A 115,343-nucleotide genomic window follows, 5' to 3' on the forward strand; every position below is an offset into this window, starting at 1 on the left:
ATGGAAGGTGTTGGTATTACCTTCGGAGAAAGCGATGAAAGAACAAACAGCATTAAAGAAAGTCGCGGAAATGGCGAGATTGGCTGATAGCTATGTCAGTGCTTGGGGAGATGAGGCGAAAGTGTCTGAGGAGACGCTACGCCGCTTGCTCGCTTCGCTTGGCTACGATACTAGCAGTGATGAAAAACTACTGGCTTCTGCTGAAAAGAAACATAAAAAAGACGTACTAGCCCCTGTTCTTGTTTTACGCGACGGCGAACCAGTCGAAGTGGAACTAAACCTAGGTACGAGTGCTCGTGAGAGTGAATTCAGCTGGCGTTTAGAAACAGAACAAGGAGAGGTACTTGAAGGCTATCTTCAGTCCCAAATTGTTCGTGATGAGCGTGCTGAGGGTGGCCCTCTAGTGTTTGCATTGCCAAAGAACTTGGCTTGGGGTTATCACAAACTGATCATCAGTCGTAAGCGTCGTAAAACACCTTACGAGATGTCATTGATCATTACGCCGAAAGCGTGTTTCAAACAAGACGATCTAAACCAACACAAAAAGCTATGGGGTCCTAGTATCCAGCTTTACACACTGCGTACTCAGCATAACTGGGGCATCGGTGATTTTGGCGACCTAAAACAACTGGTGAGTGATATTGCCTCTCGTGGCGGTGACTTCATTGGCTTGAACCCTATTCACTCGCTGTTCCCTGCGAATCCAGAAGGGGCAAGCCCATACAGCCCGTCTTCTCGTCGTTGGTTGAACATCATGTACATCGACGTAAGCTCTGTACCTGAGTTCGCGCTAAGTGCAGAAGCACAACAACGTGTCGGTAGTGCAGAGTTCCAACAACGTTTACAAAAAGCGCGAGACTCTCATTGGGTGAATTACACCGAAGTTTCGCAACTAAAAATGAGCGTTCTTCCGCTGCTATTCAGTGAGTTTAAAGCTCGCCATTTAGACAAAAACACCGATCGCGCTCGTGCCTTCTTGGACTTTGTTGAAAAAGGCGGCGACAGCTTGCTACACCAAGCTTCATTCGATGCACTTCATGCTGATTTACATGCAGAAGATGCAAACATGTGGGGCTGGCCAGTATTCCCTGAGAAATACCGCACATTCGACGCAGCTGGTACTCAGAAGTACATTAAGGACAACCAAGATCGTGTTCACTTGTACATGTACCTGCAATGGATCGCAGACGATCAAATCAAAGAAGCGCAAGCGCTAGCCGAAGAAAAAGGCATGGCTGTGGGCTTGTACCGTGACCTTGCGGTTGGTGTTGCTGATTCTGGTAGTGAAACATGGGCTGATGAAGGCGCGCTAGTATTGGATGCAAGCATCGGTGCACCACCAGATGTACTTGGTCCACTAGGCCAAAACTGGGGTCTGCCTCCGCTTAACCCTCAGGTTTTAGAAGCGACTGGCTACGACGCTTACATCAAATTGCTACGTGCTAACATGAAGCATTGTGGTGCATTGCGTATCGACCACGTACTTGGCCTGCTTCGCCTTTGGTGGATTCCAAAAGGCGAGAAAGCGACAGAAGGCGCATACCTGTACTACCCAGTTGAAGACATGCTAGCAATCCTAGCGTTGGAATCTCACCGTCATCAGTGTTCTGTAATCGGTGAAGACTTGGGTACTGTACCTGATGAAATCGTTGATATCCTTCGTGATGCGGGTGTGCATTCGTACAAAGTCTTCTTCTTCGAAACATCAAAAGACGACGGTGGCTTTATTTCTCCGAAGCACTACGCTGAGCAGTCTATGGCTGCACTGTGTACGCACGATATGCCAACACTACGCGGTTTCTGGCACTGTGATGACTTGAAGATGGGGCGTGAGATTGGCCTGTACCCTGATGAACAGCAGTTGGAAGGCCTATTCGCTGACCGCTTGAAGTGCAAACAAGGCATTCTAGACAGCGTTCGCTGGCATGGCTATCTGCCAGAAGGCATTGGTCATGATGCTCAGTACGTGCCAATGGATTCATACCTAAGCGAAGCGCTGCAACTGCACGTAGCCGCGGGTGATTCTGCACTGCTTAGCGTTCAGCTTGAAGACTGGCTAGAAATGGATCAACCGGTCAACATTCCTGGCACGGTGGATGAGTATCCAAACTGGCGTCGTAAATTGTCGATGAACCTAGATGAAATCTTCAGCCGTGAAGATGTGAATCGTATTTCTAAACGCCTTACTGAAGTTCGTGTACAGGCGAGTAAGTAAGATGCCTAGAGTGGCGTAGATGGACGAGCTGATTACCAATTTTGTTAGCTCAGAGGTACGAAAGTTCCGTCTAGGTCACTCATTCCTAAAACACAATCCGTTAGGATGAAGTACCGTTATTATGCCCGCGACAATAGCGGGCATTTTTGTATTTTGACGCCGTTTACGCAACGAACGTGAGAAGCGGAGTCTTTTTGTGAGTTCACAACGTTGGCTGTGGAGAAACCGATGTTTGATTCAGATCTCTGGTCTTGAAAAGGATGTTGGCTCTAGGGAGAAAGATTTGAAAACCACCAAAACCAAGAAAATAAAGAAACAACACGAACGCGCATACGAACTGCTTGCTGAGGCGGCTTACTCAGATCCATTTGCGGCGCTGGGTCCATTCATTGACGACGAAGCTTCGCTGAGAGTTTGGATGCCGGGCGCAAACAAGGTTGAACTGCTTGTTAATGGTGAACCTCGCGTGGCGCTTGAGCGTGATGGCGACAGCGGTTTCGTCTTAAAAGAGCAACGCGATTTACACCTGACCCACTACCGTTTAGCGGTCGATTGGAATGGTGTTGAACAAATTATTGATGACCCGTACCAGTACCACAATATCTACCAAGAGTACGAGCATCTGCATACGCCAAAAGACATGTATCACTACATGGGCGCACACTTTGTCACGCTAGAACGTGGCGGTGAAAACATCTCTGGTGTGCGTTTCCTTGTTTATGCACCACATGCATCTGCTGTTAGCCTTGTGGGTTGCTTCAACCAATGGGATGGCCGTCGTCATCCAATGCAACGCCTAGACTACGGTATCTGGGGCCTATTTATTCCTGGCTTAGAAGAAGGCGTTCAGTACAAATTTGAGCTAAAAGGGCCAAATGGGGAAGGGCTGCCACACAAACAAGACCCTTGGGGTTTCTACTCTGAGCAATACCCATCGTTCGCATCCATCACCTACGATCACAAGCGTTACCAATGGCAAGATGCGAAATGGCAAAACCGCGCAGTGACACAAAAGCGTGATGAAGCGTTATCGTTTTATGAGCTGCATGCTGGATCATGGAAGCGCGACGAGAACGGTGATTTCCTCAACTACCGCGAACTCGCGGAGCAGTTGGTGCCATACCTTGTGGATATGGGCTACACCCACGTTGAGCTGATGCCTGTGTCTGAGCATCCATTCTATGGTTCATGGGGCTATCAACCCGTTGGCTTATTTGCGCCAACTAGCCGTTACGGCTCACCTGATGATTTCAAATTCTTCGTGGATGCGTGTCACCAAGCTGGTATCGGTGTGGTGCTGGATTGGGTTCCGGCGCATTTCCCATCGGATGATCATGGTTTAGCGAACTTTGATGGTACGCCTCTGTTCCATGATCCAGATCCGCGTCGCGGTTGGCACCAAGATTGGAACTCATACATCTATGATTTAGGCCGTGAACATGTGCGTCGCTTCCTTGTATCGAATGCGCTGTACTGGTTTGAACAATTCCATATTGATGGCATTCGCGTGGACGCAGTCGCATCGATGCTTTACCTCGACTACTCACGTAGCCACGACCAGTGGGTACCAAACGTCGATGGTGGCAACGAAAACTACGACGCAATCGCAACCTTAAAATGGATGAACGAAGAAGTGTACAAGCACTTCCCGAATGCGATGACGATTGCGGAAGAGTCAACGGCGTTTCCGGGGGTGTCTGCGCCAACCTTTATGGGTGGTTTAGGTTTTGGCTTCAAGTGGAATATGGGGTGGATGCACGACAGTCTTTCATACATCAAAGAAGATCCTGTTCACCGCAAATACCACCACAATACCATCACCTTCCCGCTGGTTTATGCGCACAGCGAAAACTACGTCTTGTCTCTCTCTCACGATGAGGTGGTGTACGGAAAAGGCTCTATCCATAACAAGATGCCAGGTGATGAATGGCAGCAAACCGCAAACCTACGAGCATACTACGGTTATATGTATGGTCAACCGGGCAAAAAGCTGAACTTTATGGGCGCGGAAATTGGCCAAACGGCGGAGTGGAACCACGATGATCAGTTGCAATGGTTCTTACTGGAATATGAGCGTCATCAAGGTGTCCAAAAGCTGATGCGAGATTTGAACCACTTGTACCGAAATGAAGCGGCGATGCACGATCAAGATTGTGTTCCTGCTGGTTTTGAGTGGCGTCTACAAGACGAAGCGGATGCGAGCATCCTAGCGCACGAGCGTATTAGTAAAGAAGGTGAGCGTATTCTGATCATCACCAACTTTACGCCCGTACCACACGAGCGCTTTCGTTTAGGCGTTCCAAATGCAGGTCAATACGAACTGCTACTGAATACAGACGATAGCAAATACGGCGGCAGCGATTTTAAAGTGCTGACCAGTGTGAAAACGGAAAAAGTTGAAAGTGAATCACTGCCTCAATCACTTGAGCTTCGTTTGCCTCCACTTTCAACCGTGTTCTACAAGCTGCACAAATAATTTAGTCTAATCAAATTCTAAGCCCGTTTTACATTGTAAATCGGGCTTTTTTTGACCTATTTTTTACCTCTAAAACTTGTTGTTCTTGATTGAATCAGGCAAGCTCACGGGTTTGTTTATCATCAATCGCTAATGCATTGGGGAACTACACATGTTGAAAAGGCTTAAGTCATTTCTATTTAAAATGGTGTTGATATTGCTGATCGCCCCAGTCGTTTTGGTTGGTTTGGTGAAATATGTCGATCCACCAATATGGGGATGGAAGTTAAGCCGCATTGTTGCGCCACCAAAGAACTATCCAGACAATAGTCAACAAGAATGGGTATCCTTGTCGCGCATTTCAAAAAATATGCAGTTAGCGGTGATTGCGACCGAAGATCAAAAATTCCCTCATCATTATGGTGTCGATTTCGAATCGCTATTCGACGTGATTTCCGAGGCTGGTGATAATGGTCCGTCGAGAGGCGCGAGCACTATTACCCAACAGGCTGCGAAAAATGTGTTTTTGTTTCCTTCTCACTCCTACGTTCGCAAGGCTTACGAGCTTTACTTTGCCTTACTGATGGAGCTGATGTGGAGTAAAGAGCGTATTCTAGAAGTGTATCTAAATGTGGTTGAATTTGGTCCCGGTATTTACGGAGCCGAAGCAGCGGCGCAGAATTACTTTGGTGTCAGTGCAAAGCAACTCTCGAAGTGGCAAGCAGCGCGTTTAGCCGTGGTGTTGCCAAACCCATATCGAATCAAAGTCTACCCACAAAGTGAGTACACTGCTCGCCGCACAAGATGGGCGATGAATCAAATGAGCAATCTTGGCAGCGTGCAACTTTAACTCCCTCAATCTATTGCACTTAAATAGAACTACGCCCCTATATCAATAAAATGTGAAGCGTCACAAGCTTTAGGGCGTAGCCTTTCAGAATGATGTGCTCAGTTTTTCATCCATTTACTATTAGTGTGAATAAAAATACAACACGAATACTGCGCCTATGCGCAACCAATGGACTGAACGATGAAACTGAATCTGATTACGACTACCTTATTGCTTGCATCGGCAAGTGCCATCGCCGAGCCAAACATCACCATTTCTACCACGACCAACAGCCGTGACTTTCCGTTAAGTGCAGAGCAGCCTTTGGTTGTGCCATTAACCAAAGATGGCTATACGCTCAAAATCACGGGTGTTGAAGGCGACTGTGTCGCGCCTGACGGTCAAAAGGTCAAATTCAACAAACCTATCGCGCTGAACTGTGGAAAGCCAATAGAACTGCCATTAAAAATCCGCTTTACTGGCGATTACTCTTTTGCTTTTGATGCGGAAGCGAAAACATTGCGCTTCAAGCGTGAACCTAAGAAAGCCGCCAAGACAGAATTCAAACGCCCAATCCCACAAGTGCAATGTGAGGTTTATCAAGGCGGCGAAGTCACCATTGCGCTGGGTGACAGTTTCCCCGATGGCACCAAGTTGCGTGATGCTTACTCTGGGCAGATGGTCGAAGTAAAAGATCAGCAAGTATCGCTGACGCCAAGCAAAGATTCAGGCGGGTTGGTGCTACTAGAGCCAGTGAAGAAAACCAAAGAAGCAGTATCGTTTGATTATCGCAATGCCAACATTTACTTCGTGATGGTCGACCGTTTCAAGAATGCTGATACGAGCAATGACAACAGCTATGGACGCAAGAAAGACGGCAAAGAAGAGATCGGCACCTTCCACGGCGGTGATCTAAAAGGCGTGATCGAAAAGCTAGATTACATCAAGAGCCTAGGTACAGATGCGATTTGGTTGTCGCCAATCGTTGAACAAGTGCACGGCTTTGTTGGCGGCGGCGATAGCGGCTCATTCCCATTCTACGCTTACCACGGTTACTGGACGCGTGACTTTACCAAGATTGATGAGAACTTCGGTAACGAAGCTGATCTGAAAAAGCTGGTGGAAGAGGCACACAAACGTGGCCTTAAAGTCTTGATGGACGCAGTAATCAACCACACCGGTTACTCAACGTTAGCCGATTTGCAATTTGACGGTATTGAGGTGTTAAAACCAAACGCTGATTTACCGAATAAGTGGGGTGACTGGCAACCAAAAGCGGGTGAAAATTGGCATAGCTATCACCAGAATATTGATTACCAGAGTCCAAACTGGGCGAAATGGTGGGGCGGTGACTGGGTAAGAACAGGTCTACCGGGATACCCAGCTCCGGGCAGCAGTGATATCACCATGTCATTGGCGGGTTTGCCTGACTTTATCACCGAATCAGACAAAGCCGTGAAGCCTGCGCAGTGGCTATTGGATAACCCTGGTACTCGCGTAGAGGCGCGTGACAATTACACCGTCTCGGACTACCTAATTGAGTGGCAAACTGATTGGGTGAAACGCTTTGGTATTGATGGTTACCGTGTTGATACGGTGAAGCACGTTGAAGGCGATGTGTGGAAACGCTTGAAAGAAGAGGCTTCAAGCAGTCTTGAGCAGTGGCGTAAAGAGAACGGTAAGTCAGGTCAGCCATTCTGGATGATGGGTGAAGTATGGGGACATACCGCTTATCGCAGCCCTTACTTTGACGATGGTTTTGATGCGTTGATTAACTTCGACATGCAGAAGAAATTAGATAAAGGCGCGGCGTGTTTCAGCCAAATGGCAGACACCTACCAAAGTTACGCAGATACTATCGCCAATGAGAAAGACTTCAACCCAGTGAGCTACATGTCTTCTCACGATACCGAGCTGTTCTTCTCTCGCTTCAAAGATTACGGTATGCAGCGTAACGCCGCGAATGCACTGCTTCTGAGTCCTGGTGCTGTTCAGGTTTATTATGGTGATGAAGTTGGTCGTAACATTGGTCCTTACGCGGACGATTTCCACCAAGGCACTCGTTCTGACATGGTATGGAAGCTATCTAATGAGAAGCAAGCGCTGCTCAAACACTGGCAAACTCTTGGTCAGTTCCGTAAAGCGCACCCAGCGATTGGTGCGGGTCAGCATCAAGTAATTGAACAAGAAGGCGCGTACGTGTTCTCTCGCTCGCTTGGCAATGACAAAGTCGTTGTGGCGTTTGTGGGTCGCGATAAGTAGTTAGAACTTCGTTTTAAGCCTAGATAGAAAAAGCCCTTCCTTGAGTTATCAGGGAAGGGCTTTGTTGTATTAGTTCGCCAGTTCTTGGTCGATGACTTTTTCTAGCTCGTCAAACGGCACATAGCCAGGAATGACTTGATCATTAATGATCAACGCGGGCGTGCCGCGTAAACCAAGTTGCGTGAAATACTGATAGTTTTTATCAAGCAACGCCTTGGTCTCTTTGTCGTCGACAAGCTGTGCTTCTGTCCCCGTTTTTTTCGCGATTTGATTTAAGGAACGTGCGTCATGTGCGCCCGGTTTTTTCACCAATAACTCATGCACTTGTTCGTACTTATCTCGCTGGTTTTGCCAAACATTTAATGCGTAACTTGCCGAGTTGTAGCCGTTTTTCTCGTATTGTTCTTTAAAAGAGACATTGAGGTTAAGCACTTTTACCTGCGGATATTCCTTACCAACTTTGACCAGCTCTCCTTCTAAACGTTTACAAAAAGGGCAGCTGTAGTCTGTTACGTTAATAATGGTTAACTCAGGGTTTTCAGCACCAAAAGAGGAATGTTTGCCATCACTTAGATATTGACGAACCTCCTTCAAGGTGTCGCCAAATGACTGTTGATACGCAATGTACTCTTGAAGGTTTTGGTGCAATGAATCAAGAATTTGAGGGTTTTCTTTTAGTATCTGAGTAACTTCCTCTAGCTTTTGTTCTGCGGTCTTTTCTGATGCGAAAGATACGGCAGGTACGATAGCCATCGTTAACGCCAAAAGTGTACGAGTGAATGTCATAATATTTCCTAAAACTTTTAAATTTCGTTGTTTGTTATGTGAAGTGAATAAAATATGTACAAAAGTCAGGCAGAAAGGTCTCTCGCCTTGCTGGCTTTATTCTCTAAACACGCAAAGTTTTAGGTGAACCCGATACTTTTCCCGTATCGGTTCTGTGTATTCCAGATAACGAATTGTTGTGGATGCCATCGGCAGCGCCACAATCAAAGCAAACAGAAAAAATGGAATAAGAATATGATCAAACTGGTGTTGGTACGCTTGAACCAGCTTCTCTGAAAGGTCGCAAGATGGTGATAAATTCACGCTTTCATCTAGCTGACTCTGTATTTGGTGAGCCTTAGGGCAGCTTTTCGAGAAGCCGGAGTTTTGGCTTAAACATACCATCACCACCCAAAACACGAGGGCGAGTGTCCACTTGGCTATTTTAGGTTGTGAGCGTAACAATGGGTCGTATAGTCCTGTTAATTCTGGTTTATGCCGTTTACATATGACCGGACCATCCTAACCTAAATTTCGTGGCTGAATGTTACTTTCGAGTTAATCGATATTGCCTCAATGCCAAAGTATGAAGTACGTCATGAATGTTGTAGAAAGCAATATTCGTCAGAATCATTTGTTGAGTTGATGAAGAAGTCGTGAGCTATCGATATAGATTAAAATACCTAATTGTTAGAACAAACTTTTATTATATTTCAATTGTGATTGAAATCATAAAACAAAACTTCATAACTGAGTCGCGATAATGTTCGGCAGGCGGATTGATTTTGATCATCTCTCTAGCACATTATTCAGGTGAACATATGTGTTAAGTTCCACATGTGTAGGTAATGTTATGAAAATTCCTGTTCAAACTGAGCGTAAAGTTACACTGGGGTGCTACGTTGCTCTGGCGTTTGCGGTTGTGTTCTTTTCTGGTCTGATGCAATCCAACGAATGGTACGGTGTATTCGATTTTACAACGCTCAATGGCTCTTTCGGCAAGGTGGCGTATGGTGTCACCGAAACGGCTGACGGTGTGCAAGTTGCAACAACGTCGCTTCGCGGTACTGGTGGTAGCGGTGCTCGCGACGGTTTCATTTTCGCACTTACTTTGATTCCAACTGTTATGTTCGCCTTAGGTATGATCAACGTACTTGAGCACTACGGTGCACTTGAAGCAGCTCGTAAGCTTCTTACTCCTCTTCTACGTCCTCTAATGGGCATCCCTGGTAACTCTGGTCTGGCTTTAATTGCTTCTCTACAAAGTACCGATGCAGGTGCGGCAATGACGCGTCAGCTAAAAGATGAAGGTCACCTAACTAAGCGTGAAACGGACGTGTTTACCATGTTCCAGTTCACTGCAGGTGCAACCATCGTGAACTTCTTCTCATCGGGTGCTGTGCTGTTCACACTGACGATGGCTGACGGCTCTCTAGCAGTAACGTCTTCTATTGGTTTAGCAGTTGTGGTGATGTTCGCATTTAAGATCATCGGCGCGAACCTGTTCCGTATCTACCTGAACATGACGGAAGGTAAAGAAGACAAGCAAGACCAAAACAAATCAGAGAACTTAAAAGAGGAGACGGCATAATGGGTGACGTTAAAGCGAAAAAACCAATGGTGACGGATATTTTCGTCGAGGGTGCTAAGAAAGGCTGGGTAATTGCGACTACCTCTACGGTGCCTAACGTATTGATGGCGTTCGTTATCATCAAAGCGCTTCAAATCACTGGCGCGTTGGATCTGATGGGCACGGTGTTTTCTCCAATCATGGCGGTGTTTGGTCTGCCGGGTGAAGCAGCAGCGGTATTGATCGGTGCTTGGATGTCGATGGGCGGTGCGGTTGGCGTAGTGATTACGCTGTTTGACCAAGGTATCCTGAACGGCACGCACATTGCGATTCTTGCGCCTGCTATCTACCTAATGGGCTCTCAAGTTCAGTACATGGGTCGTATCATGGGGCCAATTGGTACTGAAGGTCGTTACATCCCAGTTATGATTGCAATCTCAGTATTGAACGCGTTTGGCGCAATGCTGGTGATGAATCTGTTTGTCTAGGAGTGAGTCATGCAATTCTCTCTAAATGAATATCTAGAAGAGCTACGTCCCCTAATTAATGTGGATTGTGGCACTTACACTACTGATGGTATCGAGTTTATCGCTTCTCAATTTGAAGAGAAGTACCAAGCGATGTCAGATTGGAGCGTAAAACGCATCGACTGTGGCAGAGCGGGCATCGGTCTCGAAGTTCGAAATAAGCCGGAAGCTGAGCAAATCGATGTGATGCTGATTGGTCATATGGATACCGTGTTCCCTGTGGGTACTGCTGAGCTTCGTCCAATGTCTCAAGATGCAGAGAAAGCTTACGGTCCGGGCGTCTCGGACATGAAATCTGGCTTGCTGAACATCGTATACGCGATGCGCAATCTAGACCAAGCGGTGTTGGATAAGCTGTCTATCGCTATCTGCATGAACCCAGATGAAGAAACGGGTTCTCTGGACTCTGTGGATTGGATTCAATCAGTAGCGAAAAACGCAAAGAATGTACTGGTTGCAGAAGCAGCACGTGCAGACGGCGGTTTAGTGAAAGCGCGCAAAGGCATGGCTCGCTACAAAATGACCTTTAATGGCGTTGCAGCTCACGCAGGTAACGAGCCAGAAAATGGTCGCAGCGCAATCACTGAGATGGCGAATTGGATTCTCGCAGTCAACGCAATGACCAACTTTGAATCTGGTACCACGCTGAATGTCGGTATTGTTTCTGGCGGTAACGGTGCGAACATCGTCCCTAAGCACGCTGAAGCGATCGTGGATGTGCGTTTCTGGAGCAACGAAGAATACGATGATGTCGACAGCAAGCTAAACGGTACGCTGGAAACACCGTTCGTTGATGGTGTGAGTATCGAATTGGTTCGTGAAGCTTATAAGCCTTCTATGGTGCCAAGCCCACAAACAGAAAGCCTGATGATGCTAGTTGAAGAAGCGGCAAGTGAACTGGCGATCGACATCAATTGGAAGGAAGTGGGTGGCGGCTCTGATGCAAACAACACGGCGATTCTTGGCGTTCCAACTTTGGATGGTCTAGGGCCTATCGGTGCAGGCTTCCACAGTGATCAAGAGTACTTGTTGCTTGAGTCTATTGAACCACGTATCAAAATGCTGATGCGTGTACTGGAGAAGATTGCTCAATAAGGCATTCTGCTTCTAAAGCTTGGTTCCCAAAGCTGTTGGTTTCAAAACCATTTGGTTTCTAAGACTTTTGATTTCCAAGACTTTTTGTCTCCAAAGCAATAATCCCCGGACTTCGGTTTGGGGATTTTTTATCTAGCCATTTTGTTTCCTTCCTTCATTATCATTACGCGCTATTAATCCTACGTTCAGGTTCATGGTCATAATATCTATGCCACAGTCATAAATTTAGGAGGCACGATGACCACAAGCATGTCTGTAAATTCGGCGTCCGATGACGTCTTAGACCAAACGATGCAAGCGCCAGATGAGAAAACCTTCTGGCGTAAAATGAAAAATTCCGTCAAGAAAGCAGGCGAAGAGATTGCTGTTATGGGCATTAAATCATGGCTCGCGATGGCAGATTCCAACACCTCTGTTCGCCACAAGGCAATCTTAGGTGGTGCGTTGGCTTACTTCGTCCTACCAACAGATATGGTGCCAGACGTGTTAGCAGGTGTCGGCTTTACCGATGACATGGCAGCGTTGACTCTAGCGGCGAACTCGGTCGGCAATGCCATCACCGACGAGCATGAAGAACAAGCGAGAGAAAAACTGAGTTCGATGACGGAGTAGGGTTATTACCTATTCTTTAGATTCCAGATAAAACAAAAGCCCCGATGTTTCCATCGGGGCTTTCATTTAGACAGGATAATTGAGTTTGGAAGGGTTTATGCTTCCGTGCGCTTCAGGTGCACTTCTTCTTCGGCTACGCCTGCCATTGGGTCGTTGAAGCGAGCTTCATCCAATGCACCTTCTGATTTCGCAACGATGACGGTTACTGCACTGTCTCCAGTGATGTTTACCGCGGTACGAATCATATCAAGAAGACGGTCAACACCCATTATAAGTGCAATGCCCTCTAGAGGCAGACCTACTTGGTTCAATACCATTGCCAACATTACTAGACCCACACCAGGGACACCTGCGGTACCGATAGACGCCAGAGTTGCCGTCATGATAACCATTAGGTAATCGCCCATAGTTAAATCAATATTGAAAGCTTGAGCAATAAACGCAGTTGCTACGCCTTGCATGATCGCCGTACCGTCCATGTTCACGGTTGCACCAAGTGGTACTGTGAACGATGATACACGGTTCTCAACACCCATGCGGTGCTTTGCTGTTTCCATTGTCACTGGAATCGTCGCGTTCGATGATGCTGTAGAAAAAGCAAACATGATCGCGTCTTCCATCTTACGTAGGAACGTAATTGGGTTTAGACCTGTGAAACCTTTTAACATTAAGCTGTAAGTAACTAGACCGTGTAGGACAAGCGTACCAGCCAGTACTAAGAAGTACTCTGCCAGATTGACGATCGCGCCCAGACCAAGACCAGTAAATAGCTTCGCCATTAAGAAGAACACCCCATAAGGCGCCAAGTTCATCAAAATCGCGACCAGTTTCATGATCACTTCATTCAGATCAGAGAAGAATGCTGCGATACGCTCGCCTGGCTTACCTGCTGCACTGATCGCGATACCGAATAGGACGGCGAACACGATAACTTGCAGGGTTTTACCTTCTGCCATTGCGCTGATTGGGTTAGTCGGGAACATATCAATGATCACCTGACCCAAAGATGGCGCTTCTGCTGATTTGAATGAACTTGCTGCCGTTAGGTCTGCACCAGCACCCGGCTGGAATAGCGTACCCATGGTTAGAGCAAGTGTGATTGCGATAGCGGTTGTTGCTACGTAGAAAGCAAGGGTTTTACCACCCATGCGACCCAGTGTAGAGAGGTCTTTTAGAGAGCTGGTACCACAAACTAGCGAAACAAATACTAGCGGTACAACAAGCATTTTTAAGCTGGCAACGAAGATCTGTCCACCAACTTCGAATAATCCATTAACAATGTATGCGTCGACAAATCCGTTGTCGGCAAAAAGTGTGCGAATTGCAAATCCTGTCAAGATACCCGCTACCATACCTAAAATTACGCGGCTGGTGAGCGACATCGGTTTCTTGGTATTCATGAGAACACTCCTTATAGTTATGCACCTTGAGTTCACTTCAAAGCGGCGAGCAGATTAGCAGCGGAGTGAGAAAATACGAAAGAATAATCCTCTAAATGGTTAATAGATGTGAACTTTATCACTAATAAAAATGGAATTTTAACCAAATATTAACGAATTGGCTGGATAAAAAGTTTGTATTTTAACACTTTTATCGAATATACAACCGATAACAAAGAGGATTTACAATAAATTCTAATAAGAGATAGAGTGCATACTCTCTTTGAGTGGATGCATTTCTGCATAACTATTTAAGCTGTATTCAGACTAGCGGTCGCTTCTTTAGGGATAATTTAGTATTGAGTGTTCATCAGAGCCAACGAACCCTTTATGCTTTCATATTTGTCAACTCAATGATGGTTGGCAAGTGTAGTTAGTTGGAGGTGATCCCAGCTCCAATAACTTTGACTGGTATTTTTAATCCCTCCAACCCAATAGCATTGTTTCGCTCGTATTAAGCCTTCCAAACACTGCTTGCCAGCCTCAGTGATACGGACGCTTTGTTCCCACCAGTGCCTTTCACGTGACTCAATCGTGATCAAAGGTGTTTGACACTGTGCTAGAGGGAGGAGTAACGCGTAAAACATCACGTCTCCTAGGTAAGGAAGAGGTTCTAGTTGTTGATATTGTTCAAACCAATCTTTGATGGGAATTGAACGATTTTGCGAGCTCAAAACCTTTAGTGCGAGGTGTTGTGTCAAGCTCAATCCAGTTTGTGAATTAGGTAACTCTTGCAAATGGCGTTTAAGCACGTCGAGTATATTGGGTAAGCAATCCAGTTGATGTTGCTCTATCAAACTGACGATAGCTTTTGGTGAGGAACATGACACTGCTTGCCAACACTGCTTTGCTTGGCTCAATAACTTAGCAGATACGGGTTTACGATATCGCCAACAAGAACGAATAGCTTCTTCAGGCAACTGCCCAAAGCCGATGAATCGTTCAGTGCCCGGGAACTGGTTCAACTCAATGATCTCTATCACTTTATTCTCTACATTCTCTAACTGTGTTAGAGCACGAATTAGCATCAATTGATCATAACTGTCATGTTCGACCCAAAAGACGATTCGTTCAAATACATCACTTTGCAACAGATCGAGGTTTGATTGTTCCAATGTGACTATATCTTGAACCGAGTCTTCACGCTTCATCACAGGCAGCAGAGTCTCTACGACATATTGGGCACGAATGGCAAGGAAGTTCTGTGGTGTTGCTGGTATGGGGCCAATACAAAGCGGATCGATCAGGGCTAAAAATGTCCCTTCAAATCCGCTGGCTTTAAGTTGTTGTTGAATGTCGTGGCCACAACGAACGTGTAGCGTTTTTACTTTTGCATCTAGGGGCGGTTTTTGTTCTTTGATGGCTAGTTTGTGCGCTTCTAGCTCTTCGACATGAGCTTTTAGTTTACTCCAACTGGATAAGCCCAGTTCTCTTGCGAGTGCATGTTGAACGTCAGCCAATTGAATTGTATTGGGAGCCAAAGATTCTGGTTTGGAGTGAAATCGCTTAACTAACTCCAACGTGGCGTCATCGTATAGGCGGATAGCTTTGAGCCTTTTTTTAGCAATGGATTTTTGCTGATTGATATTGATCGAGAAGCTATTTGTAGAGTTCATATTTCACCTTTCTTATTTCTTCCACACTCGCCTATATAGAAGCTAAAAAGAAGGTAAAAACAGATTGTGCCTGCTAAACCAAGCAGGTGAGGATATTGCCGTGAATCGAGTTCTTTCCGCGAGTGTTGGGTGCTTTAGGCATGAGCAGAGTGATAGTAGGTGGTCGCTATCCTTCGTGCAACCTTTTGTGAGAGTGTAGCGTCACAAAATGGCCGTTTCTCTATATTTAGGGAGAATCAATAGCCGATAACACTAGCGATTCAACTCAATACCACTGTTGCTAGACTCGAGTTTCTACACTTTTGAGTAAAGTACGATAAAGCGCTTGAGTCGCAGGACCACTTTTGGCTCCTTTGGGCAAAGTGAGGTGCAGCGCAACTTGATATTGATGGGAGTGTTCGATCTCCAATACTTTAATTTTATCGCTCTTGCGGGCTGCGACTAAGTGCGCTGGTAGCCGACAAAATCCAGCGCCTTGCTCTACGGCGTGAAAAGCGTGGTCGAAGTTATCGACGGTAATACGCTGACGTGCGCGTAACCAACCGACATCTCTTTTCGTTTTGTCTGAATCACCTAAGTCACGGATGACAATTTGGCTGGTGGTTGCAAAATCGTCGATGGAAACATGCGGCTTTTTAGCGAGTGGATGGTGTGCTGCGATTACAGGCAGCATGGTTGTTACGCCAAATGCTTCGGCAGGGTAGTTGGTTATCGGTAAGTTGATGATTGCGATGTCAGCGAGCTCATTTACGACCATTTCGGTTGTTTTGCTCAGTGACGTTTCAACCACTTGAACGGAGGTCGTGTTGTTGTCCTCCAAAAATTGACTGAGTGGTGCATAAAGCCAACAAGGGTCACAAAGATGATCTACTGCGACCGTGATTTGAGATTCCACCCCACTTTTTAACTGCTCGCTGATGACTTCTAGTTCCCGCGCTTGTTCAAGCATGGATTGTGCACGACGCAGTATGGTTTTGCCGTGCTCTGTCAAACCCGCTTTGCGCCCTCGTACTTCGATAAGTTGAATACCAAGTTGGTCTTCTAACTTCCTCACCGAGTAGATCAATGTGGTATGGCTCTTGTTGAGCAGTAAAGCTGCGGATTGAATGCTGCCTTCTTGATTAATCGCTTGTAGCGTTTGCCATTGTTCTAAGGTCGTTTTTAGTCTCATGAGTCAATTTTTTAGACAGTTAATGGCGAAATTATGAACTTTTCTGTCAGTTTTATAAAGGTAATAATCTTGTCATCGAAAACGAGTCAATAAGAAGAGGAGACTCAAGATGGCGAAATTATTGCAAGTTGATTTTGAATTTCATGGTCCGTTTGGTGACGAGATGTCGAATGCTCTGGTCGACTTAGCTAAGTCGATTAACCAAGAGCCGGGCATGATTTGGAAAATCTGGACGGAAAGCGAAAAAGACAAACTCGGTGGTGGTATCTATCTTTTTGAAGATGAAGCCACGGCGCAAGCTTATCTCGAAATGCATGCCGCACGCTTACGAAAAATGGGCGTAGTCGAAGTACGAGGTCAAATTTTCGATATCAATGTGCCGTTAACGACGCTCAATCAAGGGCCTATTAGAGGATAAGGAGATGATGACCAACCGCACTTTTCTAACCGTTCATGGTGTCGTATATACGGTATTCGCTTTTGCGTTGTTTTTTGTACCAACCATAATGTGGCCGATGTATGGAGTACAAATTAACGACCAGTACGCGCTGTTTTTATCGCAGCATACTTCGATCTTTTTAGGTGGAATCGCAGCGGTGAGTTTGATGTTACGTAATGTGGAATCAGGGCATACTGCGAAACAGCTGTTTAAAGCATTATTGATTACTAATGGCTTAGGGGCAGTGATTACTACCTATGCCGGCATTATCGGAGTATTTGTCGGTTTTGGTTGGAGTGACCCAATATTCTTTGTCTTGCTTAGTTTGATTACGTACAAGCAATTAAGAGTGCAATAGAAAAAGCCCTGCTGTTTCTAGCAGGGCTTTGTCATATTTGGTTTAATTAGCGATCTAAATTCAACTTATGATTCGCTTTTGTACGCGTAGTTATAGTAGCCGTATCCATAGCCGTATGAGTTAGATGCCTTTTTCTCAACTGCATTGAGAATCACACCTTTAACTTCAACGCCTGATTGCTCGAAGCGACCTTGCGCGACTTCAATCTCCTTCAAAGTCGTTTGATCAAAACGAGCGACCATCAGAGTTGTTCCTGCAAGCGCGCCAACAATGCTTGGGTCGGTAACTGCGAGTACAGGCGGTGTATCGATGATGACTAGATCGTATTGTGCAGACATCTCGTCAACAAAGCTCTTGAAGCGAGGGTGCATAAGAAGTTCTGACGGATTTGGTGGTACTTGGCCGCGAGTCACAACATCTAAATTATCAATGGATGTAGATTTAATGATGTTGCTAAGGGATGTCTTACCGCTCAAGTAATCAGAAAGACCGTTGTCCCAACGTAGACCGAAGCATTGCTGCAAATAACCTTTACGCATATCCGCATCAATAAGCAGCACTTTCTGACCGGTTTTCGCAGCGACGGCCGCAAAGTTGGTCGATACAAATGTTTTGCCGATAGATGGTGCAGGACCTGAAATCATAAGAACGTTATTCTTCGCTTCCATCATTGCAAAGTGCAAGCTAGTGCGAAGACTACGTAGAGCCTCAATGGAAAGATCGGCTGGGTTAGCTTCCGCTAGAAGGACTAGCTCATTGTTGCTGCCTTTGTTGCGCTTAAGCTTGTTTGCAAATTCCAGTTGTTGAATAGATTTTGGAACGCTTGCGTAAACTGGCATGCCAATCTGTTCAATTTGATCTGGTGTTTCCACACCACGGTGGAATGCTGCACGAATTAATACGAAAGCAACGCCTGCCATACCGCCAAGCAGTGTTGCTAGCACAACGATAAGCGCTTTTTTCGGCTTAATTGGCTTAGAGAAAGATTGAGCGTTATCTAAGATTCGAACGTTGCCAACTGTTCCGGCTTTAATAATGTTGAGCTCTTGAACCTTGTTCAATAGTTGGATGTAGATTTGTTGGTTTACTTCTACATCGCGTGTCATACGTAGAACTTCACGCTGTGTTTTCGGTAACTTTTGAACTTGTTTATTAAGACGTTCTTTCTCTTTTAATAGTGTTTCACGTTTATCAAGTAGCGACTTATAAGCTGGGTGATCCTGTGTGAAGCGTTGGCTGATCTCACTTTCTTTGAATGTAAGCTCATTTAGCTGTGCTTCTAACTCAACCATTACTTTCAGCGTTGACTGAGCTTCAAGGCCTAAGTCGATAGATTCATTTTCTTGACGGAACCGATTTAAAACGTCTTCAGAAGCGGTCAGTTTTGTTTTGATGTCTGGGAGGTGACCTTTCAAGAACTCGAGGCTTTGCTCTGCCTCTGCAGAATTTCTTTGAACGTTTTGTAAGAAGTAGTTTTGGCTAATGTCGTTCAAGATATCTTGAATCTTAGCGCGGTCTTCACCAGAGAAGCTTAAAGATATAATCCCGGTTTGCTTACCACGTTCGCTAATCGATAAGTTTTCTTGAAGTTTATTAATTGCATCTAATTTACTGATTTTGCTGACCGTGAATGAGTCACCAGTTTGAGCCACAAGCTCAGTCGCCAAAAACTGGTATCCATTCTTCTCAAGCAGTTCACCAACTTTACCTTCTAGAATGACGTTATTGTCATCTTCTAAGAGCCTGAACGTCTGTTTTTCAGAATCAATAACTTCAAGAGTTAAAGGAACGCCAACTGCGTAAGAAGGAGCATTAAATCGTGAAACGCTCAGACTGATTTGCTCACCTTGTAGTCGAGCTAGGCCTTTACCAATAATTGGCATGTAGTTTGGAGAAACGACAGTCGTTAAGTTGAACTTATCAACAGTACCGCCCAAGATCATACGAGATTTGATGATCTCTATTTCTGTTGTCGCTGATGATTCTGCTGAAAACAGCTCTCCCATATCACCAACCATCGCTGAAATACCACCTGAACTCTTACTTTCGATTTGGATAAGAGCGTCAGCTTTATAGATAGGTGTTGATAGAATGGCAACGCCGACGCCTATAATCGAAAATAGGACTACGGTACATAGAATGAGCCATTTGGCATCGAGAATGATCCCAAATAACTTTCCCAAATCGATCTCATCGTCGGCTTGACGTGATTGCTTAATAGTTTGTGTTGTCATTACTTTAACTTCTTAAATACCTTGCCATTGGCGTTTATTTAGCCTTACGGCTTATAGTTTTTGAGACCACGCTTTTGCTGCTTTTTCTATAAGCGTATATGCATGTTCGAAAGCTTCTCTACTTTGTCTGTATGGATCAGGGATGTTTTGTTCATTTATCCACTGTCCAAACAGCATCGTTTTACCTCGTGCCTCAGGAGCGATTTTGGTTAAGGCTTCTAAATGACCTTTTTCCATAACCAATATCAGATCGTATTGAGCGCAAAGCTCAGGTGTTAATTGTCGTGCTTCGTGTCCATCTAAGCTTACGCTATGTTCGTTCGCGATAGTGGTTGCCATCTCGTCAGCAGCTTTTCCCGTTAGATGGCTCTTATCTACTGCGATTCCTGCTGATGCGACATGTTTGTTTGGTAGTAAAGACTGCAAAAGCCGCTCTCCTGTTGGAGAGCGGCAAATATTACCAACACAGACGACAAGAATATTAGAAAACAAATGCTTACCCTACTTTAAGTTGTATGCTTATGATCTCAACTAAATTGCTGGCTTCTTTATATTGCGCAATTGAGCTGAGTAGCTATCGATTACGTGCCGCAAGAGATAATTTTCTTGCGGCACGTTGTTTTACGGCCAAGTGCGTACTCGTAGTACACCTTCAGTTAGTTCATTAAAGCCGGAAATGGTTGGAACGAGCTGAGCAATCACACGATTCCAACGACTAACAGGTGCAGCCGTCACATAGACTATGTCGTAAGGGTTGAGATCAAACTCAGTACCAATCACCAAAGCAGAAGCGTCAGAAACATCTAGCTGATAAATGTCCGCCATTTTAGCTTCTTCTTTTGAACGTCTGATGACAAACACACCGGTAGCATCTGCGGAGATTTCACTGATACCACCAACGCTGCTAAGAGCCTCAGTAAGGCTCATGCCGCTACGATCAATTTTGAGTAATTTCGGATCGTTAACCTCGCCCATAACAAATACTTTTTGCGCATCGTTTCGAGGAATATGAACAATATCGCCAGCCTTTAGAAGGCGGTTTTGAGTTAAATCGCCTTGTTGCATCAGAGCATACAAAGAAACGTTTTCAACAACGCCATTGCGTGTCAGTGTCGCATTACGCCAATCAGCCTCGGCAGCCAGTCCGCCAGCTCTATTCACAGCATCTAGAAGTGTAAGGGGGATGTTTGTAATTGGTTGTTGTCCTGGCTTGTTAACTTCGCCAGTTACATAAGTCTTTTTAGAGCGAAATGCCGCAACGCTTACATCGACCTGTGGGCTCTCAATGTATTTTGCAAGGCGGCTTGCAATGTCTGCACGAATCTGACGTACGTTTTTGCCTTCAACATGTACGACACCTATGTAAGGGTAGAAGATCGTGCCATCCGAATGCACCCAGTTACCCGCTTCGGCTGAGCTTCGGTATGAGCCCGCTGGGATCGTTAGCTCTGGGTGATCCCAAATAGTGATATTTAGGATATCGCCAGGTCCTACTTCGTATTCATATTTTGCGATTTCAATATCTAACTCTGGGTTTGGTTTTGAAAAAGGGTCCACTGAATTTAAAGACGTTACGCGCTCCAAAGTTAAGGGATAAACGGTAACCTGAGACTCTATATCACTCGATTCAGTGCTCATGACTGTTTTGTCACTGACCGAAAGGTGGCTACCAGGCAAAGTACACCCTGTAAGAAGGATAGGAAGTACTGATATCCCCAAAAATTTATTAAATGTGTTCATTGGTTTATAACTACCGAAAGAAAGTTTGCCGACTGAAATTGATTCATTCTAATTGAACTGCATTTCATCAATATTGATGATTTACTGCAGTTTTAAGCCTTTAGAAAGCGAGTCCATTCAGAATTATTTGTGTAATAAACACTCCAAATGGCTGCTAGCGACTTAGAGCTCTTAGTTTCATTAATGAAGGTGTGAAAATCCGACCCACAAAAAATAGTCAACTATTATCCATCTGGTTGCAATAAAGGCAACAAGTTACTTGAAAAAATACTGACGAATACATGACAAAATTGTGTCTATTTAACGTTATTGAGATGAATGCATGATTTTGCACAAGCAAACAGGCAAGAATGTGAAAAAACTCATGCCAAAGTTGTATGCATCCTATTTACACTATATGCAACTGCCGTTATGCTTCCTGTTGCGGTCGGATATAACAACAAATATTGGAGCTAATTTTGAAAATCAAACTTTTAACGGCAAGTGTGGCAGCAGTCCTACTAGCAGGTTGTGGTAGTGACAGCGACCCTGAGGTAAAAAGATACTCAGTTCAGGCTTATGACCCAGCTGTTATCGGCATGAAAGTTCAAGCAGTATGTGGTGGTGAGACATACGACGCGATTGAAAATACAACAAACTATGAAGGTATGGTTGGTAAAGCGCGTTTTGAAAATATCAACGTTGTAAATGCGCCAGGTGATTGTGCTTTCGTATTAACGCACACAGAAGATAGTAAAGACGCGTCAAATGGCAAACCTATTACATCTGACTACAAAATCCCTCAAGGCCTAGCCCAGGCGGATTCATTGGTAACAGGCTCTCCATTTACGACTTTGGTTGCTAACTCTTTAAAAGATGGTGAAGTATACTCTTCTGATATCGCTGAAAAAGTATTCGAGAATTTGGGTATAGATATCAATGCAAGTGGTAAAACAGTTGACGAAATCCTTCGTGATACAGAATCTGTAGTAGCAGGACTTGGCAGTGAGGGTGGTAACAGCGCACTTGCTACTCAGCTAGTTGCAACAGCAAACGTTGTATCAGATATCATCAAAGCGAACCCAACAGCTTCGCCTGAAGCTGTAGCTGTTGCTGCAAAAGCAATCACAGAAGATGTAATCGCGGCGAACCCAAATTATCCTGAGAATGATTCAGGAGATGTTATCTACGTAACGATTCCAGCTGAAGATACTCAGAAAGTTGTTGCAGATGTACAAGAGGCTATCGATAACGACATTCCATTAGAAGATATCGAACCTGACGTACCACAAATTCCAGATGCGGAAGTCGGTGAGCCAATTGAACCTGAAGATCCACCGGGTCCAGGCACTGGCGCGACAGGCGGTAACTAAGCAAGTTTTTGCTGATAAATTCTAAAGGCCTCTTCAGAGGCCTTTTTTGATCCTATCGTATTGTAGTCATCACCTTTTAGTGAGCCCTTTTCTGTTTAAGTAAGGCAGGATATGCGGACGTGATTCGCCAGCCAGTTTACTGGTGACTTCTTGCGACCAAGTACTCTGTTTTTGATTGCTCGAACGGTTTGCATAGTAGTTTTGCATAGTTTGGTCATACGTCTGAATATCATCCAAGTTTAGGTCTTGATACTGATTTTCATGCACCACGACATGCTTAGGTAGGCGAGGTTTTACTTCAGGGGCTTGATCTGGATGACCAAGACACATACCAAATAAAATGGCGGTATTTTTAGGTAAACCTAATAATTCGTCTACTTTTTGGGCATTGTTTCGTAAACCACCAATATACACACCTCCTAGTCCCATCGACTCCGCCGCAAGCAAGCAATTTTGTGCCATGATGCCCGAGTCTACAGCGCCTATTAGCGTTAACTCGGTAAAATCAGCTTGAACATCTGGGTTGATACTGGCGTGGCGCTGGTAATCAATACAAAACACCAAAAACTCAGCCGCGCTTTCAACGTACCCTTGATTTCCGGCATATTGAGCTAATAGCGTACGTTTTTCTTTGTCGGTCACGCGGATAATTGAAACGACTTGCAACATGCTTGATGAGGACGCCGCAAGGCCGGCTTGAAGAATGGCATCTAATTGTTCGCTCTCAATCGGTTGTGAGGTGAATTTTCGAATTGAGCGGTGATTGAGAATTGTTTGAATCGTGCTGTTCATGGTGACTTAACATCCCCTGTTACGTGTAAAGGCTGAAGACTCACCTTAGCGACATTTGATGAGTCGGTAAACTATCTCAAAAGAAAAACAATGCTTGGCGCATAAGTGTGAAGGCGAATCGAGAATACACCACTCGTTCTGTTTGAGAGCGTATATACTGTTTTTAGAATCAATAATTTAAATGCAGTGGAAAATATGAAAGAACTCATTGTTCATACAGTTACGGTGTTTATGGGCTTCTTTGCCATCATGAACCCTATCGCCAATATTCCCATCTTTTTGAGTTTAACTGCTGATGAAGATAAAGAAACCATCCGTTCCATTGCGCTTCGCTCGGTTTTTATTGCATTTATTATCATCGCGATATTTTCTATTGCCGGTAAGTTAATTTTTGATTTGTTTGGTATCACGCTTTATGCATTGCGAATAACAGGCGGTATTTTGGTGTTTTTGATAGGTTTTAACATGCTTCAAGGTGATTCGACGCATCAGAAAACCAAAGAGAAGGCGTATTCACCAGCTCAGCAACGGGCGGCATTGAGTATTGCAGTGTCTCCACTGGCGATGCCAATATTAGCTGGGCCTGGAACGATTGCTACCGCGATGAACTTTGCGACAGCGGGTGGTTTCGATCAAACCATTATTACTATCGTTTCTTTCGCTGTCCTTTGTGTGATCACCTATGTACTGTTTTTATTTGGAGACAAATTGGTCAAAGCGGTTGGACCAAGTGCTCTAAATGTTGTGACTAAAATGATGGGCTTAATTCTAGCGGTTATTGGTACTCAAATGTTCATTGATGGCGCGGGCGAAGCCTATAAAACGGTTTTCTCCTAGATTTCTCTTAGACCTTGCCACCTTGGTTAAGCCCGCAATTACATTTCTAACGGGTACGGATTTTTTGAACTTTAGTTTTCATTTTCTAAGAGAGAAATAAATAGACTTCACCTATTTCAATAATAAGAATATTCAATTGTTGTGATTGCACGAATTTCATTACTCTTTTGGCAAGGAGAATGGGGGAAATATGGCAACAAAAGCAATTGTAGTAGAAGGTGGCGCGATGCGAGGCGTCTTCGCAAGCGGAGTGTTAGATGCGTTTTTAGAGCAGAGTTATAAACCGTTTGATTTTGCAATCGGTGTATCTGCTGGTGCATCAAATTTGATTGGGTATTTGACCGACTACCCGCATCGCAGTATTAACGTCATTACTAAGCTGGCCACAAGCAAACGCTTTTTTGACCCAACTCGCTTCGTTAAAGGTGGGGACCTCATCGATGTGAAGTGGCTGTTTGAAGAATCTAATCGCTTGTATCCCGTCGATGAAAATAAACTGTTTAATGGCGTTCCTTTTCTCGCAGCGACAACAAATGTAGATACAGGGCAGGCAGATTATTACCGCGTGACACGTGATAATTTTCACCATGCGATTGAAGCGACAACAGCATTACCGATTGCCTACAAGCATACCCCTTGTTTTTCTGGCGGTTGTTATACCGATGGTGGGGTCGCTGATTCTATCCCAGTGCGTGAGGCTTATCGTCGAGGGGCTCGCGACATAACCGTAGTACTCTCTCACCCACTGAATTATGCCAAAAAGCCAGTTAAGACCACATGGCTGATGAAGAAACTTTTTGCGGAGCACCCCAAAATGGCGGATGCGATGTTAAGACGTGCAGATAACTATAATCAATCATTAGAGTTTATTCGTAACCCTCCACCAGGAACACATGTTAGGGTGATTGCCCCACCAGATAATTTTCATGTTCAGCGCTTATCAATGCGACAATCCGTTTTACTAGAAGGGTATGAAATGGGACTGATTGAGGGGCGAGCGCATCTCACTAGTTTATCTGGTGTTCATGGTTTAGATCGGGAAAATTGTCATTTTTGCATTTGATTATAAAAGAGCCTCATAGTGAGGCTCTTTTGCGTAACGTTCAAAGGGTGATTTAGTTGACTTTATCCCAAGCCATCTCCCAGTGTGAACCTATTCCAGGCTCGTAATGATTTGCGCTTTCTTTCCACTGCATACAGTAACCAGAATATGGGAAAGGTTTACATTGATAAATGCCCCCGTCGCTGGCAAGCACTTTTGTGCCCGCAGTGTAGCTAGATAGTCCTTCAGGGAAGACAAAATCGTACTCACCAGATGGTGGTGGAGTAACTGACTCTTCTTTTAAGTGAAAGTCGAGTGTTTGCTGATCCACCAAGTTGCCATCTTTATCCTTAATACGTGTTACGAGCATATGGTGACCCGGCTCCGATTTACTTAAAGCGAGCGATATCGCTTCTACCGAGCCGTCTTTCATTTCGTTTGCCCAACTTGCAAGTGGTTCGCGATGGTGGTTGTAAACGGTGAGTTCTGCATTTAAATCGCCTTCAGCAGTTAGTGTCAGATCCAACGTTGTCGGTGTTGACTCAATGATATATTCGTCTGCTAAGCCATCTACTGTGAGTGAGTATTCTGGAACAGGAGTTTCAATGTTATAGCCGATCTCTACTCGCTTAAGGCCGCTATTTGCTTGCAGATACACCGGATTAGTACCATAAACAGGAGTGAATTTATCCTCTGCATACTGCCCAGCTTGCAGTTTTGCTTGTTCTTGGTTTAGCTTAGTCGCGAGTGCGTAAGACCAGTTTTTAGCTTGGCCTATTGCTGCATCGGTAATTTCTAGTTCAGTTCTATACGCCACGTTTTCACCTGCTTGATCAAATACGCGCGTATAAACCGAATCCCCAATATTTAAATCCATTGTAGGAATAATTTGACCGCCTTGCTTCCAATCTGGAATAACGGGACTGTCACCATCAAATTTCACATCGATCACGTTATAAAATGAGGCTGCAGTGTCGCCAACATCCCATACTGCCAGGATGACATGGTATCCCTCGCGAGTAGGCACATTACATTGATGGCTTACCTGTTTCGGGGGTTGAACCATATTGCCGTCGACGACACAGAAAGGAGTTAGATCAAAAGAGTCTCGTGATAGTGAAGCGTTTGGGTTCCAATCAGGCTTGGTGATGTAATATTTCCAGTCGCGCGTCACGTGGTTAGCGGTAAATGTCCATTCAAAAGTTTGTGTACCTGCTTGAATAGGGCGTTTTACCCAACGGTCGGCAGTTTGCTCATCAAGGGCAGCTGCTAAAGCGGTTTCGGCACTCGCTATTTTACCATCGCGAGGCCCTGTTTCGGGAAAGCCATCAGGGCCTTCAACGCTTTGCGGTTCATATTGAATCGCACCGCAGTTATTATTTTTTTCGTTAGTATCTGGCGTTGGATACTTACATAGTGCCGAGCGACTTGCAGCGACACCACCATTGGTTTCTGATACATAACCGTGAGCCGCAGCACCTGAGCTAATGCTTGCAAGTGCTAACGCGAGTACGGATTTGGTTGGAAATGATTTCATCACATGTCCTCTGTTATGGCTGACAAACTAGTGTCACACCCCGGCGCATGCTGAGCATAAAGCAACGCTACAGAAATTGGACTTCTGTAACACTGCGTCATGGTAACCCCGCTATCATGAGCATTCTTTTAGATTTTTAAATGCTGACAGACCGGAAGCTTTGCGTCCCACCCTTTCGAATGGTTTGCCGAAATGTGATTGAGCAGCCAAAATTTAGCTTAAGAATTTACATGTGGAAAAGTAAACGTCACTGACATGGAATCCTGTTCTCAAATTGAAAGATAACGATATCTTAACCTCGTCAATATTGTGCAGTGTCGTCTTGCAAGGTATTGATTTTAATTTTGTTTTTATCTTTTTTATAGTCATGGTGAATGAGTGGAGGTTTGTTGGGGATAAGTGGAAAGGAATCGTGCTAAGGGTGGAAGAAGTTCTGTCTAAAGGGCGGAGTGTACCGCCCTTTGAATGGTGTTATTTCGGCATGATGACAGTATCAATCACGTGAATGACACCGTTTTTAGCTTTCACATCGGTTGCAATGACATTTGCATCGTTAACCATGACTTTATCGCCCATGGTTTTAATCATCACATCTTGCCCCTGAACCGTAGTCGCTTTGTCTAGCTTAACAACATCGGCAGCCATCACTTTCCCTGGGACGACGTGATAAGTCAAAACAGTTACTAACTTGTCTTTGTTTTCCGGCATTAAGAGCATGTCGACTGTGCCGTCTGGCAGTTTTGCAAAAGCGTCATCCGTTGGTGCAAAAACAGTAAATGGGCCTTCCCCTTTGAGAGTGTCAACCAGGCCCGCTGCTTTCACCGCAGCAACAAGCGTATTGAAAGAGCCATTTTCAGCGGCAACGTCGACAATATCGGCTTTCATCATGCCATGCTCATGAGCCTTGACGGGCAGCATAAAAGATAACGTCGCCATCAGTGTCGCCGCGATAACTAAGATACGTTTGAACATAATGTGTTCCTTACTAGTTGAGGGTACAACGGGTTCCCTGGAGTGTGTTTGCATTTGTACGCATTGTGATTGAGAGATGATCATCGCGTCCTACTTTCTTTTGAGGGTCTAACATGTCGCGCAAGAATTCGTCTGCCTTCTTGTTTCACATCGGCTCGTTTCCGCCACGTCCATAAGCGCTCTCTTGCTGCCTTAGCTGCGTTGTCTGGTGTGATAATAGGTGCAAGGTAACGGCTATCTGGCTGCAACTGATACATGACAGCTTCCATCTGGGTCATTGTCCAAGGCTCGAATAAAAGAGGGGGAGGAACCATTTGCAATTCAGGTACCCACTTGTAGATGAACGTGCCGTCAGGATCATGTTCTTGGGCTTGCTTGATCGGATTATAAATACGGATTGTGTTAGTCCCGGTTACTCCTGCTTGCATTTGGAATTGTGGGTAATGAATTCCGGGCTCAAAGTCGAGAAACAGTTGCGCTAAATGCGTTACACCTACTCGCCAATTCATGTTCATGTGGTGAGTAAGAAAGCTAACCAGCATGGCACGCATGCGAAAGTTAATGTAACCAGTGTGGTGCAAACAGCGCATGCAGGCATCAATCAAAGGTACGCCAGTATGCCCGGATTTCCATGCTGCTAACTTTTCTTCATCGAAAGTACTACTTTGTTTAATCAATGGTTCGTAAGCCCGATTAACGCAGTAAAACTCCATGTCGTATTCCGATTCGAATTTTTGGATGAAGTGACAGTGCCAATGAAGCCGTGAAGACAATGCAATTAAGCTGCGACGAAACCCAGCGACTTGCCAGTGTTTCAAAAGGTATTGATAAACTTCACGCAAGGATATGTTACCCCAAGCGAGATATGGAGAAAGTCGAGTACAGGCTGTGCGTGAGGCTGTGGGACTAGAAATGCTTCGATAGTAATCACGACCTCGACGATGGAAAAAGTCCTCTAGTGTTTTCCAAGCGAGCCGGCTTCCTCCCGTTTGCATTCCTTTGCATTTTGATAGCCAGGATGATGGTGGCGAAAACGAACAGCCGAGAGCTTCTGCATCCAATGAATGCAATAAGTCGGTTTGGAGCTCAATAGGGCTTATTGAGGCTCTCATGACAGAGTCCCAATGTTTGTCCCAACCTTGCCGGTTTATTGCACCTCTGATTACAGCACCGTGTTCGAATTCAAACCAGTCGATGTTCTGCTCATACAGCCAAGCGGCAACTTGTCGGTCTCGTTCAAAGGTGCAGTTGAGTCCTATTTCTTGGTGAGAAAAAACAGCGTTGATTTGATATTGCGCTTGAATTGATTGGAAACATGCTAAGGCATCGTCAAACAGCACCGTGATTCGATGCCCATACGCTTTGAGCGTTTCATCCGTGTCTTGCAGTGATTGCCAAACAAATCGCCAGTGGCGCTCAGAATAGTGTGGGTTGTTCAATAGCAATGGTTCAACAATATACAAAAGCACAGTTGGGTGCTTTGTTGATAATGCTTGAGTTAGTGGTTGATGGTCAGTCAGCCTTAAATCTCGCTTTAACCACACGACATTGATTGTTTGCATCGGAATCCTCTTTGTTTCCGATGTTGTACGCAAGTAAACCGAAGAAATCTCATCCAATGATCGGTTTTATTCTACAAAACGTAGAGGTAACTTTCAGGGAGGTGACACATGGCAATACCATTGAGTAAGTTACAAAAATACTTCTATGTAGACAAATTGGTCATTCATTCGCTTGATCTCGCATTGTACCAGGCATCTGTCGTGATTGATGGAGAAGCGCAATTTATCACTGATGACAACGGTATCTTTTTGAGGGCTCATTCCCTGATCGAGATGCAAAAGAAGTGCAGGAATATCAAAGCAAATAAGCAGGTTCTAGTGCATCAAAGTGCTTATGATGAAATGGTGGGGCTACCCGAAGGCAAAAGAGACAATCAACTAGAGGTATTGGTGAGGGATACAAAATTGTATTGAAAGAGTATTGGTGCGTAGTAAAAGCGAGCCACCTTACGGCAGCTCGCTAAATATAAGGAGAGTTGGGCTTAGTCTTGTTTACGCTGCGCTTCTTTTTGCGCGTACTTAGCGGCACGTCGGGCTTCTCTTTGCTTGGCACTTTCACCACCAACATGCTGCTCGCCTCGCTGCTCTGCAAGAACAACTTGTTTTTCACGCTCGCGGAATCGAGCAATTTGTTCTTCTGAGTGTGTGCCGTGACATTTTGGACAGCTCACGCCTTGCTCGAACAATTCTGACTGTTTGTCTTCTTCAGTGATCGGTAGACGACAAGCGTTACATAAATCGTAATCTGCTTTTTCTAGCTGGTGGTTCACTGCAACACGACCGTCAAATACGTAACAATCGCCTTCCCACATGCTCTCTTCTTGAGGAACTTCTTCAAGATATTTAAGAATGCCGCCTTCTAGGTGGTAGACCTCATCAAAGCCCTGTTCTTTCATGTAAGCCGTTGATTTTTCGCAGCGGATACCACCGGTACAGAACATCGCAACTTTCTTGTGTTTTGCCGGGTCCATGTTTTCTTTTACATAGTCTGGGAATTCACGAAAGGTTTCAGTATTTGGGTTTACAGCGCCTTTGAATGTCCCGATCTCGATTTCGTAATCATTACGTGTATCGACAACAAACACTTCAGGATCAGCAATAAGATCGTTCCACTCTTGAGGTTTCACGTAAGTACCCACTACGTGGCGAGGGTCTATACCTTCAACACCTAATGTTACGATCTCTTTTTTCAGTTTCACTTTGGTGCGATTGAATGGCTGGGTCTCAGAATACGACTCTTTGTATACGGTGCCAGTCAAACGAGGTTCGTTGTTTAGCCACTCCAGTAGCGTATCAATACCTGCACGATCAGATGCAACAGTACCGTTGATACCTTCACTTGCCAGTAGTAATGTTCCGCGAATATGGTGTTTTTCCATCAACGCAAGTAATGGCTCGCGTAGCTCTTGATAGTTATTCAGCTCAACAAACTTGTACAGCGCACAAACTACATACTGACTCATGAGGTTTCCTTTAAAAATACAGGTGGTCAACGACCTTAAAATTTTAGCGGCACGAAGTATACCTGACTAAACTAGTCGGAAATACGGACAAATTATACGGATATTATGAGTAGGCGGGGCCTGGCGGTCTTTGATAGGGGGAGCCTGTCCGCAGGTGAAGCCGCTATGTGTTCAAATTATAAGCATTAATTATAGTGGGTTAGGTAGGTTGGAGCCGATACTTTTGGTTTAAATTTATGCTGTTATTCTCTTTTAGGCCCTTCAAAAAAGTTAGGCGCAAGAAGCACCAAGTAATCACCGGAGTCATTGACAAGGAAAGGACATGTCGCAGTTTTATACATGAGGTTGTGAGGGATAAAGGTTTAGGGACAAAGAGTGAATGACTGATCGCCATTGTTCATAAACCGCTATAAAACGCCTTTTCACCACATACTGAAAAGGCGTTTTTCTAACGTCTGCCGTGCTTATTTCAACGTAGCTGCGGTCTGTTTGCCCATGGCTATGAGCCTATCGAGAATACGTTCACCGTCGGCACGTAAACCGTTGTGCTCGTACTCATTGGTGATCCACGCTTTTGAATTTGGGATTAACGCGAGCGTCTCTCGGCTGATATCCATTTCAACAAACATATCATCGGCGTAAACGGCGCAACTGACAGGCACTTTGTTCTGAGCCAGTTGTGTTTGATCGTACAGCGCAGTCCAATCTTCTTTCGCTGCCAATATTTCTGCGGTGTCTTTTAGTGGTTTGAGGTTAACGTATTGGTCGAACATCCATGGGAAGACCATTTCCCCCGTAAAGTAAAATGGCTTGCCAGATTCATAATTAAACTCTGATCGGGTTTGGCGAACGCGGTGCGCACTCCAATTCGACGCGAAGCTTTGACAGTAAATCGATTCATGCAAAATGGCGTAGATCGGGTTGGTTTGGAAGTTTTGCTGCGCCAACATATCGTTTAAGAACTCATAACGAAGTTGTGGTTTGCCGTCCACTTCAATCAACGCGCTTTCTAGCCAATAGTAAGTTGGCAAGAAAGTATCACTCACACCAAAGTTGATGCCGATTTGTTGAAATTGCTCCACCGTGAAGCGTTGACCATTTGGTAGGTACTCTTCGTTTTCCAGCAAGTGATTCGCAATGTTTTGGCAAAGTTGTTGCGCATTGGGAAATTGTTGGAAGAACGCTTGGTTTTTCTCCATGGTGCGTTTGAAGGTGGCTTCATACACATCGTCGGCATGACGCGAGACAGATGGCACGCCACCTGTGATGTAGCTTTGTAGCAAGCTGTCTGGGAACAAAGACAAATAGGTGAGGGAGCAAAACCCACCAAAGCTTTGACCTAAGATCGCCCATTTTTCGACGCCAAATTGCTCACGAATGTATTCCGCATCACGAACAATGTTGTCTGCGCGGAAGTGGCTTAAGTAGTCTGCTTGTTGCTGCGGTGTGAAATGAGCCAGAGTCTGATGATTAATCACCGAACTATTGCCCGTACCGCGCTGGTCGAGGAGCAAAACTCGGTACTCTTGCAGCGCGCGTTTTACCCAGCCGTTATTGCCGTTTTGACGCGGAGAGGGAAAGCCAGGTCCGCCTTGAAAGTAAACCAACCAAGGTTTGGTCGATTCTTCATCGCCAACTAGGCAAACCGCACGGGCGAAGACTTCAATGGTGCCTTTGCTCGCGTCTTGGTAATCCAGAGGAACGGTAAAACTGTGGGGAGTGTAATGCAATCCTGCGTCGATAAATGATTGAGCGTTCATTGTTATCTTTATTTCCTTATTGAGGGGTAGCGCTACTTTACTGCGAATGGCGCGAAGAACCAATGCTATTTCCCAATTGCCTCTTCAGTTCCATACCTTGGTCAAATCAATGTAAGTTCAAGAAAATGAAACGATTAGCGACTGGTGCAACTGGTTGAGTGAGCTATGCTCAATAGAGTTGCGACAAAGTAAGAGCATGGAGGAAGTCGGATGAAAGTGTCACTGGCTCGATGGACAATTGTGACTTGTTTAATAAGCGTACCTACTTTTGCCGTTGTTACGCCCAATCCACCTCAGTTACAGGCAAAAGGCTACGTATTAATGGACTTTCAATCCGGTGCCATTATTGCCGAGCATAACGGACGAGCAGGCCTTGCTCCGGCGAGTTTAACCAAGTTGATGACCGCTTATGTAGTTGGACAAGAAATCAAAGCGGGGCGTTTGAAATGGGATGATGTTGTCACCGTGAGTGAAAACGCGTGGTCGGCCAAGTTTCCCGGTTCTTCTAAAATGTTCATCAAACCGAAAGATGAAATTAGTGTTGCGAACTTAATGCGCGGCGTGATCATCCAATCAGGAAATGACGCGTGCGTTGCACTGGCTGAGCATGTTGCAGGCAGTGAACGCGGCTTTGTCGCCTTGATGAATGGTTGGGCGGAGAAATTAGGACTGCAAGACACCTATTTTGTGAACTCCCATGGTCTTGATAGTGATGGCATCCAAACCTCACCAACCGATATGGCAAAACTCATGCAGTCGATCATCAGCGATGTTCCCGATGTGTATGCGCTATACAGCGAGAAAGTCTTCAAGTGGAACGACATTACGCAGTACAACCGCAATAAGTTGTTGTGGGACAATTCCATTGATGTCGACGGGGGCAAAACCGGCTACACCAGCAATGCCGGATACAGCTTGGTGAGCTCGGCCAAAGAAGGAAGAATGCGCCTTATCTCGGTGGTGATGGGCACGCCAAGTAAACAGGCTCGGATCAGCCAATCGAAGAATCTACTCAGCTATGGTTTTCGTTTTTATGACACCAAGCAAGTTGCTAAGCAAGGCCAAGTTGAGTCTAAAGTTCGCGTTTGGAAGGGAAATACCAATCAAGTTGAGGCGATCTTTGCTAAAGATGCCTATCTCACTCTGCCTCGTTCAATGACGGCTGGGCTTGATAAGAGTGTGGTGTTAAATGAACCGTTGATTGCGCCGATCGCGCAAGGAGATGAGATTGGTAAGGTCGTTTGGAAAAGCGATGACAGTACCGTGGCGAGTTATCCCTTGGTCAGCAGCCAAGCGGTAGAAGAGGGCTCGTGGTTCGCTCAGCTTTGGGACAGTCTGGTGCTGTGGGTGAAATCGTTCTTTAACTAGAATAAAAACGAGCAGAAGTGTCTTTCTGCATTTTTTTGTTGATGGCCGCCCTGCTATAACGCTGGGCGGTGTCTTATTTAACGGTTTATTCCGACAAGGTGATGATTGGTAAATCGTCCCAAATCTTACTTTCATCCGATGCGCCACCGGAGAAGTTCCAAGGGCCTTTGTCTTGCTCTAGCGGACGGTAAGTTGCCGAAAGGCCGTCTAAGTCCCAAGTCGTGATATAGAAGCGGATACCATCGAGCGAATCTGGGCGGCCTAGTGCATCGCTAGCAAAGTCCATTGAAATGGTGTTGTTGGCTTTGTCTACTGTCACTGTTGGTGCTGGCGTTACGGCTTCTCCCCATGTCGTCGCATTTGCTCCTTTGGTGTTGTAAATCGAGCTTTGCCAGCCAAAAACAACCGCATTGCGACTCCAGGTTCCGCTTGGCATAGAAGCGTTGATCTTCGGTAGCTCAGACAAGTTGGTTGCCGTTTCTTCCGGTAAATCCATAAAGATGGTGAAACCCACGTGGTCGAAGCCGTTTGGTGGTAACCAAGTGTCGGTGATCTTGTCCATGGTGAAGGTCAAACGTACGTTACTGCCAACGGTAAATACCTCAGCTTTGTTGATTGCGAGTTGGCTATTGTTTTTATCGAATGTTGGATCCGTTGGTAGCGAATAGTTACCGTTAGGACCGCCCATGCCATCTTGCGCATCACCCGCGTCATCAATAGTGTCGTTTGGCGTGTTTGACCAGCTTAAGTCCGACACAAAGTTAACATCTTCAATGCCAGCTTTTTTCTCAGTAGAATAAATCGCGAAGCGGTGTTGTTGTTCGCCAATTGCAAAGTGACGAGTCGACAGCGTGACACTAAACTGACCATCAGCGCCTGCAGTAATGGCTTGCGCTGTTTCTAAGTTACCATCGACGACAAGGTTCAACTTCTCGTTGGCGTTCGCACTACCCGCGATAACAATATCACCAGTGATGGTTTTTCCTTCCCAATCCTGCGCCAGTTGGATGTTGAGGTCTGGGGTATCTACCGATTGGGTATCGTTAGTTTTTGAGTAAATCACGGCAGATTTGGCTGGTAGCTCAAGGGTTACGTGACCGTTTTCATCTGCGATTAACTGCTCTGGAGCGTCTACCCAGTTCGACATGATTTGTTGTTTGAAGACGGTGCCACCAACTTGTTCTACATCGAGTTGGTTCATCAACATCGGCGAGTTGGATGTATTCATCACAACCAAGACTTCGTCGTTATCCAACGTTCGAGTAAAGGCGAACACGCCCGCGCCCGCTTTATCGCTGCCAATCACTTTTATTTCACCACGTGTCATGACTTTGTTTTCAGTGCGTAGCTTGGCAAGTTCTTGAATAAACAAGTACATCTCACTGTTTTGGTCGAACGAGTCTACGTAGTTGCCATCTTCACGGTACCCTCCGGCGAACATCGCATCGCGCGCCGCTGACATCGCCTGTTCTGTCCCTTGGTAAATCACAGGGATACCCGGCACAGCCATCATTGTGATCAGCGCTTGCTTCATATCATTGACACTGCCTTGTGATAGAAAACGTGGCATATCGTGGTTATCAATGAAGTTCGGCATGATGTATGGATTCGGGAACATCGCCATCATTTTTTCAAGACGGAAGCGTAGGTAATCGGTCGGTTGTCCTGCTGCAAACACGCGAGTCATGGTTGCTTGCAATGGGAAGTTCAACACCGAGGTTAACTGCTCCGGCGAGCCGCTTTCGCCGATGTAAGTCAGCATCTTCTCTTCGCCTTCTGTGTTGTAAGGCGTAGATGTTTCGAAGACTTCACCAAAGGTCAGGAAGTTGTCACGACCGGTATCAACCGCTTGCGTCATCACACCATCGTCGGCGTGTAGGAAGTCGTTCCAGAAATCGTGCTCAACAAACTTCACGGTATCGATACGGAAACCGTCAACGCCCACTTCGCGGATCCATTTTCGGTAGCTCTCTTTTAAATAAGCGCGTACTTCAGGATCGGACGTATTTAGATCATCCAGATCCGACAGTTGCCAGGTTTTTTCTTGGACGGGATCGTTGTGGTCGGTGATGCTTGGCGTCCAGTGGTAAATGCCAGTACCGTCTTCTTTACACTCATTCATGTTGAGCGGATAAGGCAGTTCTTGCCCTGCTGGCAGCGCATTTTCAATCAAACGGAAACCTTGGCAAGGTAGGCTAGGGTCGTAATAGTATGGGTCATCGTAAGTGAAGAAGTTACCTACGTGGTTGGTCACGATGTCTTGAATCAAGAACATATTACGAGCGTGCACTTCTCGCGCTAACGCTTGGTAGCTTTCCATGTCGCCAAAGTGTTCATCCACTTTTTGGAAATCGCGCGCCCAGTACCCGTGGTAGCCGCCGTAGTTTTGCTCTGCATCCCACCATTGGTTAGCAACTGGCGGAGTAATCCAGATCGATGTGGCACCGAGATCTTCGATGTAGCTTAACTTATCACTCACGCCAACGAGGTCGCCGCCGCTGAATTTTTTATCCGACGTCGGATCGAATTCGTTTTGCCCTTGATCATTGAGAGCGCTGTCGCCGTCGTTAAAACGGTCGATCATCAGGAAGTAAATGATTTGATCTTGCCAATCAGGAGATGCCACGTGGCTGCCTGTATCGATTGGTGTGGTTTCGTCGCTTCCACAGCCAGAGAGAGCAAGAGCGATCGCTAAAGGAAGTATTTTTATTTTATTCATTGGGTTAGGTAGAGTTTCAAACACAGTTTCTGCCTCCGTTATGCAGTAATGCAGAAACGATAAAGCAAAGGTTTGAAATTGAGAGTGTCATTTCACGCCAAAAAAGACGTGAAATGATGTCACGAAGAGACGATTTTGATCTGACCGACAGTTTTAATTGAGCGGTTGCACAATAGGATATTGTATCGGGTAATGCTCTTTCGCGAGCTCGTTGCCGGATTCATCATAAAGGCGGAAACGGCACTGCTTTGCAGTTTGAGTGAGCGATAATTGCAGCACCCAACAAGCATAATGTTGCGAGTGTTGGGTCAAGCGCATTGCGTGAGGTGTGGGGTCATCATCGGCGTAACAGTCAATCCTCACAACGTTTTCAAGTCGGCATGCCAGTTCGATAAAGAGCGTGTATTGCGCCCCAATATTAATAAGCTGCCGAGTCGGGACAATATATTCCGTTGCGCCAATTAAAAGCCCCTTAGAAACCACATAATCACGCTGGTGGTTATTCTCAATGTAACGTTCTCCATCGACTTCATAACACAGGCGAAAGGTAAGGGGATGCGCTACCGGAAGTTCGGTCGTTGCCCATAGCTCGGTACCATGACTTAAAAAACGCTCGAAGAAGGCGGGGTAGCGCCGCCATGCGCCATCACGGTCACGGCATTCTACCGAGACCACTTTTTCAAACGCAATATTGTCCACTTCCATCCAGATTTTGCCAACAGGTTGGTCGATGTGGTTATCGTCGAAGGTATTGGCTTTGGCGTAGTATAAGCGGATCGGTTGTTGATTTAGTTGAGTTCGGTTATCCAAACATTGTTGGCGATATTGCATGGGTGAAAACGGATACCAACGACGAAAAGTGCGGTGAAAGTTCGAAGGTTCTTCATAACCAAGTTGATAGGCGATTTGCTGCGTTGTGAGTTGGGTGTCGGCAAGCAAAGTGAGTGCTTGCTTTCTTTTAGCGAAATCAACGCATTGAGAGTAGCTCATTTGCTTTTCTTGCAGTCGACGTTGCAAGGTGCGTTTGGAGACGCCCAGTTGCCTTGCCGCTTGCTCTAACTTGAGCGCGTAATTACTGTTTTTGATGAACAAGGCGTTCAAAACACTCAGCAATTCTGGCTGTTCAATTGGTTGGTGAGAAAGCAGCAAATAAACATGTTTCACCAGTTCAAACACGCTTGAACTCGTTTTAGAATCTCGCGTTTCCTCTAGAAAAATATTGGCCGCGAGTGGATTGTTGGCGTGAACTTGTACCTGTATTGATTCGCTTAACTCAAGCATTTCCAACTGCATTTTGAGCAAGCCAAACACCGACTCCGCCCAATTTGGCATATCGCCCGTTCTACATTCGACTTGCAGATGGATTTGGGCATCACCATGTTGCAATGTGACGTACAAACGGCGGTCGAATAATGAGACACTTTTACTCCACCAAAGCAGCCCTTCTTGGAGGTTAGGCGCTTCTTTCAACATCATGCATTGCAAGGCCACCAACTTCTCAATGTGCCAATATTCGCCGGCAATTCGAAGGTGATTGTGACCGAGCTTTTTGCACAGAAAGGATGTAATAACGTTATCTTGAGGCAGCATGAGTTGAGTTTGGTTGCGAGCAAACATGCATTATTGCCGAAAAGATGAAGAAGTTCAGTGAGAACGCTCAAAGCCTTTCTTATCGTTTTATTTTCAAATTTATTTTGAAAATGTTTTTAATCGAAATCGGTTTTTCCCTTTATCTCATGAGGTTATGCTGTTACTCAGCTTAAACTCATTAATTGGAGAGCCTCATGGATATCGTACAAGCTGCAAAATCTCGTTACTCAACGAAAGTGTTTGACCCAACGCGCAAGCTATCTCAAGAAAAAATCGATGCAGTTAAAGAGCTGATTCGTTTTAGTCCATCGAGTGTGAACTCTCAACCTTGGCATTTCATTCTGGCAAGCACAGAAGAAGGCAAACAGCGCATCGCTAAAGCGGCGCAAGAGAACTACGCATTTAACGCAGCGAAGATTCTCAACGCTTCTCACGTATTGGTGTTTTGTGCGAAAACAGGCATTGATAACGACTACATTGAAGCGCTAATGGTGCAAGAAGAAAAAGATGGTCGATTCCCAACTGAAGAAGCGAAAGCGGCTGTACGCGGTGGTCGTAGCTACTTTGTGAACATGCACCGTTTTGATCTGAAAGATGCAAACCATTGGATGGAGAAACAAGTTTACCTCAACGTGGGTACGTTGCTGTTGGGTGCTTCGACGTTAGAAATCGATGCAGTACCAATTGAAGGGTTTGATCCAAAAGTGCTGGATGAAGAATTTGGCTTGCGTGAAAAAGGTTATACCAGTGTTGTGATCGTGCCGCTTGGCTACCACGCGGAAGATGACTTCAACGCGAAAACGCCAAAGTCTCGCTGGGACGCAGAAACCGTATTCACCGAGATCTAATTCGAGCTTACTTACAGGTGACGTAGAACCCCGTAATCAATATATAAATCGCAAAAGAGTGATAAAACGATGATCCACTTAGTCGCAGAAGTGAAAGCCTATCCAGATAGTAAGGATCAGGTGGTGAATTTGCTTGCTGGTTTACTAGAGCCAACTCGTAAAGAAGAAGGCTGTTGCCAATACGAGTTGTATCTCGACGAAAAAGTTGATGGCCTATTTATGTTCCAAGAAATCTGGGCATCGCAAGAGGCCTTGGATAAGCATTTGCAAAGCCCGCATATGGCGACGTTTCTTGAAACATTGGAAGAGAATGATTGGGTTGAATATACCCAGATTCGTCCTCTTCGATTTATCGCCTAATGACAGAAGGTTGCCAGCACGTTGGCGCGTTGCTGGCAGCATTTTTGTTGGATAAAGTCGCGGAAAGTCCGAATCGTTGGCGTCAATAATCGACGATCGGCACATACCATGTAGAGCGGCACTGGGCCGCAATCCCACTCTGGTAACACTCGCACCAATCTTCCCTCGATTAAGTCTCGGCTAATGTCCATCAATGATTTATTCGCAATGCCTTTGCCTTTTATCGCTAACCGGTGTGGCAAGTCACTATCGTTGCTCATCAAGTTACCGCTGACCACGATTTGTTCTTTCTCGCCGTCACGCGTGAGCGTCCATTTGTTGTAGACCGAATCCGCGACCATATAGCACAAGCAGTTGTGTTGCATTAAATCGGCAGGAGAGGTGAGTTCTGGATGTGTAGCTACGTACTCTGGCGATGCACATAAGATCCGTTCGTTTGCCCCACACAATGCCAACACGACCAGATTGGAGTCGGCCGGCTCGCCGTAGCGAATCGCAATATCGACAGGCTTGGTGTACATATCCGTCAAACTATCGGACAGCTCTAGTTTGATGGAAACATTTGGGTAGAGATCGATGAACTCATCCACCCAATCGAGCAACATATTGCGACCAAAATCGGAGGGCGCAGTAATGTGCAGTTGACCAGATAACTCGCCACGCGCACTTGAGATCTGATCCAACCCCTCTTGCAATGTTGCCAACGCTTGCGTGGTTTTGTCTAAAAACAGTTCGCCCTCTGAGGTTAAACGAAGGCTTCGGGTGGAACGCACAAACAACGGGAAACCGATTTGCCCTTCAAGACGCTTAATCGATGCGCTAATGGCGGCAGGTGTCATGTCCATGCTGTTAGCGGCTTTTGAAAAGCTGCCTTGGCGCGCGGTTTCGACAAAAATATTGAGGTCGTTGAGGGCTTTCATAATGAAAAGGGCTTTTAAGAAGTTTGGGCTACTATAGGGGAGAGTCGTAGGCCAATTCAAGGTTAAAACATTAGGTTGCACGGCGAGTTTGAGTTAGATTAGCGCGCAACTTCACTTTACCGGATCAATAGCATGAGCCAACAGCAGCCGAATAACCCACTTCACGGGTTGAGTTTAGAGAAAATCGTCACCCGACTAGTTGAACACTTTGGTTGGAATGGCATGTATGAGCGCGTTCGTGTGAACTGTTTCAAGAAAGATCCTTCAATCAAATCGTCGCTGAAGTTCCTGCGTAAAACGCAATGGGCGCGGGACAAAGTCGAAGCGCTGTACATCGAGACGTTCTGCTAACCGCTCTATGGTCTGCAGCAAGCGGTAAGTAGATTCTTAGTCTCGCTTTGGCTCGCTAGAATGACGCAGCTTTTCTTATCGCGTAGGTTGGAAGAGTCGCTCCACTGATACGTCCAAAGTGATTTTCCGGATGGTCACTTAGGCTTATCTGGAATCGCTTTTTTAGATGGTTTTGTAGAGGTCAGAGCCAAACTCGAACTGTTATTCTGAACCGAGAGGAACGAGCGTGATTCAGAATCTACCCTCAGATTGTATTGAGTTTATTCATGGCTCTATGGTCTGTAGCAAGCGGCAAGTAGATTCTTAGTCTCGCTTTGGCTCGCTAGAATGACGCAGCTTTTCTTATCGCGTAGGCTGGAAGAGTCGCTCTGCTGATGCGTCTAAAGCGAGATTCCGGATGGTCACATAGGTTTATCTGGAATCGCTTTTTTAGATGGTTTTGTAGAGGTCAGAGCCAAACTCGAACCGTCATTCTGAACCGCGAGGAACGAGCGTGATTCAGAATCTACCCTCAGATTGTATTAAGTTTATTCATGGCTCTATGGTCTGTAGCAAGCGGCAAGTAGATTCTTAGTCTCACTTTGGCTCGCTAGAATGACGCAGCTTTTCTTATCGGGTAGGCTGGAAGAGTCGCGCTGCTGATGCGTCTCAAGCGAGATTTCGGATGGTCACTTAGGCTTGTCTGGAATCGCTTTTTTAGATGGTTTTGTAGAGCTCAGAGCCAAACTCGAACCGTCATTCTGAACAGCGAGGAACGAGCGTGATTCAGAATCTACTCTCAGATTGTATTGAGTTTATTCATGGCTTTATGGTCTGCAGCAAGCGGTAAGTAGATTCTTACTCTCGCTATGGCTCGCTAGAATGACGCTAGTTTTCTTATCACGCGGGCTGGAATGGTACCTCAGCATCATTCCCGATAGCGATGAAGAAGCGCTGTCGGGAACCTCGCCTTTAATCTCTCGTTTCTTGCTACTCCAAATGATGCGTACTACCCACGGTTCCTTCCAAGTCTAAAATCGACTGGCGAACGTGATCTGGAATCGCAGCTTTAACGTTGTTCTTAAAATCAAACATCACACCAGTGGCGGTCGCGATGGTCGCAATTTTACCCCACTTCTTACTCAGCACTTGGTACTCCATCGTGATGCGATCTTCTTGCATGTCGATTACGCGAGAACCGACTAATAGCGTGTCTGGGTAAGTAACAGGCAATTTGTAGCGGCATTGAGTCTCGCTCAGTACTGGCCCAATTTGCGAGGTCTGCAGGTCGACCAGCAGGTTAATTTTGTTGAAGTAATCTAAACGTGCGGTCTCGAAGTAGCGAAAATAGACCACGTTATTAACGTGTTGCAGAGCATCCATTTCACCCCATGCGACTTTTATCTCTGTGATAACGGGAAAGTCCTTTAACAGTGTGTCCATTTTTATTGCTCCTTTTTCATCTGCTTTGCCACAAATTGCGACGCGACTTATCACTTTGAGCATTTATTCTAGATGTAATCATTTAATATGTAATAAAATTGTTTTTAAAATGTGAAATGAAATAGTGGTTTGATTATGTAAACCAGAAACTTTACATAATCGAGTTGAAGGCGTAAGTTTAACTAAGAGTAACCAGATAGGAGGTGTCTCATGATTGAACTCAAAGGTTTCAACCTCGCAAGAGTTGAGAAACGCATTGATTGGACAGGTGAGCTGTTCAGTTTGAGAATATCTGGCGCGCCTCTTTCCTTTAAAGCTGGCCAATTCACCAAGCTTGCTTTGCTTGATGATGAAGGTAAGCCGATCAGCCGTGCTTACTCTGTGGTTAATGCGCCAAGCGAGCAATTCGATTGGTTGGAATTTCTAATAGTAGCCGACCCTCAAGGACAACTTTCTCCACGGCTCCAAAAGCTTAAATCTGGTGATAGCATTTATGTCGGTGCCACCGCACATGGCGATTTAATCCATGACTCTATTCCTAAACAGGCTCATGACCTGTGGCTGCTATCTACAGGTACGGGGATTGGACCGTTTTTGTCGCTGCTGGATGATATAAACCTACCGCCTCACAATGAGCGCATTGTGCTGGTTCATGCTGTTCGTTTCGAAAAAGATCTGGTTTATAAATACCTAATTGAACAGCTTCAGCAACGATATGAAGGCAGATTAAAGTATATACCGATAGTCAGCAGGGAAGTGGTTGATGGTAAATTACAAGGCCGAATTCCTGAACTCATCGAATCGGGTTTACTGTCCAACGCCGCTGATGCGCCATTCTCAGCTCAGCGTAGCTTTGTCATGATGTGTGGGAATCCACAAATGATCAAAGATACCGTGCCCGTCTTACAAGAGCTAGGCTTGGAAAAGTATCGCCATCAAACCGGGGGAAATATCATTTACGAACGTTACTGGTAGCGTTTTGTTAAATTGATACGGTTATGCTCAAGATGTAATGATTACTTTTGAGATACGACCGCGATTTAGTATGTTCTTAGTTGAATATTATATTGGCAATACCTAAACTGCGCTCACCATTGCGCGTCTGTACACTCAGTCATTCTCGCTTAACCAATTACATTGAGGTGACTGAAGTCCATGTATGCTTTTATCGCGAGCAAGCAACAGAGAATCATTGCTGGTTTTATCGACCTGCTCTTTACGATGGTGGTCGTGTTAATAATTGCATTGAGTATTAACTCTTTTCTTAACGACTTTCAGCTCTCTTTAGCAGATAACCTCACGCTTGTTCGTGAAACTCAGGCGTTTTACTTGCTTTCTTTACCAACGGTTTTAATGATCAACTGGAATGCATTGAGTCATGGGCAAACCATTGGTATGCGCATGATTGGTATTAAAGTTGTAATGAAAAATGATAGTAAGGCAACGAAAGTTACAGCAGGGTTAAGGCTTGTTATTAGCTACTTACTGGAGATGCTCATTCCGGGGATCCCGTTGGTAAATTTGGCATTGTTGTTCTTTCATCCGGAGCGACGTTTGTTGCATGACTTGATCGCCAATACTAAAGTTGTCCAAGTTTCCTAATTTTTTGATCGAAAAAGCCACGTGAAGTGGCTTTTTAATATCGATAAAGTTAACCAGATTTACTGTTGATTAACATATTTCTTAAAGCGAGCTTTGGTTTCTGCGTCTGCTTTTTGGTACCAGAAGTGCAGCATCTCTTCAGCTGTCGAATCCGCTTTAACCGCAGTTGCTCTCACTTGCTTCATATCCGCAGGAACCTTTGCAGGAAGCGTGACTGGCTGCATGGTCGCTGCGCCAGCAAAAGCCACGGCTGCTGCACCGCCAGCTTGGTTATAATCTTCGATTTCACGTACGTAATCACGACCGATTTGCATACCCGGTTTGAGCAACTTGTCTTGGTCAACCGCGATTGCGTTGCCAGAATCATCAACCAGTTTCCAATCTAAGTCTTTGATCTTCTCTTCCGCATCACGTAGGTTGCGGTATTCTGGCATTTGTAGAGTGAGTTCGGCATTGGTCGCGTCAAATCGTGTAACGATAACATCGCTTTCAACACTTAAACGGTCATTACCTTGGTTGAAGTAAGGGGCGAAACGAAATACGACTTGGTTAAGGCCATCAGGTAACGTCAGTGTTCTCTCAGAGGCGAAAAAACCACCCGAAAGATCTGCTTTTTCACCGTTAGCCGCTAATACTGAAACGTTGTCAGGAACACTCACGGTTACATCTGCGAATGCCATGCCACTCATTGCGAGAGCAAGCGCACAAGTTAAAGGCTTGATCAATTTCATTGTTTTTATCCTAAGCAAATTAGTGGTCATCGAGAGTGCATCGTTCATTGCCCGATTGCAACTCCCAAGTGTAATAAGTATGAAAATTTAACAAGAACGTCATTTTTATCGCATTTATTACGACGAAACTGTGATCCAAATAGAATCAAACCGCTGAAATTCAGCGGTTTGATTCTATAAGTTATAGATTAAATTTCTTTCTAACTTATTGATTTATTATATGCCTGCACCATGTCCAGGTTCTGATTGGTCATCAGAAGCGTCTTGTTGTTCTGCCATTTCTTCTTGCTGTTGTGCTTTCTCAATGCTCAACCACCAAACAAATAACTCATACCAAATTGCTAGGATAACGGCACCTAAGAACAGACCAACGATGCCGTAGAAAAGCATACCACCGATGGCACCGAGCAGAATCACAGGCATTGGCACGTCGACGCCACGTCCCATCAACATTGGTTTGAACAGGTTTTCAGAAAGAGCCGCAACTACGACCCAAACAGTAAACATGGTTGCTGTTGAGGTGTCTTGGGTCATGTACATGAAGCCAATCACAGGTAGCACAGCGAGCAACGCCGGGAGCTGAGCGATACATAAGATCATTAGAAGCAGTGTGAGTAAACCTGCTGCCGGAACGCCAAATACGAAGAAACCAGCACCGATCAACAGTGCTTGAATCGCCGCTACACCGACTACGCCAAGCAGTACGCTTTTAATTGTCGCTGCGATAAGCGTGGTCCAGCTTTTTGCGTTTTCACCTGCGGTTCGAATCGCGATGGTTCTTAAGCCTGATGCCGCAGATTCAGAGTACGTCATGAAACCTGCTGCAATCGCAAGTGACAAGATTGAAAGCAGTAAACTTCCCAATACGCCCCCCAGTGTACCCAGTAAAGATGTGAGTCCTGCCTTTATTTGTGGCATAAAGGTTTGAATAGCTTGTTCAAGATTAGTAGCGAATAGGGTCCACACTTCGTAGAGCTTATCACCCACGATAGGCCAATCCGCTACGGAAGGTTTTGGCCCTGGTATTTTCACTTGTCCATTTTGTAGTACTTCAAGCGCGTGCGTTGCACCATCCACAATGGAGCCTGATACCATAACAAGTGGCGTGACAAGGAGGGCAATACCAAGTAAAGCAATGGTTGTGGCTGCCAAGCCTCTACGACCACCATATACACGCTGCAATTTTTGGGTAAGCGGCATTAAAGCGACGGCTATAATAGCGCCCCAAATAACCGGAAGGATGAAGGGTTTGATGATGTCGTACGTAAACATCAGCAAGACAAAGATCAAGCCAATGCGTATTGCCGATTCCACCATATTACTGATGAAAAGCTTACTGTCGATTTTTACCGATTGTTTATCCATTTTTGTTTACCTGATGATCAATGTTAGAACTGACGAGACTTGAAACAACAATCGCCATATAAAAAACACCTGTGATGGCCTCTAAATACACCACGACTTGAGCCAGTGGTGTTAGAGGACTAATGTCGCCATAACCGAGCGTGGTTAAGGTAACGAAACTGAAATACGCTGCATTGGAGAAGTTCTGCCCCCAAGAAATCGCTTCCATACCGGTAAAGGCTTCAGGCGAAAACTCAAGCAGAATGAGGTAGGCAATCGCCCACATCAGACCAAGTAGCAAGAAAAGCGCTACCGAGCCAATGACTTTGTTGCTGTTGACATGGCCGGTGAAAAGAATCTGTCTCGCGATGGATTTAAAAGTGCCGAAAAAGAACGCAAAGGTGAGGGCAAGCATCACCACATTCATCTCTCTGATGTCGAAAACGGTCTTGATCACAATCACAAGAACCCAAACACCAAACAGGCTGTAGAGGAAACGAGACCAGGTTTTGTCAAAGCGAAGGCTCGCAAAACAGACGATAAACGTCAGAACCGTGAAAGCCTGAAGTATGTGTTCAATCGTCCCTTCACCTACGACTTGTGCCATCGCACTCCCTAGCAACAAAATCACTAGTGCTAAGGTTAGATAGAAGAAGTTGTTTTCTTCATTAATATTTTTGAGGTTTTTACCAATGACCATGGCTCTTCTCACTTAGTTATTGTTCACTTTCTGCGGATGACTCTTTCATCACCATGATGGACGCAGAAAGCCCGAATCGAAGATCAATATCTTCAGGAAGTTCTTGTAGGGAGATTCGCACCGGAATACGTTGTGCTAGGCGAATCCACTGAAAAACAGGGTTTACGTTTGGAAGAAGGTTGTAGCCGACCGTACCGTCTTTGGGCGCAATCCCCCAACCAATCGAGTCAACCGTCGCGTCAATTGGCGTGTCTGGGTGAGACATCAAAGTGACACGCGCTTGGCTGCCAGGTTCGATTTGCGCAAGTTGGTTTTCACGGAAGAAACCAAATACCCAAAAGCTGTTTTTGTCGATCAGTGCGAGCAGTGGTTGGTTTGCGACCGCTTGCGTACCGTTTCTAATATCGAGGTTAGATACAAAACCATCGACGGTCGCATAAACTTTGGTAAAGCTGAGATTAAGGCGTGCTGATTTTAGTTGCTCTTCTGCAGATTTGATTTGCAGTAGCGACTCTTCGTAAGCGATTTCACGACGAATCAGATCCTTGTGAGAAACCGCGCCACGGTCTTTGGCACGAATGTCTTTTAAGCGGTCATATTCGATTTTTTTACCGCGAGAGCTAACAATGGAGCGCTCCAGTGCTACTTCGGCTTGAGATAACCCAACCTGGTAAGTCGCAGGGTCGATTTCAAACAGTAAATCCCCCGTTTTTACTTCTTGGTTGTCTTGCACCGCGACATTTACAATTGGGCCTGATACGCGAGGAGCCACTTTGATGACGTTAGCACGCACTTGCCCATCTCGTGTCCATGGGTTATTAAAGTATTCCTCAAACTTTTGATAGCCGAGCCAAGCTGCGCCACCAAGAATGACAAGATTGAGTGCGATTACGAATAGTTTTTTCATCTTGTTTGGCACCTAAAATTGAATATAAAAGCTGTCGATGGCCACCACATAACCGACCATGATGGCAATAAACGTCAGAGACGGAAAAGCGATGAAGCGAGACAAACGTGTCTTGTTCAATATCATCACCGTTATCCACGTGGCCGTGACGGCGAGAAAGAGCACGAGTAGCGTAGGAGAAAAGTAAACGTCTCCCCAAGAGAGTTCATGAGGCATTACCGATCCTCCGTTTTGTTTTCATCACTGGTCTCAGCCGGAGTTTCGAGTCGCAAAGGCGGCAATACGCGGTTTTCTTCATTTAAATAACTTCCCCAGTCAGTGCGCTCTGTCATCTGCGTGGCAATCGATTCATTGATGAAAGGTTTGCCTGTTTGGGTTTGCCAGCCTCCACCGAGGGCTTTGTAGAGCGCGACAACTTGGTTCGCAACATTACCTTTGATCGTTGCGTAGCTGTCTTCTGCGCGGGTCATTTTTTCTACCGAGTTAAGCAGACGTTCGAATGAAATTTGTCCGTTTTCGTACTGTGTCATGGATATGTTGAACGCACGAATGGAAGAGTTGACCGATTGCAAGCGTAAATCTTTTTGCTGCAAATACAGGTCATATGCTTCGATTGCATTGGTGACTTCATTAACGGCTTGCAGTACCTTTTTGTTGTAGTTCGTCAGCGTTTCTTGGAAGCGAGCATCTTCGAAACGAATGTTATTTTTCACGCGTCCGTATTGGAAAATGTTCCAACTGAACGTTGGGCCAACCACCATGGTGAGCGAATCGCTAAAACTGAAACTGCTGCCATCGGGAACCGTACTGTCGATACCGATGGAACCGAACAACGAAAAGCTTGGGTACAGAGCGGTTTCTGCCACGCCAATCTGCGCACTTTGCGCGCGAGCTTGCATCTCAGAGACTTGCAAATCCGGACGTCGCATCACTAAGTTAGCATCCACTTGCGTATCCAAAAGCGGTGGACGTGGCACAATGGAGCGCTCGTCGGTGCCCGATAGCGCCGATTTTCTGCCCGTTGATTTGAACTGGGCTTCGTACTCAGCGATTTGCTTGTGCATCCCATCCGACTGTAGCAGTCCATCTACTTCTTCTGGTAACAGACCCAGTAGCAAAGCCAACACAGTACGTGATTGCTTCATTGCCACTTCGAGGCTCGGTAGCGCTGCTTTGGTGGTGTAGAGTTGGTTTTTAGCTTGTTGAACGTCCAATTCTGTAACGTTGCCAGAGTCGAACTGCACCTGTGTAATGCGGACGACACGCTCTTGAATCTCTATGTTGCGGCGAGACAGCAAAATACGTTCTTGGAATGTGCGATAGTTGATGTAATTGCGCGCCACTTCGGCGGTTATGGTGACCATGATGTCGTGATACGATGCGATGGATGCGTAGTAACCCGCTTCTGCCGACTCAATACCGCGAGCATACTTGCCCCAAACATCCATTTCCCAAGCAGCATCAAACGACAAAGTGGCGTTATTGACGCCCTGATCATTTACGTAGGCACGCGCTAGGTTTCCTGACACGGTTTGAACTTGTGGGTATTGCAAGCCAGTCGAAATACCAAGCAATGAACGTGCTTGGACAATTCGTAGCCCTGCGGCTTCTAAATCGAGGTTTTGTTTGCTCGCCAACTCAACCAGCTGATTAAGAGTCGAGTCATTAAATTGCTGCCACCATTGTTGTAGCTGTTGCTCTGATTGCTGCGTATCTTTGGCTGCTTTTTGCACCGACCAGTCACTTGGCAGTGGCGCCTGCTTTGGATGAACATAATCTGGTCCTACCGTGGTACACGCACTGAGTCCGAGCAAAGAAAGTATGGCGAGGCTTGGTTTGGTTAGTTTTGGAAGCATCATATCCCCACCTTTAAAAACGCTTCTGTTGTAAGTTCACCCAATCGATATCCTCGTAGGTTTGCTTGCAATGCTTGATTGCTTCGAACACGTTCCGTTTTAAATTCAGCAAGATATAAAAACCGGCTATCTCTGAATAAGCGTAGTCAGATAAATCCAACTCACTAAAAAAATCTTCCAGTTTATCTTCGAATGTTTGGTAATCCTGACTGTATTGGTCGAATACGGAGTCGAGTTCTTGTGTTGCTTGATGGCTGGCTAAAGCGCCTGCCATCAAAGGAATGATGGAATCGCGGTGTTGTTGACGAAGCTGAGTAATCAGCGGATTGGCCATCAACTTTTTCTCGGCGGCCATTAAGATGTTGATGTGATTACTGAGTACATCACACGCTTTGCTAAACGCGCCAATCGCTTCTGGCGTGGTTTTATCAAAGTGTTTGTGGTTGATTTTCGAACCCCAGACTTTGAGCTTTTTCGATGAGACATTGAGCGTCACCAAGTGCAAGGCCCGTTTGAGCGGCGTAATAACCGAGCTGGACTGCTGTTGATAGGTAGTGAACAGCTCTCGGGTATGTCGGAAGTAGCGTTCTTTTATGGTCAAAAAGAGGTGTTCTGGTCGTGAGCTAAACGGGAAGTAGTGCGCGAAAATAATCATGAACACCACCATGTAGAACAACAGCATGATCGTCATGAGGATCCCGAAGTGATAAAACATGTTGTTGTCTAAACCAAGAACAAGCAAGCCAATCATATAGAAAATCGTCACTGGCCCGTTAAACAGATAAAAGCCGATAAAGGTGTAGATAAAGATGAACAGGCCAAGTTCTAACCCGAGATCCAATTGCGGAAGGATGAAGACGTAAGAAGGCACCGCGAACAAGAAGCCGAAAGTGAACAGCACAAGCAACAAAATTGGGTGCACAGGCACGAACGACAGCAAAGACATAAACATGGTCGAGAAGACCACGAATGAGTAGCCGCCTGGTGGATTGAAGTAAATCCAAATCAGTCCTGCAACCCAATAGGTAACAAAGGTTTTGACCGCAGTTTTAAAGTTTTCTGCGTCCCACCATAGAAACTTGCCTTTCGGTTTCGGCAGTGGCACGTCAAAGGAGACGTTGTTCGTCACAGAGTCAATACAGCTAATGCTCTCAGCTAAACGTGACAAGTTTTGATGCATCAGTTCCAATAGGTGACCAAGCGTAAGCGCAGAGCCTTTCTCTAGGTGCGCTGCGTCTTCTAGCAACGCTTGGTTGTATTTGACTTTGAATTCCTGAGCACGATAAGCGGGTTCTTTTTCGTCCCAGACTTGTTGGCAGGTATCAAATAGCGCGTCAATTTCCGCCACGGCTTGATCAAAGTTGCTGATGCTTTCACGGTCTTGCTGGTGGCTAAAGTGGCTGTGCGCCGCGACGGTCAATTGTTGCGTTACCTGCTTGTTCAAATGAACTGCCAAGCGCCACTCTTTCATGTAGGCCGACACGTCACTGCATTCCACACTGACCGTAGCAAAGCGCTGTTCGAGCGCATTTTGAGCGGCAAACATCTGTTCGATGAGAGTGTCCACGCTAGGTTGTGGCTGTTCCGCTTCTGGATTTTCTTCTCCGCCTTCTTGAGGAGAGATTTGCCCTGCCGATTTTTGCTCGAAATTTTGCAAGATAGCGGTGAACAACGCGCGTTGTACTTGGTTGAGTTGTTCGATGAGCTGTCTTAGGTTTTGTTCTGTTTTGGTCGGGAATAAGAAAGTCCCCACGAGTGTGTAAACCACCACCCCAAACACCGTCATATAGGCGCGGTCAACGCCATAAAGGAACGCACCTTCTGCGTCACCGCCATTGGACATCATCAGTGTCATCACGCCGGTCAGCATGAGTAGCGTTGGATCTTTTTGATAGGCATTACGGAAGTAAAAAATGAATGAGACCACAACCGACACGCTCAGCATGTACAGCAAGCGGTCTTGAGCAAACAACCCCACCACTAACAAGCCAACCACGGCACCAACCAATGTACCTAACACGCGTAAGGTACCTTTGGCGAGGGATTCACGACGACTGCCTGTGGATGCAATCAGCATCACTGTGGTTGCGGCCGTCGATGCTTGCGGCCAACCCATGGCAAACGGGATCAGATAAGCCAGAGTCAGGCTAAGCGATACTTTAATAGCGAATTTTATTTTGTCGTTCATAGTGTCAAAGTTTGCTCAGGCTTATCGTTATAAGTTGATGAATTTCTTATATGAATAATCAGAATCTTGTTCTGAATAAATTCGGGGGGCGGAATATAGCGGGTGAAAAAGTGTGCTTTGTAAACCCTTTGTCAAAACAAAAAGTGCGTATTTGGCTTGATCTCGTGCTAGCCCTTGGCGTTATTGGTGAAACGCCTAAAACGAGCAAATTCGCGATCTGTGATGATTCTCACTTTTGAAACAAAATCGCTGCATTGTGTGAGCCAATCCTCACCTTATATTCTTCGCCTGGTACCAAAGCAGACCACTTGTAGCATCTGCAATGAGCTTTACTGCTTTAAAAAGCATAGATGATGAATGGGTATTTGAGAGGGAAAGTTATTACTTTTTATCGGCTTGCCGATTGTTCGTTTGTTTTTTTGGATCGAGATAAAAAAACCAAAGCGATCCCACCAAGAATGATGCCGCTGGTTAAAAGAGTATGCAGTGAAAGAGGCTCGTGGAGTACGATGCTGCCGAGTAGTAAAGCAATGGCTGGCACGGAAAGTTGGCTGACGGCGGCTTGAAGTAAAGAGAGCTTACGCATGACTTGGTACCAAAGTGTGTAACCAAGGCCAGAGGCAATGGCACCAGATGCGATAGCGAGCAACACTCCGCTCAAAGAAAGTTGGATTGAGGACAAGATTAATGGCGAAAGGAGCACGCCAATTATTGATGCTGCGATGAATCCCCACGTGATTCCACTACTTGGAGAAGGCGCTTGTTTGCCGAGCGCAGTAAACGCAGCCCAGCAAACGCCAGAAATTAACATGAGAAGTGCAGAACTGATATCGGGGCGAGTGGCAGATGGCAACATTAACCAAACAAAGCCAACAATCGAAAGGCCGATACCGATGACTTCGAGAAACTGAAAGCGCTCGCCTTGCCACCAATAGATCGCCAGTAATGTAAGTTGCACGGCACCAAACAAAAGCAAAGCACCAGTTCCTGTCGCCAGTTGTAAGTACGCGAAAGAGAAAAGGGCAGCGTAACCAAATAACGCCACGCCAGCAAAAAAGCGAAAGCGAGAAGTTGGCCGATCGGTTTTCCACTGACCTCTCACGACAAGCATTGCGATTAAGATAACAGCGCCGGATATCAATCGAACGAGCGTGAAGCTTCCTGCATCAATTAACCCTTCTGCCAAGGCAAGTCGGCACAATAATGAATTAGCAGCGAACGCCAGCATTGCAATAGCAGTGAGTAAAAAGGTCGACATCCTTGATCCTTAGCGTGTAAATGAACAGCTAGTGTAGATCCAAAAGAACATTTTTATTAGTTGATAAAGTGATTAGTTATAGCTATCAGAGCAAGAAAGTCATTAAAAATAACCAGATAAAACCTGACCTTAGCCTGAGTCTTACTGTGGTTGGGAAGGTTGTTTGTACAATGACTTAATGGTGTTTTTCAACCATAGCAATTTGGGATTGTACGCATTGCGTTTATGCCAAATCATGGTAAATGGAATCAGTAACTTGTCTTGTTGAGCTTGGTCTAATGGAATTGGCAAGCACACCAAATCGAGATGCAGCTTTTCTGTGTAACTTTTGCAATAGTGCGGCGCGGTGGTGATCATGTCATGCGTCGGCTGCGCTGCCATAAAAAGGGATTGCTCAAAGTTGGACATCGTCAGCCCGATAGAGCGCTGTAGCCCTAGTTCCGTTAATACTTCATCCAACGCCCAAGTTTCACTTTTTTCCCAAACAATATTGATGTGTTGGTAGCTCAGAAAGGTCTCGAGATTCCACTCTTGCTGTAATGCCGGATGATCTTTATGCAAATACACCATCGGCAGGTCATAAAATAGAATCTCAAAATCCAAGAAATACGGCAGAAGATCCAACGACTCTTTCGATCTAGGGTGACTTTCTCGGCCGGTAAAACCGATATCTGCCTCGCCTCGAATGATGGCGTCGAGTGAATCGTAATCCCAGTTACTGGTTTTTACTTTCGCTTCAGGGTATCGCTGATGGATAGCGACGATGAGTCTGTCCAGCACCGTGAGCACTAATGGCGACTCAATCGTGATATCAAAACGCACTCCTTTAGGCGTAATATCGCTGCGTTTTTCTGCAATCTGGCAGCCAATTTGCAGCCATTCTGCAAGATCTTGCTCCATGCTTTGCGCCAAGGGCGTTGGCGTAAGACCTTTAGGTGTTTTGACAAACAAAGGATCATCGAACCAATGACGAAGTTTGTTGAGCGACTTACTTACGGTAGAGGGCGTAACGTTCAGCTTTTTCGAGGCTTTCGAGACGCTTTGCTCTTGCAACAATAATTGCAGAGTGAACAGTAAGTTTAAATCAAGTCGCGCTAGGGATTTCTTCATAATGGGTATCGTGAACAGGCTTTGGAATCAATAGTATTAGAGCAAGGCTGATTACGCTACCTAACACTAAGATAAACACCAACATATTCAGTGCACTAACGCCGATGAAACCCATAAACCAAATATAGAACGCGGAACTACAAACTTGAGCAATGCCCAGTATTGAGCTCGCCACGCCAGCTTGTTGAGAGAATGGGCTGAGCGCTTGGCTCATGGCCACGCCAAAGCCACAAGCGAAGCCAGCGCAAATCAGCCCAAGTCCGAACACATAGTAAAAAGGTTGTCCATCATGGAAATGGGCTGCACTGAGCACGATGGCTGAACAAACGAGCAATACTTGAGAGGTTATCATTAAGGTTCGCTGTTTAAAAATCCCCAATACCAATGGTGCCGAGAACGAAATCAACATACTGATCGTCGCAGTACCAGCCATGATGGAAGAATAGCCACCGCGATCAAAACCAAGCATGCTCATCACGACAATTGGTGAAGCGTTAACAAAAGTCAGAATGGTGGTCACTCCAAGTGCAGTAATGATCAGCCTACTGATAAAAAATCGCTCGAAGAAAGTCTCTTGATGGCTCTCTGGCGCTGTCTGTTCTTCACCTTGTTGGCTGGGTAGTGATTCCTTGAGAACAAAAATGGCCAATACACTGACGAGAATGCCCATTCCTGCCATTGTGGTAAACAAACTCGGCCAAGGAAATTTCAGCATAATCAAGTGACCAATCACGGGTGCGATCACTGGAATGATACAGGTGATGCCATTGAGCATCGACAATACTTTCGCGCGGCGTTCATCGTCTAACGTGTCGCGTAAAATCGCGAATGCGACGACATAGCAAGATCCAGCCCCGATGCCTTGGCAAAAGCGAGCAATCAAGAAAGTGTTTGGTTGCTCAGCCATCCCGCCGAGAAAAGACGCGAGCACGAAGATCATCGCGCCGACGACGGCAACAGGCTTTCGTCCCACAGAGTCTGCAATTTTCCCCGCGAATAACATGGTGGTAGCCATGCCAGCTAAATAGATCGAAAACGCAATATGCAACTGAGATTCACTGGCGTTGAGATCTGACGCAATTTGAGGCAAACCAACAAGATACAAATCAATGGCAGTAGGGTAGAGTAAAACGAGTGCAAAACTACAAAGTAAAAAACGGGACATGGAAACCTCTCTATCGAATGGCGAGGATAATAGAGTGCTAAACGTTTGCCTGCGAGTGGGAAATACGACACTAGGTATTTCTATTTACGACATACCCTGTATGAATTGAGCATAAAAACAACAAGGAAGATTATGATTACCATTGAAAAGTATTCGCCTGAGCGACATGAACAAACTTGCGAACTTAGCGTGCTAGAAGAGCAATCGCAGTTTACGGTCGCGGATGTGGGTGAAATGCTTACGCGTCTTGAACCTACAGAGCTTCCGCATCTGATTCTGGCGGACGATGACGTGGTTGGCTTTTTTCTATTTGATGCTGCTTACAGCGAGAAATACGATTTTTGCCCGAAAAACAGTTTAGGCGTGCGTGCTTTGCTGGTGGATCACCGTCATCAAGGCAAAGGCATCGCCAAGCGAGCCATTCAACAGTTTGCCGATTTCGCCAAACGCCATTATCCCGAGTTTGATGCGCTTTATCTCACCGTGAATTGCCGCAACATACCCGCTTATCAGTGCTATTTAAAATCAGGGTTTGAAGATACCAATGAGCTTTACCACGGCGGCCCCGTTGGACCGCAACACATTATGAGACAGCCGCTTTAAGTTCGCTGTTGGGTAAGTGTTTGCATATGGCATTCAAACTTTTAACTACACAACATTTTAAGATACCAGTGTCATATATACTTTAAGTGTTTAAATGAACAATATGATGGAGTGTATTATGGATTTTATAGAACGAGTTCAAGCTCTTTCCAAAAAAATTCCCCAAGTATCAGCGAGTTTAGCTACAGAAGAAGCAACAAAAAACGCATTAGTAATGCCATTTTTGCACTCTGTATTAGGTTATGATGTCTTTAATCCAAATGAGGTTATCCCTGAGTTTACTGCTGACATTGCTACGAAGAAGGGAGAAAAAGTAGATTACGCGCTCATTAAAGATGGGGTTGTACAAATTCTTATCGAGTGTAAAAAATTTGGTGAGCCATTGGCCACTAAACATGCTAATCAATTGTTTCGGTATTTTTCAGTAACCAATGCACGTATTGCGATTTTAACTAATGGATCTGAATATCAGTTTTTTACGGACTTAGACGCTCCAAATAAAATGGATGAAAAGCCGTTTTTGACTTTGGATCTTGCCAATCTTGATGAGCACGTAATTCCCGAAGTGAAAAAGCTTACCAAGTCTTCTTTTGATGTTGAGTCTGTAGTTGATGCTGCCGGTGAGCTCAAGTACCTCAATCAAATTAAAAAAGCACTTCATGAACAGTTTCAGAGCCCTGAAGAGGAGTTTGTAAAATTCTTTACTTCAAAAGTGTACGATGGCGTCCAAACCGCAAAAGTCAAAGCACAGTTCATGGATATTACAACGAAGGCTCTAAAACAATTCTTGAACGACAGCATTAATGCTCGATTGAAATCTGCAATTGGTGGAGATGATAAAGCACCGATCAAGGTAGACGATAGCGTTAACACCTTTGAAGAATCCGTCGAACCTGCTCAAGATAAGCCCAAAGTTCAAACGACAGATGAAGAGATCGAGGGTTTTAATGTAGTTAAGGCGATATTGCGACAACAAGTTGATGTACAGCGAGTGTGTGCCCGTGATACGCAAAGTTATTTTGGTATCCTGCTTGATGACAACAATCGGAAGCCATTATGTCGCCTTTGGTTCAATACCAAACAAAAGTACATTGGCCTCTTTGATGAAGCTAAAACAGAAACCCGCCATCCAATCGACTCGATTGACGATATTTTCAAATTTAGTGAACAGTTACAAAGTACGCCAGAACTTTACGAATAGGCTTACATAGAAATGCAAATGAAGCTCCAACACATGATGTTTTGATATCTGTGCTGGGGCTTTTCTATTATTCAATCGCCTTAGTTTTGTACAAACCTAGGTATCTTTGAGTTTTGGGATGGACATTTAATTTTAAAACATATACTTAAGGTGACTTAGATAGTTAAAAACCAAGGATGGAAAGATGAGGATTGAAATCGACAATTTAGAACGGTCGCAAGTGATAGCGCTGTTGGAAGGACATTTACAGGACATGTACGCCACGTCACCACCAGAAAGCGTGCATGCGTTAGATTTAGATAAGCTCAAAGCGCCAGAAGTGACATTTTGGACCGGATGGAAAGGTGAGCAACTGCTTGGGTGTGCGGCGATTAAAGAGTTGGATGACCAACACGCGGAGCTGAAATCCATGCGCACCACGCCTACGGCAAGAAACCAAGGTGTGGCATCTCAATTATTGATTCATGTGATTGAGCAAGCGAAGCAAAAAGGTTTGCAGCGCTTGAGTTTAGAAACGGGCTCGATGGAGTTTTTTAAACCAGCGCGCCTGTTGTATGAAAAGCATGGCTTTGTGTACTGCGAGCCGTTCGGGGATTACGAACTCGATCCGAACAGTCAATTCATGACCCTAGAACTGAGCTAGGGCCATGAATTTTTGGAAGCTAAATCCAATCGATTTAGAAATTCAGATTCAAGTTGATGGTTGGCGACAAGAGGCTTGAACGCTCGTCAGCCAATCGCTTTCTCTTCTCTTTCAGTCTCTTGGCATTATCTTTGTCTGGATTGCCATCAAGCTGATTATCGATGACCGAGATTTCAGTATCGATTTGTTGGATGCGTTGCTGGCGTTGATATTCTTGATGACCTAACTGGTAGTTCTCAATAAACTCTTTGCTGCTGCATACACCGTAATATTCTTTGCCTTCGATACCGACAGTGTACCCATTGTCTGGTGAGCAATATTGGATAGTGCCTTTATCAAAGCCTTCTTTCCATTTCGCTCGGTCGGGTGTCACACCCGCTTCACCACAGTCTTCGGTATAGCTATTGATAATGTTTGGATCGTTGCCGTCTCGGCCATCTTGATAACCTACGTTGTACCAGTTTGCCGTTTTGCACTCATCCGGAGACATGCTGGCGCAACCTGAGAGCAAAGTCAGTAAAGCCAGGGGGATTAGCGCTCTTTTCATCAGTGACTGTCCTTTAAATAAAATCGAATTGATAACTTGAGTTTAAAATGAACACTGTTCATATCAATGGTTGAAATCATTGTATTCACAATTGTGGTGACTCATTAATCTAAGTGATAAATTTATTATGCTGAATAGAAGTGTGTTTGATTAGTATTATCCACGAACTGCGCCTTTGCTGCATCAATCCACTAGCCTTGGCCCCAAATTAAGTGATAATACCAACATAAAGATAAACACCGTCAATGAGGCTAAGACATTGAGCGAACAACCCACCGTCCTTATTATCGAGGATGAATCTGCTATCGCAGAGAACCTGATTCATGTATTAGAGATGGATGGCTACCACGCAGAGTGGTTTGCAACGGCAGGAGAGGGCTTGGCCTTTTTGCAGCACAACTCCGCAGCGTTACTTGTCTTAGACGTAGGCTTACCGGATGGTAATGGTTTTGAATTGTGCAAAACCATCCGTGAGTTTTCTGATATTCCCATTATCTTTCTCACCGCAAGAAGCGATGAAATTGACCGCGTCGTGGGCTTGGAGATTGGCGCGGATGATTACGTGACTAAGCCATTTAGTCCGCGTGAAATGTTGGCTCGCATTAAACTTAGAATCAAAGCTAAAGCGCCAATGATGGAGCACAAACCAGAGCCTGTGGCTGTTCCAGAACAGCCTCAATTGAACCAAGGTTTGGTTGCGCAGAACTTCGACTACGGTGTTGGCGGGCAAATGCTTGGGCTGACCGCGGTGGAGTTCAAGATCCTCGATAAACTGATTTCTGTCTCTTCCAATGTATTGAGTCGAGAGCAACTTATGATCGCGGCAGACATGGCACCAGAGGCTGCATATGAGCGTAATATCGATACCCATATCAAAGCGATTCGCCATAAGTTGAAGCCGTTTGAGATGTCTGAACGCATCTGTACCAAACGTGGCTTTGGTTACTTTTACTGCATTAAAGGTGAATGATGAATCGTTGGCCGAAGATCCCACTTGGACTCAGACTGTTTTTTCTCTACTTCATCTTAGTCGGAATGACGGCTTACATGGTGAGCAAAACTGTCGTCCAAGAACTTAAGCCAACCGTGCGTCAAACCACCGAAGAGACGCTGGTGGATATGGCGAACTTACTCGCGGTATTGGCTGAAGAAGACGTCGCCAACGACAAGTTGTCTGAGAGTCGCTTTTCCAAACTGCTAGCGGCTTATGGGCAGCGAGAACCTCAAGCGCGCATTTGGGAAATTGGCAAAAAAGCGATCAACCATCGAATTTACATCACCGATAAACAAGGCATTGTGATTGCGGATTCTTGGCAACAAGACGTAGGCAAAGACTACTCGCAATGGAATGATGTGTATCTCACGTTGCGTGGTCAATACGGCGCACGCAGTACCATCGAAGACCCGAAAGATCCGCTCTCAACCGTTATGTACGTTGCTGCGCCCATTTACCACAAAGGCGAAATCATTGGCAGCGTGACGGTGGCAAAATCCAATCGCTCAGTACAACCCTTCATCGATCTTTCTAAACGCAATGTGCTGTTTTGGATGGTGTGGATGAGTGGTTTAGTGCTATTGGCAGGGGCATTGTTTGCTTGGCGAATTCACTCGGCACTGAACAAGCTAGAAGACTACGCGACCAAAATGGGTGAGGGTGAAAAGGTCTCTAAGCCGACATTTCGTATCTTTTATGAGTACGGCACGCTAAGCGACGCATTAGAGAAAATGCGCAATCAGCTCGATGGTAAACAGTATGTGGAAGAGTACGTACAAACGCTGACTCATGAGCTGAAAAGCCCGTTATCAGCAATTAAAGGCGCGAGTGAAATATTGCAAATGCCGTTGCCTGAAGAAAAGGTCACGCGCTTTGCTGGCAACATTGAGCGAGAGAGCGACCGCATGCAGTCATTGATTGATAAGTTGCTAGAACTTGCTCGTCTTGAAAAGCGCCCCGAGCTAGAACAAGTCGAAGCTATCTCGCTAAAACAAATGGTCAATGAAGTGGTTGAATCGGCGGATACGCGTTTGAGTGCAAAGTCGGTGATTACCAACATCCAAATTGATGACCATCTCGCCGTGCTTGGTGATGTTTTCTTACTAAAACAAGCCGTTTTTAACCTGATGGACAATGCGTTGGATTTTGTTGATTCAGAGGGATGCATTGAATGGAAAACTGAGGTCGCGAAAGAGAAAGTGTGCCTGTCGATTTTCAATTCAGGTCCTCACATTCCCGACTATGCGATGCCTCGTTTGACCGAGCGCTTCTACTCCCTCGCTCGGGAAAATGGCGTTAAGAGCACTGGGCTTGGGCTGAATTTTGTTGAGCAAGTGACCAAGCTGCACAAAGGTAAGTTGCAAGTCGAAAACGTCGATTCTGGCGTGAAAGTGACCCTTATTTTACCAACTCCATAGAAACTCCACATTAGCTCCATTCGTTCTCCAAATTGCTGATTTAGATTACTCCCATCAGCAAATGGAGAATGAAATATGAAAAAGATCCTCAATAACCAACTCGGCACGAAGTTCGCCTTCGTGCTGTTTTTGTTTGTCTTATTGCAAATCCCGCTTTCAATGGTCACAGGGCTGATCTCAGAGCGCTCATATCGCCAAGATGAAGTCAGAAATGACATCGCACGCAGCAGCAGCGGCGAACAGCGCATCATTGGTCCATTCATCATGGTTAACTACACCGAAACCAGTTACCGAGATGACAAAGTACAGATTAAAGAGCGCCGTAAATTCCTTCTACCCAGCACTTTTGATATGAGCGCGAATCTGGACAGTTTTGAAAAGTACCGAGGCATTTACCGTGCGCGTTTATACAAAGCACAAGTGGCACTGAAAGGCACTTTTGATGCAGACGATCTCGCGGCGTTGCAGGGGCTTGATATTGAAAACATGAGCCTAGTGGTTGGCATTGAAGACAGCCGTGGATTGATTCGTTTGGATGACATGACCATGGCGAGTGCTAACATCGAAGTCGCACCGGGAACGGGGTTAGATCAGTTACCACAAGGCTTCCACAGTGTTCTAACACCCGCAGACCTAAACGCAAAACAACCTTTGGCATTCGATCTTAACTTCTTGCTACAAGGGATGGGACAGCTTCAAGTCACACCAATTGGCAGTCAAACAACAGTGGAGCTCTCTTCAGCATGGGCGCATCCAAGCTTTATTGGTGATTACTTACCGGTGTCGTCAGAGGTATCTGAAGATGGATTTAACGCGCAATGGGCGAGCAACAACTTCTCAACCAATATCGCGCAGCTGTTCCAAAGCTGTTTGTCATCGAATCACGCTTGTCACGAGCTTGAACAGCGACAAATGGGCGTAGATTTGATTGACCCCGTTGATCACTATTTGAAGTCTCACCGAGCTGTGAACTATTCACTGTTGGTTATCACATTAGTATTTGCGAGTTTCTTCTTATTGGAGTTGTTCCAAGCGCGTCCGGTGCACCCTGTGCAATACGGCTTTATTGGTCTGGCTTTAGCACTTTTCTATCTGTTGCTGATTTCGGTGAGTGAACACCTCGGCTTTAACTGGGCGTATGTGGTGTCAGCAGTTGCATCGACGGGGCTTTTAAGTGTGTACGTGAGCGGTATGTTGAGCAACACCAAGCACGGCGCGATATTCGGAGCGTGTTTGCTCACTCTCTACGGATTACTGTTTGGCTTGCTACAAGCAGAGAGTTACGCATTGGTCATGGGGACATTACTGTGTTTTGCGATTTTGAGCTTCACTATGGTCATTACACGCAACATCGACTGGTACGCACGAAATAAGAAAGCAGAAGAAAGTGCAAAGGCGAATCGTGAAGATGTTTAAACGAGTCACTCTTGCTGGTCAGCCAAGCGATATGGTGGAAGAGACGTCCGCTATCTACCTGCGATTTTCTGCAAAAAATGGACTGAAAAGCTTGGTGTGTTTTATCGCATTGGTCGTTATTGCACTCTATGTTCGAGACAACTTTATTCGCCCGACATTTGGTGATGTTCTCGTTGTGGTTTGGCTCTACTACTTTCTTGCAAGTATGTTCTCTATGCCCGTTAACTGGCTGGTTTCATTGGTGGTGTTGATTGCGTTTGCTGTTGAGTTAGGGCAATTGTTACAGGTTGCAGCTTGGCTTGGTATCGAATCTTCATCGCCTCTGGCAGTGATTTTGGGCGCCACATTTGATTGGAAAGACATGCTGGCTTACTGCATCGGAGGTCTACTGTGTTGGTGGATGGAAAAGAAATGAAAACCGAGATGAAAGCTATTGTGCTACCAAACCAACTTCGACATTCCAAACGAGGTACTCGTAAGAGGCTCAAAATCAGTTTACTCAAGCGCGTGTACCTTTGGTCACTGACCAATAGAGAGCTGCTGTAAACCTCGCCTCTTTATATGAAATACAAAAGGGAATCTCAAACTCACCGGCGCACAGGGTGAGTTAAGATTCCCTTATTATTGACTAAGATATTGAGTTCTTACTTTTAATTAACTTTCAAATGAAAGTTTATCGCCGAACGCCTCTTTCCAGTCTTTATCGAACTGTTCAACCGCAGGTTTTACTGCTGGGTGAGCGAACATTTGTGCCGCCACATCGGTTGGCAATGTAATGGCTTCGATGCCCAGTTTCATCACCTCCATCGCTTGTTGAGTGTTCTTGAAGCTGGCTGCCAAAATCTTCGCTGGTAGTTGGTTTTGATCGAGCAACAATTGAAGATCCGCGACCACTTCAACACCGTTGCCGTTCATCGCATCAATGCGGTTTACGTAAGGTGCTAGGTAGTCAGCACCGCACAGTGCCGCTAGGAAACCTTGTTGAGCTGAATAGATAGCGGTAGAAAGAACCTGAATTCCTTCTTTTTTCATTAGCTTAATTGCTGCTAAGCCGGTTTCTGTTGCTGGCACTTTTACCACCATATCGTAAGGTAATTCATTCAGTTGGCGCGCTTCTGCCAGCATACCTTCGACGGTTGAACTCACGACTTGAGCGTGAAAGCGAGGTGTACCGCCAAGCGCTTCTTGCATGCCTGCTAGGGTTTCATTCAGTCCCTGTTTTGATTTCGCCAAAATGCTTGGGTTTGTCGTCACGCCTTTTAGCGGTAGGCACTGGTTAAAGCGTTTTACTTCTGCCACATCAGCAGTATCTAAATAAAGTTCAATCATGGTTTCTACCTTAAACAAAATCTTCGTTTTGATGATGGGATCACTATAGATCTGACAATCGAACGAGATCTTGATTTTGATCAATTGAAATTTCATTTGAAACTATAATAATTTCATTAAATGAAAGTTAAGTGAAACTTGTAAACGCTCAAATGAAGCTTTCAGTTAGAAAACAGAAAAGCTGTTCATAAGACTCAACGAGCAAAAGAAGCGAATTAGGTACACAGCGGTAGCACAGACCAAGAGGCAAGCAGAGATGTATTTCAATATCCAACGATTCTCTACCCATGATGGCGATGGCATTCGTTCCATTCTTTTTCTTAAAGGATGCAGCTTGTCTTGCCCTTGGTGTCAAAACCCAGAAAGCCGCAGCGAAAAGCATTCACTGCTGTTTGATCAGCGAAGCTGTATGGAAGGTTGCCAACTGTGCGTTTCTGCTTATCAAGCCACAACTCAACCCACAGCGGGTAGCGAAAGGGTGGGTGATGGTATTCAACGCATCGACAACCAGATCATCATCAATCGCAAAGCCATCAAAGAAGACCAACTGATCGCGCTGCGAGACGTCTGTCCTACGCAAGCACTGACTGTCTGCGGTGAAGAGGCGAAATCAGACATGCTGTTCGACACCTTAATGAAAGACAAACCTTTCTACGACCAAAGCCAAGGTGGCGTGACCTTCTCCGGTGGTGAGCCACTCATGCAAGCGGATTTGGTAGCAGAACTCGCACAGCGTCTGCATGACAACCAAGTCTCGACTGCGATTGAATCGTGCATGCATGTTCCGTGGAAGAACGTTGAAAAAGCCGCGCCTCATATCGATTGCTGGTTGGCGGATTTAAAACACACCGACGAAGAAAAGTTTCTTAGCTGGGCGAAAGGTTCACTAAAACGCATCAAAGACAATTTCCGAAAACTGGCACCTATCGCGAAGCGTATTGTGATTCGCGTTCCCGTTGTGCCGGGGTTTAATGACACCATCGAAGAGTTGAAAGACATCATCGATTTTGCGGCTTCACTAGAAAGCTGCCAAGAACTTCACTTGCTGCCGTACCACACGCTCGGCATCAATAAATACCGTTTGCTCGATATGCCTTACGAGTGTTCTGACAAGCCATTAAACAAACCAGAACTGCTAGAAAGCGCCATGCAATACGCAAGCGAAAACACCCAACTTAGCGTGATTGTAAGAGGTTAACTATGGACCTAAATTACCTTCCTGAGCGTATCAAAGCGCACAAATCGGCACTGGTAAATATCGTAACGCCACCTGTCTGTACCGAGCGTGCAGAGGCATACACTCGTGCTTATCAAGCAAACGAAGACAAACCTGTGATTGTCCAACGTGCGCTAGCACTGCAAGAGCATTTACGCACTCGTACTATTTGGATTAAACACGATGAGTTGATCGTCGGTAACCAAGCGAGCAAAGTGCGTGCTGCGCCTATTTTCCCGGAATACACTGTACGTTGGATTGAAGCGGAAATTGATGAGCTAGCCGACCGCCCTGGTGCAGGCTTTGCTGTCACTGAAGAAGATAAGCAAAGCATTCACAGCATCACACCGTACTGGCGCGGTAAAACCGTTCAAGACCGTTGTTATGGCTTGTTCACTGATGAGCAGCAAGAAATCTTAGCCAGCACCATCATTAAAGCTGAAGGCAACATGACTTCGGGTGACGCGCACCTTGCCGTGGATAACGAGAAAATCTTGAAGCTAGGGATGAACGGTTTGCTAGAGGATGTTCGTCAGCACCGTGCTAACAATGATGTTTCGACCTTTGAAGGCTTGAAGAAAGAGCAGTTCTACAAATCGGTCGAAATTGTACTGCTTGCCATTCAAGACCACATGGTGAGCTACGCTGAATTGGCGGCAAAAATGGCGCTAGAAGAGACGCGTCCGCTACGCAAAGCTGAGTTAGAAAGCATTGCGGCAAACTGTCGTCATGTCGCGAGCCACGCACCAGAAAACTTCTGGCAAGCACTGCAATTGAGCTACTTCGTTCAGTTGATGCTACAAATCGAATCGAACGGTCACTCGGTTTCTTTCGGTCGTATGGACCAGTTCCTCAACGAGTTTTATGTTCGCGATATCGAAAACGGCGCGATCGAAAAAGACTTTGCACTAGAGCTTTTACAAAGCTGCTGGTTGAAGTTGCTTGAAGTTAACAAGATTCGCTCTGGTGCGCACTCGAAAGCATCGGCAGGTTCTCCGCTGTATCAAAACGTGTGTATCGGCGGTCAGAAGTTGAATGAAAAGGGTGATCCAGAAGACGCAGTGAATCCACTTTCTTGGGCGATTCTAGAATCTTGTGGTCAGTTACGTTCGACGCAACCTAACTTGAGTGTGCGTTACCATGAAGGTTTGAACCAAGAATTCCTGATGGGTTGTATCGAAGTGATTAAATGCGGCTTCGGTATGCCAGCGTTCAACAACGATGAGATTGTCATCCCTGAATTCATCAAGCTTGGCGTAGAGAAAGAAGATGCTTACAACTACGCCTCTATCGGCTGTATCGAGACGGCGGTTCCGGGCAAATGGGGTTACCGTTGTACGGGCATGAGCTTCATTAACTTCGCTCGTATCTTGCTCGCTTCATTGAACGAAGGTGTGGATGCAACAACGGGTAAAGCTTTCTTGCCGCACGATAAGTCATTAGCAAAAGGCAACTTTGAGAACTTTGAGCAAGTAACGGCTTCTTGGGCAGAGCAAATCCGCTACTACACCCGCAAATCGATTGAGATTGATACAGTCGTCGACAGCGTACTTGAACAGCAAGCTCAAGACATCTTCTGTTCAACGCTAGTGGATGACTGTTTGGCTCGCGGTAAAACCGTGAAAGAAGGCGGCGCGAAATACGATTGGGTATCTGGTTTGCAAGTCGGTATCGCAAACTTGGGTAACAGCCTAGCTGCAATCAAACACCTTGTTTTCGATGATGCGCAAATCACCCAACCAGAGTTGGCAAAAGCATTGGCAGAAGATTTCGACGGCATGGAGAACGAACAGCTTCGCCAACGTCTTATCAACTTTGCACCAAAATACGGTAACGATGATGACGCGGTAGACCAACTACTGGCAGACGCTTACCAAGTGTACATTGATGAGCTAGAGCAGTTCGTTAATACGCGTCATGGGCGTGGTCCAATTGGCGGCGGTTACTACGCAGGTACATCAAGTATCTCGGCAAACGTCCCATTTGGCGCTTCAACCATGGCAACGCCAGACGGTCGTAAAGCGAAAACGCCATTAGCAGAAGGTGCAAGCCCGTCGTCTGGCTCAGACCGTTTAGGTCCAACGGCAGTGTATAACTCAGTGGGTAAGATCCAAGCGAATAAGATCTTGGGTGGCGTGCTGCTTAACCAGAAATTAAGTCCGGCAGCGGTTGAGTCTGAAGGGGATAAGCTCAAGCTTTCTATGTTGATTCGTACCTTCTTCAACCACCACAAAGGCTGGCATGTTCAGTACAACATCGTTTCTCGTGAGACCTTGCTAGCTGCGAAGAAGAACCCAGAGCAATATCGTGATCTTGTTGTACGAGTTGCAGGCTACTCAGCGTTTTTCACCGCGCTATCACCAGATGCGCAAGACGACATCATCGCACGTACTGAGCACGAGCTGTAAGTACACTGATTAACTAAAACAAAAGGCACCGATTGGTGCCTTTGGTTTGAATACTTAATCCGCAAATGACTATACCTGAACGCATTAAAGCTTGTGCAAAATGGTCACGCATTTCTTCGTGACGTTGTCGTACTCTTTCGTCATGTAAGCGGTAGTGATCGCGCCCTCTTTCATGATGCAAATGGCATCGAGTAATGAAGCGTTTTCTGATTTGAGATAGCGTTGAATTAGCTCTCTGACTTGCTGTTTATGGTAGCGGCAATACGTTGCGATCTCGCCACTGTCGTCACTGAATTCCGCGGACGTATTGATGAAAAAGCAACCGCGAAACTCGCCCAACTTTTCTTCAGAGCCATGAAACCAGCCGTTGAGTGCTGTAAATAACTGATCGATCACCTCCGCGCACGTTTGTGCTGAAGAAAGCTTTTCCTCCAACCATTCCATAAATACTTGGTGGCGTTGTTCTAATGCGGCGATGATAAGCGCTTCTTTGCTCTCAAAATGGTTATATAGCGTGCGTTTAGCCACGCCGGAAACATTGAGGACTTCATTGATGCCAATAGAGTTGATGCCTTGTTTATAAAACAGTGACAAAGCTGTGTCGATCAATAACTGTTTCTTTTTGTTCATAACTACGTCCTCAAAAAGTTCCATAAATACATATTGACAAAGGTAGACAGATTTGTCTATTTTATTTTGTAGACAATTCGGTCTACTTTTGAGGTATTTATGAATAATTTAATTTTATCGTTGGTTGCCGGGCTTGGCGCTACGTTGGCTATTGGCGTATTGTCCTACGCCGAGGTATCTCTTACTGAGGTAGTACTTCTCATGGCGCCATTTGGTGCTACGGCGGTGTTGGTGTTTGGGGTGCCTAGCAGCCCTCTCGCTCAACCAAAAAACGTTATCATTGGTCACTTCATTACGGCATCTATCGGTATTGCGTTTAGCCAGTATGTTGACGTCACGCCGGTCACGCTCGCGATTGCGACGGGGCTAGGTGTTTCTGCGATGCTGATTACGAAGACCACTCATCCACCTGCGGGTGCAAATCCAATTTTGATCATGGCGTCTGGGCAGGGATGGAGTTTTCTCTTCACGCCTGTCCTGATTGGCGCGGTAGTGATTGTTCTGGTCGGTAAAGGGTTACAGTTGCTACAAAATCAGTACCTAAACCCTCGACTGAATGGTCAGAAGACCTAGTCGGATTGTAGTTAGAGCCGCGAAAGGGAGTGATCTCTTTTGCGGTTTTATCTTTTGTCGGTTTGCAAAAACAAAATCTGATTCTCTCTTGGTATTCAGTCGTATACATCAACATGGTAGTTAAATTGGTACAATGCGATGAACAGAATCCACCCTAAGAAACTATTGCACAGTAAATGGACGGCAATTTCACCTAAAAACAAAGAGAAGCATTTTGTCGTGACGGAAATGGAACTAGATGAAGATGGTAACGTTGTGAGATGTGTCATCGAGGCAGTCATGAGTAAACGCGACCGAGAGATGAACTGGCAAGACCTAAAAGACTCTGAGCAATGGATGCAAGGGTGGAAGTGAGTGACGCTTCGTTGTTGGGCGAATCAAGCAGAAACGTGCGTTGCGAGTAGGCAAAAGTGGTGCTATCTGATACGTTGATAATTCGTTCTAACGCCCACTCAAAGGATTAATTATGATTGATTTCGACAATTCCTCTGTATTTAAGCTTAAGCCGATTGACGTTTCTAATGCCAGAGAAGACTTCCTTAAGTTCTTGATTGATGGTGAGACTATTTTCGCTGCTTTTAAAACAGTTCGTGACCAAGTGGTGTTTACGAACAAGCGAGTGATAGCGGCAAATGTGCAAGGGATTACCGGCTCAAAAGTGGATTACACTTCTTTGCCTTACAGTAAGATCAATGCATTTTCTATCGAGACCTCTGGTACTTTTGATTTGGATTGTGAAATCGAGTTCTTCATGAGTGAGGTGGGAAGAGTGCGTTTTGAAATTAAAGGCTCGTTTGATTTGATTTCTTTCAACCGTATGGTTAGTGAGTATGTACTAGGTTAAGGGGTTAGAAATGAGAGCTTCGCTGAGAGACAAAATTATAGAGGTCTGTGACAAAAAGATCGCGAGTAAAGGTGAATTGGTTGGTCTCTCATTTTATGCGTTTTTCGCTAATAAAAATGACGACCCAGAGCTGTTGATGGAAGCGGCTACGTGGTGGATTCAGACTCATCAGCTCGACCACTTCGAAAAAGCAGTAAAAATAAAATCAATGGTCGAGTCGGGGAGCTAAATTAAAAAAAAGAAGTAAAGAAAGCAGACAAATGCTAATAACGTTGCGGACAAAACAGGGTAGATAATGTAAGAGTCCTGCTTGTTGGTTCGTTGAAAACATAGCGAAACAAGTAAGACGTTATAAACAACAAGTAACAAGCTGATCATGGTTCCGCTGTTTAGTGTCATACTTGATAGCTGAGTTAAGAAAAACGCCAATAAAAGGTAATCGAAGACAATGAGCCATAAAAAGGCTTTCTTCAGTAAGTCGCTTTTTCTTTTTTCGGATGATGTTATGTGCATATAGAACTCAACTAAAAAGTCACAGTAACAGAGGCTTTGGTTAGAGAGGTCACCATCAGAGTGGTGACCTTTTAAGATTATAATTCTTGAATTTTTACTTCGCTGGTGGCGGTATCGCCGGAGTAATTGATGACTTCTTGACGAATGACTGGTTGGTTAAATTTAGCCTTATCTTTCGCTTTTTGCAGTTCACTTTCTTGGTGGTTGCCAAAAAGGGTTTCAAGCACTTTAGCGGCAGGAGTCGTTAAAACAAACAGCTCAATACGACGGTTTTCGCTAGAATCTGGCTCATCAGGATTAAGCAGCGCTCTATCTGACATACCCGTTACCTGCATTACTCTATCGTCCGGCATACCGCCTTCAACTAACGTATTTCTTGCTACGTCTGCTCGAGAGGCTGATAACGCCCAGTTAGATTGACGACCAAAACGCTTTTTAAATGGAATTGCATCTGTGTGTCCGCTGATGATCAGAGGGTTGTTAACACGATGAAATACAGGTGCTAGTGCGAGCAGTAAATCTTCAAAAAAAGGAGTAAGTTCTGCACCACCACGGCTGAACATATGCTGTTTGTAATCATCTTGAAGGACGATACGCAAACCTTGTGGTGTCACCGTGACGTTTACATTTCCCTGCGCATTAATTTGGGCAGTCATTTGCTCAATTACTTTTGCTAGTGCGGCAAGTTGCTCTTGAGTATCGAAGTTACCAGGAATCAAAGAATCAATTTCTGGTCCATCCCCATCACCTTTAAAGTAAGAGCTTACTACATGGTTGGAGTTGTGTTTACTTGGCACAGAAGAGTCCTGTGCCAAGTCGATAGGAGAAATACTTTGTGACGTATCAAATGGGTTGCCGTAACTCTTGTCGAATACGCTTGAACTATGCAAGTGGGCAACAATCGCTTTACGCTCTTCTTTGTCTACCACCTGCATAACCCAAAGTACAAGAAACAGCGCCATTAGGGCGATCATGAAGTCAGCAAACGCGACTTTCCACGCGCCGCCATGAGACGACTCATCATGGCTGTATACTTTGGCACGTTTGAACACTACATGCTCTTGTTTTTGCATTATCCCTCCTGTTCAGCTAACCACTTCTCCATTTGGTTGAATGTTGGTTTGATGTCTAGCTGAATATGTTTACGACCAGCGTCAATGGCGAGCAATGTCGGCTTTTTCGCTACGTAGGCAACCAAGGTTGCACGAACGCACTCAAAAGCAGTCATATTACGTTTTACTCGCTGAGCCATGGCGTTACTTAGTGGATCTAAGCCACAGTAACAACCGAAAATACCAATGAATGTACCAACGAGAGCTGCCGCAACGTGATAACCAATCATAGCGATTGAGCCATCAATAGCTTGCATGGTGATAATGATGCCACCAACTGCTGCAAGAATACCGAAGCCAGGTAGTGCTTCAGCTGTACGCTGTAGTGAGCGTGAAGGTAAAAGCATTTCGTTCTGTATTGCTTCGATTTCTTGCTCTAGCAGTCCCTCTAATTCATGAGGCGACATCTGTCCCATTGCCATTAAACGTAAATTGTCAGTAATGAAAGAAATTAGGCGATGATCTTCTGCGATCGTCGGGTAAGCGAGGAACATAGAGCTTTGCTCCGGAGCCTCAATATGAGAATCCAGAAACTTGTATCCGCGGTTTCTCGCTGTCTCTAGCAAGTTGTTGAGTAGTGCCATTAATTCCATGTAGTACTCATGCTCTTCTGTTGGACCTTTAATGGTCGCTGGCACTTGGCGACGCATTTCTTTCAGTACATGAGGCGGATTACCGATGATCAAAGAACCAGCAGCGGCGCCAATAATGATAAGGAATTCGGCTGGCTGCCAGATAGCACCTAAGCTACCACCGGCCCACATATATCCACCGAAGACGCACACCAGGATAGTGAGCACTCCAAAAAACTTTTGCATCTTGTGACTCCTAAGAGGACATTAATTGGTTGAGTTGTTTCAGCGCTTGTTTGTGAAGCTGACATATACGAGGTGGTGTCAGATCCAATACCAGAGCTATTTCGTGTAAGTTGAGTTCATGTTGATAGAACAGAGTCAGGAGCAGTTGATCGCGCTTAGGTAATTTACCCAAAGCACTGTCTAAACTACGACGAATATGTTCATGTTCCATGCCATCGTATTGCCCGCCAATGTAGCTATCACCGCTGCTCTCCATCAGTTGGTCAAGGCTTTGCATCTCGCCTGCGAGAGCGGCATTTTGGCGGTTGTAATAATCTTGCTCATTCGTCCCTAAAGCCTGGATGATTTCGGCATCCGTTGGCATTCGACCTAACGTTCGAGTGAGATCTCGAGTCACGTCGTTGAGCTCGTGGGCTTGTTGACGAGTCTTACGTGAACGCCAATCTAGTCGGCGTAATTCGTCTAAAATAGCTCCCCGAACTCGACAAACGGCGAAAGCAGGAAAGTGAGGATCGTCAACATCGCCATATCGGCGTCCAGCCTCCACTAGAGCGATAAGGCCTATCTGCTGCATATCTTCAATACTACAGTGAGAAGTGGCATGAACGCGCAGCTGGTTAACTACGCGTTTTACCATGACCTGATGACGTTGTAGCAATGCGTTTTCATCAATTGGTCGTGACGGTGTTGTCACTTCCTCTTCTGTGGTGTAAGTGTCTTGTACATTCATGTCTAACATGGTTGTGCTCCGTTATTGCACAACATATTTAGTCAACAAAACATCGTCGATTTCTCGGACGATGTCTGTTTTAGCAAAAGCGAGTAGAAGCGTTTGCTTCACTTCGTCTTGCAGAATATCGATGGCACCCGCTTGCTGTAACTGATCAAACGTTTTGTCGCTAAACAGTTTTAATAGAGAGTTTTGTACCATAGGCATGTATTCATCGATCTCTTTGATACGCTCTGGGCGGCGTGTCTCAATTGCCAGTTCTAGCATCACAAAGTGAGTCTGTTTCTTGCCTTTAACGGTCAAAACGACTTTGTCCAAAGGATGGAAGCTAGGACCTTTGTTTGTCGGTTGTTCTGTGACCAAAAAAGACAGTGGAGAGTCTTCGATCAGTGAACCAGAGTCAGGTGACTCTTGAGCGTGTTTGTTTAAGTACCAGATTCCGCCCATAATTGTGACGGCCGAAACGAGGGCACTGGTGATGATCATGGCGATAAACAGGGCGATCATTTGTTGTTTGGTCATAACCTTTTTCCTCGAAGATTCACTAAGCTTGAGTGCTTAGCCAGTGTTCTGAATAGTTAGTTGTTGTCGTGGTTTGGAATGCACCAGATTCTCGTGCGGCGAAAATATTGGCGTCTTCTTCGTTTGCATGTGGGTCATTTCGACCTTGGTTTTGATCAGAGCCAACATTGACATCGACATGAACGAAGTTTTGCTCTTGTAACTCAGTACGCAATCGTTCCGAAACTTGCATTAAAGCTTCTCGTGTTGCTGCGGTATTGGCGTTGATGTGGACACTCAATCGGTCACCTTCAACACGTACAAGTAAATCCAGTTTCCCCAAGTCTGGTGGGTCTAGGCGGATTTTTGCTTCTTGTACATTTTGTTGAGCTTGGAGCGTCACGCGATCATGTAAAACTTGCATCATTTGCTCCCCCCACTTTCCGGCAGTGGTATCAACACGCACCGCTGCCCACTCAGAGCCTTGAGCTTGAACATGACTCGTCGCAACCGGTGAATGTGCAGGTTGTGTTGTAGGAGCTTGTGCTTGAAGTAGAGATGCGGTTGGTTGGCCTTGAACAGGTTGATTCAAAAGAGTTTGAAACTCAGCACCGGAGATAGGCAAACGCGAACTCGATGAAGTCGGCAGACTTTGCTTCACATCTTGTTTTGATGATGTGTTTAACATAGCGTTAGACGAATCTTGAGTAACAGACTTAACTTCGCTCGCAGTCATTAAAGATGACGCTTTTCCTAGTTTCTCAGCCTGCTTCTCTGCCATGGTAATCATACCCTGGGTTAAAGCTTGAGCTTGCGCTGCAAGATCAGTCGATTCTGTTAACCCTGGTGTACTGGTCAAGCTGGCATCCGGATCTGAAGCTGAGCGGTCATCAGTATCAAAACCATGACTTTGTACTTTGTTTGCGCTGTTCAAAGTAGAGGCCGTAAGGTGAAAACTCGGTACCGCTGACGCAGAGTTAAAGTTTTGCTCACCATTCTGCTTGTTCCCTGATTTAAAACCATGAGAAAAGCCGTGTACCGAGTTCGCTTGCTTGATGTGACCCTCATTGTTAGCTGGCGAATTACCCGAGTGCTGAGTTGAAGAAGGTATGATCATTGAGTTAGCTCCATGGTCATTGCTAATTGATAGGCCATAGCGCGTTCTTGATGGTCATTGACCATGTTCATCTCTTTTTTCAACTCGTTGGTCGACTTCTCTAATACTGCGAAAGCATTAGCGTGCACTGTTTTCGCTCGCTGGATTTCAGGGGCAAGCTTAGGATCTTTCAAAAAAGGCTTGTGACTGATCAAAAGCTCTCGCAACTGCAAGTCGTACCGCTTGAGCGCATGCCAATCGGCCGTTTTTGCGGCGAACTGGATGAGCTGAGATAAATGACGGAATCGCTCTGGCGATACTTTATGCTTGTTGTCCAAAATTCATCCAACCTTCACGAATGTTACCCATTACACGCTCAACGTTAACCAAGCGATTTGCATCGTTTTGCACGCTAGCGTAATAAAGTTCGACTTGGCAGAAGTCATACAGCTGGCGTAGGTTTTCCGCAATTTCACCGCCGTTTTCATCATCTAAAGCACTTGTTAGTCCAATCAAGATGTTCATGCATTTGTTGATTCCATTCCCTTTCTCAGCCAAACGATTTGCGGCTAGGTGGCCGCGAATACGTTCAACTTCATCGAGTAGGCCATCGATTAACATGATGACTAATTGGTGTGGATTTGCTGCTGCCGCTTGAGCGTCGAGATCGACTTGTTGGTACGAATCGTAACCAGAATCCATAAGCATGAATATTTCTCCTAAATTTGGAACCAAATGTCTTATTTTTGAGCATTAAACATGGACATGGTTTGGTTCATTTGGGTCATAATTGAATTCATTTGAGTGAATTGTTTGAGATAGCGGTTGTACGACATTTCGTACTTACGCTCTAAATTGGTTTGTTTATCTTTGATTCGGTCTAAGCTTGACTGTATTGCGTCTTTACGCGTGCTGAAGGTACCTGATGAGAACTTCAAGAAAGGTTCTACCATCGCGTCAAGAGAATCTAGCAAAGCGTCATCCCCATTAAACAACGCCTCTAAGCCTGCGCTGTTTGTTTGTTGAGCTTCTTTGAACTTTTCTTGATCAACTTTCATTTTACCGTTGCGGTCTAGGCTCACGCCGATTTCGCTTAGGCGCATACCATTGTGTTCACCTCGGATTAACCCCGTTAACTGACTCTCAATAGAACGCAATGTCGAGTCGCTAGCGAGCACGCCGCGTTTCTGATCTTCACCGCCAATTTGGGTGTACTGATCGATTGTCGAAACAAGGGCATTGTAGGTTTCCACAAACTTATCTAGTTGTTCTTTAGTGCCTTCGCTATCAGCTCCAATTTTTAAACCGATTGGAGAATCTCCCGCGGCTTGCGGTTTAGATACGGTAATGTCAACACCGTCGATGACACCTTCAAAAGTATTACTTGCGTTGGTTAGTTTCAGGCCTGAGTCTTTTGCACCTAGCCACATAACCGCATCTTGCGGAGCGTTGATTTGCTTGAGGTTGGTGAAGGCGTCTTCAAACCACGCTTGGCCAGTACCCGATGCAGATACGTTGATCTTATTTTCGACACCAGTCTCAGTGCTCGATAGCATAAAGTGTGTTTGACCATTCGAGCGAACTAGAGTGGCGTTAACGCCAGGGTTGTCCGTGTGATTGTTAATCGCACTGGCTAAATCGCTGATCGTTGCAGTGCCGTCACCATTAACATCAACGGAGGACAAGTCTAGAGTCATTGTTTCACCGTTGATGGTGAATTCTAAAGATCCAGTAGTTGGTACTTCTGTCGTCGCCTCAAGGTCTGCAGGCATTCCTGTAGATACTTGATGCGCCGTTGCCACTTTTTCTACAAAAATCTGATAGTTACCCGTTAGCGCTTTAGCATCCGCGTTTGCAGTAAAGTTACCTTCTTGAGAGAGTGTCGCACTGTTTTTGATGATGCTGTTTGTGCTGTTATTCATCTCTTTCATTGCAGTACGAAAATCACGTAGTGCGCTTTCAACTTTATTAAAAGCTGACAGTTGTGACTGGTACACATTAGCTTGCGCTTGGTAACGGTTTTTGAATGGGTTTGTGTCCAATTGTGCGAATTGGGTTGCCATTTTTACTGGGTCTAAAGAACTCATGAGGTGTGCTCCTCTCATCTCTTATTGGCTTGAATACTTTGAATGCTACGCCTTAGTTTAATTATCATTGGCAAGATGCGTGCCGTATATTAAATTCAATTAAAACAAAGGTTTAAAGCTATTTTGTTTTCTTGGGAGGAAGTGGTGTTTCCACCTTGTTTGTTCCGCCTTCCTCCATGGAAAAAGTAATTTCCTTATAAGAAAAGGCGACCTAAACAAAGAAAATATTTAATTGTATTGACGGTTCTAATTAGGAGAGATGTTTTAATTAGACGTTATATTCAGCCTTTACTTCAGCTTGATTCAGATAATTCTTACAGAGTGCATTAATTGCGTTCTGATATTATTTTTGATAGTGCGATGTGCAAGTGTTCTCACTAAAAATTAAATTTTTTACGTTTCAAAGAATGTCAGTTATGAATGAATTTGCGTTACGATTGATGAAATGTGCTCGTGCATATGAAGAGTTCATTAACAAAAAACTATTAAGTAAACAGAGCATCAATTCTGATGAGATAGCTAGTATCTTAAAGGAAGCTAAGTTCAATTTTCCTGAACTTAGAGATAGTAAAATAGGAAGTAAATTAGAGACGATAGAATTAGAACTGTTTAATAAGGTTTTATTCAATATTATGTTGAAGTTCGGATTCAGAGTGCCTGAATCTCACAAAGATAATACGAGCTCTATTTATATTCGTAGATAAAAATAAAGCCTTCCATAGGAAGGCTTTATAATTAAGACGATTTAAATTAAGCGCACTATTAACTAAGTAATTAGCGTAGTAGTGACATTGCCATGCTTGGAAGCTGGTTAGTTTGAGACAGAACAGTTGTACCTGCTTGCATCAACATTTGGTTCTTAGTCATGTTTGAAGACTCTACTGCAAAGTCTGTATCCATGATACGACCTTTAGATGCTGTAACGTTTTCTACCATGTTACCAAGGTTAGCCATAGTGTGCTCAAGACGGTTGATGTTCGCACCGAAGTCTGCACGAGAGCTACCAATTTTTTCTACTAGACCGTCAGCGCCGCTGATTTTGTCTAGTGCTGCTTTTGCTTTAGTCGCGTCATCGATACCATCTGTAATTGCTGCATCAGCAAGGATAGTAGTGATTTCACCGATACCTGCGCTTGCGCTTACAGTCAATGTTTCAGCAGAAGATGCACCGATTTGGAATGTTACGTCACCTGCACCGAAGCCGCCGCCTTTAAGAAGGTTTTGACCACCGAACTTAGTGTTGTCTACGATGTTGTTTAGTTCTGCAGTAAGCTGTGTGAACTCTTTGTTAAGAGACGCACGGTCTGTTGCACTGTTTGAACCGTTCAACGATTGTGTAGCAAGGTCGTTCATACGGTAAACGATGTTTGTCATTTCATCCATCGCACCTTCAGCAGTTTGCATCATAGAGATGCCGTCTTGTGCGTTACGCATTGCTACTGACATGCCGCGTGTTTGCGCTTCTAGACGGTTAGCAATTTGAAGACCAGCAGCGTCATCAGCAGCTGAGTTCACACGGTAGCCTGTGCTTAGACGTTCCATTGCTGTGTTTAGAAGTCCGCTTGTTGTGTTCATTGTGTTTTGAGTTACAAGCGAAGCGTAGTTAGTGTGCATTGATAAAGCCATCTTAGTCTCCTTAGTTAGTCACTATATCTTTCAGGCCTCGGGATATTCCCTTGTCACTAACTAGAGGCGGTCGGTCGGCTTTAATGATTAATTTGAAAATTAAAAAATTTCTAAAAAAGATAAAAATTGATGATTTTTAGTGATTTGTATTCCATGAAAACCGGGAAAATCATCATATAAGCCTAAATTTTTTAGTTAAGTTAAAGAAACTATTGCCCAATGATCTTGTGGTTATCCGTTATAAATAAAAAAACAGCACGAATAAATCGTGCTGTTTTAAATATAAATGGTTGAGTTTCAACTATTCCTCATCAAAAGACTGAAAGGAGAGAGAGGTTGGGATATCGCTGAAATAACCAAAATAATAACTGGCACCCAATAAACGATAGCGGTTAAGTTCCGTTTGACTCGCTACACGTCCGGCAACCCAAGTATATTTATGCTTTCTTAAGAACTTAGCAATAGGTAGGAAAGCGTGTCTTTCTTCTTTATCCTCTAGTGTGACTGACAATTTGATCATATCGGGACTAAAGTCTGCGACGCGTTCGAAGTTCACTTGCGATGTCGCGACTTCAAACCAAAGTGAATATGCATTCTCTTTTAACTTTTTGGTGAGTGTGGCGACTTTATCACGATCACATAACGTTTCATCAGCTTGAAGAGAAGGAATCACATGTTGAAAAGCAGAAGAGTGGAATTGAATCGTCTGTTCGAGAAAATAAACCCCAGGCTCCCAAAGTAATGCATCCACGCGAATCGGCACGACAACATTACTAATCAAGTCGTGATGAAAGGCTTCTAACTGAAATTGTGTTTGTCTTAGTGCAAGGTAAAGACTGAACAAATCCAGGCAGTACTGCATTTGTTCAGAGAGTTTGAATTGATAGACACTTTGTTCTCCACGCATACCAAATCTCAACGTCAGGTGTTGGAATTCTACTTCCCCTGATTGAGCTTCCCTAATTGCTTGGCATGCGTGTTGGACATCATTGTGTTTTAAAGCATCAAAGACTAATTGATCGTCATCCGTGACGATGTGTTGTACTGCGAGACCAACCAAATGTTCGTACATCGCATGTGTTGAAATAAGATTAACCAAGGTTTCCTACCACATTGATTTGTTTGTTTTCTGGGATTTCGTTGTAAGACAATACTGCCAGCCCTTGTGTAAATGTGCGAGCGTAACGCGCTAGAAGAGGGCGCAGCTGTGGCATAACGAGAAGGATCGGAGGTAGCCCCTGTTGTTTAAGCTGTTGTCTAATCAATGGCAAGTTTTGTTGGAACTGACCAAGAATGTTTGGCTCAATTGGGAAGCTATCTAGTGTTACCGTACCAGAAGATTGTGCTTGTTGCAGTGAAGTTAGTAGCATTTGTTCTAGCTCATCAGACAGTGCGTAGACATTTAACTCGTTCTTTTGTCCTGCAATTAAGTTAACAAGCGTACGCTTTAGTGCACAGCGCACATCAGATGCAAGTAGGATCGGGTCCTTTGTATTTTCCGCGGATTCCAACATTGTGTTGGCAATCGTGCGAATATCTTTTAGTGGCACTTGGTCCAATAAAAGCTGACGATATACTTTCAGCTGCTGCGCTGGATTAAGTGCTGCTGCTAATGCTTCTGCTAGTTTCGGGGCTTGTTGTGTCAAACGCTGGGTTATTGCTTCCACATCGTCGTGCGTAAACAATTCTGCAAGGTTTGTCTTCATGATTTTACTAATATGAGTGGCAATAACAGTGCCATCATCGACAACTTGGTAACCCATATTAAGTGCTTTTGCTTTATCTTGATGCTCAATCCATACAGCTGGCAACTGATAAGCAGGATCGCTACCCAAAATGCCATCTACCTCACCGTAAGTTTCGCCAACCGCTATCGCCATTAAACGCTCTGGTTCAATAAAGCCTTGCTCAATGACTTCGCCATTTAGAGAAATTGTGTATTGGTTTGGCTTGAGGCTCAGGTTGTCACGAATACGAACTTCAGGTAATAAAAAGCCAACTTGTTCAGAAAGGTTTCGACGCACACCGCGAATTCGTTGTGATAAAGGTGCCCCTTGTTCTTTGTTGACTAGATGGACGAGTCGGTAACCAAGCGCAAGTGATAATGTTTGGACGTGAGGAATATCATCCCATGTCAGCGGTGTATCATCGTCTTGCATTGCTTGTGAAAGTGCTTCGACCTCTTCAATCTGGGAGTCTTGCACTGGCTTCTTGATTTGACGCCACCCTGCGAACGCTAATGCGCCAGCAAACGCAAAAAAGGCTAGGTGTGGCATACCCGGTACCATACCGATTACCGCCATAATACCTGCGACAGTAAATAGCGTTGCAGGAGTTGCCAGTAATTGCTTTTGCATGGTTTCCGACATGCCATTATCGCTATCATTAATTCGCGTAACGATAATCGCGGCAGCCGTTGCCAATAGTAGTGAAGGAATTTGAGCAACTAGACCATCACCGATTGTGAGTAGGGCATAAGTTTTAAAGGCGTCAGACGCAGCGAGTCCATGCTCGAAGACACCAATACTGATACCACCAATGATATTGATAAACAGAATCAACAAACCTGCGATGGCATCGCCACGCACAAACTTTGATGCACCATCCATCGAACCATGAAAATCGGCTTCGTTGGCGACTTCTTTACGGCGTAAGCGAGCCGTTTCCTGATCGATAAGGCCAGCGTTTAAGTCGGCATCAATTGCCATTTGTTTGCCTGGTAAAGCATCCAACGTAAAGCGGGCTGAAACCTCAGAAATACGTTCACCACCTTTGGTGATTACGACGAAGTTGATGATCATCAAGATGACGAAAACCACCATACCAACGACGTAGTTACCGCCAATGACGACTTCGCCGAATGCTTGAATGACCTTACCCGCTGCGTCACCACCATTATGTCCTTCTAGGAGTACAATTCGCGTAGAAGCCACGTTCAATGTGAGACGTAATAATGTTGCGACCAGCAAAATAGTTGGAAAAACAGAGAAATCTAATGGTCGCTTTGCGGTTGTGCTGACCAGCAATACTAGGATTGCTAAGACGATATTAAAGGTAAACAGCGCATCCAGTAGCAGAGGAGGCAAAGGAAGAATCACCATTGCTAATATCATTAGCAAGACGATTGGAATGCCAACGTAGCCTTTGGTTGATGTTTGAAGTTGTTTTAACCGGTTAAGCATACTTTCGTGTCCTTGGATAAACGCGGGTTAATCAGTGCTGCAAATGTTTTGGAATCGAAAAATGAGGTAAAGGAATTGGCTCTTTTCCCTCACCTTTACGAAAGGCTTTCAATTGCAAAACGTAAGTAAGAATATGTGCCACTGCGATGTACAGTTGGCTTGGGATTGCTTGTTCAATCGCCGTCGTGTGATAAATCGAACGGGTAAGTGGCGGGGAGTTAATGATTTCCACTTTGTTTTCTCGGGCGATACGTTGAATGTGCATAGCAGTTTCGTCTACGCCTTTTGCGACGACAAAGGGCGCGTCAGAAAGCGAAGGCTCGTATTTCAGTGCGACTGCGTAGTGCGTTGGGTTTGTGATGATCACGTCAGCCGTCGGCACCATTTTATCGATCTTACGGCGCGCAAACTGTTGCTGTATTTGACGAATACGTTGTTTTACTTCCGGACGACCTTCATTATTTTTAAATTCCTCTTTCAATTCTTGTTTCGTCATGCGGAGTTCTTTTAGGTGTTCCCAACGCTGATAAGGAATGTCGATAACCCCAAATAACAACAATGCAAAGCCCATTAAGAGTAAGCCTTCAAACAGAATTGACATTACTAGAGAAAAACCTTGGCTGAGTGGGAGGTTTTGCATGCCAAGTAATGGCTGTAAGTGGTTGTCTAAATAGCCATATAAGATGCCGAAGATCACGGCTACTTTGAACGTCGACTTTAAGAGCTCAACCACTGAGCGGGTCGAAAAAATGCGCTTTATCCCGCTCAAAGGATTAATTTTGCTGAGCTTTGGCATCACGTTCGCGGGACGGAACATCCAGCCGCCTAGCACAAGGCTACTACCACAGGTCACGATAATAATGACGGTAAACAATGGTAATAGCATGTCGATGATGACTGCTAAACTTTGTCCCAATTGCTCGACAAGTTGTTTAGGATTTTCTAGGTCGGCTCGCGTCAGCATCATGTTGTAGCGAAAGATCCCCGACATGCTTTCCCAAATACTATTAAGCTGAGAGTAAAAGTAGAGCGCCACCGCTAGAAATATAACCGCAGTAGTAAACTCTTTCGCGCGAGGAATTTGTCCTTCCTGGCGGGCTTTCTTTACCTTCTGCGGTGAGGCTTTTTCAGTTTTGTCTTGAGAAGATTGATCGCTCATGCTCCCCCCAACATAAAGTTACTCAAGTGTCTAATGGTGTCGTGAACGAGCGCCGTGTAGCGACCAGGAACACCAGAAACTGAGATTAATACGCTGAATAGACCCAGCAGCATCGTCATAGGAAAACCTAACGCATAGACATTAAGTGATGGTGCGGCTCGGTTCATTACACCAAAACTGATGTTGGCTAGAAGCATGGAAACAATAGCGGGTAAAGCCAAAGCTAGTGAAGAGGCAAACATCCAACCGAAAATATTGACAACACCTTGCAGAGAAAGCGATGTGATACCAGATCCGACTGGCCAAACAACAAAGCTTTGAATCACGATATCTATGACGAGTAAGTGTCCTTCTAGCGCAAGAAACAACAAGGTTGAGAAAATCAGAAATATGCGTCCCAAAATGGCGACAGAAAGCCCGTTAATAGGATCATTCATCATCGCCATACCTAAGCCCATTTGCAGAGAAATCACCTGACCAAGCATGGTGAAAACGTTAAAGAGCATGTGCAAAATTAACCCAAACATTACCCCCCAAATAGCTTGCTCAAAAGCAAGGAACAGGGAAGTCATAGAGAATAATTCGACTTGTGGCATGGGTGGCATTAACGGTCCAGTAATGACAACGATCGAGAGGGCCAGTAAAGTACGAACCCAAACAGGAATAATTGCATCACCAAAGAAAGGCATTGAAATAAATACGGCTCCCACACGAAAAAACGGCCACCAGAGTTGACCGAGTATCGCCGAGAGCTCTGCAAATGTGATGGCCATTAGCCAATCATCCCTGGTATGTTGTGGAACAAGAAATCAAACAGTTCCATGATCTTACGGAGCATCCAGTGACCTGCAAAAATCACCATTAATAAGGTAACGAGCAAACGTGGCAAAAAGCTGAGTGTTTGCTCGTTGATTTGTGTGGCAGCCTGAAATACGGCGATACACAAACCGACAATTAAGCCTGGAACAACCAATACGGCAACCATCAAAATGATCAGCCATACTGCATCGGAAAATAACGTTACGGTTAGTTCTGGGGTCATAACTGCTCCTAGTTAACCGAAGCTGGCAGATAAGGTGCCAACTGTCATTGCCCAACCATCCACGAGTACAAATACCACCAACTTAAAGGGAAGTGAGACAATTAAAGGTGATAGCATCATCATACCCATTGCCATCAGGACACTGGCGACAACCAAGTCGATGACCAAAAACGGGATGAAAAGCATAAAACCAATTTGGAAGGCGGTTTTCAGTTCACTAATGACAAATGCAGGCAAGACAACGGCAAATGAAATATCCTCAACGTTTTGGTCGAGAGGCTCATTGGCAATACGTAACATTTGTTCAAGAGAGCTTTGGTGCGTCTGTGCCAACATGAACTCTCTCACTGGTTTCTCTGCAACAGAAAAAGCCTGTATTAGCGTGATTTCGCCGTTGTCGTATGGCTGAAACGCATTTTCATAAATATCGCTCCAGACAGGGCGCATAATCAGTAACGTCAATGCGAGAGCGATCCCGACCAACACTCTATTAGGTGGGCTTTGTTGAAGACCAAGAGCTTGGCGCAAAATCGCAAGGACAACGACAATTCGAGTAAAGCTCGTCGCCATCAAAATAAATGCTGGAAGAAAACTGAGCGCCGTCATCAACAACAGAATTTGCAGTTTAACGCTGTATTCTTGTTGTGTGTCGCCATCAGAAACGGACAAGATAGTTAAGCCGTTGTCAGCCGCCATTGTTGGGAAAGCAAACAAAAGTGACACCAATACCAAAAGAGGTAACCAACGGTGCCAAGCGCTCAGATTTTTCATTGTGATGCCTACCTAAGATTATTGACCAACGCCACTCAATGCAGAGTCATGTACATCGATCAGACGAAGTCCATACTTATCATTGACAACGACAACTTCAGCGTGGCCCATAAGAGAACCGTTTACTTTCACGTCTAAAGGCTCGCCATTGAGCTTTTCCAACTCGATAACCGTGCCTTCACCCGCTTTCATTAAGTCCCCAAGTGGGATCTCCTTACTCGCAACTTCCAGCGTGACTGTGACAGGAATGCTTTTGAAAAAGCTAAGGTCACGTTCCGCAGTGGCTGGTTCTTGTTGGAGCGTATCTTCGGCTTCAAAGTCTTCTAATTGAAAATCATCAAAGTTCAGTTCTTCTGCGTCGAATGCATTAGTTTCTAGCGCTTCGCTCATCGCTGCGGTTCCTTATCAGGGTTAAAGATCAAAACAAGTTGGCCGTCTTGCTCGGCAATACGACCTGTAAATAGAGATTGGTTGCCAATGCTTACTGGAACCGTGTTAAGAAGCTCAATAGGTAAAATATCGTTGGGTTGTAAGCCAACCACATCACTTAAAGGCATCTTCTTTTTACTTAGAACAACGTTCAGTCGAACGGGGGTCGTCTCTAAAGAACGACAGAAAGGTTGAAACAAATCGGTATCAGGCTGCAGTTCAAGCTGCTCGATCAGCGTTTGAATAAGATGACCATCTAGCTTGAGATGAATTGAGCCTTGATGATCGTCAAACGCAATGTTTAATTGAACGTTAATGCCAATTCCTCTAGGGGTCTCATACTCACCCGTGTCCCACATTTCACCAGGAGCAAGCCAACCGATGATGATTCGACTGATGCGCTCTTGTAAACGTAAGTCACTGGCCGTCAGAGTAGCGGCTGAACGCTCTGCACTTGCACCATAAAATCTATCAGCCAACTTTATTAGCGTGTGAGGGTTACCATGGATGAATACCATGCCGCCTTCCTGATGTTGATAGGTCGACGTTTGCTCTTTGTCCATCTCAACCGATGTAAAGCGGTGCAAGTCTACTGAGGTTAAGCTAGCTTCCACTTTTCCTGTGCTGAGCCAATTTTGTAATTCAGTCGTAAGGTTTGAGCAAGATTCTGAAATTAAATTATCGAGCTTCTCACGAATGATATGAATAGGTTTGCCTAATAATTCTACATCAAGTAGTTGACTATCAGAAATAGGCTCGCTAACTCTATTTTCCATTTATATTTTACCGTGCGTTAACAATCGAAAGTGTTTTAACTTAATGGCGTGTAGTCTACACAGAAATTTTAATGATCTTTTAGCTCCAAACTCTAAGATTGTGACTTTAGTTCACATGTTGCTTTGTTCATATAGTCATAATCTTTTAATGAAATTTAAAAAGAGTTAGTTTTCTTTATAAATCGCTTAATAAATAAAATAACAATGTTGAGCGTTTTAGTTGTTATAGATTTTTTAAATTGCCTTTATGGCGTAACAACAACTTCAAATAAATAAACTATAAGATACTGTTTTTTATGCTTAAAGCTTCCGACGGAGGCTAAGCGTGCTCTCTTGAGCGTTTTGTAAACAATTTTAATATTCAGAATAGGTAATTAAAATGATTAGCTATGCCAGTTCTCTCGGCTTGGTGGCATATTTAATTAAACGGTTTAAGTCATGGGAATGTAAGATATACATGAATCATGTCCGTTTGATAATTTGTAACACAATTATTGTTATCAGTTTTATTTTTTCAAAAGTGTCATATTCAGAAGAAGTCTTAACAATCCCTATGGACCTCTCTAAATGGACATATGAGGGAAATAAATTCAAATGCAACTTGTTGCAATCAAATAATGACTATGGGAAGTTTTATTTCCTAGCGGAACCTAATAATAAATTCTATTTTATTTCCGATATAGAATATGAAAACAATAAATGGAAAACGATTGCTTTAACAACTCAAAATGCTCCTTGGAGTGATGAGCTTTATAGAAAAGAATTTGGCTCCCTTGAATTTACTAAGCCGTCTCAGCGTTTCATCTTTAATAAAGGCGCTGAAGAATTCATGGATTCAATTGCTTCGGGTAGTTGGGTGACGCTGTCACTTAAAGGAAGTAATGCTTCCTCTATTTCAGAGATTGTGATTCCTACTCTTCAAATTCAAAACGCATTGAAATCATTTAATGCGTGTCGCGCGCGATTGCCTAAATTGTCTTTTTCAGAGGCAAGGGATATGGCGCTCTCATTTGAGTTTGGTCAGAAGACGTTAAGTCGTGGACAGAAAGCAACACTAGAAGCGCTGTATAGCTATGTATCTGTGGATGATCGAGTGACCAAAATCCTCATCGACGGTCACACCGATAACGTTGGTTCAAGTTTAACGAACCTTTCTGTGTCACGTACTCGAGCAGAGCAAGTCACCAACGCTTTGATTGAGCTTGGGGTCGACGAGTCGATGATCGAAACACGAGCTCATGGTTCGCGTTACCCAATTGCCAGCAATAACTCGGTTAATGGCCAAGCAAAAAACCGACGTGTCACCCTGCGTTTAGTGAGGGACAACGAGTATACGGCTACGAAACACTACCCAGATCTACAATCACAAAATCAACAAACGAAAGTTAAGGTTCAATGATGACGAAAACGAAAATTTTGTTGGTTGAGCCAAATGAAGCTCTTGCTCAACCAGTATTGGATGTGTTGCAAAATGCAGGTTACACCGCGAAACACACTCGTACTGGTCGAGGCGCTTTGCTTGAAGAGCGAGCAGAAATCACTTTAGTGAGCTCTACGCTGCCGGATATGTGTGTTCGTGAGTTTGTCGCGTGTCACCAAAAGCAGCGAAATTCGGGTGTTGTTATTGCGATTGTCGACCAAGAACAAGGCATCTTGGCTGCTGAGACGATGAAAGCGGGCGCTACTGATTATCTATTACGCCCATTTGAATCTAATCAGTTGGTTAATCTGCTTAAACGTGTTGAAGCGTTAGGTAAGCCAATGGCCAACATTGTTGCGGAGTCTTGGAGAAGCAAACAAGTTCTGCAATTGGCGCATCGTGCAGCATGTACTAACGCGAGTGTGCTTATTACAGGTGAATCGGGAACGGGTAAAGAAGTGCTGGCGCGATATGTGCATGAGCACTCTCCGCGTATCAATGGTCCATTTGTGGCGGTTAACTGTGCCGCCATTCCAGAGTCAATGTTAGAGGCTGTGCTATTCGGTCATGTAAAAGGCGCGTTCACCGGAGCGACAAATTCTCAAAGCGGTAAGTTTGAAGAAGCAAATGGCGGGACGATTCTGCTTGATGAGATTGGTGAAATGTCACCTGCGGTTCAAGCTAAATTGTTACGCGTCCTTCAAGAGCGTGAAGTAGAACGTGTTGGTAGCCATAAAGCCGTTCAGCTCGATATTCGTGTTATTGCGGCAACCAACAAAGACTTACGTGAGGAAGTTCAAAAAGGCACGTTCCGTGAAGATCTTTATTATCGATTAGATGTGCTGCCTCTGCACTGGCCGCCTTTGCGTGAAAGAAAAGAGGACATTCTACCGATTAGCCAATTCTTTATTGAAAAGTATCAAGATAGCAGCCGCTGTCACCTATCCCAAGATGCGATTAGTGCGCTGAGTCAGTATCACTGGCCGGGCAATATTCGTGAGTTGGAAAATGTCATTCAACGCGCTTTGGTCATGCGTCATGGTGATTACATTACAGCCCATGACCTGATGCTGCCTATTGAGCTTGTCGCGTCAGTTCCTACAGCAGAGCCAACTTCAAGTTTTGGTCATGTAGAAGCGAAGAAGCAAGCTGAATATCAGTTTATTTTGGAAAAGTTACGTCAGTTTGGTGGAAACCGAACGAAAACCGCAAACGCGCTTGGAGTCTCTACTCGAGCGCTACGCTACAAGCTCGCAGCAATGCGAGAACATGGTATTGATTTACAGTCGGCACTAGGCTCGGCTGCCTAATAGGAGAAAAAATAGATGGCAAGTCAACCTACTCATGCGGTCTCGGCAGAGCAACTTATGTTGTCAAAAATGCAGGCGATGCAGGCACAAGTGCAGCCGCCAGAGTTTATCGTGAGTGCAAATCCTTTAGATCAACAATCACTAAACGCACCTTTATCGTTCTCACAAGCGATGACAAATGTGTTGGATACAGTGAATCAACATCAATCAGTGGCTAGTCAAAAAATGACGGCCGTAGAAACAGGAAAAAGTGATGACCTAGTTGGTGCAATGGTCGCGAGCCAAAAAGCCAGCTTGTCCTTTAATGCTTTGATGCAAGTGCGCAACAAAGTCGTGACCTCATTTGAAGATATTATGAAGATGCCGGTGTAATTCATGTCAGAACTAACCCCCCAAGTCGCCGGAAACACAGCTATGGCTACCGGCACAGCACAGACATTTTCTACTGCCAATGGCATGGACGATGTGACAACGAAGCTGAAGCAAATCTGGTCTAGCAGTCAGAGAAACTTAGTGCTATCTGCGGTGTTAGCTGCGATTGTTGCAGCGATTATTGTGGTTGCACTATGGAGTTCCTCGCAGAGCTTTCGTCCGCTTTATAGCCAACAAGAGCGTTTTGATATCGGCGAAATTGTGTCGGTATTAGAAAGCGAAGGCGTAAGCTACCGCATGCAAGAGCAAAATGGACAAGTTCTTGTACCAGAAGGTGAGGTTGCGAAGGTACGCATGTTGCTTGCATCAAAAGGTGTTAAAGCGAAGCTGCCGACAGGTTTGGATTCGCTCAAGGAAGATAGCTCTCTTGGTACGAGCCAATTTATGGAAACGGCGCGTTATCGTCATGGTTTAGAAGGTGAGTTAGTACGTACTATCATGTCTTTGAACTCAGTAGCGAACGCGCGTGTTCATTTAGCAATACCTCGTCAAACTCTATTCGTCCGCCAAAACAGTGAGAATCCATCAGCATCTGTCATGCTTGAGCTCAAACCTGGTGAAGACTTAAAGCCTGAACAAGTCGAAGCGATCATTAACCTAGTGGTCGGTAGTGTCACGGCAATGAAGCCAGAATTTGTTTCTGTCATTGACCAGTATGGCCGTCTTCTTAGTGCGGATGTCGCTTCTGCGGAAGCCGGCAAAGTAAACGCGAAATATCTTGAATACCAGAAGAGTGTTGAAAAACAGATCATCCAACGCGCAGCAGATATGCTTACGCCGATTGTGGGGCCGAGTAACTTCCGCGTACAAGTCGCTGCCGATCTGGACTTTAGCCAAGTTGAAGAAACACAAGAAATTTTGGATAACGCGCCGGTTGTGCGTAATGAGCACACCATTCATAACAACTCGGTTGATCAAATTGCGTTGGGTGTTCCAGGTTCTCTAAGTAACCAACCGCCAGTGACAGGATCTGGTGAAGTGGAAACGAACGATAGCCAAAACACGAATGCGCGATCTGAAGTGAATCGTCAATATGCTGTAGGTAGTAGTGTTCGTCGTACTCAATACCAACAAGGCCAAATAGAAAAGCTTAGTGTCTCGGTTTTGTTGAACTCGAAAGCTTCGCCAGATGGTGTGGCGTGGAGTGAAGCCGATAAAGAGCAAATCTCAAACATGATCATGGATGCTGTTGGTATCTCTGCCACACGAGGTGACAGCTTAAGTTTAATGAGTTTCAACTTCACCCCAATTGAAATTGATGCTCCTCCTGCACTGCCGTGGTGGCAAGACCCTACAGTACAGCAGCCAATACGCTACGTTATTGGTGGCTTGTTAGGCTTGGCGATGATCTTCTTCGTACTGCGTCCATTAATCATGCACCTAACTGGCGTTGATAAACCTGTGCCTGAGCTAAATTTTGCTGAGCCTCAGGAAGAGCCTGACTACGAAAACTTGCAAACGCGTGAAGAGCGCGAGCATGAAGAAGTACTTGATCGCCGCCTATCTGAAAAAGGCATCTCAGCCTCTTCAGGTTTAGATGTAAACAGCGACATGCTACCACCAGCAGGTTCGCCATTAGAAATTCAATTGAAACACCTACAGCTTATTGCTAATGAAGAGCCAGAGCGCGTAGCCGAAATACTGAAACAATGGGTAAACATCAATGAACACAGTTCTATCAAAGCAGACGCTTAGTTATGTTGAACAAACCGCGCTCGTGCTATTAGGCATGGGCGAGGATGCCGCAGCGAAGGTTTTGCAACACTTTAGCCGTGATGAAACCCAGCGTGTGACTCGTGCAATGGCGAAGTTAAATGGCATTAAGAGCGATTCTGCTCGTGGTGTTATTCAAGCTTTCTTCGAAGATTTCCGTGAGCACAGCGGTATTCGAGGAGCCTCTAAGGAATACCTATCTAATACATTGCGTAAAGCATTGGGTAACGATTTGGCAAAAGGGTTATTAAATACCTTATATGGCGATGAAATTCGCAACAATATGCAGCGCTTACAGTGGGTGGAAGCAGAAACTCTCGCTCGTTTCATTGTGAACGAGCACCCACAAATGCAAGCAATTTTTCTAGCGTATTTGCCAGCAGATAGCTCTTCAGCGGTATTGAAGCACTTGCCACAAGATTACCATGACGAAATCTTGTTCCGTATTGCTCAATTGCAAGATATCGATCATCAAGTTGCCGTTGATTTGCATGAACTCGTTGAGCGTTGCATCGAAAAAGTATCCGCAAGTCAAAGCACGCCGTTATCAGGTGTTAAGCAAGCAGCAGATATCATTAACCGCTTTGAAGGTGACCGTGGTTCATTGATGGAAATGCTGAAGTTGCATGATGAAGATGTTGTTAATGCAATCGAAGAAAACATGTTCGACTTTATGGTTCTTGGCCGACAACGCGAAGAAACCATGGACATGTTGGTGCAGCAAATCCCGCTAGAGTTGTGGGCAGTCGCGCTAAAAGGTTCCGATATTACCTTACAGCAAGCTATTAAGCGTTCAATGCCGCAACGTATGGTGAAAGCGCTAGAAGATGACATGGACGCACGCGGCGCTGTTGCGTTAAGTCGAGTTCAAAAAGCACGTCAAGACATCATGCAAATGGTACGTGAGCTGGATGAATCTGGTGAAGTTCAGCTGCTTCTCTATGAAGAGCCAACGGTGGAGTAAGGTCATGCTAGAGACAAAATCAAGTACTATGCGATTGCCTCCGAGCGGGTATCGTTTACACCGTTTTCCGCCTTTAGCGCAACCTAAGACTATCGAAGACGAATTCGGGCTAGATAACCAAGGCTGGCAAGAACCTCAAATTGATATCCAACAGCAACTTGAAGAAGGTTTTCAACAAGGTTTGCAACAAGGACATGAGGAAGGCTTACGCCAAGGTATCGAACAGGGCAAGCAACAAGGTCTGTTGGAAGGCCAAAAAGAAGGTTTCCAAAAAGGCTTTGTTTCCGGTGAACAGTCTGGAAAGCAAGGCTTTTTGGAGGCGGCGAAGCCTGTCAATGAACTTTTTCACGCCCTTTCTCGTTGGCAAGATGAAAAAGAACAGCAACAACGCCATATGATTTGTGAACTGGTACAAAAGGTAGCTCAGCAAGTGATTCGTGCCGAGCTCACTTTAATGCCTCAGCAGATCCTAGCTTTGGTGGACGAGACATTGTCTGCCATGCCTGGTAAAGCGGAAACAGTAACTGTGCATTTAAATCCGCAAGATTTAGAGCGCATTACTCACATCAATGCTGATTTGCCGCAATCTTGGAAACTGGTCCCTAATACGGAGCTTCCTATTGGTGGCTGTCAGTTAGTGACTGATGACGCAGAAGCGGATGCGAGCTGCGACTCTCGTTTGGAAGCCTGTATGGACAATGTAAAGCAACACCTTTTGGATGAAGTCAGTATTCCACAGGTAGAGTCTGAGCATGAGTAATACCCTAAGCCATGAACTATTAAGTGAGCGTTTGAGCGAAGCCTTGGCTTCGCTCGATTCAATCCCTGTTGCTCGCGTAACAGGGCGATTGATAAAAGTAAACGGCTTAATGTTACAAGCCGTAGGGTGTCGGTTTAAGCTTGAGCAGCGTTGTCTCGTAGAAACCGCGGAAGGCGATATGATCGAAGCGCAAGTTGTGGGCTTTGAACATACCATTGCTTACCTCATGCCTATTCGCCGTTTAGGCGGCCTGTTTGCAGGTGCAAAAGTCATCCCTCTTGATGGTGACAGTACCGTACAGCTAAGCTCTCAGTGGTTAGGACGCGTACTGAATGGTTTAGGTGAGCCGTTAGATGATGGGGCACCGCTTAAGGGGGGAGATCGAGTTTCACTTGAACCAAAACCGATTAACCCACTGAAGCGACGCCCAGTTGATACACCACTCAACGTAGGCGTGCGAGCGATTAATGGACTATTGACGGTAGGCAAAGGCCAACGTATTGGTTTGATGGCTGGCAGTGGCGTCGGTAAAAGTGTGTTAATGGGGATGATCACCAAAAACACGGAGGCCGATGTAATTGTGGTCGGGCTTATCGGTGAGCGAGGCAGAGAAGTACGTGAGTTCATCGAGAGAAACTTAACCCCAGAAGCGCGCAAGAAAGCGATCATTATCGCGGCTCCTGCTGATGAATCCCCGCTAATGAGGTTAAGAGCGACACTACTTTGTCATCGCGTTTCAGAGTATTTCCGAGACCAAGGCAAAGACGTTCTACTTCTGATGGACTCTCTAACCCGATACGCCATGGCACAGCGCGAAATCGCTCTTTCGCTCGGTGAGCCTCCAGCTTCTCGTGGTTATCCGCCTTCTGTCTTCAGCGTGTTACCTCAACTCCTAGAGCGAGCGGGTAACAGTGAAAATCAACATGGTAGCTTAACGGCAATTTACACCGTATTGGCAGAAGGGGACGACCAACAAGATCCTGTCGTGGATTCCGCGCGCGCCATCTTAGATGGGCATGTTGTTTTATCGCGTCAACTAGCTGAGCAAGGGCATTATCCCGCGATAGATATCAACGCGTCTATTAGCCGTTGTATGAATACTTGTACGCAGGACGCACACAGCACGATTGCGAATAACTTCCGTCAAATGTACTCCAACTACCTTCAGGTTAAAGAGTTACTGCCATTAGGGGGTTATCAACCAGGACAAGATCCTGAGTTAGATCAATCAGTTGCTATGTACCCAAACTTGCGTGCATATCTACAACAAGCTGCCAACGAGTCTGTAGATTACCCAACCAGTTTGACCGAGCTTGCGCAGCTTTTTCAAAATGCTTAATCAAATGGGAGTGACAAGGCTGAAATGAAATCCAAGTTAAAAGCCGTAGGCAAGTTACAGCAAATGGAAGAAAAACAGCGTGATCGTGTGGGTCAACAACTTGATGCCATGCGTCAGCGTCACTCCCATCTTTCAATGCAATTGGAACAGTTATCGGCGTTGAAAGGCCACGCTGGACAATCAACCCGAACCGGCCCGACGCTGACGAGCGCGGCTTTGATGAACTTTAATCGTGTTGACCAAATGCTACAAAGAATGCTTCGTCACCACGAGCAAGAGCAAGCCGTTATGCAAGCGGAATGTGCATCTGTACAGAAAACACTAGAACACAAGCACGCACGCGTTCAAGGGTTAGAAAAAGTGCTTGAGCGTTGGCGTACTAAGCAGAACTATGAAAAAGCGAAAAAAGAGCAAAAGATGATTGAAGACATCATTAACTCTCGCGTTAAGCGCAAGATATTATGATGTCTTGTTGACGCAACTAGGAGCGTGAATCATTTCTGCGGTGTCTTAGCCAACCAAACCAGCCTCCAAGCATGATCAACCCTGATCCGAGACCACCGCCGCTGCCGTTATCGTCAAAGCCCGACGTGTTAGTATCTTCTGGTTCAAAGCCGGAATCGCCTTCACTATGATAATCTTCTGTACTTGCTAGGAGGGCGTTATAACGAGTTTTCACTCCCGAACTGGTTTGGGCTTCAATCCACGTTGTATAATTTAGAACCTCAGTAAACACACTCGGAATCGCAGCAGATTCACAAACAGAAGAACCATAGCTAACAATACCGATTTGCTGATACATGCCATTATTGTCTTGATAAGTGAGAGGACCGCCTGAGTCACCGCGGCAGATACCAGTGTAGCTTCGCTCAGGAAATCCATTCGCGCACAAACTTTCCTGAGCATTAAACCCTGTTACCAGCGAAGCGCATTGGGTGTCGGTAAGGGGTTTTACTTCTGCCCAGCGTAAATAGTTTGGCCCGTTTTCATCACTAGTCGAGGTCTGACCTAAACCGAATATCTGATAAACCGTCTTGCTGCTGTAGTCTCCAAAGTCTTGCGGTAAAGTGATGGATTGAACGTTATCGGTAATAGGGCGAGTCAATTCAAGGACAGCGATGTCATTAATCCATAAATCGCTAGGCACATAATCAGGATGAATCACAATAGAGCGAACATCTTTGAATTCTTCAACAAACACGTCATTCATCGTAGGGTTTTTGACTAGCACTCGTAGATCGTTGATTGTCCACCCGTCAGTGAAAACGCTTGGTTCTACGCAGTGAGCCGCAGTTAAAATGAAACGGTCGTTTACAATGGTTCCCCCACAAATATTGGCAAACTGATTAGCGCCAGTTTTATGTAGAATAAGACGTGCAAAAAAAGGAAGTTGGTTTTGGGTCGCCTGCTGCCCTCCAATAATTGCCGTGGAGATCCCTTGTTCTGAAAGGCGGTTATCATTTTCTGCTTCTGCGGTCGCACTCAAAGATACTGCAAAACAGAGTGCGCTTAGCCATATTTGATACTGCTTCATAAACCATCCTTGGATGAAAAGTGCTCCTCTAACTTTATACTAGTTTTTCAGTGAATGTGCTTAACAAAAGTTTCTAATAGTTGAATGATTGTTGTAGCCAAGATCGCAACAGATGAAACGATTCAAGCTTTAGCTTGTGTGGCGGGCATACAAAGTAAAGCTGTTGATGAGGATTAATGACGGGTTCACCCAGCTCGATTAGCTGACCATATTTGATGTCATCCTTCACAAACAAGCGATGAGTGACCAATAACCCCAAACGACGAGTTGTGGCCTGGACGGCTTGTATCGACATGTTAAAAGTGATTGGTTTTTTATTTTTAGGTCGCTGGATACCCGTCGCGTCCAGCCACACGTTCCAGTCATTTTTTCTTCGTTCGTTAGTAACTTCAATGATGGGATACTGCTTTAAGAGTTGAGTGATGTTTGAGTCCTTTGTCTTCGCTATCAATTCAGGACTGCACACCAAAACCAGTTCATCTTCACTGAGCTTTTCGCAGTAGTAATCCTGCCATTCTTCGGGATTTCCATGCACCAAGGCCGCGTCGATACCTTCTTGTTCTAAATTGAATCTGCCAGACAGGTTTGATAAACGAACGTCTAATTGAGGAGCAAACCCTTGTAAATCTGACATTCGAGGAATCCACCAGTGAAGAGCCAATGAATTCACCATATTGAGCGTAACACGTTGCAAATTCTGATCTTGGATGAGTGCTTCCGTTGCATCGACAATTTGCTCTAAAGCGGGTGCCACCTTTCTGTAATACTTCTTACCGTCCGCATTGAGTTGAACTTGTCTGCCTATGCGATCAAACAGAGGCTTGTTGACTTGACTCTCCAGCGATTTAATTGCCTGACTTACGGCTGAGTGGCTTACACTTAATATCTGTGCTGCTTCTGTCATGCTGCCAGACTCAGCTACTGCAACAAATGCGTAGATGGACTTTAAGGGGACTAGTTTCCGCATAATTTAAAAACCGTAGCTGGTGATAGATAAGTTAAACTGTAAGTTTTTCTTACATCAATGGTTAATATTACTCGCTATTTACGATAAGTGATGTCTTTTAAAATGCTCCATATATTAAGGAGTATTGAATGAATGCTGTAAATAAATCTATCCTTTTCATGTTGATGTCTACGTTAAGCTTATCTGTTACTGGACTGTTAGCAAAGCAGTTGTCAGGCGAACTTTCCGTCACACTATTTAGCTTCTTACGTTTTTTGGTGCCTGCGCTTATCTTGCTTATCTTACTTCGTGTGAAAAACCTTACCTTTCCTAAAGCGGGCACGCTAAAGCCTATTTTATTGCGTGCTCTTTGTATCGGTTTGTCACAACTTTGCTTTATCGCGTCATTACAAACGTTAACGCTCGTTGAGGGGGTCGTTTTGTTTGCTACTGGCCCATTATTTATTCCCTTGGTTGAAAAGCTGTTCATGAGGGGGCGCATTCGTGTTTCAACATTGGCGGCTTTAGCAATGGCGTTCACTGGTGTGGTTATGTTGGCGGGCGGTGGAAGTGAGATTACATGGCGAGCGGATTTATTGCTCGGCTTGGCTGGTGGACTCTTCAATTCTGGTTCTCAGCTTACGTTATATAAAGTGAGTAAAACAAATATGTCGCCGCTAGAAATCAACTTTTGGGCGTTTGGTTTTGCTGCCGTATTTCTGTTGCCGCTAACTTTGTTTAACGACTTCGACGTGTTACTTAATATGAGTGTTATGGCGCCTGAGATTTCTTCAAATACGCTGTGGATCGGTATGATGTCTCTGATGATCATTAACACCCAAGTTTTTCGCTCCAAAGCATATAAACTGGCAAGCAGTGGCTCTCAACTTGCGCCACTCATTTTTACTAACTTATTGTTCACTGCGGTTTGGCAGAGCCTGTTTTTTGAAGACCGAATGAGTCAAAGTCAAATTGTTGGGATGAGTTTAATAGTGCTCGCAATCATACTGAACACATGTTGGGTTCGTTTTACGGCGCATCGCAGTGGCGGTTTACAAGCGAGAACTTCTTAGTCTGTCGGAAAATGAAGGGGGCAGGTAGATAAATTGGTCGTGTGGTTTGATTTTTCCTGAGTATGGGCTAGCGTCAAGAAAGGTTCAGGGAGAGAAATCATGCTTACGCTAAATTATTACGTCGAAATTTCGGCGACACCGCAACGAGTGTGGGAAGTGCTAACCGATGTTGAGTTGTATAAACGTTGGGCACAAGCCTTTTCACCGCAGTCTCAATTTGAAGGAGCTTGGGAAGAAGGAGGTGGCATCACTTTTTTTGATCCAGATATGGGCGGAACAAGGGCGATCATAGATACGGTGCTACCGCTTCAAAAACTTGAATTTCATCATGTTGCCATTTTTAATCCGGATAATCGTCAACAACTCGATGCTGACCTAGCATCTAGGTGGATCGGATCGCGAGAGATCTACCAGATCGATACCAACAACGATCGTTTACTACTCAATGTTACCATTCATACTCACAACGACTTTGTTTCCATGTTTAATCACGGATGGGAAAAAGCTTTACCCTTGATAAAAGCCATTAGTGAAGAGCAAGCTTAGGGTTCTTGCTTATCTTGGGCTGACGATGCGTTGCCTGAAGGTATACAATAGCACGCAAGATAGCGCACCTAAGAGAGTGGATGATGGAATTTAAAGTTGATACCCATACACATACGTACGCAAGTGGTCACGCGTACAGTACCTTGATTGAAAATGCAAAGTTGGCAAAAGAGAACGGGCTGGATATGTTCTGCACGACCGATCACGCAGAATCAATGCCGGGTGCGCCTCATTACTGGTTCTTCTCGAACCAGAAAATTCTGCCTCGCTTTCTTGAAGGCGTTGCGATTATTCGTGGCGTTGAATCTAACATTATGAATACCGAAGGCGACATTGATATTCCACTGAGTGTGGACCGCAACTTAGATTGGGTGATCGCGAGTTTTCATGAACCCGTTTTTCGTCCTGCAAACAAGCAAACTCACACGGAAGCACTTGTTAATGTCATTCAGAGTGGTCGTATTGATGCGCTCGGTCATCTTGGTAATCCAAATTTCGACTTTGATTTTCAGACCGTTTTAGCGTGCGCGAAAGAGCACAATGTCGCGATTGAAATTAATAACACCACGCTGAAAGGCAACAGCCGAGTAGGCAGCGTAGACCGTTGCCACGAGATTGCACAAATCGGGAAAGATCTTGGTGTTTTCTTCACCACGGGCAGTGACGCGCATTTCTGTCACGATGTTGGTAATCTGGATTTGGTTGGAGAGTTAATGGACAAAGTGGGTATTGATAGCAAGAAAGTGATTACTCACACCGCTCAGCAGTTTTTGTCTTTCTTAGCTTTGAGAGGCCGTAAACCAATTGCAGAATATGACAGCATTCTCAACGCATAAACTTGATTACATTTAAGGTATGCACCCGACGCCAGATTGCTTTACACTGCGACCCGGAAATACTCAACTAAGCTAGTTTTTCGCCTCTTATGGCGTAGGTTATTTGGGTGAATAAAGCCGACACAGAATTCGGCACTATAAATGGAGAAGTGAAAAATGTTACGTCCTTTAGTCCTAGGGTGTGCGATTGCGTTTGGCTCAACATACGCAATGGCAGAAGCGGTTGATTTAAAACAAAACATGAAACAGATGAAGATGGAATTCAAACAGGCGGCGGAAGCGTCTGATGTTGAAACCATGAAATCTGCGATTGATAGCTTGCAAGCGATTGTTGAACAATCTAAGCGTGGTAATTACCCACCAGAGAAGTTTGATACTTACTTAGAAGGCTTTAACAAGCTGACGGTAACGCTAGATAAGATTGAAGCGGATCTTGATGCGGGCAAGCTACAAGAAGCAAAAGCTCAACTGCGTGAAATCGATAGTCTTCGTGAAGAGTACCACGACAAGCGCAATCCAAGCATTTGGAGCAAGTTGTTCGGCTAATTATCTACTGAGCGGAGCATTTGCTCGTGGCAGTGGGTTACGCGTTATCTCTAAGTAATGAATGAACACATTATCAGCCTGCCATTTCGGCGGGCTTTTTTGCGCCTGTCAATCGATGCATTCAAGAAAACCTGTGAGGTAGCAACCACTTATTGATACTGTTTTTTGAGCTATCACTCAAAATTGGTTACGCTGTGTGAAATTTGTTAAGTCACCGTTATGCGTAGATTAATTCCTTTTTACCGCTCGATGTTATTTGCTAGTGCTCTCAGTTGGGTGCTAGTGACGCTGATGCCTGTTATCAATGCTCATGGTAACAGTATGGGCGTGTGGGCGACGCTATGTACGCTTAACGGATTTGAGTTGGTCCAAATAGAAGAGGGCGACAATTCGGTCAGCCACAAAGGCAAGCCTTGTCCGTTTAGCCACTTCTCGACTTTTCATCACGATACACTTCCAACGACACCGATACTTTCAAGACAGAGCTTGGTGACTTCTGACAGCTACGCTTATTTGGCTCTAAGTGTGCGATTTGAAACACCAGTTCCTAGAGCGCCACCAGTTTCCCTTTTCTCATAACGAAAACAATTACAAGTAAATAAAGCCAACAACACTGCCACTTCGAGCAGTGGTACTCCCAAATCTAAGTCAATTAGCGCCGCATACGAATGTGTATGTGCAGGATGCGTTTGACTGAATTTGGGTGTTCAACAATGAAAAAAGGAAAATACACATGTTGAGAAACTCGGCAAAGCCTCAACTCAAGGAAGCCTCACGCTTAAAATCCATCTACTTTATGACGTGGCGATGGCACTTTTACGCAGGTTTGTTCGTCATTCCATTTATGCTCATGCTTTCCCTCACGGGGTTGGTGATGTTGTTTGATGACGAAATCGAATTGGCTCGATACGAAGCGACATTACAAGTTTCACCACAAGAGCAAATGGTTCCCGTCTCTGTACAATTAGAAACCGTAAAGCAGGCCTATCCCGATTTTAATGTCACTCAATTTGTACCTGCTAAAACGGCCGATATTGCCAACCGCTTCTCGATTCAAAACCAAGAAGGCAGCTCACTGATTGTTGCAGTAAATCCTTATACAGGAGACGTACAAGGCACCATTAATCGTGGTGATAGCATCTATGAACTGATGAACAGCATTCATGGTACGTTGCTCATCGGAGACTTAGGCGACCGTTTAATTGAAATCGCCGCAAGTCTGGGGATTTTGCTGTTGGTGTCTGGTTTGTACCTTTGGTTACCGAGAGACAACGCCAGCCGTGCTGGCTTTTTGAAAATTCGTTTTGGCAGTGGAACTCGTATTTTGATGCGAGATCTGCATGCGAATTTAGGCGGTGTGCTATCAATTGTTCTGTTGTTCTTTTTGATTTCAGGTCTGTCTTGGGCTGGGATATGGGGCGCGAAAATGGTGCAAGCTTGGAATACCTTCCCAACCTATTACACATGGGGTGAGAAACCAGAGTCGACACTGACACACAAAGACCTGAATCATGGTGCATCAGAAGAGATGCCATGGAACTTAGAGCTTGCTGCTGTGCCTGAATCGAAAGACAAACCCGCTCATGATCATGCCAATATGAAGGAAGATATGGCATACGCAGGCAACCATGATGCGCTCTCTATTGATGATATCATCCTCAAGGCTGAAATGATGGGCTTCACTGGCTATAAGCTGTTTTTGCCACGCTCTGAGACGGGCATTTACACCGTTGCAGCTAACTCCATGGGTGGCGATATCTCCGACCCAAGACAAGATCGCACCAGCCACTTTGACCAATATTCCGGTCGCTTGTTGGTGGACGTCACGTGGCAAGATTACAGTTTGTTTGCCAAGTTCATGGCGGCAGGTGTGTCATTGCATCAAGGCGATGTCAGTGTGTTTAACAAAGTGCTCAACGTGGTGTTCTGTTTGGCGTTCATCTTAATCTCAATCACAGGTGTGGTGATGTGGTGGATTCGTAGACCAAGTCGCAGTGCTGCATTGGGTGCGCCACCTAAGTTTCAGCAAGACGGCATTTGGAAACTTGGTTTAGTAACGTTGGTGATATTGTGTCTGGCGTTTCCGATGGGCGGTTTGGCGATTGTTACGGTTCTCGCACTGGATTGGCTGTTGTTCAACCGCGTTGAGAAGCTGAAAACAGCGTTGAATTAGTAACAGACAAAGAATGGAATAGTAAAAGAGCCAGCGACGTGCTGGCTCTTTTTATTTCTGGTAAATCTCCAGTGGCAAGCCATCTGGATCTTGGAAGAAGGTAAATGCTTTGCCTGTGAATTCGTCAATACGAATTGGCTCAACTTCAACGTCATTCGATTCTAGGTAGGCTTTCACCTGTTCAACATCATCAACCAAAAACGCGAGATGTCGCAGCCCTTGTGCTTCAGGAAAGCTCGGTCTCTCTGGTGCGCTCGGAAAGCTAAACAGTTCCACTTGGCTACCGTCAGGTAAAGCGAGGTCAAGCTTGTAGGAGTCTCTGGCTTCACGATAGTTTTCAGCAATGACTTTCAATCCCAACACTTCAGTGTAAAAGCGTTTTGACCTTGGGTAGTCGCTGCAAATGATCGCGACGTGATGAATGGCATTAAACATGGTTAGCCTCTTCAAACATGGCTCGTATCCTCAAGCATGGTTAGTATCGCCGGAGACTAAATGCTCCTTAACGAAGTCGATGAACACGCGCAGACGAGCAGGCATGTATTTGGTTTGCGCATACTGCATCGCGATAGCGCCGTGGTAGTTACTCTTGATCATCCAATCCGGCAATACTTCCACCACTTCCCCTTGCTCTAACGCGTCTTTGATCACGAAGTCATGGAAGATCCCAACTCCCAAGCCAGACTTAACCCCGTTCAAGCGCATTTGAGAGTGGTTGACGGCGTAGCGTCCACTTACTGCAATCGAGTGGAAAGCTTCCTCTTTAAAGAACGACCAGATATTGTCTTTGTCGTTCTCGGCAAGGTAAATACAGTCGTGCTGCTCAAGCTCGGTTGGGTGCTCAGGCATACCGTGTTTGGCTAGGTAATCTGGAGAGGCGCACAAAACAAGATTGGTCTTGCTGATCTCTTTGAGGACCAGATTCTCATCGGGTTTGTCGGTGAGCTTAAATGCGACATCAATTCCTTGGCGGAAAAGATCGATCTCACCATCTGCTGCACGCAGCTTAAGCTGAATATTTGGATAACGTTCTAGGAATGGCAACACAAACGGTTGAAGCACCGAATTAAGAAATGCTTCAGGGGCTGCTACTGTGAGTGCGCCTGTTGGCTCAGCATGATCTTCCGCAGATAGCTCAACGGCTTGCTGCGCGGCATTCACCATTGCGATGCTTTGGTCGTAAACCTTTTGCCCAGCTTGAGTGATGATCAACTTACGAGTCGTGCGCTCAAACAGTTTGACCGAGAGGGCTTGTTCCAACCGTGTGATCAACTTACTTAAAGCCGATGGCGTTACGCCGAGTTGTTTAGCAGCAGCGGTAAAACTGCCTTCGTTTACCACCAAGATAAACGAAGCAAGATCAGGAAGTAGGGCTATGAGTTTTGGATTAACCATAATTGTTCAGTTCTGCGCAGCGGAATAACGATATTGTCTGGTACGGTTTCACGAGGTTCAAGTGTCACCGTCTCGCTTTAACGATATTTTGCCAAAAATGCATTGAGTGCAGGCAAGCCAGATTCACCAGTATGGTATTGCTGCCAACAGTGATAAATGGCCGTTTCATGGTCTGCAATTAACTCGATAGCTTCTCGCTCAGCGATTGAATATTGTTGTGAAGCGTTCACTTCTTCATGCCACTCTCGATACTTAACCTCATAAGGCTCCACCCACTTCAAAAGAGTCGCCACCAACTCTTGCCATGGTAAACCAATCCACTTGGTTGCATCTGCCAAGCCTTTATCCAACATCTCTTGGTGTCGACTTTCGATATCCATGCCATTTGTCAGCAGTACAGGTTTGAGCTTTTCAGCGGTGAGTTCTTCCACTTCAATCAAGGTCTGCCACAGCGTTTGTTGTTCACTTTGGGCGTAATGGCTCAAGTAGTGGTTGAAAAAAGCGATGCCGTAGATTTCGCCATAGTAGGCAGACAGAACGTTATGAATCATGGTGAGAATCGTGATTTAAACAGAGAATACCGCATTGTAGGAGGGGAAAGCGCGAAGTGTAAATACCAAAATATACTCAAGTGACTTCAAGATACATGGTTCAGAGCGTTGTCACTGATTCCCTATTTATCGAAAGCAAGCAAGGAAAACAACGAAGCGTAATAGCGAGCTCTTTCCAAGTTGTTTGACGAAGAAATTGCTTCAGTGGCACGCTCCCGAAGGGCGAGTTGCCTTGGTTCGCATGCTTCGTTAACAATTTTCGATTTAGAACCACTAGATTTTCAAATTGTTGCCTCGCCTTCAAACCAAGTCATCCTCGCTGAACCAAGCATCTCGAGGTTACTTGAGTATAAATAAAAAAGTGCTGCTGACAGAATTCGAACAGAACTTGTGAGAATTTTATGAGAATTCGATGAAGTTGCTGATAGATTTGCTCGTCATTCTTAGAGGCAAGAACGCAAAACGTTCGAAACGTAATGCTTAACCTACTCAAGTCACGAACAAAGAAGTAAAGCCGTACACATGGGCTTGGGTAGTTCAACCCTCATTAAAGGATGGAATCACAATGAAAAAACGTACCCAACTCGGACTCGTCATGACTTCAGTCGCAATGGCATTAGGCTCTGCATCAGTGAATGCGGCGGAATTGGAAATCACCGTGACAAACGCAACCAAAGGCATCTACTTTACGCCACTTATTGTTGCTGCACATGGCTCTGATCTTCAAATGTTCAGAACGGGTCAAGCAGCAACGCCAGAACTAGAAGCAATGGCAGAAGGCGGTGATATCTCTGGGCTTGCTAGTGTGATTGGTAACGCTGGTGGTGCGGTGGTTGAGAACCCTGCTGGTGGCATTTTGAATCCAGGCGTTGCAACCACCTTCACCTTGGACAGTGGCGACCACGGTTATCTTTCTCTGAGCGCGATGTTGTTGCCAACCAACGATGGCTTTGTCGGTCTAGACAGCTGGAAGATTCCAACGGAAGCGGGTACATACCGAGCAACGCTAAGAAGTTACGATGCCGGAACAGAAGCGAACGATGAACTTGCGTCTAGCATGCCAAACCCACCTTTCATTACCTTTGGTACTGGCGGCACAGGCGTTGAAGCAACAGTAACTAACGATAAAGTTCACGTGCATCCGGGTAACCTTGGTGATAGCGATCCAACTGGCGGCATCAGTGACTTAGACAGCAGCAGCCATCGTTGGTTAAACCCAGTCGCAACCATCACAATCGTTGTGAAGTAAGGGGGATGTATGAAATACAGAATCTTACTAGTAGCAGCTTCAGTCGGCTTGCTCGCCGGTTGTCCAAGCGATGATGATAATGACGTAGTGAAATCGTACCGCTACACCGTCAACGTGGCGAACTTGACTGCGAATCAACCTATGTCTCCGCTCGCTGTACTCACTCACAATGGTGACTACCAATTGTTTGAAATTGGACAAGCCGCATCTGTTGAACTTGAGCACCTTGCCGAAGGCGGTAGTAACGCTGAGCTGATTGAGTTGATGAACAGCAATGACAGTGTTTACCAAGGTATTTCGGGTAATGGATTGGTGTTGCCGGGTGCATCGGACGAAGTCACCATCACGGTTGACCCTAGTCGTTACGGTTACTTGTCTGTGGCGTCTATGTTCGTGAATACCAACGATGCCTTTGTTGGCGAAACGGGGCTATCGCTCAAATCGCTCGCAGTGGGTGAAAGCTATGAAATGAGCATGAACGTTTGGGATTCCGGCACAGAACTGAACGATGAACTTGCCGCAACCATTCCGGGCCCTGCAGGCGGCGGTGAGGGCTTCAATGCCGCCCGTAATGACAGCAATGACGTTGTTGCTTTTCATGCGGGGGTAGTTAGCCAAGATGATGGATTAGCAAACTCAGCACTCTCTGCGAACCATCGTTTCTTGAACCCAGGTGCGAAAGTCACTATCACTCGAGTCGAGTAACACAGGCTCCGATGACGTCTCCTTTCCAAAGCGCTTGTAGCCGAGCGCTTTATCCCTCATGGCGTCATCGGAACCTTTTTTGAAAGAATTTCTAATTTGTTCCGGTCATGTGCAAAGTGAGGATACTCGAAGGCAAGGAAAGGACCATGGAACAACAGGCAATCAATTTAGTCGCGAACATCTTGTTGGTGGAAGATGACGATGATTTGGCAGAACTGGTTCAGATGCATCTCAAGTTTCAAGGACACCAAGTGTCGCGAGCCACAAATGTCGCCGATGCTAAAACGCAATACCAGCAACAACCCTTTGATTTATTGATCCTTGACCGAGGTTTACCAGATGGTGATGGTCTAGACATTTGCCATTATTTGCGTCAGCAACAAGATTGGAGTCCAGTGCTCATGCTGACAGCCAGAGACGGTGAAATGGACAAGGTAGACGGCTTAGAAGCGGGCGTTGATGACTACATAACCAAGCCATTTAGCGTATTAGAATTCCAAGCACGAGTGCGAAACGTGCTACGCAGAGTCAGCCAAACCGCAGAAGTCAAAGTAGCAAATGAAGTCCTCGATGATGCGATGGATTTTGGTCCGCTGAGAATCATTCCGGAGTTGCACCAAGTATCCCTAAACGACAAAGACGTCACTCTTACCGCGACAGAGTTTACTTTGCTGCAGTTTCTCGCGACTCGTCCGGGCAGAGTCTACAGTAAAGATGAATTGCTCGATCACGTTTGGAACACCAGTCATTCTGGTTATCACCATACGGTGTGTAGCACCATTAACCGTTTACGCAGCAAGCTGTCGTTGTCTGACTCTGATCATCACTTCATTCAAACCGTGTGGGGTGTTGGATATAAGTTTCAGCCAAGACACTAATGCAAGAAAGTAAGTCAAAACATCAAGCCAAGACAGTAAGTCGGCAGTTGTTTTCACCGTCATTTTTTAATCATCACGGGTGTTTCAAAAACACCGCTGTTTAAGGAGGCGATAGGATGAGCTTCAAATCTCGCTTGGTAGTATTTACTAGCTTGTGGTTCTGCCTCGCGGCGGTGGTGATTGCACTGACTTACAATTGGCAAAAAGAAACCATTGAGTTACGCACTAAGCAAAGCCTGCATAAAGAGCTAGCTAGCCATATGCGTGACGATAATCCGCTAATGATCGGCACGGATTACAACCCTAAAGCACTCAAGTCGATCTTTCACACGCTCATGCTGATCGGCCCTGATTTTGAAATCTACTTCCTCGATAGCCAAGGCAACATCACCACCCATGCTGCACCGGAAGGGGCGGAGATCATGGGTAAGGTGGATCTCAATCCCATTAAGCAATTCTTAAATGACCAGCCTTTTCCTATTTTGGGTGAAGATCCACGTAATCGTGGTGAACACAAAGTCTTTTCTGTCGCTGCGATAGAAGAATTAGGCTCTACGATCGGTTATCTCTACGTGGTGATTGGCAGTACCCGACATGACGCCATTGCCAATGCTCAAGTCGATACTCCTTACATCGCGCTGGCAGGATTGGTCTTAGTGTCCATTTTAGGCTTTGCTCTTGGAGCTTATGTACTGGTCAAACGTAGCCTATTGAACCCAATTGAGCGCGTGACCAAACAACTTCAACAACAAGCTGAACATGATTTCCGCCTGCAACCTGATTTTACTCACCAAGTGCCAGAACTCGTGCCGATTGCTCACTCTTATCAGATGATGGCGAAGCACATTCAGCAGCAATTTTTACAGTTGGAGTATCAATCGTCTCATCGTCGTCAAAGCTTGTTGCAGCTCAGTCACGATTTAAAAACGCCGTTATCGAGTGTGCTTGGCTATTTGGAAACATGGCGTTTGCAACATCCTGAATCCGATCCTTTGATTGACGTTGCTTTTCGAAATTGTGAGAAGCTCTCAACTCAATTGCACTCTCTATTAGACGCAGCGCGTAAAGAAGCTCCAATGCCAAACTACGAGTACCGCCCCGTGGATCTTGGCACGTTGATGGCAGAATGTGCCGAAACGATGCAGAGCCAGTTTTCTCGTACAGAAGTGGTGTTGAAAGTGGATATCGATAGCGAAATCCAAACCGTGGGTGATAAGGGGCTATTGGAGCGGTTGGTATTGAACCTGCTTGAAAATGCATTGCGTCACAGCCCAATCGGCTCGGAAGTGCATTGCCAAGCGCATTTGAGTGAAGATAAGTCGCGTATCCACTTTGCCTTCGTCAATCACATCGAGGAAGAAGCGGAGGGCGGTTCTTTGGGGATCGGGACGAAGATTGTTCAATCGATCTTAATGCTTCACCACAGCTACCTTGAGACCAATGCAACATCCTCTCAATATCAACAGAAGTTCACACTTCTCGCAATCTAAAGAGAAGTGTGAGACATAAGTTAATGTTTATTCAATAATACCACATACGACGCGAGCGCCGCCACCACCTAGCTTACTTGGGTGATCGGAGTGATTGTCACCACCTGCATGGATCATTAACGCTCGACCTTTTAAATCCGATAATTTTAGGCGAGGCGCGACAACGGGCTGATTGGCATTGCCGTCCATGTCCACATAGAGTGGAGGCAAGTCGCCTAAATGATTGTCATCGGTCCAAGGATAGCCATGCTTCCCTGTGTTGTTAGGATCATAATGGCCACCTGCTGCGCCGCCTAATACGGTTTTGTCATCCTTTTCTATGCTATCGCAAGATGGATTAGTGTGAACATGGAAACCGTGCACACCTGCTGACAAACCTGATAATTGAGGCGTAAAAACAACGCCATAATCACTTTGTGAAATCTCAATGGTACCAGCGCTCTCATTGGTGTTGAGAGCAGTCATTTCTACCGTTTTTGCTAGCGCGTTAGGGGCGGCGACAAGAGCGGATGCAACTGAAATGCATAGCAATCCTTTTAACATGGGACCTCCTTCTTTTAGGGTGTACGCTCAAGCACATATTAGTGAAAACCTGTTTTACTTATGTCTGTTGAGCGGTGAGTTTATGTCATAGAGTGATGTGTATCACTTTATGGTCTTAAACTGATATCTCGATCCGAAATCAGCTTTCTTTTATTTAGTCTTAACATGTTGAGATCGTTAAGATATAAAAAGAATAGACGCCAATCTTAAAATAGCCTGAATATTTTTAAATTAACGCAAAGTTAAATTTTTAATGACTTTATAACAAAGCTCATAATTGTTTTATAAAGAATTTGGTGGAATTGTCCGCAATAAAGAATAATCAAATTAACGAATATATTAATGTGAACATTGTTGTTTATAGATTTGTGGTCAAACTGTTGCTTATATCATCAAATAAGATAAAAAATTGGAACTAAAGTCACTTAATGGCAGAGGAAAAAATTAAACTCTGATTGTAATGGGTAATAATGTTTTAGTAACAGATAGTTACGCACTTAAAATTAATAATATGGCTAATTTCCGACAAGGATTGAAAAAGATGAAAGACAAGGAATCTATTCAGACTAATAGCAGCCGCCGTAATTTTCTGAAAGGCGCAACAGGAGCTGTTGTTGCTGGTGTGAGTGCTTCCGCTTTCTCAGGCGTAGCTCAAGCACGAGAACAGAAAATTGATTGGAGCAGCCGCGGGCTAGGTAGAAAACACGATAAGCGCTTCTGGCGTAAAGTGCGAAGACAGTTCGTTTTGGATAAACGAACCACTTACATGAACATTGGTACAACAGGTTCAATGCCAAAACATGTTCTTGAAGATTACGAGCATAACAACAAGCTGGTGGCTAAATACCCTTGGGATATGAAAGGCAAATTTGGCTCTTGGCCGTATGTTTCTGAGATGGTTAAAGACGTCGCACCAGGTTTTGGTGCTAACCCAGAAGAGATCATTCTCAGCCGCAACACTACTGATGGCTTATGCTCGATCATTAATGGCTTACACTTTGAACCAGGTGATGTGATTCTAACGACACACCATGAACATATTGCTGCAACATCACCTATGAACGTAGCGAAACATCGTTTTGGTGTGGATGTGGTAGAAATTCAACTACCAGTATTTACTGGTACCGAAAACGTTTCTGAGCAAGATTACATTCAAGCGTTCCGAGACGCGCTTGATGCGAATCAAAACGTTCGCCTAATTGTTTTCTCTCATATCACATACAAAACAGGAACCGCGCTACCAGCAAAAGCCATTTGTGCTTTAGCAAAAGAGTATGGTGTACCTACTCTTGTTGATGGCGCGCATACGGTCGGTATGTTTGACCTTGATTTCCACGATATGGATTGTGATTTCTATGCAGGATCTGGTCATAAGTGGCAGTGTGGTCCGGGCGCGACGGGTATTCTGTATGTTCGTGATAACGGTAACCGTTTGAATGAGTATTGGAGTGACCGAGAGAACCCGTTATGGTTGATCAACTCCTCACTTTCTCATGCTGATTACCTGGGTAAACAGCTGCAAATGCAATACATTGGTAACGATAACTATCCTGCGAAACAAGCACTAGTTGATAGTTGCAAAATGTGGGATGAGATTGGTCGAGACCGTATCGAAGAGCGAGTTGTAAGCCTTGGTAGTTTATGTAAAACCTTGCTTCAAGAGTACTTACCACAAGCCAAAATGTATTCACCAAACGTGGAAGGCTTAACCAGTGGCTTAACGACGGTTAACCCGTTCTCCGATGTAACTAATGAAGAGATACTGACGGAATTCCGAGATCGTTTACGTGAAGAGTATGGTTACATCATCCGTACGACTAGCTTTAAGCTGCATAAGGATGATGACTTTGATACTTACGCGCTGCGTATCTCTACGCATTTGTTCCATGACGAACAAGATGTGGAAGGGCTCGTAGTGGCGATGACGAATTTGTATTACTCGTCGTTCTAACATCGTTGTTTATCACTCAAGCGCCCATTATTGGGCGCTTTGTGAAAGGTAAGGATATTATTATGTCAGTCATAACATTCAAAAGAACTTTAGCGACGGTGGCGCTCATGGTTACCTCTGTTGCGTCGTCTGCCGCTTGGTCAGACGATTTACAACAAATCCGTGAACGCGGTGTACTGCGTCATATTGGTGTCCCGTACGCTAACTTTGTCTCCTATATTGAACAAGGTGAAGTGGAAACTTTGACTGGCTTGGATGTAGAGATAATAAAAGGTTTTGCCAAGTCGTTAGGTGTTCAGTACCAGTATGTTCCAGCACAGTGGAGCGACGTGGTTGGTAAGTTGACAGGGCAAAATGTGCAATATCACAACAAGCAGGCTGTTGTCGGAGAAAGTGTTCCAATTGAAGGCGATTTGATCGCAAATGGCGTTACTATTCTTGATTGGCGCTCTGAGGTTGTCGATTTTTCACAAGATTATTTTCCTTCAGGTGTATGGTTGGTTTCCAGATCCGACTCTAGTCTGAGCCCGATTAAACCAAGTGGGTCGGTCGATGAAGATGTTAAAAACGTCAAGCAGCTGATCGATGGTCGCGAAGTGTTAGCTTTAGAACATTCTTGCTTGGATCCTAACCTTTATGACTTATATGACACAGGTGCAAAAGTTATATTACCTGATGGGGCGCGTCTCCTTAATGAGATGGTTCCAGCGATAATGAAAAATGATGCGGAAAGCACATTATTAGATGTTGCGGATACGCTAATTGCCCTCGAAAAATGGCCGGGTGAAATAAAAGTCATTGGCCCTATATCTGAAAATCAAAAAATGGCTGTTGCATTCCGTAAAAATTCCCCTGAATTACGCAAAGCATTTGATCGTTATTTAGACTCGATAAAAAAAGACGGATCATACGAAAAACTAGTAAAAAAATACTATCCATCTATTTACTACTTTTATAACGATTACTTTATAGAAGATAAAAAGAAAGTCCGATGAATAAGGCCGTTAAAAAATTTTCCAGTAAAAGATTTATTACAATAAGCGCAATATTAGTTTCAATTTACTTAGCTATGCTTATTACTGTGACTAGCGTAGGTCAAAATAAATTAAAAGAATCTCAATACAGAGAACTAGATTTAAAAGTAAAAAGTTATGCAAGCACACTCGATAATTTATTTACCATAGCGAGTGAAGATGTTGATAATCTAGCTACAGATAAAACAATACAAACATTCTTTGGTAATTTAGCTTCTGGCATGTCAATGGAGTATGGGTTAGGTGCCAGTTTAATTAATTTAAAGCGTCGCTTCGATGAGAAGATAGACAGTAAGCTAATTAATAGCAGCCAAATCTATAAAAAGCTCACGCTGGTCGGCAGTGATGGAGTCACCATTGTCACCACTGGATCTGAAAACCTTGCCGAGCACAAAATGGACATACAAACCTTAATGACTCAACACGGGCATCCCGAAGAGGTTTGTGCGACGCGATACAATGATGACGTTCGCATTCAAGTCATTAAGCAAGTTAAGTTCTCCGGAAAGCCTGTTGCCTTTTTAATTGCCGATCTTAATAAGAATATTGTTATTGACCAACTTACTAACCAAGAACACGAAGATAGTTATAGCCGAATGGTGCTAAAAATAAAAGACGTGGAAATGGTTGTATGGGATACCATAAATAAAACACCTTCTCACAATAAGGATGAGAACTATTTCGTTTCTGAGGCTGTAGACGGAAAAATTTACTTTGAAGTGCCTGTGGATAAACACCACTTCAAATTGATGGCGTGGTTCGAGCCTTTGAGTGAACGAGATATATTTACATCACGGCTCTTTATTATTGGTTTGAGTATTCTGGCCGTTATGATCGTCATTGCTTTATGTTATGCATTCATCACGAACAATAATAGGATTGAATTGAAAATTAAGCTTGAGGAAGAAAAAAAGCGTAAAGATATTCTTTCTCAACAGAATAAAAAATTAACGAACGAAATTGAACGTCGAAAAGCGTCTGAAAAAGAACTCGCCTTCCAAGCTAAATATGACACATTAACCAATTTACCTAATCGTAGTTATGGTTCCGAGCGATTGGCTTTGGAGTTAATTAGGGCATCGCGTAGTGGGTCTAAAGTTTTGGTGATGTTCATCGACTTAGACCACTTTAAGCAGATTAACGATTCAATGGGACACTTTGTTGGGGATGAAATCCTTAAACTCAGTGCTCAGCGACTGTATCAAGTCGCAAGAAAAACAGACTTATTGGCGAGAATTGGTGGGGATGAGTTTTTACTCGTCATCCCAGACTTGCCTGATAATGATACTGCAAAGCGAGTTGCTTCAAGTGTGCTTTCGGCGTTTAACGATCCGTTTGTTTGGAACAACCATGAATTCTTCTTGAGTAGCAGCGTTGGAATGTCTGTGTTCCCGGATGACGGAGACAACGCTGAGCAGCTTCTTGCATGTGCAGATATGGCAATGTATCGGGCGAAACAAGATGGGCGTGATGGCTTTTGTTTTTATAACCATAATATGAACCAAGACTTGCAACGCTACTTAGATCTGGAAAATCGTCTGAGAAGTGCGATCTCCAATCAGTTGTTAGAGCTGTATTATCAGCCAATTATTGAGCTGAGTAGTGGTAAAATCGTAGGGGCAGAAGCGCTAATGCGTTGGAATGATGACAAGTACGGATTCGTAAACCCTGAAGAGTTTATCTCTATTGCAGAGAAAAATGGTTTAATTCATCAAATTGGTGAGTTTGCTATTCAACAAGCGTGTCGACAAGCGGCACAATGGCAGAGTCTGACTCCGTTGTTTGTTTCTGTAAACTTTTCTAGTGTTCAATTTAGGTACTGCGAGCGCTTACTTACGTTTATTAAACACAGCCTTGAGGAGTCTGGTCTTCCGTCAGATAAGTTCGATATTGAAGTGACAGAAAGTCTCCTCTTCAATCACGATTCTGAGCTATTAGACATGCTTAATAACTTACGAGCGTTAGGCACCAAACTTACTATTGATGATTTTGGTACTGGTTATTCTGCGCTGAGTTACTTGCAGAAGTTTCCGTTCGACCGCTTAAAGATTGATCGTAGCTTTATGCAAAATATGTTCGAGAACGACTCAGACCGCGAGCTTGTGAACGTAATCATAGCAATGGCAAAAGCGCTGGATCTTAAGATCGTCGCAGAAGGCATCGAAGAACAGCGTCATGTGGATTACCTGAAAAACCTAAACTGTGAGTTCGGACAAGGTTTCCACTATAGCCGACCATTACCTGCTAAGGACTTTGAAGCACTTTTGGCTAAGCCTACCTGGCTATAATTCCTTTTATAACAACCTCATAGAAAAGCATTAATTGAATTTGTGCCTAGGATTCATTAATGCTTTTCCACCTTAAGGTATAATCCTTCCTCCTTCCTTGAATTACACTACAATTAATTGATGAGTGATAGCCCGTGACGCCCGTCACATAAAGGCTAAGCCTAATTCTAAACGAGTAAATACTCGCCAAAATAACTAGGAAGGAATTTCAAATGTCTTCTGCATTCTACCAACAGATTCAGCAGCAAATCGAAGAAGTAAAGGCGGAAGGCCTTTACAAATCAGAGCGTGTCATCACGTCTCAACAGCAAGCGGCTGTTAAAATCTCTACTGGTGAAGAAGTACTAAACTTCTGTGCGAACAACTACCTTGGTCTTGCTAACCACCCGGCACTTATCGAAGCGGGTAAAGCAGGCATGGACGAGCACGGCTTTGGTATGGCTTCAGTACGTTTTATCTGTGGTACGCAAGACATCCACAAAGAGCTTGAGCAGAAGCTTTCTAAGTTCCTAGGTAAAGAAGATACGATTCTTTACACATCATGTTTCGACGCAAACGCGGGCCTATTTGAAACTATTCTAGGCAAAGAAGACGCAATCATCTCTGACGCTTTAAACCACGCGTCAATCATCGATGGTGTTCGTCTATGTAAAGCAATGCGTTTCCGCTACTCAAACAACAACATGGAAGAGCTAGAGCAACAACTGATCGCTGCGAAAGAAGCAGGTGCTCGCCACATTCTTATCGTAACGGACGGTGTGTTCTCAATGGACGGCGTAGTAGCAAACCTTCCGGCTATCTGTGACCTAGCAGAGAAGTACGGCGCGTTGACTATGGTTGATGACTCTCACGCTGTTGGCTTCATGGGCAAAACAGGTGCAGGTACGCACGAGCACCACAACGTGGTTGACCGTATCGACATCATCACTGGTACGCTAGGCAAAGCAATGGGCGGCGCTTCAGGCGGTTACACATCTGGTAAAGCGGAAGTGATTGACTGGCTACGTCAGCGTTCTCGTCCATACCTATTCTCTAACTCTGTTGCACCAGCAATCGTAAGCGCTTCTATCCGCGTTCTAGATCTACTAGAAGAGAGCGGTGACCTACGTGATCGTCTATGGGAAAACGCAGCACACTTCCGTACTCGTATGGAAGACGCGGGTTTCACAATGGGTGGTGCTGACCACGCAATCATCCCAATCATGCTTGGCGACGCAAAAGTAGCAGCAGAATTTGCAGAGCGTGCGCTGGAGAAAGGCATCTACGTAATCGGCTTCTCATTCCCTGTAGTACCAAAAGGTCAAGCACGTATCCGTACTCAAATGTCTGCGGCGCACTCTCGCGAGCAACTAGACCGTGCAATCGACGCGTTCATCCAAGTTGGTAAGGACATGGGTCTTATTTAAGATTCTAGGCCTTAGACAATAGGGCCTTTAATTAAGGTTACATTATGAAAATTAAAGCATTATCAAAGCTAAAGCCTGAAGAAGGCATCTGGATGACTGAGGTTGATAAACCTGAAGTCGGCCATAACGATATTCTGATCAAAATTAAGAAAACCGCTATCTGTGGTACAGACGTACACATCTATAACTGGGACGAATGGTCACAAAAAACCATTCCAGTGCCTATGGTTGTCGGTCACGAATACGTGGGTGAAGTGGTTGCGATTGGTCAGGAAGTCCGTGGCTTTGAAATCGGTGACCGCGTATCTGGCGAAGGTCACATCACGTGTGGTCATTGTCGTAACTGTCGTGGCGGCCGTACTCACCTATGTCGTAACACGATTGGTGTGGGCGTTAACCGCGAAGGTGCATTCGCAGAATACCTAGTGATCCCAGCGTTCAACGCGTTCAAGATCCCTGAAGGCATCTCTGACGATCTAGCGTCTATCTTTGACCCGTTTGGTAACGCAGTACACACAGCACTTTCTTTCGACCTAGTAGGCGAAGACGTGCTTATCACAGGTGCTGGCCCAATCGGTATCATGGCAGCGGCAGTAGCAAAGCACGTTGGTGCTCGTCACGTAGTGATCACGGATGTGAACGAATACCGTCTAGAACTTGCTCGTAAGATGGGTGTAACACGCGCAGTAAACGTGGCTGAAGAGAAGCTAGAAGACGTAATGTCTGAGCTAGGCATGACAGAAGGCTTCGACGTAGGTCTAGAAATGTCTGGTAACCCAGCAGCATTCAACTCAATGCTAACCACAATGAACCACGGTGGTCGTATTGCACTACTCGGTATTCCACCATCAGACATGGGTATCGACTGGAACCAAGTTATCTTCAAGGGCTTGGTGATCAAAGGTATCTACGGTCGCGAAATGTTCGAAACCTGGTACAAGATGGCTTCACTGATCCAATCTGGTCTGGATCTATCGCCAATCATCACGCACCACTACAAGATTGATGATTTCCAAGAAGGCTTCGACGTAATGCGCAGCGGCATGTCAGGCAAGGTTATTCTTGATTGGGAATAACTTATTCAAGTAAGAAATGCGCTCCTTTTTGGGGCGCATTTTTGTTTCATGAAGATTTTTGTTTCGGGAAGAAATGGTCGCCAATCTTTTCTAAACTTCTCGTATCGTTCTGCTACTTTTTTTAGATTTTTCCACTCAACTTCACCCTACCTTCTAACTCATTGTCGATTCTGTATTTGGAATAAGATAATAACCATTTGTTTTTGGTGGTTATTTTTTAGCATTACATGCTTAAAAGTCGTCATTTTTAAGTTTAATGTTTTTATTTTCCGTTCGTCTTTATCCTTATCCTGCTTCTTTTTATTGTTTTACATTTTATATGCATTTGGTTTGTCATAATTGAGCTATAACTAATAAAAAGGTTACCGATATACAGTGGAATGTAAAAATGGAGCTTTATATGAAAAGATTTTATCTGATGATGCCTCTGCTCTTAAC

At 45.0% G+C, this 115,343-nt stretch carries 113 protein-coding genes and 1 riboswitch (1 of these 114 cut by a window edge); of the genes, 58 read left to right on the plus strand and 55 right to left on the minus strand.

The features are described from left to right. Positions 1-34 precede the first annotated feature (34 nt). The 4 genes from malQ (at position 35) to R7O03_RS02510 (ending at position 7,761) form a co-directional block, all read left to right on the plus strand. Complete coding sequence (gene malQ / locus R7O03_RS02495; protein ID WP_213875820.1) at positions 35-2,215, plus strand: 4-alpha-glucanotransferase; 2,181 nt, start codon at positions 35-37, stop codon at positions 2,213-2,215. Positions 2,216-2,498: 283 nt separating this feature from the next. Then, positions 2,499-4,691, plus strand: coding sequence for a 1,4-alpha-glucan branching protein GlgB (gene glgB / locus R7O03_RS02500; RefSeq protein WP_395233640.1), 2,193 nt, complete (start codon positions 2,499-2,501; stop codon positions 4,689-4,691). Positions 4,692-4,842: 151 nt separating this feature from the next. After that, a complete protein-coding gene (mtgA, locus tag R7O03_RS02505) occupies positions 4,843-5,520 on the plus strand; it encodes a monofunctional biosynthetic peptidoglycan transglycosylase (protein ID WP_318131414.1) in 678 nt (225 codons plus the stop codon). 180 nt (positions 5,521-5,700) lie between these two features. Then, positions 5,701-7,761: an alpha-amylase gene (locus tag R7O03_RS02510; protein WP_318131416.1), complete on the plus strand. Its 2,061-nt coding sequence runs from the start codon at positions 5,701-5,703 to the stop codon at positions 7,759-7,761. Between the two features lie 69 nt (positions 7,762-7,830). On the opposite strand, the gene R7O03_RS02515 is transcribed toward R7O03_RS02510, so the two are convergent. Together R7O03_RS02515 and R7O03_RS02520 are read right to left on the minus strand one after the other, a co-directional pair. Continuing rightward, positions 7,831-8,547: a DsbA family protein gene (locus R7O03_RS02515; RefSeq protein WP_005374842.1), complete on the minus strand. Its 717-nt coding sequence runs from the start codon at positions 8,545-8,547 to the stop codon at positions 7,831-7,833. 96 nt (positions 8,548-8,643) lie between these two features. Further along, positions 8,644-8,931 (minus strand): hypothetical protein, encoded by a 288-nt coding sequence (locus tag R7O03_RS02520; protein WP_213893605.1) that lies wholly within the window; start codon positions 8,929-8,931, stop codon positions 8,644-8,646. 448 nt (positions 8,932-9,379) lie between these two features. On the opposite strand from R7O03_RS02520, the gene R7O03_RS02525 reads away from it, so the two are divergent. The 4 genes from R7O03_RS02525 to R7O03_RS02540 all read left to right on the plus strand — a co-directional run bounded on the left by R7O03_RS02525 (position 9,380) and on the right by R7O03_RS02540 (position 12,330). Continuing rightward, entirely contained in the window at positions 9,380-10,117 is a 738-nt protein-coding gene (locus R7O03_RS02525; RefSeq protein WP_151515275.1) for a nucleoside recognition domain-containing protein, read from the plus strand. After that, on the plus strand, positions 10,117-10,584 hold the full coding sequence (locus tag R7O03_RS02530; protein ID WP_005374849.1) for a YjiG family protein: 468 nt from the start codon (positions 10,117-10,119) through the stop codon (positions 10,582-10,584). Before R7O03_RS02525 ends, R7O03_RS02530 begins: the two co-directional genes overlap by 1 nt. Before the next feature lie 9 nt (positions 10,585-10,593). Beyond that, a complete protein-coding gene (locus R7O03_RS02535; RefSeq protein WP_285385302.1) occupies positions 10,594-11,718 on the plus strand; it encodes a M20 family metallopeptidase in 1,125 nt (374 codons plus the stop codon). Between the two features lie 237 nt (positions 11,719-11,955). Next, positions 11,956-12,330: a YkvA family protein gene (locus R7O03_RS02540; RefSeq protein ID WP_009698021.1), complete on the plus strand. Its 375-nt coding sequence runs from the start codon at positions 11,956-11,958 to the stop codon at positions 12,328-12,330. A gap of 95 nt (positions 12,331-12,425) precedes the next feature. Here the strand turns inward: R7O03_RS02540 and R7O03_RS02545 are convergent, their stop codons facing one another. The 3 genes from R7O03_RS02545 to R7O03_RS02555 form a co-directional block, all read right to left on the minus strand. After that, on the minus strand, positions 12,426-13,730 hold the full coding sequence (locus R7O03_RS02545; protein ID WP_238966368.1) for a dicarboxylate/amino acid:cation symporter: 1,305 nt from the start codon (positions 13,728-13,730) through the stop codon (positions 12,426-12,428). A 389-nt stretch (positions 13,731-14,119) separates the two neighbouring features. Further along, the gene (locus tag R7O03_RS02550) at positions 14,120-15,385 is read right to left on the minus strand and encodes a DUF1835 domain-containing protein (protein WP_262668671.1); all 1,266 of its coding nucleotides are present in this window, start codon (positions 15,383-15,385) and stop codon (positions 14,120-14,122) included. A 280-nt stretch (positions 15,386-15,665) separates the two neighbouring features. Beyond that, entirely contained in the window at positions 15,666-16,556 is an 891-nt protein-coding gene (locus tag R7O03_RS02555) for a LysR family transcriptional regulator (protein ID WP_213891067.1), read from the minus strand. A 109-nt stretch (positions 16,557-16,665) separates the two neighbouring features. On the opposite strand from R7O03_RS02555, the gene R7O03_RS02560 reads away from it, so the two are divergent. Then, a complete protein-coding gene (locus tag R7O03_RS02560) occupies positions 16,666-16,974 on the plus strand; it encodes a monooxygenase (protein WP_005374871.1) in 309 nt (102 codons plus the stop codon). Between the two features lie 7 nt (positions 16,975-16,981). After that, entirely contained in the window at positions 16,982-17,353 is a 372-nt protein-coding gene (locus tag R7O03_RS02565; protein ID WP_017634450.1) for a hypothetical protein, read from the plus strand. Between the two features lie 65 nt (positions 17,354-17,418). Here R7O03_RS02565 and R7O03_RS02570 read toward each other — a convergent pair whose 3' ends face one another. From R7O03_RS02570 to R7O03_RS02580, 3 genes are all read right to left on the minus strand, one after another. Further along, positions 17,419-19,587 carry a polysaccharide biosynthesis tyrosine autokinase gene (locus tag R7O03_RS02570; RefSeq protein ID WP_005374875.1) on the minus strand — a complete coding sequence of 723 codons (2,169 nt, stop codon included), beginning with the start codon at positions 19,585-19,587 and terminating at the stop codon, positions 17,419-17,421. Positions 19,588-19,638: 51 nt separating this feature from the next. Further along, on the minus strand, positions 19,639-20,079 hold the full coding sequence (locus tag R7O03_RS02575; RefSeq protein WP_031780905.1) for a phosphotyrosine protein phosphatase: 441 nt from the start codon (positions 20,077-20,079) through the stop codon (positions 19,639-19,641). A 129-nt stretch (positions 20,080-20,208) separates the two neighbouring features. Next, positions 20,209-21,327, minus strand: a complete 1,119-nt coding sequence (locus R7O03_RS02580) for a polysaccharide export protein (RefSeq protein WP_318131419.1) — start codon at positions 21,325-21,327, stop codon at positions 20,209-20,211. Between the two features lie 458 nt (positions 21,328-21,785). Here R7O03_RS02580 and R7O03_RS02585 point away from each other — a divergent pair, with 458 nt between their 5' ends. Then, on the plus strand, positions 21,786-22,679 hold the full coding sequence (locus R7O03_RS02585; RefSeq protein WP_031780904.1) for a hypothetical protein: 894 nt from the start codon (positions 21,786-21,788) through the stop codon (positions 22,677-22,679). 69 nt (positions 22,680-22,748) lie between these two features. On the opposite strand, the gene nfsA is transcribed toward R7O03_RS02585, so the two are convergent. Further along, a complete protein-coding gene (gene nfsA, locus R7O03_RS02590) occupies positions 22,749-23,471 on the minus strand; it encodes an oxygen-insensitive NADPH nitroreductase (RefSeq protein WP_005384597.1) in 723 nt (240 codons plus the stop codon). Positions 23,472-23,666: 195 nt separating this feature from the next. Between nfsA and R7O03_RS02595 the strand changes: the two genes are divergently transcribed. Together R7O03_RS02595 and R7O03_RS02600 are read left to right on the plus strand one after the other, a co-directional pair. Continuing rightward, positions 23,667-24,308 carry a MarC family protein gene (locus tag R7O03_RS02595; RefSeq protein ID WP_005374889.1) on the plus strand — a complete coding sequence of 214 codons (642 nt, stop codon included), beginning with the start codon at positions 23,667-23,669 and terminating at the stop codon, positions 24,306-24,308. A 190-nt stretch (positions 24,309-24,498) separates the two neighbouring features. Beyond that, positions 24,499-25,371 carry a patatin family protein gene (locus R7O03_RS02600; RefSeq protein WP_213907546.1) on the plus strand — a complete coding sequence of 291 codons (873 nt, stop codon included), beginning with the start codon at positions 24,499-24,501 and terminating at the stop codon, positions 25,369-25,371. 52 nt (positions 25,372-25,423) lie between these two features. Here the strand turns inward: R7O03_RS02600 and gbpA are convergent, their stop codons facing one another. The 3 genes from gbpA to R7O03_RS02615 all read right to left on the minus strand — a co-directional run bounded on the left by gbpA (position 25,424) and on the right by R7O03_RS02615 (position 29,421). Further along, positions 25,424-26,887, minus strand: a complete 1,464-nt coding sequence (gene gbpA / locus R7O03_RS02605) for an N-acetylglucosamine-binding protein GbpA (RefSeq protein ID WP_318131420.1) — start codon at positions 26,885-26,887, stop codon at positions 25,424-25,426. A 98-nt stretch (positions 26,888-26,985) separates the two neighbouring features. Then, positions 26,986-27,086, minus strand: a riboswitch (cyclic di-GMP riboswitch). A 272-nt stretch (positions 27,087-27,358) separates the two neighbouring features. Further along, positions 27,359-27,859, minus strand: a complete 501-nt coding sequence (locus R7O03_RS02610) for a fasciclin domain-containing protein (RefSeq protein ID WP_318072401.1) — start codon at positions 27,857-27,859, stop codon at positions 27,359-27,361. 80 nt (positions 27,860-27,939) lie between these two features. After that, positions 27,940-29,421, minus strand: coding sequence for a deoxyribodipyrimidine photo-lyase (locus R7O03_RS02615; RefSeq protein WP_318131422.1), 1,482 nt, complete (start codon positions 29,419-29,421; stop codon positions 27,940-27,942). A 108-nt stretch (positions 29,422-29,529) separates the two neighbouring features. On the opposite strand from R7O03_RS02615, the gene R7O03_RS02620 reads away from it, so the two are divergent. Beyond that, on the plus strand, positions 29,530-29,835 hold the full coding sequence (locus R7O03_RS02620; protein WP_005374898.1) for a DUF6482 family protein: 306 nt from the start codon (positions 29,530-29,532) through the stop codon (positions 29,833-29,835). A 68-nt stretch (positions 29,836-29,903) separates the two neighbouring features. Here R7O03_RS02620 and R7O03_RS02625 read toward each other — a convergent pair whose 3' ends face one another. Continuing rightward, the gene (locus R7O03_RS02625) at positions 29,904-30,884 is read right to left on the minus strand and encodes a rhodanese-related sulfurtransferase (protein WP_005374899.1); all 981 of its coding nucleotides are present in this window, start codon (positions 30,882-30,884) and stop codon (positions 29,904-29,906) included. A gap of 464 nt (positions 30,885-31,348) precedes the next feature. Next, positions 31,349-32,644 carry an alpha/beta fold hydrolase gene (locus R7O03_RS02630; RefSeq protein WP_213964053.1) on the minus strand — a complete coding sequence of 432 codons (1,296 nt, stop codon included), beginning with the start codon at positions 32,642-32,644 and terminating at the stop codon, positions 31,349-31,351. A gap of 210 nt (positions 32,645-32,854) precedes the next feature. Here R7O03_RS02630 and R7O03_RS02635 point away from each other — a divergent pair, with 210 nt between their 5' ends. Continuing rightward, on the plus strand, positions 32,855-34,012 hold the full coding sequence (locus R7O03_RS02635) for a D-alanyl-D-alanine carboxypeptidase family protein (protein WP_024701007.1): 1,158 nt from the start codon (positions 32,855-32,857) through the stop codon (positions 34,010-34,012). 85 nt (positions 34,013-34,097) lie between these two features. Here the strand turns inward: R7O03_RS02635 and R7O03_RS02640 are convergent, their stop codons facing one another. Continuing rightward, entirely contained in the window at positions 34,098-36,755 is a 2,658-nt protein-coding gene (locus tag R7O03_RS02640) for an alpha-amylase family glycosyl hydrolase (RefSeq protein WP_318131424.1), read from the minus strand. A 129-nt stretch (positions 36,756-36,884) separates the two neighbouring features. Next, positions 36,885-38,348 (minus strand): AraC family transcriptional regulator, encoded by a 1,464-nt coding sequence (locus R7O03_RS02645; RefSeq protein ID WP_318131425.1) that lies wholly within the window; start codon positions 38,346-38,348, stop codon positions 36,885-36,887. Between the two features lie 167 nt (positions 38,349-38,515). On the opposite strand from R7O03_RS02645, the gene R7O03_RS02650 reads away from it, so the two are divergent. Both R7O03_RS02650 and R7O03_RS02655 read left to right on the plus strand, forming a co-directional pair. Then, positions 38,516-39,169 (plus strand): oxygen-insensitive NAD(P)H-dependent nitroreductase NfsB, encoded by a 654-nt coding sequence (locus R7O03_RS02650; protein WP_005384588.1) that lies wholly within the window; start codon positions 38,516-38,518, stop codon positions 39,167-39,169. 69 nt (positions 39,170-39,238) lie between these two features. Continuing rightward, entirely contained in the window at positions 39,239-39,529 is a 291-nt protein-coding gene (locus tag R7O03_RS02655; protein ID WP_005374925.1) for a putative quinol monooxygenase, read from the plus strand. Here the strand turns inward: R7O03_RS02655 and R7O03_RS02660 are convergent. Continuing rightward, entirely contained in the window at positions 39,526-40,449 is a 924-nt protein-coding gene (locus R7O03_RS02660; protein ID WP_031853765.1) for a LysR family transcriptional regulator, read from the minus strand. The two genes, R7O03_RS02655 and R7O03_RS02660, sit on opposite strands and share 4 nt — an antisense overlap. A gap of 132 nt (positions 40,450-40,581) precedes the next feature. On the opposite strand from R7O03_RS02660, the gene R7O03_RS02665 reads away from it, so the two are divergent. Further along, complete coding sequence (locus R7O03_RS02665; RefSeq protein WP_005374929.1) at positions 40,582-40,800, plus strand: VF530 family DNA-binding protein; 219 nt, start codon at positions 40,582-40,584, stop codon at positions 40,798-40,800. Positions 40,801-41,769: 969 nt separating this feature from the next. Here the strand turns inward: R7O03_RS02665 and R7O03_RS02670 are convergent. Further along, the gene (locus tag R7O03_RS02670) at positions 41,770-42,222 is read right to left on the minus strand and encodes an acyl-CoA thioesterase (protein ID WP_005374933.1); all 453 of its coding nucleotides are present in this window, start codon (positions 42,220-42,222) and stop codon (positions 41,770-41,772) included. A 210-nt stretch (positions 42,223-42,432) separates the two neighbouring features. Between R7O03_RS02670 and R7O03_RS02675 the strand changes: the two genes are divergently transcribed. Together R7O03_RS02675 and R7O03_RS02680 are read left to right on the plus strand one after the other, a co-directional pair. Next, a complete protein-coding gene (locus R7O03_RS02675; protein ID WP_005374935.1) occupies positions 42,433-43,197 on the plus strand; it encodes a ferredoxin--NADP reductase in 765 nt (254 codons plus the stop codon). A 180-nt stretch (positions 43,198-43,377) separates the two neighbouring features. Further along, a complete protein-coding gene (locus R7O03_RS02680; protein ID WP_025768614.1) occupies positions 43,378-43,824 on the plus strand; it encodes an RDD family protein in 447 nt (148 codons plus the stop codon). A 59-nt stretch (positions 43,825-43,883) separates the two neighbouring features. Here the strand turns inward: R7O03_RS02680 and R7O03_RS02685 are convergent, their stop codons facing one another. The 10 genes from R7O03_RS02685 to R7O03_RS02730 all read right to left on the minus strand — a co-directional run bounded on the left by R7O03_RS02685 (position 43,884) and on the right by R7O03_RS02730 (position 55,083). After that, the gene (locus R7O03_RS02685; RefSeq protein ID WP_017634411.1) at positions 43,884-44,555 is read right to left on the minus strand and encodes a DUF2057 domain-containing protein; all 672 of its coding nucleotides are present in this window, start codon (positions 44,553-44,555) and stop codon (positions 43,884-43,886) included. Between the two features lie 216 nt (positions 44,556-44,771). Then, positions 44,772-45,920 carry an AI-2E family transporter gene (locus tag R7O03_RS02690; RefSeq protein ID WP_005386936.1) on the minus strand — a complete coding sequence of 383 codons (1,149 nt, stop codon included), beginning with the start codon at positions 45,918-45,920 and terminating at the stop codon, positions 44,772-44,774. Further along, the gene (locus tag R7O03_RS02695; RefSeq protein ID WP_017634413.1) at positions 45,913-46,599 is read right to left on the minus strand and encodes a potassium channel family protein; all 687 of its coding nucleotides are present in this window, start codon (positions 46,597-46,599) and stop codon (positions 45,913-45,915) included. Before R7O03_RS02695 ends, R7O03_RS02690 begins: the two co-directional genes overlap by 8 nt. A gap of 16 nt (positions 46,600-46,615) precedes the next feature. Beyond that, complete coding sequence (locus tag R7O03_RS02700) at positions 46,616-47,506, minus strand: HlyD family secretion protein (protein ID WP_213968239.1); 891 nt, start codon at positions 47,504-47,506, stop codon at positions 46,616-46,618. A gap of 12 nt (positions 47,507-47,518) precedes the next feature. Then, a complete protein-coding gene (locus R7O03_RS02705; protein WP_005374946.1) occupies positions 47,519-47,722 on the minus strand; it encodes a DUF1656 domain-containing protein in 204 nt (67 codons plus the stop codon). Further along, positions 47,722-49,365, minus strand: coding sequence for a TolC family protein (locus R7O03_RS02710; protein ID WP_213968240.1), 1,644 nt, complete (start codon positions 49,363-49,365; stop codon positions 47,722-47,724). The genes R7O03_RS02705 and R7O03_RS02710 overlap by 1 nt, the downstream gene beginning before the upstream one ends. A 10-nt stretch (positions 49,366-49,375) precedes the next feature. Continuing rightward, positions 49,376-51,550: an FUSC family protein gene (locus tag R7O03_RS02715; protein WP_318131427.1), complete on the minus strand. Its 2,175-nt coding sequence runs from the start codon at positions 51,548-51,550 to the stop codon at positions 49,376-49,378. Positions 51,551-51,938: 388 nt separating this feature from the next. Beyond that, entirely contained in the window at positions 51,939-52,808 is an 870-nt protein-coding gene (locus R7O03_RS02720) for a DMT family transporter (RefSeq protein WP_318131429.1), read from the minus strand. Between the two features lie 141 nt (positions 52,809-52,949). After that, positions 52,950-53,918, minus strand: a complete 969-nt coding sequence (gene yidZ, locus R7O03_RS02725) for an HTH-type transcriptional regulator YidZ (RefSeq protein ID WP_318131430.1) — start codon at positions 53,916-53,918, stop codon at positions 52,950-52,952. Beyond that, positions 53,893-55,083, minus strand: a complete 1,191-nt coding sequence (locus tag R7O03_RS02730; RefSeq protein WP_182038072.1) for an MFS transporter — start codon at positions 55,081-55,083, stop codon at positions 53,893-53,895. The genes yidZ and R7O03_RS02730 overlap by 26 nt, the downstream gene beginning before the upstream one ends. Positions 55,084-55,215: 132 nt before the next feature. Between R7O03_RS02730 and R7O03_RS02735 the strand changes: the two genes are divergently transcribed. From R7O03_RS02735 to R7O03_RS02745, 3 genes are all read left to right on the plus strand, one after another. Further along, positions 55,216-55,686: a GNAT family N-acetyltransferase gene (locus tag R7O03_RS02735; RefSeq protein WP_054865785.1), complete on the plus strand. Its 471-nt coding sequence runs from the start codon at positions 55,216-55,218 to the stop codon at positions 55,684-55,686. Positions 55,687-55,804: 118 nt separating this feature from the next. Continuing rightward, complete coding sequence (locus tag R7O03_RS02740) at positions 55,805-56,887, plus strand: type I restriction endonuclease (RefSeq protein ID WP_239939037.1); 1,083 nt, start codon at positions 55,805-55,807, stop codon at positions 56,885-56,887. A 184-nt stretch (positions 56,888-57,071) separates the two neighbouring features. Next, positions 57,072-57,530 (plus strand): GNAT family N-acetyltransferase, encoded by a 459-nt coding sequence (locus tag R7O03_RS02745; protein WP_053303884.1) that lies wholly within the window; start codon positions 57,072-57,074, stop codon positions 57,528-57,530. A 34-nt stretch (positions 57,531-57,564) separates the two neighbouring features. Here the strand turns inward: R7O03_RS02745 and R7O03_RS02750 are convergent, their stop codons facing one another. Continuing rightward, positions 57,565-58,077: a DUF2799 domain-containing protein gene (locus R7O03_RS02750; protein ID WP_005374970.1), complete on the minus strand. Its 513-nt coding sequence runs from the start codon at positions 58,075-58,077 to the stop codon at positions 57,565-57,567. A 259-nt stretch (positions 58,078-58,336) separates the two neighbouring features. On the opposite strand from R7O03_RS02750, the gene R7O03_RS02755 reads away from it, so the two are divergent. The 4 genes from R7O03_RS02755 (at position 58,337) to R7O03_RS02770 (ending at position 62,320) form a co-directional block, all read left to right on the plus strand. Beyond that, positions 58,337-59,047, plus strand: a complete 711-nt coding sequence (locus R7O03_RS02755) for a response regulator (protein WP_318131431.1) — start codon at positions 58,337-58,339, stop codon at positions 59,045-59,047. Next, the gene (creC, locus tag R7O03_RS02760) at positions 59,047-60,489 is read left to right on the plus strand and encodes a two-component system sensor histidine kinase CreC (RefSeq protein ID WP_318131473.1); all 1,443 of its coding nucleotides are present in this window, start codon (positions 59,047-59,049) and stop codon (positions 60,487-60,489) included. The genes R7O03_RS02755 and creC overlap by 1 nt, the downstream gene beginning before the upstream one ends. A gap of 75 nt (positions 60,490-60,564) precedes the next feature. After that, entirely contained in the window at positions 60,565-61,905 is a 1,341-nt protein-coding gene (creD, locus tag R7O03_RS02765; RefSeq protein ID WP_318131433.1) for a cell envelope integrity protein CreD, read from the plus strand. Then, positions 61,892-62,320: a DUF2809 domain-containing protein gene (locus R7O03_RS02770; RefSeq protein ID WP_318131435.1), complete on the plus strand. Its 429-nt coding sequence runs from the start codon at positions 61,892-61,894 to the stop codon at positions 62,318-62,320. Before creD ends, R7O03_RS02770 begins: the two co-directional genes overlap by 14 nt. Before the next feature lie 239 nt (positions 62,321-62,559). On the opposite strand, the gene R7O03_RS02775 is transcribed toward R7O03_RS02770, so the two are convergent. Further along, a complete protein-coding gene (locus R7O03_RS02775) occupies positions 62,560-63,234 on the minus strand; it encodes a fructose-6-phosphate aldolase (protein ID WP_318131436.1) in 675 nt (224 codons plus the stop codon). Positions 63,235-63,490: 256 nt separating this feature from the next. On the opposite strand from R7O03_RS02775, the gene R7O03_RS02780 reads away from it, so the two are divergent. Both R7O03_RS02780 and R7O03_RS02785 read left to right on the plus strand, forming a co-directional pair. Then, positions 63,491-64,432 carry a glycyl-radical enzyme activating protein gene (locus R7O03_RS02780; RefSeq protein WP_318131439.1) on the plus strand — a complete coding sequence of 314 codons (942 nt, stop codon included), beginning with the start codon at positions 63,491-63,493 and terminating at the stop codon, positions 64,430-64,432. 2 nt (positions 64,433-64,434) lie between these two features. Continuing rightward, complete coding sequence (locus tag R7O03_RS02785) at positions 64,435-66,858, plus strand: formate C-acetyltransferase/glycerol dehydratase family glycyl radical enzyme (RefSeq protein ID WP_170889964.1); 2,424 nt, start codon at positions 64,435-64,437, stop codon at positions 66,856-66,858. Positions 66,859-66,942: 84 nt separating this feature from the next. Here R7O03_RS02785 and R7O03_RS02790 read toward each other — a convergent pair whose 3' ends face one another. Next, a complete protein-coding gene (locus R7O03_RS02790; RefSeq protein ID WP_042521682.1) occupies positions 66,943-67,488 on the minus strand; it encodes a TetR/AcrR family transcriptional regulator in 546 nt (181 codons plus the stop codon). A 99-nt stretch (positions 67,489-67,587) separates the two neighbouring features. On the opposite strand from R7O03_RS02790, the gene R7O03_RS02795 reads away from it, so the two are divergent. The 4 genes from R7O03_RS02795 (at position 67,588) to R7O03_RS02810 (ending at position 69,134) form a co-directional block, all read left to right on the plus strand. Beyond that, positions 67,588-68,061 (plus strand): HPP family protein, encoded by a 474-nt coding sequence (locus R7O03_RS02795; RefSeq protein ID WP_064354938.1) that lies wholly within the window; start codon positions 67,588-67,590, stop codon positions 68,059-68,061. A gap of 138 nt (positions 68,062-68,199) precedes the next feature. Then, positions 68,200-68,415, plus strand: a complete 216-nt coding sequence (locus tag R7O03_RS02800; protein ID WP_005374999.1) for a TIGR02450 family Trp-rich protein — start codon at positions 68,200-68,202, stop codon at positions 68,413-68,415. 112 nt (positions 68,416-68,527) lie between these two features. Next, positions 68,528-68,905: a PH domain-containing protein gene (locus R7O03_RS02805; protein WP_005386881.1), complete on the plus strand. Its 378-nt coding sequence runs from the start codon at positions 68,528-68,530 to the stop codon at positions 68,903-68,905. 10 nt (positions 68,906-68,915) lie between these two features. Beyond that, entirely contained in the window at positions 68,916-69,134 is a 219-nt protein-coding gene (locus tag R7O03_RS02810; RefSeq protein ID WP_017634431.1) for a DUF6500 family protein, read from the plus strand. Here the strand turns inward: R7O03_RS02810 and R7O03_RS02815 are convergent. The 9 genes from R7O03_RS02815 to fliD form a co-directional block, all read right to left on the minus strand. Beyond that, positions 69,131-69,418, minus strand: coding sequence for a hypothetical protein (locus tag R7O03_RS02815; protein ID WP_005375002.1), 288 nt, complete (start codon positions 69,416-69,418; stop codon positions 69,131-69,133). The genes R7O03_RS02810 and R7O03_RS02815 overlap by 4 nt on opposite strands. Before the next feature lie 77 nt (positions 69,419-69,495). After that, complete coding sequence (locus R7O03_RS02820; protein ID WP_318131441.1) at positions 69,496-70,491, minus strand: flagellar motor protein MotB; 996 nt, start codon at positions 70,489-70,491, stop codon at positions 69,496-69,498. After that, the gene (motA, locus tag R7O03_RS02825; protein WP_005375006.1) at positions 70,491-71,348 is read right to left on the minus strand and encodes a flagellar motor stator protein MotA; all 858 of its coding nucleotides are present in this window, start codon (positions 71,346-71,348) and stop codon (positions 70,491-70,493) included. The genes R7O03_RS02820 and motA overlap by 1 nt, the downstream gene beginning before the upstream one ends. A 10-nt stretch (positions 71,349-71,358) precedes the next feature. Then, positions 71,359-72,087 carry a FliA/WhiG family RNA polymerase sigma factor gene (locus R7O03_RS02830; protein ID WP_005375008.1) on the minus strand — a complete coding sequence of 243 codons (729 nt, stop codon included), beginning with the start codon at positions 72,085-72,087 and terminating at the stop codon, positions 71,359-71,361. A gap of 12 nt (positions 72,088-72,099) precedes the next feature. Then, complete coding sequence (gene fliL / locus R7O03_RS02835) at positions 72,100-72,600, minus strand: flagellar basal body-associated protein FliL (protein ID WP_239939042.1); 501 nt, start codon at positions 72,598-72,600, stop codon at positions 72,100-72,102. 22 nt (positions 72,601-72,622) lie between these two features. After that, the gene (locus R7O03_RS02840) at positions 72,623-73,696 is read right to left on the minus strand and encodes a flagellar hook-length control protein FliK (RefSeq protein ID WP_239939043.1); all 1,074 of its coding nucleotides are present in this window, start codon (positions 73,694-73,696) and stop codon (positions 72,623-72,625) included. Next, positions 73,693-74,013, minus strand: coding sequence for a hypothetical protein (locus tag R7O03_RS02845; protein ID WP_005375013.1), 321 nt, complete (start codon positions 74,011-74,013; stop codon positions 73,693-73,695). Before R7O03_RS02845 ends, R7O03_RS02840 begins: the two co-directional genes overlap by 4 nt. Beyond that, a complete protein-coding gene (gene fliS, locus R7O03_RS02850; RefSeq protein WP_005375014.1) occupies positions 73,997-74,383 on the minus strand; it encodes a flagellar export chaperone FliS in 387 nt (128 codons plus the stop codon). The genes R7O03_RS02845 and fliS overlap by 17 nt, the downstream gene beginning before the upstream one ends. Before the next feature lie 32 nt (positions 74,384-74,415). Beyond that, positions 74,416-75,762 (minus strand): flagellar filament capping protein FliD, encoded by a 1,347-nt coding sequence (fliD, locus tag R7O03_RS02855; RefSeq protein WP_005375015.1) that lies wholly within the window; start codon positions 75,760-75,762, stop codon positions 74,416-74,418. Between the two features lie 416 nt (positions 75,763-76,178). Here fliD and R7O03_RS02860 point away from each other — a divergent pair, with 416 nt between their 5' ends. Continuing rightward, positions 76,179-76,466: a hypothetical protein gene (locus R7O03_RS02860; RefSeq protein WP_005375016.1), complete on the plus strand. Its 288-nt coding sequence runs from the start codon at positions 76,179-76,181 to the stop codon at positions 76,464-76,466. Between the two features lie 70 nt (positions 76,467-76,536). Here R7O03_RS02860 and lafA read toward each other — a convergent pair whose 3' ends face one another. From lafA to R7O03_RS02905, 9 genes are all read right to left on the minus strand, one after another. Then, on the minus strand, positions 76,537-77,388 hold the full coding sequence (lafA, locus tag R7O03_RS02865) for a lateral flagellin LafA (RefSeq protein ID WP_005375019.1): 852 nt from the start codon (positions 77,386-77,388) through the stop codon (positions 76,537-76,539). 301 nt (positions 77,389-77,689) lie between these two features. Further along, positions 77,690-78,460 (minus strand): EAL domain-containing protein, encoded by a 771-nt coding sequence (locus R7O03_RS02870; protein ID WP_005375023.1) that lies wholly within the window; start codon positions 78,458-78,460, stop codon positions 77,690-77,692. Between the two features lie 19 nt (positions 78,461-78,479). Continuing rightward, a complete protein-coding gene (gene flhA / locus R7O03_RS02875; RefSeq protein ID WP_239939045.1) occupies positions 78,480-80,570 on the minus strand; it encodes a flagellar biosynthesis protein FlhA in 2,091 nt (696 codons plus the stop codon). Between the two features lie 31 nt (positions 80,571-80,601). Then, complete coding sequence (gene flhB, locus R7O03_RS02880) at positions 80,602-81,729, minus strand: flagellar biosynthesis protein FlhB (RefSeq protein ID WP_005375025.1); 1,128 nt, start codon at positions 81,727-81,729, stop codon at positions 80,602-80,604. Next, a complete protein-coding gene (fliR, locus tag R7O03_RS02885) occupies positions 81,726-82,502 on the minus strand; it encodes a flagellar biosynthetic protein FliR (RefSeq protein WP_005375027.1) in 777 nt (258 codons plus the stop codon). The genes flhB and fliR overlap by 4 nt, the downstream gene beginning before the upstream one ends. Further along, positions 82,502-82,771: a flagellar biosynthesis protein FliQ gene (gene fliQ / locus R7O03_RS02890; RefSeq protein ID WP_005375036.1), complete on the minus strand. Its 270-nt coding sequence runs from the start codon at positions 82,769-82,771 to the stop codon at positions 82,502-82,504. Before fliQ ends, fliR begins: the two co-directional genes overlap by 1 nt. A 12-nt stretch (positions 82,772-82,783) precedes the next feature. Then, positions 82,784-83,542: a flagellar type III secretion system pore protein FliP gene (gene fliP, locus R7O03_RS02895; protein WP_005375037.1), complete on the minus strand. Its 759-nt coding sequence runs from the start codon at positions 83,540-83,542 to the stop codon at positions 82,784-82,786. Positions 83,543-83,560: 18 nt separating this feature from the next. Further along, on the minus strand, positions 83,561-83,932 hold the full coding sequence (gene fliN, locus R7O03_RS02900) for a flagellar motor switch protein FliN (RefSeq protein WP_005375038.1): 372 nt from the start codon (positions 83,930-83,932) through the stop codon (positions 83,561-83,563). After that, the gene (locus R7O03_RS02905; protein ID WP_005375039.1) at positions 83,929-84,747 is read right to left on the minus strand and encodes a FliM/FliN family flagellar motor switch protein; all 819 of its coding nucleotides are present in this window, start codon (positions 84,745-84,747) and stop codon (positions 83,929-83,931) included. The genes fliN and R7O03_RS02905 overlap by 4 nt, the downstream gene beginning before the upstream one ends. A 379-nt stretch (positions 84,748-85,126) precedes the next feature. Here R7O03_RS02905 and R7O03_RS02910 point away from each other — a divergent pair, with 379 nt between their 5' ends. From R7O03_RS02910 to fliJ, 8 genes are read left to right on the plus strand one after another with little or no spacing between them, the layout of a single operon-like run. Continuing rightward, positions 85,127-86,146 carry an OmpA family protein gene (locus R7O03_RS02910; RefSeq protein ID WP_318131443.1) on the plus strand — a complete coding sequence of 340 codons (1,020 nt, stop codon included), beginning with the start codon at positions 85,127-85,129 and terminating at the stop codon, positions 86,144-86,146. Continuing rightward, a complete protein-coding gene (locus tag R7O03_RS02915) occupies positions 86,146-87,477 on the plus strand; it encodes a sigma-54 interaction domain-containing protein (protein ID WP_031778880.1) in 1,332 nt (443 codons plus the stop codon). The genes R7O03_RS02910 and R7O03_RS02915 overlap by 1 nt, the downstream gene beginning before the upstream one ends. Positions 87,478-87,492: 15 nt before the next feature. Continuing rightward, a complete protein-coding gene (gene fliE, locus R7O03_RS02920) occupies positions 87,493-87,849 on the plus strand; it encodes a flagellar hook-basal body complex protein FliE (RefSeq protein ID WP_005375045.1) in 357 nt (118 codons plus the stop codon). 3 nt (positions 87,850-87,852) lie between these two features. Next, on the plus strand, positions 87,853-89,604 hold the full coding sequence (gene fliF / locus R7O03_RS02925) for a flagellar basal-body MS-ring/collar protein FliF (protein ID WP_005384024.1): 1,752 nt from the start codon (positions 87,853-87,855) through the stop codon (positions 89,602-89,604). Then, entirely contained in the window at positions 89,573-90,586 is a 1,014-nt protein-coding gene (locus tag R7O03_RS02930) for a flagellar motor switch protein FliG (RefSeq protein WP_054702013.1), read from the plus strand. The genes fliF and R7O03_RS02930 overlap by 32 nt, the downstream gene beginning before the upstream one ends. 4 nt (positions 90,587-90,590) lie before the next feature. Then, the gene (gene fliH, locus R7O03_RS02935; RefSeq protein WP_005375050.1) at positions 90,591-91,346 is read left to right on the plus strand and encodes a flagellar assembly protein FliH; all 756 of its coding nucleotides are present in this window, start codon (positions 90,591-90,593) and stop codon (positions 91,344-91,346) included. After that, complete coding sequence (gene fliI / locus R7O03_RS02940; RefSeq protein ID WP_137283022.1) at positions 91,339-92,685, plus strand: flagellar protein export ATPase FliI; 1,347 nt, start codon at positions 91,339-91,341, stop codon at positions 92,683-92,685. The genes fliH and fliI overlap by 8 nt, the downstream gene beginning before the upstream one ends. Positions 92,686-92,709: 24 nt before the next feature. Beyond that, the gene (gene fliJ / locus R7O03_RS02945; protein WP_005384016.1) at positions 92,710-93,150 is read left to right on the plus strand and encodes a flagellar export protein FliJ; all 441 of its coding nucleotides are present in this window, start codon (positions 92,710-92,712) and stop codon (positions 93,148-93,150) included. Positions 93,151-93,166: 16 nt separating this feature from the next. On the opposite strand, the gene R7O03_RS02950 is transcribed toward fliJ, so the two are convergent. Further along, on the minus strand, positions 93,167-94,219 hold the full coding sequence (locus R7O03_RS02950) for a serine protease (RefSeq protein WP_318131446.1): 1,053 nt from the start codon (positions 94,217-94,219) through the stop codon (positions 93,167-93,169). Positions 94,220-94,292: 73 nt separating this feature from the next. After that, complete coding sequence (locus R7O03_RS02955; RefSeq protein ID WP_033906699.1) at positions 94,293-95,186, minus strand: LysR substrate-binding domain-containing protein; 894 nt, start codon at positions 95,184-95,186, stop codon at positions 94,293-94,295. 128 nt (positions 95,187-95,314) lie between these two features. On the opposite strand from R7O03_RS02955, the gene R7O03_RS02960 reads away from it, so the two are divergent. From R7O03_RS02960 to R7O03_RS02985, 6 genes are all read left to right on the plus strand, one after another. Continuing rightward, positions 95,315-96,238 (plus strand): DMT family transporter, encoded by a 924-nt coding sequence (locus R7O03_RS02960; RefSeq protein ID WP_025768592.1) that lies wholly within the window; start codon positions 95,315-95,317, stop codon positions 96,236-96,238. Positions 96,239-96,337: 99 nt separating this feature from the next. Continuing rightward, on the plus strand, positions 96,338-96,784 hold the full coding sequence (locus R7O03_RS02965; RefSeq protein WP_005375065.1) for an SRPBCC family protein: 447 nt from the start codon (positions 96,338-96,340) through the stop codon (positions 96,782-96,784). Between the two features lie 83 nt (positions 96,785-96,867). Continuing rightward, complete coding sequence (locus R7O03_RS02970; RefSeq protein WP_005375066.1) at positions 96,868-97,620, plus strand: phosphatase; 753 nt, start codon at positions 96,868-96,870, stop codon at positions 97,618-97,620. Positions 97,621-97,776: 156 nt separating this feature from the next. Further along, positions 97,777-98,166 (plus strand): cytochrome b562, encoded by a 390-nt coding sequence (locus tag R7O03_RS02975; RefSeq protein ID WP_021035869.1) that lies wholly within the window; start codon positions 97,777-97,779, stop codon positions 98,164-98,166. A 219-nt stretch (positions 98,167-98,385) separates the two neighbouring features. Beyond that, positions 98,386-98,745, plus strand: a complete 360-nt coding sequence (locus tag R7O03_RS02980) for a hypothetical protein (RefSeq protein WP_080276971.1) — start codon at positions 98,386-98,388, stop codon at positions 98,743-98,745. Between the two features lie 154 nt (positions 98,746-98,899). After that, positions 98,900-100,339, plus strand: a complete 1,440-nt coding sequence (locus R7O03_RS02985; protein WP_318131448.1) for a PepSY domain-containing protein — start codon at positions 98,900-98,902, stop codon at positions 100,337-100,339. Between the two features lie 51 nt (positions 100,340-100,390). Here the strand turns inward: R7O03_RS02985 and R7O03_RS02990 are convergent, their stop codons facing one another. The 3 genes from R7O03_RS02990 to R7O03_RS03000 all read right to left on the minus strand — a co-directional run bounded on the left by R7O03_RS02990 (position 100,391) and on the right by R7O03_RS03000 (position 102,285). Next, positions 100,391-100,774, minus strand: a complete 384-nt coding sequence (locus tag R7O03_RS02990) for a VOC family protein (protein ID WP_054824245.1) — start codon at positions 100,772-100,774, stop codon at positions 100,391-100,393. Positions 100,775-100,804: 30 nt separating this feature from the next. Continuing rightward, the gene (locus R7O03_RS02995) at positions 100,805-101,734 is read right to left on the minus strand and encodes a LysR family transcriptional regulator (protein ID WP_318131450.1); all 930 of its coding nucleotides are present in this window, start codon (positions 101,732-101,734) and stop codon (positions 100,805-100,807) included. A gap of 77 nt (positions 101,735-101,811) precedes the next feature. Further along, a complete protein-coding gene (locus tag R7O03_RS03000) occupies positions 101,812-102,285 on the minus strand; it encodes a hypothetical protein (RefSeq protein WP_132699479.1) in 474 nt (157 codons plus the stop codon). A gap of 565 nt (positions 102,286-102,850) precedes the next feature. Between R7O03_RS03000 and R7O03_RS03005 the strand changes: the two genes are divergently transcribed. The 4 genes from R7O03_RS03005 (at position 102,851) to R7O03_RS03020 (ending at position 106,607) form a co-directional block, all read left to right on the plus strand. Continuing rightward, entirely contained in the window at positions 102,851-103,534 is a 684-nt protein-coding gene (locus tag R7O03_RS03005; RefSeq protein ID WP_005384002.1) for a spondin domain-containing protein, read from the plus strand. A 9-nt stretch (positions 103,535-103,543) separates the two neighbouring features. Beyond that, on the plus strand, positions 103,544-104,239 hold the full coding sequence (locus tag R7O03_RS03010; RefSeq protein ID WP_005383999.1) for a spondin domain-containing protein: 696 nt from the start codon (positions 103,544-103,546) through the stop codon (positions 104,237-104,239). Between the two features lie 146 nt (positions 104,240-104,385). Then, positions 104,386-105,117 (plus strand): response regulator transcription factor, encoded by a 732-nt coding sequence (locus R7O03_RS03015; RefSeq protein ID WP_017635499.1) that lies wholly within the window; start codon positions 104,386-104,388, stop codon positions 105,115-105,117. Between the two features lie 116 nt (positions 105,118-105,233). Further along, complete coding sequence (locus R7O03_RS03020) at positions 105,234-106,607, plus strand: HAMP domain-containing sensor histidine kinase (RefSeq protein WP_318131453.1); 1,374 nt, start codon at positions 105,234-105,236, stop codon at positions 106,605-106,607. Positions 106,608-106,634: 27 nt separating this feature from the next. On the opposite strand, the gene R7O03_RS03025 is transcribed toward R7O03_RS03020, so the two are convergent. After that, complete coding sequence (locus R7O03_RS03025; protein WP_213970656.1) at positions 106,635-107,150, minus strand: superoxide dismutase family protein; 516 nt, start codon at positions 107,148-107,150, stop codon at positions 106,635-106,637. A gap of 541 nt (positions 107,151-107,691) precedes the next feature. Between R7O03_RS03025 and R7O03_RS03030 the strand changes: the two genes are divergently transcribed. The 6 genes from R7O03_RS03030 to R7O03_RS03055 all read left to right on the plus strand — a co-directional run. Continuing rightward, positions 107,692-109,101 (plus strand): aminotransferase class V-fold PLP-dependent enzyme, encoded by a 1,410-nt coding sequence (locus R7O03_RS03030; protein ID WP_005375092.1) that lies wholly within the window; start codon positions 107,692-107,694, stop codon positions 109,099-109,101. Positions 109,102-109,163: 62 nt separating this feature from the next. Then, a complete protein-coding gene (locus R7O03_RS03035; protein WP_005375093.1) occupies positions 109,164-110,096 on the plus strand; it encodes a transporter substrate-binding domain-containing protein in 933 nt (310 codons plus the stop codon). After that, on the plus strand, positions 110,093-112,423 hold the full coding sequence (locus tag R7O03_RS03040) for a putative bifunctional diguanylate cyclase/phosphodiesterase (RefSeq protein ID WP_005375094.1): 2,331 nt from the start codon (positions 110,093-110,095) through the stop codon (positions 112,421-112,423). The genes R7O03_RS03035 and R7O03_RS03040 overlap by 4 nt, the downstream gene beginning before the upstream one ends. Before the next feature lie 212 nt (positions 112,424-112,635). After that, positions 112,636-113,829 carry a glycine C-acetyltransferase gene (locus R7O03_RS03045; protein ID WP_005375095.1) on the plus strand — a complete coding sequence of 398 codons (1,194 nt, stop codon included), beginning with the start codon at positions 112,636-112,638 and terminating at the stop codon, positions 113,827-113,829. 44 nt (positions 113,830-113,873) lie between these two features. Beyond that, positions 113,874-114,905, plus strand: coding sequence for an L-threonine 3-dehydrogenase (gene tdh / locus R7O03_RS03050; protein WP_033906709.1), 1,032 nt, complete (start codon positions 113,874-113,876; stop codon positions 114,903-114,905). A 388-nt stretch (positions 114,906-115,293) separates the two neighbouring features. After that, a protein-coding gene (locus tag R7O03_RS03055; protein ID WP_021035866.1) for a spore coat U domain-containing protein crosses the window boundary here: on the plus strand, positions 115,294-115,343 show its beginning. Its footprint extends 496 nt past the window's final position; 50 of the gene's 546 nt are visible here — the first part of the coding sequence; its start codon is at positions 115,294-115,296; the stop codon falls past the right edge of the window.

It is taken from the genome of Vibrio sp. Vb2960, assembly GCF_033337665.1.
Taxonomy (GTDB): Bacteria; Pseudomonadota; Gammaproteobacteria; order Enterobacterales; family Vibrionaceae; genus Vibrio; species Vibrio alginolyticus.

Coding starts and splice junctions, on each gene's coding strand:
- R7O03_RS02775 (WP_318131436.1), bottom strand. CDS start 63,234: ATGATTGAACTTTATTTAGATACTGCTGATGTGGCAGAAGTAAAACGC.
- R7O03_RS02510 (WP_318131416.1), top strand. CDS start 5,701: ATGAAACTGAATCTGATTACGACTACCTTATTGCTTGCATCGGCAAGT.
- fliR (WP_005375027.1), bottom strand. CDS start 82,502: ATGGCCATCACATTTGCAGAGCTCTCGGCGATACTCGGTCAACTCTGG.
- R7O03_RS02685 (WP_017634411.1), bottom strand. CDS start 44,555: ATGAAATTGATCAAGCCTTTAACTTGTGCGCTTGCTCTCGCAATGAGT.
- R7O03_RS02970 (WP_005375066.1), top strand. CDS start 96,868: ATGGAATTTAAAGTTGATACCCATACACATACGTACGCAAGTGGTCAC.
- R7O03_RS02735 (WP_054865785.1), top strand. CDS start 55,216: ATGATTACCATTGAAAAGTATTCGCCTGAGCGACATGAACAAACTTGC.
- R7O03_RS02650 (WP_005384588.1), top strand. CDS start 38,516: ATGGATATCGTACAAGCTGCAAAATCTCGTTACTCAACGAAAGTGTTT.
- R7O03_RS03010 (WP_005383999.1), top strand. CDS start 103,544: ATGAAATACAGAATCTTACTAGTAGCAGCTTCAGTCGGCTTGCTCGCC.
- R7O03_RS02660 (WP_031853765.1), bottom strand. CDS start 40,449: ATGAAAGCCCTCAACGACCTCAATATTTTTGTCGAAACCGCGCGCCAA.
- R7O03_RS02555 (WP_213891067.1), bottom strand. CDS start 16,556: ATGAGACTAAAAACGACCTTAGAACAATGGCAAACGCTACAAGCGATT.
- fliF (WP_005384024.1), top strand. CDS start 87,853: ATGTCAGAACTAACCCCCCAAGTCGCCGGAAACACAGCTATGGCTACC.
- R7O03_RS02620 (WP_005374898.1), top strand. CDS start 29,530: ATGGCAATACCATTGAGTAAGTTACAAAAATACTTCTATGTAGACAAA.
- tdh (WP_033906709.1), top strand. CDS start 113,874: ATGAAAATTAAAGCATTATCAAAGCTAAAGCCTGAAGAAGGCATCTGG.
- R7O03_RS03025 (WP_213970656.1), bottom strand. CDS start 107,150: ATGTTAAAAGGATTGCTATGCATTTCAGTTGCATCCGCTCTTGTCGCC.
- R7O03_RS03040 (WP_005375094.1), top strand. CDS start 110,093: ATGAATAAGGCCGTTAAAAAATTTTCCAGTAAAAGATTTATTACAATA.
- R7O03_RS02830 (WP_005375008.1), bottom strand. CDS start 72,087: ATGTTAGACATGAATGTACAAGACACTTACACCACAGAAGAGGAAGTG.
- flhB (WP_005375025.1), bottom strand. CDS start 81,729: ATGAGCGATCAATCTTCTCAAGACAAAACTGAAAAAGCCTCACCGCAG.
- fliI (WP_137283022.1), top strand. CDS start 91,339: ATGAGTAATACCCTAAGCCATGAACTATTAAGTGAGCGTTTGAGCGAA.
- R7O03_RS02655 (WP_005374925.1), top strand. CDS start 39,239: ATGATCCACTTAGTCGCAGAAGTGAAAGCCTATCCAGATAGTAAGGAT.
- R7O03_RS02580 (WP_318131419.1), bottom strand. CDS start 21,327: ATGAACACATTTAATAAATTTTTGGGGATATCAGTACTTCCTATCCTT.
- R7O03_RS02870 (WP_005375023.1), bottom strand. CDS start 78,460: ATGTACGAACATTTGGTTGGTCTCGCAGTACAACACATCGTCACGGAT.
- R7O03_RS02745 (WP_053303884.1), top strand. CDS start 57,072: ATGAGGATTGAAATCGACAATTTAGAACGGTCGCAAGTGATAGCGCTG.
- R7O03_RS02615 (WP_318131422.1), bottom strand. CDS start 29,421: ATGCAAACAATCAATGTCGTGTGGTTAAAGCGAGATTTAAGGCTGACT.
- R7O03_RS02670 (WP_005374933.1), bottom strand. CDS start 42,222: ATGGACACACTGTTAAAGGACTTTCCCGTTATCACAGAGATAAAAGTC.
- mtgA (WP_318131414.1), top strand. CDS start 4,843: ATGTTGAAAAGGCTTAAGTCATTTCTATTTAAAATGGTGTTGATATTG.
- nfsA (WP_005384597.1), bottom strand. CDS start 23,471: ATGAACAGCACGATTCAAACAATTCTCAATCACCGCTCAATTCGAAAA.
- R7O03_RS02645 (WP_318131425.1), bottom strand. CDS start 38,348: ATGTTTGCTCGCAACCAAACTCAACTCATGCTGCCTCAAGATAACGTT.
- R7O03_RS02520 (WP_213893605.1), bottom strand. CDS start 8,931: ATGGTATGTTTAAGCCAAAACTCCGGCTTCTCGAAAAGCTGCCCTAAG.
- fliS (WP_005375014.1), bottom strand. CDS start 74,383: ATGCTTATGGATTCTGGTTACGATTCGTACCAACAAGTCGATCTCGAC.
- fliE (WP_005375045.1), top strand. CDS start 87,493: ATGGCAAGTCAACCTACTCATGCGGTCTCGGCAGAGCAACTTATGTTG.
- R7O03_RS02980 (WP_080276971.1), top strand. CDS start 98,386: ATGCGTAGATTAATTCCTTTTTACCGCTCGATGTTATTTGCTAGTGCT.
- fliH (WP_005375050.1), top strand. CDS start 90,591: ATGCTAGAGACAAAATCAAGTACTATGCGATTGCCTCCGAGCGGGTAT.
- R7O03_RS02700 (WP_213968239.1), bottom strand. CDS start 47,506: ATGAAAAAACTATTCGTAATCGCACTCAATCTTGTCATTCTTGGTGGC.
- R7O03_RS02930 (WP_054702013.1), top strand. CDS start 89,573: ATGAACACAGTTCTATCAAAGCAGACGCTTAGTTATGTTGAACAAACC.
- R7O03_RS02635 (WP_024701007.1), top strand. CDS start 32,855: ATGAAAGTGTCACTGGCTCGATGGACAATTGTGACTTGTTTAATAAGC.
- R7O03_RS02570 (WP_005374875.1), bottom strand. CDS start 19,587: ATGACAACACAAACTATTAAGCAATCACGTCAAGCCGACGATGAGATC.
- R7O03_RS03015 (WP_017635499.1), top strand. CDS start 104,386: ATGGAACAACAGGCAATCAATTTAGTCGCGAACATCTTGTTGGTGGAA.
- R7O03_RS02710 (WP_213968240.1), bottom strand. CDS start 49,365: ATGATGCTTCCAAAACTAACCAAACCAAGCCTCGCCATACTTTCTTTG.
- R7O03_RS02795 (WP_064354938.1), top strand. CDS start 67,588: ATGAATAATTTAATTTTATCGTTGGTTGCCGGGCTTGGCGCTACGTTG.
- R7O03_RS02515 (WP_005374842.1), bottom strand. CDS start 8,547: ATGACATTCACTCGTACACTTTTGGCGTTAACGATGGCTATCGTACCT.
- R7O03_RS02730 (WP_182038072.1), bottom strand. CDS start 55,083: ATGTCCCGTTTTTTACTTTGTAGTTTTGCACTCGTTTTACTCTACCCT.
- lafA (WP_005375019.1), bottom strand. CDS start 77,388: ATGGCTTTATCAATGCACACTAACTACGCTTCGCTTGTAACTCAAAAC.
- fliN (WP_005375038.1), bottom strand. CDS start 83,932: ATGAGCGAAGCGCTAGAAACTAATGCATTCGACGCAGAAGAACTGAAC.
- R7O03_RS03035 (WP_005375093.1), top strand. CDS start 109,164: ATGTCAGTCATAACATTCAAAAGAACTTTAGCGACGGTGGCGCTCATG.
- R7O03_RS02680 (WP_025768614.1), top strand. CDS start 43,378: ATGTATGCTTTTATCGCGAGCAAGCAACAGAGAATCATTGCTGGTTTT.
- gbpA (WP_318131420.1), bottom strand. CDS start 26,887: ATGAAATCATTTCCAACCAAATCCGTACTCGCGTTAGCACTTGCAAGC.
- R7O03_RS02780 (WP_318131439.1), top strand. CDS start 63,491: ATGTATTTCAATATCCAACGATTCTCTACCCATGATGGCGATGGCATT.
- R7O03_RS02530 (WP_005374849.1), top strand. CDS start 10,117: ATGGGTGACGTTAAAGCGAAAAAACCAATGGTGACGGATATTTTCGTC.
- R7O03_RS02790 (WP_042521682.1), bottom strand. CDS start 67,488: ATGAACAAAAAGAAACAGTTATTGATCGACACAGCTTTGTCACTGTTT.
- R7O03_RS03030 (WP_005375092.1), top strand. CDS start 107,692: ATGAAAGACAAGGAATCTATTCAGACTAATAGCAGCCGCCGTAATTTT.
- motA (WP_005375006.1), bottom strand. CDS start 71,348: ATGCAAAAGTTTTTTGGAGTGCTCACTATCCTGGTGTGCGTCTTCGGT.
- R7O03_RS02750 (WP_005374970.1), bottom strand. CDS start 58,077: ATGAAAAGAGCGCTAATCCCCCTGGCTTTACTGACTTTGCTCTCAGGT.
- fliL (WP_239939042.1), bottom strand. CDS start 72,600: ATGACCAAACAACAAATGATCGCCCTGTTTATCGCCATGATCATCACC.
- R7O03_RS02720 (WP_318131429.1), bottom strand. CDS start 52,808: ATGTCGACCTTTTTACTCACTGCTATTGCAATGCTGGCGTTCGCTGCT.
- R7O03_RS02910 (WP_318131443.1), top strand. CDS start 85,127: ATGATTAGCTATGCCAGTTCTCTCGGCTTGGTGGCATATTTAATTAAA.
- R7O03_RS02805 (WP_005386881.1), top strand. CDS start 68,528: ATGATTGATTTCGACAATTCCTCTGTATTTAAGCTTAAGCCGATTGAC.
- R7O03_RS02860 (WP_005375016.1), top strand. CDS start 76,179: ATGAATGAATTTGCGTTACGATTGATGAAATGTGCTCGTGCATATGAA.
- R7O03_RS02545 (WP_238966368.1), bottom strand. CDS start 13,730: ATGAATACCAAGAAACCGATGTCGCTCACCAGCCGCGTAATTTTAGGT.
- R7O03_RS02610 (WP_318072401.1), bottom strand. CDS start 27,859: ATGTTCAAACGTATCTTAGTTATCGCGGCGACACTGATGGCGACGTTA.
- R7O03_RS03000 (WP_132699479.1), bottom strand. CDS start 102,285: ATGATTCATAACGTTCTGTCTGCCTACTATGGCGAAATCTACGGCATC.
- fliJ (WP_005384016.1), top strand. CDS start 92,710: ATGAAATCCAAGTTAAAAGCCGTAGGCAAGTTACAGCAAATGGAAGAA.
- R7O03_RS02820 (WP_318131441.1), bottom strand. CDS start 70,491: ATGCAAAAACAAGAGCATGTAGTGTTCAAACGTGCCAAAGTATACAGC.
- R7O03_RS02905 (WP_005375039.1), bottom strand. CDS start 84,747: ATGGAAAATAGAGTTAGCGAGCCTATTTCTGATAGTCAACTACTTGAT.
- R7O03_RS02595 (WP_005374889.1), top strand. CDS start 23,667: ATGAAAGAACTCATTGTTCATACAGTTACGGTGTTTATGGGCTTCTTT.
- R7O03_RS03005 (WP_005384002.1), top strand. CDS start 102,851: ATGAAAAAACGTACCCAACTCGGACTCGTCATGACTTCAGTCGCAATG.
- fliQ (WP_005375036.1), bottom strand. CDS start 82,771: ATGACCCCAGAACTAACCGTAACGTTATTTTCCGATGCAGTATGGCTG.
- R7O03_RS03045 (WP_005375095.1), top strand. CDS start 112,636: ATGTCTTCTGCATTCTACCAACAGATTCAGCAGCAAATCGAAGAAGTA.
- R7O03_RS02815 (WP_005375002.1), bottom strand. CDS start 69,418: ATGCACATAACATCATCCGAAAAAAGAAAAAGCGACTTACTGAAGAAA.
- R7O03_RS02600 (WP_213907546.1), top strand. CDS start 24,499: ATGGCAACAAAAGCAATTGTAGTAGAAGGTGGCGCGATGCGAGGCGTC.
- R7O03_RS02715 (WP_318131427.1), bottom strand. CDS start 51,550: ATGAACGACAAAATAAAATTCGCTATTAAAGTATCGCTTAGCCTGACT.
- malQ (WP_213875820.1), top strand. CDS start 35: ATGAAAGAACAAACAGCATTAAAGAAAGTCGCGGAAATGGCGAGATTG.
- R7O03_RS02785 (WP_170889964.1), top strand. CDS start 64,435: ATGGACCTAAATTACCTTCCTGAGCGTATCAAAGCGCACAAATCGGCA.
- R7O03_RS02540 (WP_009698021.1), top strand. CDS start 11,956: ATGACCACAAGCATGTCTGTAAATTCGGCGTCCGATGACGTCTTAGAC.
- R7O03_RS02690 (WP_005386936.1), bottom strand. CDS start 45,920: ATGGATAAACAATCGGTAAAAATCGACAGTAAGCTTTTCATCAGTAAT.
- R7O03_RS02675 (WP_005374935.1), top strand. CDS start 42,433: ATGATTGAACTCAAAGGTTTCAACCTCGCAAGAGTTGAGAAACGCATT.
- R7O03_RS02565 (WP_017634450.1), top strand. CDS start 16,982: ATGACCAACCGCACTTTTCTAACCGTTCATGGTGTCGTATATACGGTA.
- R7O03_RS02995 (WP_318131450.1), bottom strand. CDS start 101,734: ATGGTTAATCCAAAACTCATAGCCCTACTTCCTGATCTTGCTTCGTTT.
- R7O03_RS03020 (WP_318131453.1), top strand. CDS start 105,234: ATGAGCTTCAAATCTCGCTTGGTAGTATTTACTAGCTTGTGGTTCTGC.
- R7O03_RS02800 (WP_005374999.1), top strand. CDS start 68,200: ATGAACAGAATCCACCCTAAGAAACTATTGCACAGTAAATGGACGGCA.
- yidZ (WP_318131430.1), bottom strand. CDS start 53,918: ATGAAGAAATCCCTAGCGCGACTTGATTTAAACTTACTGTTCACTCTG.
- R7O03_RS02525 (WP_151515275.1), top strand. CDS start 9,380: ATGAAAATTCCTGTTCAAACTGAGCGTAAAGTTACACTGGGGTGCTAC.
- R7O03_RS02915 (WP_031778880.1), top strand. CDS start 86,146: ATGACGAAAACGAAAATTTTGTTGGTTGAGCCAAATGAAGCTCTTGCT.
- R7O03_RS02625 (WP_005374899.1), bottom strand. CDS start 30,884: ATGAGTCAGTATGTAGTTTGTGCGCTGTACAAGTTTGTTGAGCTGAAT.
- creD (WP_318131433.1), top strand. CDS start 60,565: ATGAAAAAGATCCTCAATAACCAACTCGGCACGAAGTTCGCCTTCGTG.
- R7O03_RS02975 (WP_021035869.1), top strand. CDS start 97,777: ATGTTACGTCCTTTAGTCCTAGGGTGTGCGATTGCGTTTGGCTCAACA.
- R7O03_RS02955 (WP_033906699.1), bottom strand. CDS start 95,186: ATGCGGAAACTAGTCCCCTTAAAGTCCATCTACGCATTTGTTGCAGTA.
- R7O03_RS02535 (WP_285385302.1), top strand. CDS start 10,594: ATGCAATTCTCTCTAAATGAATATCTAGAAGAGCTACGTCCCCTAATT.
- flhA (WP_239939045.1), bottom strand. CDS start 80,570: ATGCTTAACCGGTTAAAACAACTTCAAACATCAACCAAAGGCTACGTT.
- R7O03_RS02810 (WP_017634431.1), top strand. CDS start 68,916: ATGAGAGCTTCGCTGAGAGACAAAATTATAGAGGTCTGTGACAAAAAG.
- R7O03_RS02985 (WP_318131448.1), top strand. CDS start 98,900: ATGTTGAGAAACTCGGCAAAGCCTCAACTCAAGGAAGCCTCACGCTTA.
- fliD (WP_005375015.1), bottom strand. CDS start 75,762: ATGAGTTCTTTAGACCCAGTAAAAATGGCAACCCAATTCGCACAATTG.
- R7O03_RS02960 (WP_025768592.1), top strand. CDS start 95,315: ATGAATGCTGTAAATAAATCTATCCTTTTCATGTTGATGTCTACGTTA.
- R7O03_RS02550 (WP_262668671.1), bottom strand. CDS start 15,385: ATGAACTCTACAAATAGCTTCTCGATCAATATCAATCAGCAAAAATCC.
- R7O03_RS02695 (WP_017634413.1), bottom strand. CDS start 46,599: ATGGTCATTGGTAAAAACCTCAAAAATATTAATGAAGAAAACAACTTC.
- R7O03_RS02665 (WP_005374929.1), top strand. CDS start 40,582: ATGAGCCAACAGCAGCCGAATAACCCACTTCACGGGTTGAGTTTAGAG.
- R7O03_RS02990 (WP_054824245.1), bottom strand. CDS start 100,774: ATGTTTAATGCCATTCATCACGTCGCGATCATTTGCAGCGACTACCCA.
- R7O03_RS02630 (WP_213964053.1), bottom strand. CDS start 32,644: ATGAACGCTCAATCATTTATCGACGCAGGATTGCATTACACTCCCCAC.
- fliP (WP_005375037.1), bottom strand. CDS start 83,542: ATGAAAAATCTGAGCGCTTGGCACCGTTGGTTACCTCTTTTGGTATTG.
- R7O03_RS02740 (WP_239939037.1), top strand. CDS start 55,805: ATGGATTTTATAGAACGAGTTCAAGCTCTTTCCAAAAAAATTCCCCAA.
- creC (WP_318131473.1), top strand. CDS start 59,047: ATGAATCGTTGGCCGAAGATCCCACTTGGACTCAGACTGTTTTTTCTC.
- R7O03_RS02705 (WP_005374946.1), bottom strand. CDS start 47,722: ATGCCTCATGAACTCTCTTGGGGAGACGTTTACTTTTCTCCTACGCTA.
- R7O03_RS02560 (WP_005374871.1), top strand. CDS start 16,666: ATGGCGAAATTATTGCAAGTTGATTTTGAATTTCATGGTCCGTTTGGT.
- R7O03_RS02950 (WP_318131446.1), bottom strand. CDS start 94,219: ATGAAGCAGTATCAAATATGGCTAAGCGCACTCTGTTTTGCAGTATCT.
- R7O03_RS02840 (WP_239939043.1), bottom strand. CDS start 73,696: ATGATCATACCTTCTTCAACTCAGCACTCGGGTAATTCGCCAGCTAAC.
- R7O03_RS02965 (WP_005375065.1), top strand. CDS start 96,338: ATGCTTACGCTAAATTATTACGTCGAAATTTCGGCGACACCGCAACGA.